We start from the raw sequence: 114,527 nt of genomic DNA, 5'->3' as shown, positions 1-114,527 counted from the left end.
GATGGGCCGCACCTACGCAGGAGTCCCGATGAGTACAACAGATCCCTCGCAGTCAATCCTGAGGCGCAAGCCGATTGACGACATCGAAGTAGAGAACAAGCACAGCGGGCTATTCAGGTCCCTCGGACTTTGGCAGCTGACGGCCATCGGCGTCGGCGGCATCATCGGCGTCGGCATCTTTTCCCTTGCCGGCCTTGTGGCGCACGGAAGCGCCGACACTCCGGGCGTGGGGCCCGCGGTGCTCATTTCCTTCCTGGTCGCGGGACTGGCCTCGGCCGCGGCGGCGCTCTCCTACGCGGAGTTCGCCGGAATGATCCCGCGTGCCGGCTCGGCCTACACCTATGGCTACGTGGCCCTGGGTGAAATCATCGGCTGGTTCATCGGCTGGGACCTGCTGCTCGAATACATAGCCATTGTGGCCGTGGTGGCCATCGGCATCTCCGGCTACTTTGACGCCTTCCTGTCCGGCATCGGAATCCACATGCCGGCATGGATGACGTCCACGGCCGACGAAGGGAAGGGCGGCATCATCAACATCCCCGCCATCCTTGTCTGCCTGCTGGTTACCTGGATCCTCTCCCGCGGCACCAAGACTTTCGGCCGCTTTGAACTCGTGGCCGTAGCAATCAAGGTCCTGCTGATACTCTTCATCATTGGCCTCGGCGTTTTCTACATCAACACCGAGAACTTCAACCCGTTCATGCCCAGCGGCTTCGGTCCGGTCCTGGCCGGTGCGGCAACCGTGTTCTTCGCGGTCTTTGGATACGACGCCATGAGCACCGCGGCCGAGGAGGCCACTGACGGCAAGAAGCACATGCCGAAGGCGATCATCCTGTCCCTGGTCATCGCCATGCTCCTCTACGTTGCCGCGACCCTCGTGCTGACCGGCATGCAGAACTACCGCGACATCGATCCCGCGGCAGGTTTCGCCTCGGCGTTCACCGGCGTCGGCCTTCCTGTCATCGCCACGATCATCTCCGTCTTCGCGGTGCTGTCCATCCTCACCGTGATGCTCACATTCCTCCTCGGCGTCACCCGCGTGTGGTTCTCCATGAGCCGCGACGGCCTCCTCCCCGGCTGGTTCTCGAAGACCGACCGCCACGGCACCCCGCAGCGCGTGACCTGGATCGGCGGCATCGCGTCCGCGCTCCTGGCCGGCGTGTTCCCCATCAAGGCCGTCGCCGACCTCACCAACATCGGCATCCTTGCGGCGTTCGTGGTGGTGTGCGTTTCCGTGATCATCTTCCGCTACACGAAGCCGGATGCCCCGCGCACCTTCCGCCTGCCGCTGATGCCGGTGGTCCCCGCGTTCGGCGTTCTGGCGTCCGCCTTCCTGATGTTCCAGCTGCACTGGGAGACCTGGATGCGTTTCGGCATCTGGCTCCTGGTCGGCCTGGTGATCTACTTCGCCTACGGCAAGCGCCACTCGCTGATGAACCCGAACAGCCCGCGGCACGACGAAGCGGTGGAGATGCACACGCCGGTGTAGCCCCGTCGCCCCTTGCGCGCCATACCCTCGAACCCTCCCGCACCCCAGGCGCGGGAGGGTTCGTTCTTTGGCGGCGGGATGTGAGGGGGCGTCTAAAGTTCGACGGCGAAAGCTGAGGGAGCGTTTGAGGTTAGCGACGCTCCATCAGCTCCTGCAGGCTTTTCCCCGACGCTCCATCAGCTTCTGCAGGGAATTTCCAAACGCGTCCTCACGTCCTGCGGCGGGGGCGCCGGGGCCGCGATGCAGGGCTTACGAAGGGCTTCCAGAACGATCGGTATTTCTAATGTGTATTGCTAAGGAAAGGTCGCTTTATCTTAAGAGAAGTGAGGCTCATACTGATGGATAAGACGATCAAATCGCACTGAAAGAACGAGGAAAGCCATGACCAACACCGCAACGGATCACCGCGTGCAGGCAGGCAAGGGCGCCGCTGTTACCGGCACCGTCGCCACCCCCTCGGCAGGGTCTGACGTCGCTGAAGCGACCGCCCTGGCCAACGACGCAATCACCCTCGTCCGCCGCTGGCTGACCGAAGCCGCGAAGATGCCCGTGGATGCCTCCGCAGAGCAGCTCGCCGGCGTCCTCAAGGACCCGAACGGCCTGGACTTCACCGTGGGCTTCGTGGATGGCGTGGTCCGTCCCGAGGACCTGCACGTGGCCGCCCGCAACCTCGCCGCCCTCGCCCCGAAGGTCCCCGCCTTCCTGCCCTGGTACATGCGCAAGGCCGTCCAGGCCGGCGGTGTCATGGCACCGGTCCTGCCGCAGGTTGTCATCCCGGTGGCCCGCAAGGTCCTGCGCGAGATGGTGGGCCACCTCATCGTTGACGCCACCGACTCCAAGCTGGGCCCGGCCATCGCCAAGATCCGCAAGGACGGCATCAAGCTCAACGTCAACCTGCTCGGCGAGGCCGTCCTGGGCGAGCACGAGGCCTCCCGCCGGCTCGAAGGCACCCACGCGCTGCTGGCCCGGCCCGATGTGGACTACGTCTCCATCAAGGTGTCCTCCACGGTGGCCCCGCACTCCGCCTGGGCGTTCGACGAGGCCGTGGAGCACGTCGTCGAAAAGCTCACCCCGCTGTTCGCCCGTGCCGCCTCCTTCCCCACGCCCAAGTTCATCAACCTGGACATGGAGGAGTACAAGGACTTGGACATGACCATAGCGGTCTTCACCCGGATCCTGGACAAGCCCGAGTTCAAGAACCTGGAAGCCGGCATCGTGCTCCAGGCCTACCTGCCGGACGCTCTTGCCGCCATGATCCGGCTGCAGGAATGGGCTGCCGCCCGCCGCGCCGACGGAGGCGCCGCCATCAAGGTCCGAGTGGTCAAGGGCGCCAACCTGCCCATGGAGCAGGTGGAAGCCTCGCTGCACGACTGGCCGCTGGCCACCTGGGGCACCAAGCTCGACTCCGACATCAACTACAAGCGCGTCATCAACTGCGCGCTGCACCCGGACCGGATCGGCAACATCCGGATCGGCGTCGCCGGCCACAACCTGTTCGACATCGCCTTCGCCTGGCTGCTGGCCAAGAAGCGCGGCGTTGAGTCGGGTATCGAATTCGAGATGCTCCTGGGCATGGCGCAGGGCCAGGCTGAAGCCGTGAAGAAGGACGTCGGTTCCCTGCTGCTCTACACGCCCGTAGTACACCCGGCCGAATTCGACGTCGCCATCGCCTACCTGATCCGCCGCCTCGAAGAAGGCGCCAGCCAGGAAAACTTCATGTCCGCCGTCTTCGAGCTCAGCGAAAACGAAGGGCTCTTCGAGCGCGAAAAGCAGCGCTTCCTGTCCTCCCTGGAAGAGCTCGACGACGAGGTGCCGGCGCCCAACCGCCTGCAGAACCGCAGCCAGCCGGCAGAGCTAATGCCCCGCACCGGCTTCCAGAACACCCCGGACACGGATCCGTCCCTGCCGGCGAACCGAGACTGGGGCCGGGCGATCCTGGAGCGCGTTCCGGCGTCGACCCTGGGCAACGCCTCCGTTGAAGCCGCCACCATCACAGACGCTGACACCCTCAACACGGTGATTGAAACCGCCGTTGAAAAGAGCAAGGCCTGGGGTGCGCTGTCCGGTGCCGAACGCGCCGAAATCCTGCACCGCGCCGGCGACGTCCTCGAGGCCCGCCGCGCGGAGCTGCTCGAGGTCATGGCCAGCGAAACCGGCAAGACCATCGACCAGGGCGACCCCGAGGTAAGCGAGGCCGTTGACTTCGCCCACTACTACGCGGAATCCGCCCGGAAGCTCGACGACGTCGACGGCGCCACCTTCGTTCCGGCGAAGCTGACCGTCGTCACCCCGCCGTGGAACTTCCCGGTGGCCATCCCCGCCGGTTCCACGCTCGCGGCACTCGCCGCCGGCTCCGCCGTCGTGATCAAGCCCGCCAAACAGGCCTGCCGCAGCGGTGCCGTGATGATCGAAGCCCTGTGGGAGGCCGGCGTCCCGCGCGACGTGCTCACCATGGTGCAGCTGGGCGAACGCGAGCTCGGCCAGCAGCTCATCTCACACCCTGCCGTGGACCGCGTGATCCTCACCGGCGGCTACGAGACCGCTGAACTGTTCCGTTCCTTCCGCAAGGACCTGCCGCTCCTGGCAGAAACCAGCGGCAAGAACGCCATCATCGTCACCCCCAGCGCGGACCTGGACCTCGCCGCGAAGGACGTTGCCTACTCCGCCTTCGGCCACGCCGGCCAGAAGTGCTCCGCGGCCTCCCTGGTGATCCTGGTGGGCTCCGTGGCCACCTCGAAGCGGTTCCGCAACCAGCTGATCGACGCCGTGACCTCCCTGAAGGTGGGTTACCCGCAGGATCCCACCAGCCAGATGGGTCCGATCATTGAACCGGCCAAGGGCAAGCTGCTCAACGCGCTGACCACCCTCGGCGAGGGCGAGAACTGGGCCGTCGAGCCCCGCAAGCTCGATGACAGCGGACGGCTCTGGAGCCCGGGCGTGCGCTACGGCGTCAAGCGCGGATCCTACTTCCACCTCACCGAGTTCTTCGGTCCGGTCCTCGGCGTCATGACCGCGGACACCCTGGAAGAAGCCATCGCCATCCAGAACCAGATCGAGTACGGTCTCACCGCCGGCCTGCACTCCCTCAACACCGATGAACTCGGCGTATGGCTGGACACCATCCAGGCGGGCAACCTCTACATCAACCGCGGCATCACCGGTGCCATCGTGCAGCGCCAGCCGTTCGGCGGCTGGAAGAAGTCGGCGGTTGGCGCCGGCACCAAGGCAGGCGGCCCCAACTACCTCGCCGGCCTCGGTGACTGGACCAGCGCCGAAAGCACGCACGGCGCGGCGGCGGGCATTGCCAACCGCCGGGTGCAGCGGCTCGTGGATGCCGTGAAGGGCGAACTCAGCGCCGCCGACACTGAGGCGCTGGAACGGGCCCTCGGTTCCGACGCCCTCGCCTGGGCGGACGAATTCGGTACCGCCAAGGACGTCTCCAAGCTGAGCGCCGAGCGGAACATCTTCCGTTACCGTGCGCTGCCCGTCACCGTCCGGCTGTCCGACGGCGAACCCCTCCGGGCGCTCGTCCGCACAGTAGCCGCCGGCGTACTTGCCGGCGCGCCGCTCACCGTCTCCTCCGGCGTCGAACTTCCCGCCCAGCTGCGTGCGGTGCTCACCGGACTGGACATCCCCGTAACGGTGGAGGACGACGCCGCGTGGCTGGCATCCGCGGGCCGTCTCGCCGCGGCGGGCAAGCTGTCCGGCGGACGCATCCGCCTGATCGGCGGCTCGGCGTCCGATCTCGCCGAAGCCACCGGCGGCCGTCCGGACCTGGCGATCTACGCCCACGAGGTGACGGAGGCCGGCCGGATCGAGATGCTGCCGTTCCTGCACGAGCAGGCAGTCAGCATCACGGCGCACCGGTTCGGCACGCCCAACCACCTCTCCGATTCACTGATCTAGGACTACCGCATCCAGGACCACCGCACTGCCCTTCGCCGAACCATCCCGGCGAAGGGCAGGGCTAAGGCAAACAGAACGGGCGGGCACCCACCAGGTGCCCGCCCGTTCTATTTGCCTGTTGTTGCCCTAACCCAAATACCAGCCAGGTGGAGCCCATGATGCGGGAACGCTGTGTGCGGAAAAGTCCTCGCAGCGCGTGCACGTGTATGCGACTTCGCCCAGCTTCCGGACGGTGCCGTCCTGGCGGTGCTTGGCGGGCACGAAGGACTCAAGGTAGATGAACTCGTCAGTTCCGCACTTTTCGCAGTTCGGCTGGCCGACGTATTCGGCGTCTACGGTCATGGAGTGGCGGGTATAGCGGGGGTTTGCGGCTGTGGTCACGGCGTACCTATCCCGGACACGGCGGGCGTCCTTGCCAAGCCTGTCCGTTTTCGAAACCTGCATGTTGACAGCCGCTGCATGACCGCAACAGTCACAGCATAGGCCAGCTGCGAACCGTTATCAATCATTTTCCTGCGGAAGCACTGCCCCCGCCTGCCGCCGGACCGTGCCCAACGCCGCTGAAAACGCCGCGGTGACGCGGCGCAGCTTGCTAAACCGGCTTCTTGAGGGTCCTTCCCAAGATGGCCTGGGTCAGGGCGTCGATGACCTCGGCGTTCGCCAGCGGGTTCCTGATCAGTGTGAAGTCGACGTCCCCCACAGGGGGCAACTCGAAGCGGCGGGTGATGATTTTCAGGTCCTCCGGCACCAGCGAGGATGGCATCACGGCCACGCCGATTCCGGCGCGGACGGCTGCCAGCACGCCGCTGATCTGCTTGGTGGTGCACGTGATGCGCCACGTCCGGCCCACGGATTCGAGGGCGTCGATGGCAAGCTTGCGGCTCAGGCTGGGCGCCGGGTAGGCGATCAGCGGGACGGGATGGCCCGGCTCGAGAGCAGTCTGTTCGAGGCCCACCCAGGAAAAGGTGTCGTGCTGGACCACCGTGCCGTCCTTGGCGCCGGCAACCCACTTCACGAAGACGAGGTCCAGCTGGCCGGAATTCAGCCGCTTGTACAGCTGGTCGCTCTGGCCGACCGTGAGTTCGAGGTTGATCTGCGGGTAGATCTGGCGGAACTCGCGCAGGATGCGCGGCAGGCCGGTGATGGCGAGGTCGTCTGCGGTGCCGAAGCGCAGCCGCCCTCGCATGGCGGAGCCGGAAAAGTAGCGGGCGGCGGCATCGTGGGCGGCGAGGATGCTGCGGGCAAAGCCGGCCATGGCGTCGCCGTTGTCCGTGAGCCTGACGTCCCTCGTGTCCCGGCTGATCAGCGTCCGCTTCGCGGCAACCTCGAGTTTGCGGACGTGCTGGCTGACCGTCGGCTGGGCCAGTCCCAGCCGTTCCGCGGCCTTAGTGAAGCTCAGCGTTTCGGCAACGGCGAGGAAGGAGCGCAGCTGCGCCGGATCGAACATGCGTCCTCCTGTGCCGGGAATGTCATTACGATCAGCAATGATACTTATAGGAGCAATACCCTTCCACAATCAGAGCTGGCCGCCATAGCGTTGAGGGCATCCCCGTCGGCCCGCTCACCTGAGGAACCTCTGTGACACCCCCACCGCCGCCCCTGGCCTCCGTCACCCAGCCCGTCGCCGTCGTCAGTGAACGCCTTCCATGGCGGCACACCTTCATCTCACTCCGGGTTCCCAACTTCAGGCTCTTCGCCGCCGGGCACTTCATTGCCGTCATTGCCATCTGGATGCAGCGCATCGCCCAGGACTGGCTGGTGCTCCAGCTCTCGGGCTCGGTGACCGCCGTCGGCATCACGGTGGCGTTGCAGTTCCTGCCCTCGCTTCTGCTGGGGCCGTGGGGCGGAATGGTGGCCGACCGGTTCTCCAAGCGCAGGATCCTCATCCTGTGCCAGTCGGGCGCCGCTGTCCTGGCCGCCGCGCTCGCCGCCCTGGCACTCAGCGGACGGATCGAGGTGTGGCACGTCTACATCATCGCCCTGGTGCTCGGCCTGGTGACCGTGCTGGACCAGCCCGCGCGGCAGGTTTTCGTCCACGAGCTGGTGGGGCCCCGGTTCCTCCGCAACGCCATCAGCGTTAACTCGACGACGTTCCAGCTGGGCGGTCTGATCGGTCCGGCGATCGCCGGGGTGCTGCTGACTGCCGTCGGGGCCGGCTGGGCCTTTGCGGCCAACGCCGCTGCCTGCTGCTCCACGGTGGCCATGCTCCTGCTGCTGCGCCGCGACGAGCTGTTCGTCAGCCCGCCGGCGCCCAAGTCCAAGGGGATGCTGCGCGAGGGGCTGCGGTATGCCCTGAGCAAGCCCACCATCTACTGGCCGTGGCTCATGGTGGGCTTCGTCTCCGTGTTCGCCATGAGCCTGCCGGTGCTGCTCGCCGCCTTCGCGGACCGGGTGTACTTCATTGGCGCAGGCGGTTACGGCATGCTGAATGCCCTCGTGGCACTCGGGGCGCTGGCCGGGGCGGTCGCGTCCACCCGGCGCCGGCAGCTCCGGCTGCGTTCGGTGGTTCTGGCGGCCGGCATGTACGGGCTGATGCTGTGCCTATCCGCCGCCGTCCCCACCCTGCCACTCTTCGGCGCCGCGCTGGTGCTGTCCGGGTTCTGGTGCCTGATGTTCCTCACCGCGTCCAACCAGCTGGTGCAGACCAGCTCCAACATGGGCATCCGGGGCCGCGTGATGAGCCTGTACATCATGGTGCTCATCGGCGGCCAGGCCCTCGGCGGGCCCATGATCGGATTCATCGCCGAGCACCTGGATCCGCACGCGGGGCTTCTGGTGGCCGGAGGGGTGCCGGCGCTCGCGGCGGTGACTGTCGCCGTCGTCCTTGCCCGCAAAGGCGAGCTGACGCTCAAGGTGGACCTGCGGAACCGGCGGGGCCCGCTGCGGGTGGTGCGCCGGGCGGCGTGACGGCAACGGCGGGCTGGTGGAACCGGGCACCCTGAAGGGGCGGATTGGAGCGGCTGACGGGAATCGAACCCGCGTATCGAGCTTGGGAAGCTAGCGCTCTACCATTGAGCTACAGCCGCAGTCGCACCGGAAACTGCCCGGGGCAGAACCTAGCTTAGCGCAGTTGGGCGCCCGCGCCGGCCAACCGGAACCCAAGACCCTTGCGCGTCGGCCAACCGGCCCGGAAGGCCTCCCCGTAACTGTTCGGTAAAGGCCCGGGCGGTGCGCCGCCGTGGGGCGCGCAGATGGCTATTCTGAATCTCGTAAGCTGCGGTACCGGGGAAACGGGCTACGCAAGGCAGACCCGACGTCGGAAAAGGATCCCCATGGCAGGTGCAGAACACGAGGTCCTCGTTGCGCGCGACGCCATGACGGTTTATTCATTCCTCCTGGACGGCCGCAACCTCCCCAGCTGGCAGTCCGGCGTCCGGAGCGCAGGGCTCAGTTCGGGCAGTGCCGGGAGTGTGGGAGCCCGGTACCAGGTGACCATGGACGGACCCCGGGGACGCCCGGTGGCACGCGATTACGAGATCACCCATGCGCGGACCGGCGCCGAAATCCAGTTCCAGGTGGTGGCGGGCCCGTCGTTCCTGCGCGGGGGCTTCTACCTGAGCACCGAAGGCGCCGGAACCCGCGTGCGGTTCGCGCTGGAGGCACCCGCAAAGGGTTTCTGGAGCTTCGTCCGCCCGGCATACCGGGGCCGGCTCCGTGCGGCAGTTGGTCAGCTGGAGCGGCTGCCGGGTGTTATCGAAGAACGCACGATCGCGGACTGAGATTTCCGCTTTCGGCCGGAATGGTATTTTTGAGGGTGTGCTGATCTCTGACCGCGACATTCGTGCCGAAATTGATTCCGAACGGATCGTCCTCGACCCGTACGAGGCCGCGATGGTCCAGCCGTCCTCGGTGGATGTCCGGATTGACCGCTATTTCCGGCTGTTCGACAACCACAAGTACGCCCACATCGACCCCGCCGAAGAGCAGCCCGAGCTGACCCGGCTGGTGGAGGTGGAGGAGGGCGAACCGTTCATCCTGCACCCCGGTGAGTTCGTGCTCGGCTCCACCTACGAAACCGTCACGCTGCCGGACGACATCGCAGCGCGCCTCGAAGGAAAGTCCTCGCTCGGCCGCCTCGGCCTGCTGACGCACTCCACAGCCGGTTTCATCGACCCCGGCTTCTCCGGGCACGTCACGCTGGAACTGTCCAACATGGCCACGCTGCCCATCAAGCTGTGGCCGGGAATGAAGATCGGCCAGCTCTGCTTCTTCCGGCTGTCCTCCGCGGCGGAATACCCCTACGGATCGGGGGAGTACGGCAACCGGTACCAGGGCCAGCGCGGGCCCACCGCGAGCCGCAGCCACCTGAACTTCCACCGCACGGACATTTAGCGGCCGCGTTCTTGCGCTCAGGCCGGGACGGCCTGGGGCCGCGCCGGGCGGGAGAACTTCTTGACCAGCGGTTCGACGTAGCGGGCAGCGAGCGGGCCAAGGACCGCCATAAGCAGGACGTAGGCCGTGGCCAGCGCGGCGAGCTCGTCCGTAACCGCTCCTGACGTCACGGCGAGCCCGGCGATGACAATGGAGAATTCGCCGCGGGCTATCAGGGCCGCTCCTGCACGGAAGCGGCCCGGACGTGCGATGCCTGCCTGCTTGGCGGCCCAGACACCGGTGATGATCTTGGTGGCCGCCGTGAGGACCGCGAGGACAAGCGCCCACCCCAGCACCGGAGGGATGGAGGCGGGGTCCGTATTGAGCCCGAACGCCACGAAGAAGATAGCGGCAAAAAGGTCCCGCAGCGGCTCCAGTATTCGTGTTGCGCTGTGGGCCGTGGCGCCGGAAATCGCGATGCCGAGCATGAAGGCACCCACCGCGGCGGACACCTGCAGCGCGGCCGCCACACCCGATACCAGCAGGGCGGCCCCGAGCAGGTTCAGCAGGAAAACCTCGGAGTTCTCGCTGTGCACGGCTTTGGAAACGTGGTGCCCGTGCCGCAGGGCAACGAGCAGCACCACGGTGACGACTGCCAGCGAGACACCCACGGTCTGCAGGCCGCCCAGGAAGCTGACCCCGGCAAGCGTGGCGGTGAGGATGGGCAGGTAAACCGCCATGGCCAGGTCTTCGAAGACCAGGATGGAGAGGACCACCGGCGTCTCGCGGTTACCGATACGGCCAAGGTCCGTGATGACCTTGGCCGCTATGCCCGACGACGATATATACGTGACGCCGCCCATAACCATGGCGCCGACTACCCCCCACCCCAGAAGGGCAGCCAGGGCGGCGCCGGGAGCGAAATTCAGCACGAAGTCCAGGATGCCGGCCTTCCACGACCTGCGGAGGCCGGTCACGAGTTCCGTTGCCGTATATTCCAGTCCGAGCATAAGCAGGAGCAGGATGACGCCGATCTCACCGGAGAGGTGGGAAAACTCCTTCATGCCGCTCAGCTCCACCACGCCGCCCGCACCGAAGCACAGTCCGCCGACCAAATACAGCGGAATGGGGGACATTCCGATCCGCCCTGCCAGCCTCGCCAACAGGCCGAGGGAGAACACGACTGCCCCCAGTTCGATGAGCGACAGGGCCACGCGGTCCATGAGGGTCAGCCGTTGCGCAGGATATCGGCCGCCGTGTCCAGGCCTTCTTGCGTGCCGACGGCGACCAGCAGGTCACCGGGGTGAAGAACGACGTCGGGACCCGGCGACGGGACCACCTCGCCTTCACGCATGATCGCCACAATGGAAACGCCGCACCGGGTGCGGATGCGGGCTTTGCCCATGGGCTGGTTCTGGAACGGCGAGTCCGCGGCGATGGAGAACTGCCGCGTGGAGATGCCGGGAACCTCCCGGTGGGCCTCGGTCAGGGTCATGGCAATGTGCTGGCCTCCCAGCAGATTGCCCAGGCATGCCGCTTCCTCGCTGGTCAGCGGAATCGAGGCCTGGCAGGTGTCGGGGTCATCCCAGGTGGAGACGAACAGCTCGGTCTGGCCCTCGCGCAGCTCCACCACCCCGATCCGCCGGCCGGATGCAGTCATGAAGTCCTTGCGCCGGCCCAGGCCCGGGAGGTCTGTCTCTTCCATTTGCATACCATCAGCCTAGTCCGCGAACCTGCGATTTCGGTTGGAACTGTGCGCCCTGTGTGGGGCCGCAAGTGTCCGTTCGCACTGGTGCGGGACTTAGGCCTGCGGGACGACGGCGATCTCGGCTTCGCTGGGGGCCTTCACCGGCAGGAGGACCAGCAGGCCGGCGAGCAGCACCACCATGATGCCCAGGATGCCCCACCGCTGCGCTTCCCCCTCGGCCACCAGGGGAGTGGCAACGGTGATGCACAGGGTGAACAGGGCGGGGGCGAGGAAGCTGATGGCGCGGCCGGTGGTCGCGTACAGGCCGAACAGCTCACCGGATTCGCCCTGCGGCGCCAGCCGGGCCAGGTATGCGCGGGAGGAGGACTGGGCAGGGCCCACGAAGAGGCAGAGGAACAGGCCGAACACCCAGAACGTCGTGGCCCCGGACCATGCCATACCGAAGAACGTGTGGCTGTCATTGCCCAGCACCAGGATCACTGTTCCGGCCACCAGCAGGCCGGTGAGGGAACCGATGATCACGGCCTTGGGTCCCACCCTGTCATCCAGGAAGCCCCCGATGATCGCGCCGAGGGCCGCCACGACGTTCCCGAAGATGGCGAAGAAGATGACCTGCGGCAGGGCGAATCCGAAGGTGCCGGCGGCAATTATCCCGCCGAAGGTGAAGACCGCCGCCAGTCCGTCCCGGAAGATGGCGCTGGCCAGGAGGAAGAAGATGGTGTGCGGGCTGGTCCGGTAGATCGCCCTGATCCTGCGGGCCAGCAGCCCGTAGGATGCCAGGAAGCCGAGTCCGGCGGCCCGCTTTGGCTTGGGAAGCTCAGGAACGGCGAACATCACCGGCAGCGCGAAGATGAAGAACCACAGCGCGGAAAACACCGCCACCAGCCGGATGTTGAGGCTGTCCTGGGTTGAGGCGCCGAACCACTCGAAGCTCGGCTGCACGAAGAGCTGCAGCACAATGAGCAGGGCCACGATGCCGCCGAGGTAGCCCATGCCCCAGCCGAACCCGCTGATCTTGCCGATGTTCCGCGGTGTGGAGATCTGGGCCAGCATGGCGTTGTAGTTCACGCCGGCAAACTCAAAGAACACGTTGGCCAGCGCGATCAGGGACACCCCCAAAAGGAGGAACTCGGGCCGCGGAAACACGAAGAAGCACAGTGCCGTCAGGATCGCGACGGCGGCGGTGTTCACTCCCAGCCAGAGCTTGCGGCGGCCTCCGGTATCCGACCGCTGGCCCGTGACGGGCGCCAGCAGGGCGATGGCCACTCCCGCGATGGCCAGCGCGCCGCCGAGCACCGCCGAGGCCCGGTCCTCCCCGCCGAACGCCTGGGACGTCAGGTAGACGGTGAAGACGAACGTCGTCATGACCGCGTTGAACGCTGCGGAGCCCCAATCCCAGGCCGCCCAGGCCAGCACCCGCCCCTTGCTGGAGGACTGGGATCCTGCTTCGAGTTCCGACGGCGGCTGTGTCGCCTCGGGTGCGGCTGCGGAGTTCATAGGCCGATGCTATCCGCCCGTGGCGAACAGGGAGCGAAAACTTTCCCGCAGGCTGGCCAAAACTGCCCTGCGGACTGCCTGAGCGGGGAAACTGTCAGTGGCCCCTTGATAAACTGCATGGACCGAACCCAACGCATGACCGCCAGCTCCAACTTTTGATAACCGAATTCTGACTTTGCGGAGATACCAGTGATCACAGTCCTTGCCGTGCACTTCGCGGTTGCCGCTGTGGCGCCGTTCGTCTTCCGCAAATTCGGCCGGAATTCCTTCTACGCCCTGGCTGCCGTGCCGGCCGGATCATTCATCTGGCTCCTGTCCCAGCACGCCGCCGTCTACGGCACCGGAGCAGTCTCCGGAGGCCACGAAGCCGGGGCAACAGCCGAAACCGTCCCGTGGATTCCCAGCCTTGGCATCGAATTCGCCTTCCGCATGGACGCCCTGGCGTGGGTCATGTCCCTGCTGGTCCTCGGTGTGGGCGCCCTGGTGCTGGTCTACTGCGCACGCTACTTCAAGAACAAGGACAGCTACCTTGGCGGATTCGGCGCGCAGCTGCTGGCGTTCGCCGGGGCCATGTTCGGGCTGGTCACCGCAGATGACCTGCTCATGCTGTTCATCTTCTGGGAACTCACCACCGTCCTGTCCTATCTCCTGATCGGCTATGCGCGGACCAGACTGGCTGCCCGCCGCTCCGCGCTGCAGGCCCTCATGGTCACCACCGCCGGCGGCCTTGCCATGCTCGTCGGCCTGATCATGCTCGGGGCCAGCGCCGGCACCTACCGGATCTCCGCCATCCTCGAACAGGCACCGCAGTTGGTGTCCGGACCGGCCGCGGGAGCCTTGGGCGCCGCCGTCGTCCTGATCCTGGTCGGGGCGGTGACCAAATCCGCGCTGGTCCCCTTCCACTTCTGGCTTCCGGGCGCCATGGCCGCGCCAACGCCCGTGAGCGCCTACCTGCACGCGGCCGCGATGGTGAAGGCCGGCGTGTACGTCGTGGCACGCCTCGCGCCCGGCTTCACCGATACCCCCTACTGGCTGCCGATGGTCCTCGGGCTCGGCCTGGCCACCATGCTCGTGGGCGGCTACCGGGCACTGCGCCAGACGGACATCAAGCTCATCCTGGCCTACGGCACCGTGAGCCAGCTCGGCTTCATCACCATGGTGGTGGGGCTCGGAAAACCCGACGCCGCGCTCGCCGGCCTGGCCATGCTGCTCGCCCACGGGCTCTTCAAGGCCACGCTCTTCCTGGTGGTGGGCATCATCGACCACCAGTCCGGGACACGCGACATCCGCAAGCTCTCCGGCGTTTTCCGCTCCTCCCGGGCCCTCGGCGTGGTGGCCGGCATCGGCGCCGCCTCCATGGCCGGCATCCCGCTGCTGGGCGGCTTCGTGGCGAAGGAATCGGTCCTCGAAGCATTCGTGCACTTCGCCGGCGAGCCGGGATACGGCCCCTGGGGCACCGTGGTGCTTGCGGGCACGGTGGTGGGCTCCGTGCTGACCTTCGCCTACAGCGCCCGTTTCATGTGGGGCGCCTTCGCGGTGAAGCCCGGAGTGGAGCGCACGCCGTTCAAGGCCATCCGGCCCTCCTTCCTGGCGGCGCCGGCAACCCTGAGCGTCCTTACCATCGTGTACGGCCTGTGGCCGGTGCCCGTGGACGCCTGGATCCAGCCGTACGCGGCGCTGTTTGCTGGCGGAACGTCCGACGCCGGCAGCGCGGCAGGCGCCGCAGGGCACCTCGCACTGTGGCACGGGCTGACCCCTGCCCTCGGGCTGACGGCCGTCACCTTCGCCGTCGGCGCTGCAATGTTCTACGGACGCAACCTGGTGGACCGGATCCAGGGCGCCATTCCGGCGTGGATCGACGCCGACCGCGGCTATCAGCTGACCATCGGCGCCCTGGACGACGCCGCCGTCTGGATCACCGGACGCACGCAGCGGGGTTCGTTGTACTTCTACCTGGCCGTGATCCTCAGTGTCGCCTTCGCGCTGCCACTGTCCGCCCTGCTCGTTGCCAACAAGCCGCTCCCCGAAGGGCTGTATTTCGTGGACCCGAACTCGCCGCTGCAGCTGGTGGCGGGTGCGGGCATTGTGATCGGGGCGCTCGCCGCCGTCCGGGCCAACAAGCGGTTCCTCGCCGTGCTCATGGTGTCCGTCACCGGTTACGGCATCGCCCTGATGTTCGCGCTGCAGGGCGCCCCGGACCTTGCCCTGACGCAGATGCTCGTGGAGACCATCATCCTGGTGGCATTCGTGCTGGCCATGCGCAGCCTCCCCGCCGAGCTGCGGGACCGCACCCGTGGCAAATACCGCGTTGTCCGCGTCATCATCGGCCTGTCCTTCGGCGCCACCATGGTCTTCGCCGCCATCCATGCCATGGGCGCGCGCATCGCCACGCCCGTCTCCCTTGAATTCCCGAAGCTGGCCTATGAGGGCGGTGGCGGGCTCAACATCGTCAACGTCACCCTGGTGGACATCCGCGCCTGGGACACCTTCGGCGAGATCTCCGTGCTGGCGCTCGCCGCGACCGGCGTGGCAAGCCTCATCTTCGTCCGCGGCCGCCAGGACCGGCTGCGCACAGCATCCGCCGTGGCCGAGGGGACCGTGGGCCGCCGCCACGGCGTGGACAAATCCTCGCGGGACGGCGCCGCGCTGGCGCTGCGGCGCAAGTTCGCGGGGCCGACGGGGGACCCCTGGCTCGTGGCCGGGCGCACGCTGGCACCGGAGCGCCGCTCCATCATCTTCGAAGTGGTCACCCGGCTGGTTTTCCACTCGATGATCATCTTCTCGCTCTACCTGCTGCTGGCCGGCCACAACCTCCCCGGCGGCGGCTTCGCCGGCGGCCTCATGGCCGGGCTTGCCCTCACCCTGCGGTACCTGGCGGGCGGCCGGTTCGAACTGCACGAAGCCACCCCGATCAACGCCGGCACCCTGCTCGGTATCGGCCTGGCCACGGCCGCGCTGTCCGGGGCCGCCCCGGTTCTGCTGGGCGGACAGGTGTTCCAGAGCGCCATCATCGAGTTCTGGCTGCCGGTCTTCGGCGACATCAAGTTCGTCACCTCCACCATCTTCGACACCGGCGTCTACATCGTGGTGGTGGGCCTGGTCCTGGACGTGCTGCGCAGCCTCGGCGCTGAAATCGACGAGCACTTCGAAGAACGTCCCCTGCAGGCGGACGGACAGGCTGGCGGACAGACGGAAGGGCACGAGGGCGATGAGGCCAGCGAGCCGGTGCCGGCCGGCGCTCCGGCCAGATCAACCCAAGGCGGCGAAGCATGACCGTAAACCTGACCCTGCTCACGGTCATGGGCGCACTCTACGCCTGCGGCATCTACCTGATCCTGGAACGCAGCCTCACCCGGGTGCTGCTGGGGCTGATGCTGCTGGCCAACGCCACCAACCTGCTGATCCTCGCCACCGGCGGCTACGCCGGACTGGCACCGTTCTTCAGCAAGGACACTGACCCCGCCTCCTACAACGACCCCCTGCCGCAGGCACTGATCCTGACCTCCATCGTCATTTCCTTCGCAGTGACGGCCTTCATGCTCGGCATCATCTACAGGACCTGGGTACTTGCCCGCCAAGACGATATCCAGGACGACATCGAGGACCGCCGCGTGGCCGAAACCCCCAGCTTCGACGCGGAGGACGACGCCGTCATCCCGATGGAAACCTCCGAGTTTCCCCTGCCCATGCGCGGACCGGACACCTCCGCCGTGACGGAGCCCTCGGCTCAGCCGGGAGACACAGTGGAAACCGGCGGGCGGACCCTTTTGGCGGAACACGCGGCGCGGGAAGAGAAACCGGGATCGGGCAGCCTCGTCCCCGGCACGGACACGGCCCCAGGCACGGACACAACCACAAACACAGGCACAACGCCGAACACAGACACTGCCCCAAAAACAGACACCGGCACGGACGGAGGCGCGAAGTGAACCTCGCAAGCCTTGCCCCCCTCGCCGTCGTACTTCCCATTCTGGGCGCGGCGCTGACGTTCGTGCTGATCCGGCATTCCCGCGCGCAGCGCGCCGTGAGCATCGGCCTGCTTTCGCTGACCCTGCTGCTGGAGTGCCTGCTCCTGGCGTCCGTCTGGAACGGCGGCACGGCGGCAGTGAACATCGGCGGCTGGGTGCCGCCGTGGGGCATCGTCATGGTGGTGGACCAGTTCTCCTCGCTGATGCTCGTGGTGTCGTCGGCGGTGAGCCTCGCGGTGCTCGTGTACGCCACCGGGCAGGGCATGGCCGACGGCGACCAGGACGCCCCCGTGTCGATCTTCCACCCCACCTACCTGATCCTCGTGGCCGGGGTCTCCAACGCGTTCCTCTCCGGGGACCTGTTCAATCTGTATGTCGGGTTCGAGATCCTGCTGACGGCAAGCTATGTGCTGATGACCCTCGGCGGCACGGGACCGCGCATCCGGGCGGGCGTCACCTACGTGGTGGTCTCGGTGGTGTCCTCGGTGCTGTTCCTGATCGCCATCGCGATGGTCTACGGCGCCACGGGAACCGTCAACATGGCGGACCTGGCCATCAAGCTCGCGGAACTGGACCAGGGCACCAGGACGCTCCTGCACGTCATGCTGCTGGTGGCGTTCGGCATCAAGGCCGCTGTTTTCCCGCTCTCCTTCTGGCTTCCAGACTCGTACCCGACGGCGCCGGCCCCGGTCACGGCCGTGTTCGCCGGCCTGCTGACCAAGGTGGGCGTCTACGCTATGGTCCGCACCGAAACCCTGCTGTTCCCCGGTGACAGCCTCAACACGCCGCTGATGGTGGTGGCGCTGCTGACCATGGTGGTCGGCATCCTGGGTGCGCTCGCCCAAAGCGACATCAAGCGTCTGCTGTCCTTCACCCTGGTCAGCCATATCGGCTACATGGTGTTCGGCCTGGCGATGTCCTCCGTGGCAGGCCTGGCAGCCGCCGTGTTCTATGTGGCGCACCACATCACCATCCAGACCAGCCTCTTCCTGGTCACCGGCCTGATTGAGCGCCGCGGCGGCAGCTCCTCCGTGGACAGGCTCGCCGGGCTGGCCAAACTGTCGCCGCTGCTGGCGCTGCTGTTCTTCGTTCCCGGAATGAACCTGGCCGGCATCCCGCCGTTCTCCGGCTTCCTCGGCAAGCTCGGGCTGATGCAGGCCGGCGTCGCGCTGGGAACGCCGCTGGCCTATGCGCTGGTGATCGGGGGCGTGCTGACCAGCCTCCTCACGCTCCTGGCGGTCGCCCGCGTCTGGAACCGCGCCTTCTGGCGCAAGGCCGAAGACGCGGAGCACCCCGATCCCGTCCTCCTGGCTCCCCCCGTCCCCGAAGGGAGCACCACGCCGGTCCGGCTGCTGCCGCGGACCATGGTGGGCTCCACGCTGGGCCTGGTGGTGCTGGGCGTGGCGCTCACCGTCTTCGCCGGACCGCTCTTCCATGTGGCCGACCAGTCCGCTGCGGCCATGCTGGACAGATCCTCCTATATCCAGGCGGTGCTCGGGGACGGCGTTGCCGCTCCGGCGTTGGCGCTGAGCGGAGGCGAAAAGTGAGCCGGCAAAGAGTGTCCCTGCGGCAGGAACTGCCGCTGCTGGTCTGGCTGGTCATTGTCTGGGGAGCCCTCTGGCAGGACTTCAGCCCGGGCAACCTGCTTTTCGGCGCCCTGCTGGCAATCGCGGTAGCGCGCCTGTTCTACCTGCCGCCAGTGGAGCTGAGCGGACGCTTCAACGTGCTGCGGGCCGTTCCGTTTGCGGTGGTGTTCCTCGGCCGGGTCGTGGCCGCCAGCTGCCAGGTGTTCTACCTGGCGATGACCCAGGGGCCCAAGGTGACCAACGCCGTCGTCGCCGTTCCGTTGCGGAGCCATTCGGACCTGATGGTGACGGCGACCGGCCACGTGATCTCCCTGATCCCGGGGTCCCTGGTCGTAGAGGTGGACAGATCCACGTCCACGCTCTACATCCACGGACTGAATGTCCGCACCGGCGAGGACGTCCTCAAATTGCGCAAGGAAGTCCGGGACACCGAGGCGGGGCTCATCCGGATCATGGGAACCAAGGACGAGCTTGCCGCCCTCAACCAGGAGGCTGGCAACCAGGAGGCTGCCGCATGATGGAACTGGTCCTCACGGTCACGGCCGTGGCGCTCGCCCTCGCCGCCGCGGGAGCGATCATCCGCATCGCCCGCGGCCCCTCGCTGCTGGACCGGGTCCTTGCCGCGGACGTGCTGCTGGCCATCCTGGGCGCGGCGCTGTGCATCGACATGGCCGTGAACCGTCACCTGAACAACCTGATGCTGGTGGTTGGCATCTCCATTATCGGGTTCATCGGCTCGGTGACCGTGGCCCGCTTCGTGGCCGACAGGCGGGAGCAGCCCAATGAGTCCTGAACCCAATGCCGTGGATACCGTGATCGACGCTGTTTCAGCCGTGTTCATGGTGGTGGGAGCCCTGATGTCCCTCGCCGCCGCGATCGGCCTGCTGCGCTTTCCCGACCTCATGAGCCGCATGCACGCGGCCACCAAGCCGCAGGTGCTGGGGCTGTTCCTGCTGCTCGCCGCGGTGGGGCTGCAGCTGCGGACCTGGTGGGTGTGGCCGGTGCTGCTCGTGGCCTGGATCTTCCAGCTGCTCACGGTGCCCGTCTCGGCCCACATGGTTGGCCGTGCCGGCTACCGCACCAAGCACCTCCACAAGGAGCTGCTCAGCACCGACGAGCTGGAGGCCGTGGTGCTCAAGGCCGCCAAGGCGGCCCGGAAGTCGGACACGGACGACGGCGGCAGCCGCACCGATTAACCCTTAACACGCCGGGGCCCTGTCTGCTGTTGCAGGCAGGGCCCCGGTTGTGTGGTGCGGGTGGTTGGGTTAGCGGGTGGCGACTGTTCCGGTTGCGGTACCACCGCGGCTGGATTGGACCAGGACGCTGGTGATCTGGTGGTCCCTGAGCCCTGGCTTGGCCCGGTAGGACCAGTTGCCGAGGGTGTCGGCCTGGGCGGTGCCGATCTTGGTGCCTTGGTAGCCGGGTGTGTTGTCGTAGATGACCACGGTGGTGGCCGGGATCAGGACGGCGGTGTTGCCTGCCAGGGTTGAGGTGCCGGTGATCCGCAGTTCAGTGCCGAGGCGGTGGCGGGAGCCGGCGACCGTGACGGTGTCGGTCTGGACGGTGAGGTCCACGGTGGCAGGGGCGCTGCCGATGCCGTTGGCGTCCGTGACGATCAGCTGGAGCTTGATTGGGTCGTTGGCCGGGGCGGTCAGGGGTGCGGTGTCGGTGCTCTTGGCGTAGTAGGGGACGGTGATGGTGGGTTTGGCGGCGGTGTCGCTGGAGAAGGTGACGGTGGGTCCGCTGACCTGGGTCCATTTGTAGCTGGCGGCGCCGGTGGAGGTGCTGCCGTCGAGCTGGACGGTTCCGCCGCGGGTGACGGTGGTGGTTGCCGCGGTGGCCACGGCGGTGGTTTCCTGGGGTTCGCCGGGGGCGGGGCCGCTGCCGGTGTCGACGATGGGGCCGGGGTCCGGGGCGGGGTTGAGCGGGTCGAGTCCGGCCGGGGACGCTGCGCCGCCGGAGATTGTGACGGGCAGGGAGGCGGTGCCGCCTTCTGCTGTCTTGACCGTGACGGTGGCCGGGGGTGCCTGCACGGCGAAGGACTTTTCGGCTGCTGTGCCCTCGGTGGCGGGTGCTTCGAGGGTTCCGAGGCCGTTGACGGTCAGCGGGTAGCCGACGGTGGAGACCGCGCCGACGGTCAGGTTGGTTCCGTCGTAGAGGGCCTTGGTGATCATGACGCCGCTGGGCTTGGTGACGGTGATCTGGCTGCTGCTGGCGGGTTTGTCGCCGATGTTGGTGACTTTGACGGTGCTGGGCGCGGTTCCGGTGAACTGGATGCGGGCGTAGTAGCGGCCGGTGTCGGGGTCGCTGAGCATGGGGGTGGTGTCGAAAGTTCCGTCCTGGCCGTCGACCTGGAGCTGGGCGCCGTTGCCGCTGCTGGCAAACACGTCGATCATGGTCCCGTTCAGGACGGCGCTGTCGCCGTTGACGCCCTGGTTGGTGGAGATTTTGCCCATCAGGGAGAACTGGTCTGTTTCCAGGGCCAGGCCGCCGCCGGTGAGGGAGAACTTGTTGTAGTTGAAGGGGCTGCCGGTGACGGTGTGGTCCTGGGCGGGGTCGCCGAGGTAGCCGTCGGGTGCTGCGGGGGCGGTGGCCGGGTCCCATTTGAGGAACGGGCCGATGTTGCTTTTCAGGGCGGTGGTGAAGTTGCCGATGGCCGGGGAGATGTCTTCGACGAGTTTGCCGTCGCCGGCATCGTCGGTGTCGATGGTCATGGTGCCGTAGGGGTGCTGGAACGTCAGGGTGGTGTTCGCGGGTGCGCCCTTGACGACGACGCGCTGGCGGCCGAAGACGACCTGGTCGCCCTGGGTGACGGTGTTGGCGAACGCGGCTTCGAGGCCGAGGACCAGGACGGCGCGGCCGCCGCCGGGAAGGTCCAGTTCGGATCCGGCAAGCATGTAGAACGCCTCGTCGGGGAAGTTGTCCGGGAAGGAGATGGGGGCGGTTTCGTCCGGGATGTCCCCTGGCAGGAAGCCGCAGAGCGGGTTTTCCCCGTTGAGGCAGAGCTCGAGGCGGGTCTTGTTGCTGTCCTCGTACCAAGACGGGAAGCCGTATTCGGTGTTGACGGGTCCGACGGCGGTCAGCCCGCCGGAGTTTGTCTGGGTCACCTCGGTGGCGGCCAGTGAGGTGCCGGCACCCGTGGCTGCGAGCAGCAGGGCGGTCGCGGCCGCGATTCCGCGGCGCCGGGACGCGGGGCGCGGGGCCAGATGTCGCGGTGCCAGCCGCTGGGCCGACAGGAAATGCGGTGTGGATACCATTTTGTCTCCTCAGAAAGACGCTGATGGCATCCACTAAAAACAGCGGTGGTTGGAAAAACGTTCGGCTTCCAGCTTGGAAAAACCTTGAGAATCAAGACTTTCTCAAGCGGAGTGGGGGACCAGGTTGCCCTGCCTAAGGACTGCAGGACGGCCCGGGGCCCGGCCATGCCCCGGGAAGGGACTCCCGGCAACCCACCCGATGTTGGGGGGGCCGGGCACCGAACCGGGGCCGGCGGCCCTGTGCAGTCCTGCCGGCGCGGCGGCCTAGACGATGTCCTGGCTCTTGGCGAAGCGGGTGATGGCCCGCTGCGTGCCGCGGTTGGCCAGGACCTGGATCACGGCGCTCACGGACGCGGAGACGAGGGCGAACGTCAGGGCAGTGCGCAGCGTGGTGGGGACGTCATCCTTGTCGCCCTTGGGGGGCTTCTTTCCCGTGACCTTTTCCCAGATGGTATCGACGGCCTTGGTGCCGGCGAAGCCCGCCAGCAGGCTGATGCCGGTGCCAAGCAGTTTGATGAAGAAACTCATTCCGGAACTCCTCGCGAGATGAACACTGGTCTTTCCCTAGCCTATCGGCATGAAGCGTCAGCCCAGCCGCATGGAACGGTGGATTTCCCGCAGCGCCTCCACCACGAGGCGGTGATCGGCCACCTGCGGCAGGCCGGACACCGTGACCACGGCCACCGCACCCACATCCCGCACATAGACGGGAAAGGCTCCGCCGTGGGCGGCGTAGGTGGACTGGTCGAACCAGGCGTTGTCCTCGATCCGTCCGCCGCCGGCCCTGCCCCGCAGGCCCACCAGCAGCGACGGCTCCTCGTAGCGCAGGGCAGTCCGCTGCTTGGCCCGCACCCAGCCCTCGTTGTCCGGGGTGGCACCCTCGAGCGCCACATGGAAGAGGACCTGTTCGCCCTTGGTGATGTCGATGGCGATGGGCAGGTTCTCTTCCTTGCCGCGCTCCACCAGTTCCAGGCCGAGCGCCAGGGCATCGTCCTTGGTGAACCGGGGAAACTGCAGTTCGGCGATCTCACCCTCGATCTGGCCGATCATGGCTGCCAGGGATTCCGCCGGCTGTTCCTCGGCGGAGTCGGGGTCAAAGGCGGGCAGGGCAGCGGCGCCGGAGTCCTGTTGCGTCATGGCCCCAATGTACTCCGCGGGGCCGTCCCGGCGGCGCAGGGAACCTCCCGGATTGTGACGGCGGCCCCGGGATTCCGGGGACGCCGGGGTGTAAACTGAACCAGCCCACAAGGGCAGATTTATCACGACAGGGGAGCGCCGACGTCGGGATGCAAAGGCAGCAGCCAGCGCAACCGCGGATGGGCGCTGAGAGTGCGGACCGCCGCAGACCCTCGAACCTGATCCGGCTAGTACCGGCGCAAGGGAGTCGAGTTCTCAGAGTGCCCGGCAGCAGATGGCCCAGCCACCGGCAGCCGGGGTAACGCTTTCCCCTCCTGTTCCTCAGGAGGACCATCATGACAACTGCAGCAATCAAGAAGACCGGCTACAACTGGCGCGTGGCCGACATCGTGGTGGCGGCGCTCATCGCCGTCGCCGGAGGCGTGATCTTCTGGGCCTGGTCCCAGGGCGCCAACGTCATCTCCACTCCCGTGAACGCCGTCTACCCGCCCCTGACCGGCCTGTACGCCGGCGGCTGGATGATCCCGGCGGTCCTGGGCATGCTCATCATCCGCAAGCCCGGCGCGGCCCTGTTCTGCGAAACGGTGGCGGCCACCGGCGAACTCCTGATGGGCTCGCAGTACGGCACCACGGTGCTGATCTCCGGCCTCCTGCAGGGCCTGGGCGCGGAACTCGTGTTCGCCGCCTTCCGGTACAAGAAGTTCAACCTCCCTGTTGCGCTCCTCGCCGGAGCCGGCGCCGGGCTGTTCTGCGGCCTCAACGACTCGTTCGCGCCGTGGGGCTGGAACATCGCGTACGCCGCAGGTGACAAGTTCGCGTACATCGTGTTCTGCGCCATCTCCGGCGCGGTCATCGCAGGCGCCCTGTCCTGGATCGCCACCCGCGGCCTGGCCAAGACCGGCGTGCTGAGCTCCTTCGCTTCCCGCAAGGCAGCCACGGAGCCCGTCTTCAACTGATGCCCGCTTCCCACGACGGCGGCGTCCGCCCCGCCGCGGTACATGCCCGCGGCTGGGGCTGGCGCCACGCCGGCCGCACCAAACCCGCCGTCCAGGCGCTCGACCTGGACATCCGCCCCGGTGAGCGTGTCCTGCTGCTTGGCCCTTCCGGGGCCGGCAAGTCCACGCTGCTCCATGCCCTTGCCGGTGTGCTGGGGGACAGTGACGCGGACGGCTCTTCCGACGGCGCCGACGGCGCGGCGGACCAGGACGACGCCGACGAGAGCGGCGAGCTGCTCATCGACGGCGCGCCCCCGCGCGCGCAGCGCGGCCGGGCCGGACTCATGCAGCAGGACCCGGAAACCCAGGTGGTGCTCTCCCGGCTCGGCGACGACGTCGCCTTCGGCGCCGAAAACCTCTCGGTGCCCCGCGATGAAATCTGGCGCCGGGTGCATGAGGCGCTGGACGACGTCGGACTGTCCCACCTGCCGCTGAACCACCCGACGTCGGCCCTGTCCGGCGGGCAGAAGCAGCGACTGGCGCTCGCCGGCATCCTGGCCATGCGCCCGGGACTGATCCTGCTGGACGAACCGACCGCGAACCTCGACCCGGCGGGCGTCCTGGAGGTCCGGGACGCGGTGGGCCGCTGCCTCGACAAGACCGGCGCCACCCTGGTGGTGGTGGAGCACCGGGTCGCCGCGTGGAAAGACCTGGTGGACCGGATCGTGGTCCTGCAGCCGGGCTCCGCCGCGAACGGTGCAGTGCTGATCGACGGGACTCCGGACGAGGTCCTCGAACAGGCGCGGGGGATGCTCACCGCTGCCGGCGTCTGGGTCCCGGGCTACGTTCCGGAAACCCGGCGCCGCTTGGCCAGGATTGTCCCGCCGTCCTCCGCTGGGAACATTCCCGGCATTGACGGCGGCCAGATTAACGCCGGTCAGCTGCTGCTGGCCGCGGAAAAGCTCGCGGTGTCCAGGGAACGGCCCCGCCGCCGTGGCTTCCGTTCCCTGCCGCCGGTGCCGGTCCTGCAGGACGTCACGGCACAGGTCCGGGCCGGCGAGGCGCTGACCGTGACGGGCCCCAATGGCGCCGGCAAATCCACCTTCGCACTGACCCTGGCCGGGCTATTGCCGCCGGTGGACGGAATGGTTTCCGCTACGGTTGAGCTGAGCGGCGGCGCCGGCATTGACCCCTACAAATGGAAGGCCAACCAGCTGATCTCCCGGATCGGCACGGTGTTCCAGGAACCCGAGCACCAGTTCGTCACCGGCCGCGTCCTGGACGAGCTGCAGTTCGGGCCGCGCCATCTGGGCCACGGGGAAGAGCGCGTCGACGAGCTGCTGGAACGTCTGCGCCTCACCCATCTGGTGGACGCCAACCCGTACACCCTGTCCGGCGGGGAAAAGCGGCGGCTGTCCGTGGCCACCGTCCTGGCGGCGCATCCGCAGGTGCTGGTCCTGGACGAGCCCACCTTCGGCCAGGATGCCAACACCTGGGCGGAGCTCGCCTCGTTCCTGTCCGAACTCCTCGACGCCGGCACGGCCGTGGTGTCCGTGACCCACGACGAGGAGTTCACCCATGTCCTCGGCGGCACTGAGCTGCGGCTGGGCTCCGGCGACCGGCCCGAGCCGGGACCCGCGGGGTCCAGCCCGGCGAGATCGGAACAGGCGGCGACATGAGGGAAGTACTGACACTCGCCGGAAACCAGGCCGTGCTGACGCGCGCCAATCCGCTGGCCAAATTCGCTGCGGTCTTCCTCATCACCCTGGCGCTGGCGCTTTCCATTGACTGGATGTCCGCCTCGGTGGCCCTCGTGTGCGAACTGCTGGTGTTTCCTCTGGCCGGCCTGACATTTTCACTGCTGTGGCAGCGCGGCTGGCCGTTGATCCTTGCGGCCGCAGTGGGCGGCTGGAGCACCTCCATCCTGGCGCCGGACAGCGGAAGGATACTGCTCGACGTCGGCCTTTGGTCCATGAGCGAAGGTTCCCTGCAGCTGGGGCTGGGTTTCCTGCTGCGGGGCCTGGCCATCGCCCTGCCCGCGGTGCTGCTCATGAGCTGCACGGATCCCACCGACCTGGCGGACGCCCTGGCGCAGAAGGCGCGGCTGCCGCACCGCTTTGTGCTGGGGACGCTGGCAGCCATGCGGCTGGTCGGGCTGATGGCCGAGGAATGGCAGACGATCGGCATGGCCCGGCGTGCCCGCGGCGTCGGGTCCCGCGGCAATCCCTGGCAGCGGATGCGGGCCACCCTGGGGCAGAGCTTCGGCCTCCTGGTCCAGGCCATCCGCCGCGCCACCCGCCTTGCCGTCACCATGGAGGCCCGCGGCTTCGGCGGTGCCAGCCGGACCTGGGCGCGGGTGTCCACCTACAGCGTGCTGGACGTCTGGGTGGTGCTGGGCGGAGTCCTCATCGCCGGCGGCGCCGTGGCGGCCGCTCTGTGGGCCGGAACGTGGCACATGGTCTGGCTGGAGGGTTCCTAACCCGCATGGTTCCTAGGGCGCAGGCCGCGCCATGCGGAGCTCCGGCAGCCCTTCCCAATCCTCGATGGTGTCCCTGGCGCCGGTGAAGGCGAAGCCGTTGCGCTGGTAGAAGGCCTGGGCACGCGGGTTGTCCTCGGCGACCCACAGTGCCGCAGCTTCGTGCCCAATCGTGGCATCAAGCAGTGCCTGGCCCAGCCCCCTGCCCTGGTGGGAGGCGAGGAGATAGATGCCCCAGAGCTCGGTTTGCTCCCGCACACCGTCCTCGGGCGGAAGCGAGCCGGCAAACCCCACCAGCCTCCCGCCGTCGACCGCCACAAAGTGCCGGGCCGCATGCGGGCCGGCCAGGAGGTGGCGCCACATGGCCAGCCGCCCTTCAACTCCCTGGCCCGCCATAAAGCCGGGTGACAGCAGGTGTGCGTAGGTCTCGCGCCATTCCAGGTGCAGCCGGGCCAGCGCCTCGGCGTCTTCCGCCGCGGCCGGGCGGATGCTGCAGGCCGCGTCCATGGTGCCTGACGTTCTCAGATGCACGAGTGGTCGTAGTCGAAGCTGCCGGCCACGAACTGGATGAGGACCACCTGGCCGCCGGCGATAAGGGGCGCCGCGGAACACATGTCCCTGGCGTGGGCAGCGGAGCGGGCACCGGCAAGCCAGCTGGGCAGCGAGTAGAGGCTGCTGGCCGTTCCCACCTCACCGACAATCTGTGCCCACTGCCGGGCCGCGGAGTAGATGCCGACTCTGGCGCCGATGCTGTGGAAGAAATCAGTCATGCCCTCGAGATCCGCCCGGTTGGCATTCCTGTCGCCTGACCAGGTGTTGCCCGTCTCCACGTCCAGCCACCAGAGGTAGGTCTCAGGGTCGTCGACGGTGCGGAGGTAGGCGTCGTCGAAGGCTTTCGCATACCCGTACATGTAGGCGCACGCCGCGTCCTCCTTCCCCTCGCACGTGCCGTAGGGGTTGGCAACGACCTTGCCGCCATACTCGTTGTTCGTCGGCCACCAGGAGCCCCGCAGCCCGGGATTGGCGGTGTTCACGTAGAGCGCCACACGTGGCTGGCCGGTCCCGCCCTCCGCATCCTCTGCCCAATCAAGCTGCTCGTGGAGGCAGGGATTCGTGGTGTTGGCAAGACCATTGTTGACTCCGACAATCGCGAACGCAGGGTCATCCGGCAGGGCGCCGTTGCACTGCGGCCAGGAAACATCATTGCCCAGTTCGGTATCGTCACTACCTGGCGGGGCTTCGTGAGCTGGCTGCGCGGTGTTGTTTGGCTGGGCCGTGTTGCCGGGCTGCGCAGTGTTGCCTGGCTGCGCGGTGGACGCCTTAGGAGACGCCTGAGTGACCGCGGACTCGGGTGCCGGGAACGTGCCGTCGTCGAGCCGTGGTCCCGGGATAAAGCCCACAGCTGCCGCGACCACGAAGGACACCAGTGCGGAAGCGCGGCGCCCGGCGGGGTGCTTCCTCCGCAAAATGCGGGAGCTGAAAATGGACACGGCGGCCTCCGTTCCCTCATGGCCGCAACACGTACCGTTAGCTTGCTCCGGGAAGTATGCCAGGGTCAAGGCGCGGGCGGCACTTGACGAAGTTGCGGAGGCCTTCACGGATCCTGTCACGAGGTTTTGGCGCGTTATGGAATGTTTATGCATGTAACGGGTAAATCAAGGCCCGACAGAACCCCCGGGGAGGGCAAAAGGCGACGAAATAACTCACATCTGATATATTTTTCCCATGACTCAACAGACCGCTGAACATGTCGGCATTCTGCTCCGCGACGCCCGCAGCCAGAAGGGGTGGACCCAGGGCCAGCTGGCCGCGGAACTCGGCACCAGCCAGAGTGCCGTCGCGCGCATGGAACAGGGAAAGCAAAACCTGAGCCTGAAAATGATCCAGCGACTCGAGGCGATCTTTGGCCGCAGCATCGTCCAGCTCGGCAAGACACAGATGACCCACCTCCGCGTGGAGGGCGGCCGGACGCTCTCCGGCTCCGTGGACGTTAACACCAGCAAGAACGCCGGTGTTGCACTGCTCTGCGCCAGTCTGATTAACCGCGGCACCACCACGCTGCGCCGGCTGGCCCGCATCGAGGAAGTGAACCGCATCGTCGAGGTGCTGAGCAGCATCGGCGTCGAATGCACGTGGCTTAACGACAACGACCTCCGCCTCCGCCGGCCCGCAGACCTGGATTTGGAATCCATGGACGTCGAGGCGGCACGCCGTACCCGCAGCGTCATCATGCTGCTGGGCCCGCTGCTGGATGAGACCGACGAATACCGGCTGCCCTACGCCGGCGGCTGCGATCTGGGCATCCGCACCGTGGAGCCGCACATGCAGGCCCTGCGGCAGTTCGGCTTGTCCGTGGAGGCCAGCTCAGGCTTCTACAGCGTGCAGGCGCCCCCGACCGATGAACTTGACCGGTCCTTTGTGCTGACCGAGCGTGGCGACACCGTGACCGAGAACGCCATCATGGCCGCCGCCCACCGCTGCGGCACCACCGTCATCCGCAACGCCAGCCCCAACTACATGGTCCAGGACCTGTGCTTCTACCTGCAGCGCCTGGGCGTGGAGATCGACGGCGTCGGGACCACCACGCTGAAGATCACCGGCAAACCGGCCATCGACGTCGACATCGAATACTTCCCCTCGGAAGACCCCATCGAGGCGATGAGCCTGATCACCGCCGGCGTCGTCACCAACTCCGAGGTGACCATCCGCCGCGTGCCCATCGAATTCATGGAGATCGAGCTGGCCACGCTGGAACAGATGGGCCAGCGGCTGGAGGTCTCCGGGGAGTACATGGCCCGCAACGGCCGAACCCGGCTCGTTGACGTGACCACCAAGCCCTCCGAGCTGCGCGCACCGGAGGACAAGATCCACCCGATGCCGTTCCCGGGCCTGAACATCGACAACCTGCCGTTCTTCGCGGTGATCGCCGGAAACGCCGAAGGCCAGACCATGATCCACGACTGGGTCTACGAGAACCGCGCGATCTACCTGACCGAGCTGAACAAGCTGGGGGCCCGCGTGCAGCTGCTGGACCCGCACCGGATCTACGTCAACGGCCCCACGCGCTGGCGCGCCGCAGAGGTGGGCTGCCCGCCCGCGCTGCGTCCGGCCGCCTGCCTGCTGCTGGCCATGCTTGCGGCCCGCGGCGTCTCCGAGCTGCGCAATATCTACGTCATCGAGCGCGGCTACGAGGACCTTGCAGAGCGCCTCAACACCATCGGCGCCAAGATCGAGTACTTCCAGGACTGACGCTCCTCCCGGCGCGAACGTACACTTGTGGCCCTTGGGAAGCGTTTTCCAAGGGCCACAAGTGTACGTTCGCGCTTCGTCATGTCCGGGACGTTTCGGCTGGTCTGGCGCACAATGTAGGCATGCGGACTTTTGGCGTGGAGGAAGAGCTCCTGATCGTTGATCCGGACAGCGGGGAACCGCTGGCGCTCGCCGATGCCCTGCTGGCGGGCCGCAAACTCGCCGCCGACGAGGCCCCTGGGCGGCCCCTGCTGCTGAAGAAAAAGGCCGGCACCAAGTTCGACGACGACGAAATGGGCTTGAGTGCCGAACTCAAGCTTGAGCAGATCGAGACACAGACCCGCCCGTGCCTGGACCACGCCGAACTGCTGCGCCAGATCCGTGCCGGTCGCTCCCTGGCGGATGAGGCGGCGCAGGCCCACGGCGCCAGGATCGCCGCCCTGGCCACCTCGCCGCTGGCACTGTCCAGCCACACCACACCGGACCCGCGCTACGCCAGAATGCTGGAGCGGTTCGGACTGACCGCGCAGGAGCAGCTCACCTGCGGCTTCCACGTCCACACATACATCGAGTCACCGGACGAAGGCGTTGCAGTGCTGGACAGGATCCGGGACAAGCTGGCCGTCCTGATCGCGCTCAGCGCAAACTCACCGTTCTGGAACGGTGTTGCCACCGGATTCGAAAGCTACCGGACGCAGGCCTGGAACCGCTGGCCGTCGTCGGGCCCGTCTGCCATCTTCGGCAACGTGTCCACATACCGCCGGGTGGTGTCCCGCCTGCTGGAGACTGGCGTGGTGCTCGACGAGGGCATGATCTATTTTGACGCCCGCCTCTCCCGGAACCACCCCACCGTGGAGGTCCGGGTGGCGGACGTCTGCCTCCGCGCCGAGGATGCCGCGCTGATCGCCGTCCTGGTCCGCGCGCTCGTGGAATCTGCGTGCCGGGAATGGCGGGAGGGCGTGGAGCCCGCGCCCGTACCCACGGTGCTGCTGCGGATGGCCGCGTGGCAGGCAAGCAACTTCGGACTGCGCGGTGACCTGCTTGACTTCGGCAGCTTCCGGCCGGCGCCGGCCGCGGACGTGGTGCGCTCGCTGGTCGATTACCTGGAGCCGGTGCTGGCCGAGACCGGTGAGCTGGACCTGGTCCGGCAGGGCGTCGCAGAGATCTTCGCGCGCGGCACCGGCGCTGCGGAGCAGCGCAGCACACGCCAAGTGGTTCTGGACAAAGCAGACCCCGACGACGGCGGGCTGGGTGCCGTCGTCGCGCACGCCGTGCGGGCGACGCTGAAGGGAACCGTAGGGTACGTGGATCCCGACGACGAGGACATTCCGGAACTGCTGCGCGTCCGCCAGCTCTGATCCCACCCGCCCTCCAACCACCAAGCACAGAGCGCGAACGTACACTTGCGGCCCCTGTACGCGCGTTTTTTGGGGCCACAACTGTACGTTCGCGCTGGTGGAACGGGCATGTTTCCGATGGTCATTTTCCGGTAAACCACCTGAAATGTCCGCTGGTTAGTGTGGTGGCATCACAGGAGTCGCACGGGGGAAGGACCGGGACCATGCGCGTAGGAATCATCAGGGAGTTGACCACCAGCGACCGCCGGGTGCTCAACTCGCACGGGAAGCTGCTCCGCGAGACCTTCGGCTTCGACGTGACCACGCGGTGTATCCCGGACCAGCCCTCCGGAGTCCATGACCCCGACTCGTTGCAGCGTGCGGTGCCCAAAGTGGTGGAGCTCGCGCTGGAGATGGCCTCGGACGTAGACGCGCTGGTCATCAGCTGCGCCGCCGATCCCGGCCTGCCGGAGGTGCGGGCGCTGCTGAACATCCCCGTGATCGGTGCGGGCTCGGCGGCTGCTGCAGCGGCCCTTGCCTTCGGCGGCCGGGTGGGCGTGCTCGGCCTTAAGCACTCGGTGCCCGGGCCCATTTCCGATGCCCTGGGTGACCGCATGCTCTTGATCGACGGCGCCGAGAGCGTGGAGACGCCCGACGGTTTCCTGCTGCCGACCGGCATCTTCGACGCGCTCGCGGCCGCCCACATGCTCGTGGACGCCGGAGCCGACGTCATTCTGGAGGCCAGCACCGGGCTGACGAGCATCGGCATGGCGGACGTCCTGCGGCGCAGGCTGGGGATTCCCGTCATCGATCCCGTCACGGCTGCCGGCTCCATGCTCATCTCCGCGGTGGCTTTCCGCGAACTGCAGTCCGTCTGAAACCGGGCCGCCGGAGTCAGGAGCTCCCTGGAACGGCCGGCCGCGGGAACCTGCTTCGGAGAGTGCCCCAGCCGCGCCGGCTTACCATGCCCACGGCGCGGGTGCACAGCGCCCAGTAGGCCACCCCGGCCACGAGCGATGCGGCCACGGCAAGCGCCGGGCTGGTGCCGGCCAGGAGCGGGTACACCAGCCAGTGCACGAGGTACGCATAGAGGGAAGCGCTGGCCAGGAGCACCGTCAGGCGCTGCAGCCCCCTGGGAACGGGGATGGCGGGCAGCCACGTGAGCAGCAGGAGGCCGGCAGCGAGGGTCAGCTCCCGATTCGTGTCCCCGAAGAAGCAGCCGGGAACCGTGAGGACCGCAAGGAGCGACACCACGCAGCGCTGAAGCGCGGTCCGGGACCGGGCGACGGCCCAGCCAAGAACGAAAAGCCACAGTGTGGGTGACGGGTGGGGAATGCCGGGATCAACGATGTCGTAGCGGGAGAGCAGGGCCAGGCCGGTGAGGGCAAGCGGAAAGAGCAGCGGGAACCGCCGCTCCGCCCGGTCCACCCAGGGAATGGCCAACAGGGCCGCCATACCCAGCAGGATGTAGACCAGCACCTCGATGAACCAGAAGTGCCACTGCGTGGTCACCTCTTCGGGACCGACAACGGAGTTCAGCAGCAGGATATTGGCCAGGGTGTACTTGTCGGTCAGCAGGTACGCCACGCCGATGAACGCAATGCTGGGCAGCGCCACCCGTGCCAGGCTGCTGAGCTGGCGCCTGAGCCGCGGGAGCCGTTCCCCGCCAAGCTGGAACCGGGCGAAGTTGTACCCGGCCACGGCCATGAGCACGTGCGCCATCCCCGGCCAGGTCAGCAGCCCGACGTGGGTGCTGACGATGAGCACAATCGCCACGGCCCGGAGCACGATGCTGGTCTCAAGCGGGGCAAAGAACCGCCGCATCCTGCCGGCGGCTTTCCGGCCCTGTTGCTGTTCCAGGTCCCGGACCGGCGTCACGTGCCAGTCGGAGGGGAGGCGGCCCAGCAACTGTTCCAGCCTGACGGAGGTGGCCACGTAGGACAGCGAGTCACCGCCGAGCGAGACGAACGTGTCGCCGTCGGCGATGTCCTCACACTCCAGGGTTTCCCGGAAGATCCGCCGCACGTCGTCGACCGCGGGGGAGCCGCCGTTATCCCGGCCGTCCGGCGCTGCTTTCGCCGATGCTGCTTTCGCCGATGCTGCTTTGGACGGCGTTGCTTTGGGCACTGCCCGGGTTGAGAGGGCAAGAACCGCCGGATAGTCCACCTTCCCGGTGGCCAGGCGGGGGAGATGTTCGACGGCGTGCAGCTCCAGTGCCGCACGGGGCAGCCCGATGCCCTGGGCGAGGACCTTGGCCAGCAGTTGCGTGTCGTGGCTGCCCTCGACCGCCACGACGAGCCCCTGGTCGGTGCCCGCACTGGCCGCCGCAACGCCGAGGTCGGCCAGGATGCGCTCCACCTGGCCCAGGTCCACGCGGAGCCCGACGATTTTGACGAACCGGCTGCGCCGCCCCACCACTTCATAGACGCCTGCCGGATGCAGCCTGGCCAGGTCGCCGGTGCGGAGTTCGTGGACCGTGCGTCCGGCGCCCAGATCCTCCGGGGTTTCCGCGTAGCCGAGCATCACGTTGGGCCCGGTGTAGACGAGTTCGCCGTGCTCCAGGCCGGAGACCGGCTCGATCCGGAATGCGCCGCCCGGCACCGGGACGCCGATGGCGCCGGGGTGCTCGGCAGCCAGCCCGGGAGGAAGATAGGCCATCCGGGCCGTGGCCTCGGTCTGGCCGTACATCACGAACAGTTCCCAGCCCTTCCGGCGGCCGAGTTCGGCATAGCTCCGTACGCGGTCCGGGGCGAGCCGGCCTCCGGCCTGCGTGACATACCGCAGTGAGGGCAGGTCCATTCCGTCAAAGCCCACACGTTCCAGCAGTTCAAAGGTGTAGGGCACGGCTGCGAACGCCGTGGCCTCGCGGGCACGGAAAAGCTCCCAGAAGCAGGGGTCAACAACGGAAAGGTCGGTGAGCACCAGGCCCGCGCCCCGCAGCAGGTGGCTGTTGATCACAGACAGGCCGTAGCAGTAGGACATCGGCAGGGTGGTTGCCGCGCGGTCTGCCGGGCCGATGTTCAGGTACTCGGCAATCGACTCCGCGTTGGCCTGCAGATTGTTGGCGGACAGCCGCACCAGCTTGGGCGAGCCGGTGGACCCGGAAGTGCTGAGCAGAAGCGCCAGGTCCGGATGGAGCTCGTGCCTGCTGCCGGCCCGGCGCTCCTCGAACAGGATCTCTCCGTTGGCGGATCGCAGCACGACGTCGGGGTCGTACGCGGCCACCAGGGATTCCAGTGCCGCCGGCTTGTCCTCCGGAAGCAGGATCAGCGGGTGGCCGGCAACCAGGGCGGCGAGGTAGGCCACCAGGGAGTCGACGTCGTTCGCGGCAGCCAGTGCCACCAGGCGGCGCTGGCTGCCCAGGCGGAGGGCGAGGGCATCAACCCTGTCGGCCAGTCCCCGGTAGGTGAGGGTGAAATTGTCTGAAAGAACTGCGGGCCTGTCCCCGTGGCCTGCGAGATCGGCGGCGAAGGGCACCCGCGCGAAATCAAGCTGCGTGGTCACCGGAAGAGGATAGTAGTTAAGGCTTACCTAAGTAAAACCATTCCCTGGCCTGTTACGGCATGCCATACTCGCTCCGTGAGCGAGTCTTACGAGTTCAGAGCCCCTTTATGGTTGTATCCGGGCGAATCCGCCTGGCATTTCATTACGTTGCCCGTGGATATTGCGGACGAAATCCGTGAGGAGTCCGCGGGGTTCCGCAGGGGGTTCGGCTCGGTGAAGGTGGCGGCAGACATTGCGGGCCACCAGTGGCAGACCTCGATCTTTCCGGACACCGGCAGCGGTTCGTACCTGCTGCCGGTCAAGCGGGCTGTGCGGGCTGCTGCCCGCATCGCCGCGGGCGACGACGTCGATGTCCGGCTGGTCGTCATCACCACCTGAGCCGCGGCCGCCAGGAACAGTCCCGCCAGGAACAGGCCCCCAAGAGCAGGTCCCCAGAGCAGTCGGCTAGGCGGCGCCGGTCCAGCGGGCCGGGGCTGCGGGGGCTGACGGCCTCCAGTGCGCCGCGCTGCTGGTGCCCGAGGCCTCGGCCGGGGTGCGCTTCTTGCCGAATCCCTGCCGGCCGTGGCCGGAGCGGGCTGGAAGAGTCTGGGCCGAGAGAGTCTGGGCCGGCACCGGCGCGGGAACTGCCGCGGAGGCTTCCTGAACCTTCGGTGCTGCCGGCGAGAGGTCCGTGACGAGCCCCGTCCCGGCGCATTCGCGGACGTCGGCAATGCCCGCGGCAGCCGCGCGCTTGTCCTCGAAAGGTGCGGAGACGGCCAGCACGGTTCCATTGGGAGCCATCAGCCGGAACCGGTACTGGGAGTCGGCGTCAACAAAAACTTCAAATACTCCGGCCATGATGTTCCTTCCGGTCAGGGAGGCTGCGCGCAGCGTCTTCGCGGCCACGGCCCCGAACGCATCGCTGCGTCTGTCCTTGGATGGGCTGAACCGACAGGGGTTTGATCGGCTCATCGGTGTTATTAGAGTCTGCCCAGTGCATATGGACCCTACAAGACCGTCCATGTAAACCCTGGGTAAACCCTGCTGGTCCACCCACTAAACCGCCCCCGGGCTCCGTTCTCAAGGACGCCCGAAACGAAGGGACGTGCAGCGCAGCGCGCGTTCACAGCCCGCCATTGGAAGTAACGTCAGATCTGTTTGAGCGCCTGCTCCAGGTCCGCGATGAGGTCGTCCGCGTCCTCCAGTCCGACGGACAGCCGCACCACGCCATCGCTGAGCCCGATCGCGGCGCGTCCTTCCGGCCCCATGGCCCGGTGCGTCGTGGTGGCGGGATGGGTGATGAGGGACTTGGCGTCGCCCAGGTTGTTGGAGATGTCGATGATCTTCAGGCCGTCCAGCAGCGCAAAGGCGGCTTCCTTGCCCGACTGGCCGGCCGTCGTCGCAAGTTCCAGCGTGAGGACGGTGCCGCCGGCCTTCATCTGCCTGGCCGCCAGGTCGTACTGCGGGTGCGACTTGAGCAGCGGGTACTTGACCCAGTTCACGGCAGGCTGGGTTTCCAGCCATTCGGCGAGGCGCAGCGCGGTGGCGGAGGAGTGGTTCACGCGCAGGGACATGGTTTCCAGGCCCTTGGTGAGGACCCAGGCGTTGAATGCGGAGAGCGCCGGGCCCGTGTGGCGCATGAGCTGCTTGACCGGGCCGTCGATGAATTCCCTGGTGCCCAGGATCGCTCCGCCCATCACGCGGCCCTGGCCGTCGATGTGCTTGGTGCCGGAGTAGACGATCACGTCCGCGCCGAGGTCTCCGCAGCGCTGCAGCAGCGGGGTGGCGAAGACGTTGTCCGCCACCACCTTGGCGCCGGCGGCGTGGGCGAGTTCGCTCACCGCCGCGATGTCCACGATTTCCTGCATCGGGTTGGACGGGGATTCGAAGAAGACGGCCGTGGTGGGCACCGAGAGGGCTTCGCGCCACTGCTCGAGGTCCGGGCCGTCCACGAACACCGTCTCCACGCCCCAGCGCGGCAGGATTTCGTTGAGGATCACGAAGCAGGAACCGAACAGCGAGCGGGCTGCGACCACGCGGTCCCCGGCGCCCAGCAGGGCACCCAGCGCGGTGAAAACGGCGGACATGCCGGACGCCGTCGCAAAGCACGCCTCAGTGCCTTCGAGGAGGCGGAGCCGCTCCTGGAAGGTGGCCACCGACGGGTTGCCGTAGCGCGAGTAGACAAAGCGCTCGTCTTCGCCGGTGAAGGCGCGCTCGGCGGCGGCGGCGGACTCGTAGACGAATCCGGAGTTCAGGAAGACAGGCTCGGTGGTCTCCTGGAAATTGGTGCGGTCAAGCCCGCCGCGGACGGCCTGGGTATCGGGGCTCCAGCCGGCGGCGTCGTGGTTAAAGGTCAATTTAGTTCTTTCCCAGGTTCGTCGGCAGGCCGCGGTTCTTCCAGCCGTTCACGGTGCGCTCACCGTAACGGTCGGGCTCGCCCTCGAAGCCTTCGAGGACGTTGTAGGCAGTAAAACCGGCCTGCGTTGCGGCGGTGGCGGCAGCGATGGAGCGCTGGCCGGAGCGGCACAGGAAGAGCAGCTCCACCCGGGTGTCCTCGGGGGCCTGCTGCTTCAGCTGCTCGACGAAGTCGGGGTTGGGAATGCCGCCGGGAAAGGTCCACTGGATGAAGAGGGGATCATTTTCCGTGGCGTTGGTGTCGGGAATGCCGATGTGCGCCCATTCGCCCTCGGTGCGCACATCCACCAGGATGGCGCCCTCCTCAAGCTTGGCCCACGCGTCCTGCGGAGTGATGTCTCCGGCGTAGCTCATGCGTGGCCCTCGTAAACTTCCGCGCTCAGGTCCTCGTCGGAGTCCAGCTGGTCCACGGCGGTGGCGACGGCGGCGTCTGCGGTGGCGATCGCTGCCGGCAGGATGAGGGCCTGGGCCACGATGACGGTGGTGCCGTTGAAGGTGGCGGCAGGGCTGCCGTGCAGCACGTATCCCTCGGCCAGGGCTGCCGAGATGCGCTCACAGAACGCCCGGTCGTCCGGCCCCGTGATGAGGCGGTAGGACAGTTTTTCCTCAGGTTTATCCTGCTGGGACGGCAGCGTTGCAACGGCGGGGGCGTCTGACACGACGGATCTCCTTTTCTCACGCTTGCAGCTCGAAGTGGTCGATATGCCGAGTATTCACCTGAGGCACCCCGCCGTGGAAGGAGGGTTGCCGACCGGCCAGTCAGGGCTTAATGCCGGTACTCATTACTCCCGAAAAAAGTAACACTGACGACGGCGGCGCGCACCGCCGCCGTCGTCATCTTCCGTAACGGACCCCGCGACTTTCCCTGATCCATGGGACTGCCCGGGTTGCTCGCGTTGCCGTTACAAAGCCCGCGGCCGGGAGGATAATGACGGGAGATGAACCGCCGTAACGCCGGATGAAACCAGGCCGCAGTGAATGATTCGACCGCGAATACAGTGACTCCCATGCTGCACTTTGGATGGTTTGTGGGCCATGGCTTCGGGGTCCAGGGCTGGGGGACACCCGGCTACGGTATCGGCTACGACTGGAAGAAACCGGCCCCCTACCAGCACGCGGTCCGCGAGTTTGAGCGGGCCGGGCTGGACCTGTTCATCATTGAGGACTCGCTGACCGTCCCCGACACCTACGGCGGCAGCGCGGAGGTCTCACTGGCGCAGGCGTCCTTTGCGCCCAAACACGATCCGCTGGCGCTGGTGCCGTACCTGCTGTCCGCCACGGAACACCTGGGCATCGTGCCCACCATCAGCGCGTCCTTCTATCCGCCCTTCACCGCGGCCCGGCTGCTGGCCACGCTGCAGCACTTCTCCAACGGCCAGCTTGGCTGGAACGTGGTGACCTCCGGCAGCGACCTTGCCGCGCAGAACTACGGACTGGACCAGCAGATCGAGCACGACCTCCGCTACGAGAAGGCCGAGGAGTTCGTGGACGTCGTCCGCAAGCTCTGGCGCAGCTGGGAACCGGACGCCATCGTGGAGGACGCCCGGGCGGGCATCTTCGCGGACCACACCAAAGTCCGGCCCATCCACCACGACGGGGAGTTCTTCAAAGTCCGGGGACCGCTGAACACCGCGCCGCTGCCGGAGGAGCCGGTGCTGGTGCAGGCCGGGGCCTCCCCGCGGGGCAAGGCCTTCGCCGGTGCGAACGCGGACGTTGCGATCGCCCTGGCCCGCGGCGCGGACGGCATGAAGGCCTACCGGGACTCCATCCGAGCCGAGGCCGCCGCAGCCGGCCGGAACCCCGACGACGTCAAGGTGCTGTTCGTCCTGAAACCCACCGTGACCGGATCCCGGGCTGAAGCGGAGGAACTGCGTGCCGCGCGCCGGGAGCTCACGCAGCGGGACATCGACAGCCAGCTCAACTCCATCTCCTACCTCTCCGTCATCGACTTCAAGCAGTTCGACCTCGACGCACCCCTCCCGGAACTGAGCACCAACAGCAACCAGGGAACGCTGGAGCACTTCTCCAAGGCGGCACCGCCGGGTTCCACGCTGCGGCAGATCCTGCAGGCCCGCAGCGGCGGTGCAGGCGACAGCATCATCGGAACGGCCGATGAGATCGCCGACTACCTCGAGGAAACCGGCACCGCAGTGGGCGGCGACGGGTTCCTCTTCTCCGGCTTCGTGGACCCGGCCACCATCCACGGAGTGCTGGACAGGCTGGCGCCCGTGCTGCGCCGGCGGGGACTGCTGCGGACGAGCTACGGCGACGGCGGCTTGCGCCGGAACCTGCTGGACTTTTAGCGCCATGGCAATGGCCGGGGAAAGCAACGGACTGGCGCCGGGCATCAGCCGCGGCACGTTCCTGATCGGGACGGCCCGCATCCGGGCCGGCGACCTGGCCGCCGCAGCGGCCGATCCGAGCGTGGAGGTGGTCCTCAGCGCCGAAGCCCTGGAGCTCGTGGGGCTGTCCCGTGAGGTGGTGCAGGCGGCCATCGATTCCGGCCACCGGGTCTACGGCCTCAACACCCTGCTCGGCTCCGGCCGGGACACGGCCGTGGAGCAGGACTCCATCCTCGACTACCAGCTCCAGGTGATCCGCTACCACCACAGCGGCGTGGGCGGACTGCTGGCCCGTGATGAGGTCCGCGCCCTCATCTTGGCCAGGCTCATCGGATTCACCCGGGGAGGCTCGGGCGTGCGCCCGGAAACCGCCCGTTTCTACGCCGAATTGCTGAACAGGGGTGTGGTGCCGGCGGTTCCGCGCGACGGGTCCGTCGGCTCATCGGACCTCACGCAGCTCGCGGCGGTTGCCGCCGTCGCCATCGGGGAAGGACAGGCACTGGGTCCCGACGGCGGCCTGCTCGACGGCGGGCAGGCACTCGCCGCCGCCGGGCTGGAACCGCTGGTCCTGGCGCCGGGGGAGGCCCTGGCGCTGGTCAGCGCCAACTCCTATTCCATCGGTGCGGGCGCGCTGGAGCTGCGCCGCATCCGCTGGCTCGCCGATCTGGCGGACACTGCGCTGGCGCTGTCGCTGGAGGCCACTGCAAGGTACGACGGCGGCGGGAACCTCAGTCCCTTCTCGCCGGCTGTGCAGTCGGCCAAGGCCGTGGACGGCCAGCGCGTCTCGGCGGCCAACGTCCGCCGCCTGGTGCGCGGCGGCTGGCTGGACGACCCGCGGCGGCAGGTGTCCGTCCAGGACGCCCTGTCCTTCCGCGCCGCGCCGCAGACGCACGGCGCGTTCCGTGCCCAGGTGGCCGCCCTGGCCGAGGCGCTCGAGGTGGAACTCAACGGCCGGGGCGACAACCCGCTGGCGGACGTGCCCTCGGGCCGGATGGTGTCCGGTGGCAACTTCCAGCCGATGCAGCTGGCCCTGGCGTTCGAGGCGCTGCGGCTGGGGCTGGCACACGTCGGAATCAGCAGCGAGCGGCGCATCGCCAAGCTCTATCCGCCGCAGCGACTGATCCGGCAGCTCAACCTCGAGGCGGCCCGGGCAGGCACGCCGCTCGCGTCCGAAGACCTGCCGGGACTGCTCTGGTACTCGGCCGCAGGCCTGCTGGCCGAGCTGAAGTTCCTGGCGGCGCCCGCAACACTGGGAGCCCCCACCCTGTCCGCCGATGTGGAGGACCACTCCACGCTGGCTCCGCTTGCCCTCCAGCAGCTGGAGCGCTCAGTCGAGGCCGCGGCCAAGCTCCTCACCATCGAGGCCCTGACCGCTTCCTATCTGCTGGCTGAGGCGCAGGACACGGACCTGCGCGAGGCCGTAACCCGGCAGCTGGGCTCAGGAACCGGCGCCGTGGTGCGGCGGCTGTCGGAGCTGCTCGCCGGGCAGTTGCCGGCGGCGGTGCTGGTGGAGGCTGCAAGGAAGGAGTTGGGGGATTTGCTGGCAGGACTGTTCGAATTGCAGACGCCGTCCCCGGACACCGACGGTGACCGGGGGCCGGATGACGGCGGTCCAAACTATGCGCGAGGAGAATCATGACCACCGTGACGGGGAGCGGCCGCCAGCCGAGGCATGTGGGCCCTATAGTGGATCCGGCCGGGGACGCCGACGCAGTGCTGGCCCGGGTGGGGAACACTCCGCTGGTCCCGCTGGACGTGCTGAGCCGTGGCCTGGGAAGCACAGTTTTCGTGAAGCTCGAATCGGAAAATCCCGGCGGGTCCATCAAGGACCGGACCGCGCTGAGCATGGTCCGGGCTGCCGAGCGCAGCGGCGACCTGCAGCCCGGCGGGACCATCGTCGAAAGCACCTCAGGGAACACCGGAATCGGGCTCGCGCTGATCGGTGCACTGACCGGCCATCCCGTGGTGGTGGTCACCGGAGATTCCATTTCGTCGGAGAAGCTTGAGGCCCTCAACCGGTACGGCGCGCGGGTGGTGTTCACGGACTGGAGCGCGCCGTCGAATTCGCCGGAGAATGCGCGGGCGGTCGCGGCCCGGATCACGGCCGAGATTCCCGGCGCATGGCGTCCGCTGCAGTTCGACAACCCGGCCAACCCACGCGCGCACTACGAGGGAACGGCCCCGGAAATCTGGGAGCAGACGGCCGGCCGGGTGACGCACTTCGTCGCGGGCGTGGGAACCGGCGGCACCATCACCGGAAACGGGCGGTACCTCAAGGAGAAATCAGGCGGTCACGTGGAGGTGATCGGTGCCGACCCCTACGGCTCGGTCTACAGCGGCGGGCATCCGGGCCAGATCCTCGTGGACGGCGTCGGCAACTCCTGGCCCAAGCCTGAATGGCCGAAGGTGTTTGACCTCGGCCTGCTGGACAGGTTCCTGCGGATTCCGAACGACGAGGTGTACACCACGCTGCACCGGCTGCTCAACGACGAAGGCCTGTCCCTCGGGCCGTCGTCGGGCCTGACCGTGGCGGCGGCGCTCCGGGTGGCCAGGGCGGCGCCGCACGGGTCAGTGGTTGTGGCGATCGCCCCGGACACGGGCAGCAACTACCAGAGCAAGGCGTTCAACCCGGTGTGGCTGGCGGACAACCACATCCGCCTGGCCACGGACCTCGCCGAAGACTAGCCCAGTAGTTAGGACTAGCCCAGGAGCGATATCGGGCCCGTGGCAGGCGTTTCGCTCTCGGAACGGATCCAGGCATTCCAGTCCAGCGGGTGGACTGAGGGCCGGCCCAGCAGGTACCCCTGCGCCGCCACCACGCCAAGGCCGGTCACGGCGTCGAGTTCTTCCTGCGTCTCCACGCCCTGGGCGCCAAGGGCGGCGTCGATGTAGTGCGCCAGTTCGTTCATGGCTGCAGCCCTCAAGCGCTGACCCTGTGAGCTCTCAATGCCCGCAATGAAGCTCCGGTCCAGCTTGATGATGTCCGGGTGAAGCTCCAGGACCTGGTCCATGGACGTGAAGCCAACCCCGGCCCCGTTGACGGCGATCCGCAGTCCGCGCTGTCGCAGGGGAGCGAGGGCGGCAGTCAGCGCCCCGTACTGGTCGAAGGGGATCGGCCCGTTCAGGTCGATGACGATCCGGTCCATGGCCAGCTGGGAATGGTCCAGCAGTCCGGGGATCCTCGGGTCCGCGCACGTTGCCGGGGTCAGGTTCAGGGCGATGAACATGTGCTCCGGCACGGCCTGCGCCGCAGTGAGGGCGCGGTGCAGTGCCGCGAGCTCAAGGTCGGTGCCCAGCCCCACGGATTCTGCCTCACTGAACCAGTGGTCAGCGCTGGCACCGTCGTCGCTGACGAAGCGGGTGAGGGCCTCGACGCCGATCACGTGGCCCTCCGGAAGCCGGCGGATCGGCTGGAAGGCGGTCATCAGCATCTTGTCGGCAAGGATGGCTTCAATCCGGTTCCTGCTGCGCCGGGTGAAGGGCACCGGCTCAGGCACCGCCACGGCCTGGGGCCGTGCCATCTCCGGGATGGCGCCGTTGTCTGCGTTGGCCAACTCCGTGGTGGCGGTGAGGTGCTCGAGCAGCACATGTTCCGGGTTGTCCGGGTGGGCTTCGAACAGGGCGCGCAGCTGCTGGCGGGTCCACTCACTCGCCGGGTCCGATTCGGCAAGCAGTTCGGTGATAATCTGGCGGGCTTGCCAGCGCACAGTGAGTTCCCCAGTGTCCCCCGGCAACGCTGCCTGGGCCCCCCAACCCGTGGGTAGTGAGGTTGTCAATGCGGGAAGGGCGTTCTCGTCCCAAGACATCGGCTATTCCTTTATACGTACTGGTTCCGGCTGAGCCCGGAACCCGGCAAAGCGCCATCACCGCTGCGGGTGCGGGCAGTTGGCCGTGGAAGAAGACTACAACGCAGCTGACCTGCTTGTCCCCCATTTTTTCGAACCGTGCCAATTCGTTACTGCCGGCTGCCCGGGCCGGGCCGGCGACCCCTGAACCGGCAACTCCTCCGGACCTAGTCGATGCCGGCGAACAACTCGTTCAGCTCGGCGGTCAGCTGCTTGCGGAGCGCCGGCGTGCCGATCTCGCGGCCGTCAATATGGTTGACGGGAGCCAGGAGCCGGATGCTGGAAATCAGCCAGACGGCGTCGGCGTCCACCAGGTCCTGGGGCTTCAGGGGGCCGTACCCCAGCTCCCAGCCGGCGGCCTTGGCCGCGGCGAACAGGGCGCCCTGCGAGGTTCCGGGGAGAATGCCGCTGTCCAGCTGCGGGGTGACGAGGCGCTTAACTGTTGTTCCGGCGTCGTTCTTCTCAACGTTCGCCAGCAGCACGGTGGATGTGGGGCCCTCCAGCACGCGGCCGTCGGAGGACGTGAAGATGACGTCGTCCGCCCCCTGCTTGTGGGCGTGGCGCAGCGCGGCCATGTTCACGGCGTAGGACAGGGTCTTGGCGCCGAGCAGCAGCCACGGGGCACGCTCGGCAGCATCGCTGTCATAGCCGCGGTCAAGGAGGATGACGTCGATGCCGGTTTCGCGCTGCCGCCGGCCAGCGGCTGCCACGGGGGACACCTGCACCCAGCATGTGGGGGCGGCGGCGCCCTCCACGCCGCGGGTGACGATGAGTTTGACCACTGCCTCGTCCAGCTCCGGGGACGGGGCCGGGTTGTCGGAACGGAACGCCCTGACGCCCGTCTCCACCGCGCGGCGCCAGTGGTCCTGCCCCGGGATCTCAAGATCCAGTGCCTCCGCCGAGCGGGCCAGCCGGTCCAGGTGGGCCTGGATCTTCCGGGTGTGGCCGGCGACGGCGAGCATGGACTCGAACACCCCGTCACCGCGGGTGGCGCCCAGGTCCGTGGCCATCAGCTGCGGCTTTTCGGGATCGGCAAGCCGGCCGTACTCATAGTCCGGATCCAGGAACACCAGCACTGTGTGAGAGGTACGAGAGGTCATGCCTCAAGCTTAGTGCGGCCGGTGCCCGATAGGCTGGCCTCACCGCTCCATACGGAATGGCTGCGAGAGTAAGACATTACGGGGGTTTCAACTGTGTTGTGGCCATTTCCGCTGGCGGAAACACTGCCGGCGTGGCTGATCCTGCTGCTCAGCGGCGTGGATCTGGTCATCAGGGTCCTGGCCGTGGGCATCATCCCGGGCAACCGGCGGCCCACCACCGCCATGGCCTGGCTGCTGGGCATCTTCTTTGTGCCGGCCCTGGGCCTCATCCTGTTCCTCCTCTTCGGCAACTTCAGGCTGTCCCGCCGCCGCACGGAACAGCAGCAGCTGGTCAACGAGCGGGTCCGCGGCAGCGTGGAGCTTTCCCACGTCGCTAGCGCCTATTCCGGCCCCGAGTGGGTGCAGTCCGCGGCCGAACTCAACCGCCGCCTGGGCTCAATCCCCATGGTGGACGGCAACCAGGTGGAGCTCATTCCCGGCTACCCGGACTCCATCCAGGCCATGGCCGCGGCCGTGCGGAAGGCCAAACGCTTCGTCAACGCCGAGTTCTACATCATGAGCACGGACCACGTCACGGACGACCTGCTCACGGCACTTGAGGAGGCGGCGGACCGCGGCGTCGAGGTGCGCGTGCTGTTTGACCACATCGGGACCCTGCGCGTGAAGGGCTACAACAAACTGCTGAAGCGGCTCAAGGCGAGCCGCATCCAGTGGCGGCGGATGCTGCCGCTGCTGCCCATCCATGGCCAGTGGCGGCGGCCGGACCTGCGCAACCACCGCAAGATCATGGTGATCGACGGCGAAGTCGCCTTCACGGGGTCGCAGAACCTGATCGAGCCCTCCTACAACAATCCCAAACACCGCAAGGCCGGCCGGGAGTGGATCGAGCTGATGGCGTGCCTGCGCGGCCCGATCGTCCCTACTCTGAACGTCGTCTTTGCCACCGACTGGCTCAGCGAGACGGACGAGTCCCTCGAGGACCAGCTGCAGCTGGCGGCGCCGCCCGCCGGCCGGGTCACGGCGCAGGTGGTGCCCAGCGGCCCCGGCTTCACCACGGAGAACAACCTCCGGCTCTTCAACACGCTGATCTATTCCGCGCAGCACCGGATTTCCGTGTGCAGCCCCTACTTCGTGCCGGACGACTCCCTGTTGTACGCCATCACCACTGCGGCGCAGCGGGGAGTGGACGTGGAACTGTTCGTCTCCGAGAAGGGCGACCAGTTCCTGGTCCACCACGCCCAGCAGTCCTACTATGAGGCCCTGCTGCGGGCCGGAGTCCGGATCTACCTCTACAAGGCGCCGTTCGTGCTCCACGCCAAGCACTTCACCATCGACGACGAAGTGGCGGTCCTGGGCTCCAGCAACATGGACATGCGCTCCTTCTCCCTGAACCTCGAGGTTTCGGTGATGCTGCTCGGCGAGGACATCGTCAACAGCATGCGCGCCGTGGAGGACACCTACCGCGACATCTCCCATGAGCTCCTGCTCGAGGACTGGATGCGCCGGCCCCTGGCGGCACGGTACGTGGACAACGTCGCGCGCCTCACGGCCACGGTCCAGTAGAAACGGCCGAATGGAGCCTGGAGTTTTTGTCCACTTGTCACGACCTGGAGGCCCCTGAACCCGCGATAGGTGTACGAAAACTCAGTCCGGGAAGGCGGACCCGAGGGTGGACAGCACGCCGTAGGCCTTGGTGCGGATCTCCTCGTACTCGTCCTCCGGCACGGAATCGGCCGTGATGGCGCCGCCGACGCCGAGACTGAGCCGCACCTGTTCACCTGCTCCGTCCTCCTTCAGCACGCCGTCGTCCTTCAGCACGCCGCTGTCCTGCACCACCAGGGTGCGGATGGCCACCGCCAGGTCCGTGGCCCCGTTGAGCGAGAAGTAGCCGATCGCGCCGGAATACACGCCGCGCGGGCCTTCCTCCAGCCGGTCCAGGATGGCCATGGTGCTGATCTTCGGCGCCCCGGTCATGGAGCCGGCAGGGAAACAGGCGGCCACGGCCTCGGCCCGCGGCGAGCCCGGCAGGAGGACAGCATCGATGGTGCTCACCATCTGGTGCACCGTGGCATAGCTTTCGATCTCGCAGAGCCGGCTGACGGTCACCGACCCGGGCTCGGCGAAGTGGCTGAGGTCGTTCCGGAGCAGGTCCACGATCATGATGTTTTCCGCGCGGTCCTTGAGGGACGTAGCCAGGTCCTCGCGGAGGGCGGCGTCGGTTTCCGGGTCAGCAGCCCGGCGGCGGGTTCCCTTGATCGGCTCGGCGCGCATGCCGCCGTCGGACGCTATCCGTAAAAAGCGCTCCGGGGACGTGCTGGCCACGGTGAGTCCGCCGAACCGCAGGTAACTCGCAAACGGTGCCGGATTCCGGCGGCGCAGGGCAAGGTACGCGGCCCACGCGTCCAGCGCCGGCACCTTCGCTTCGAGGGTGGTGGTGAGGCAGACCTCGTAGGAGTTCCCTTCCGCGATCTGGTGCTGGGCTTCGGCGATCTTGCGCTTGTAGCTCGCCTCGCTGTCCCATCCGGCGAAGGCCGGGGCAGGGGCCAGTGCCGCGGCGTCTTTCTCCGGCAGGGCGTCTTCCTCCGGAAGTACGACGGCGTTGCTGCCGCCGGCTTCCGCTGCGCCAGCCGCGGCACCAGCCACAGCAGCAGTCACCGCGTCGCGGGCGCGGGTGAGCCAGTCTGCGGCGTCGGGGGCGTCGAGGGCAAGCAGCCAGACGGTGTTGTCGGTGTGGTCCAGGACCACGGCCCGGCCGGCAAAGATCAGTCCCGCATCCGGTGTGTCCGAGGCGATGTCATGCCCGCCGGTTTCCCGCTTGAGCTCATAACCGAGGAAGCCGAGCCAGCCCAGCGTGAAATCGCACGGGTAGTCCTCGTGCCCGCGGACCGCCTTCCGCCCCCACACCGTTTCCAGCCAGCGGAAGAACGGGCCGGACACGGTGGCCGTGGCGCAGCCTGCGGTGATCCACGTGACGCCGGAACTGTGCAGGACAGACTGGCCGAAGGTGCCGCCGTCGTCCGCCAATATGCTGAAGCGGCTGCGTTCCGCAGCGGGGGTTTCCCTGCCGGGAGCGGCCGGGCCGGCGAACCGCAGAGACGAGTCCAGCCAGACCGCATTGCCGGAAGCGCCGTACAGGGCATGGAAAACTGTGGCCGGGTCGGGGCACGCTTCAAGGCGCTCGGACAGCAGGCGCAGGCCGCGCCTCGAGGACAGCTCAGGAACCAGCGCGGTGCTGAGCGCCGGAAGGTAGGTGAGCGCCTGCAGGGTGTCCGCCGGGGCGGTGCCGTCCGCGCGGTTGAGCACCCGGACGTGGGCCTGCTGCGGGATGTCGTCCACAGCCAGGAGTTCAGCCTCCTGGCTGGCCCACTGGTCCCAGAAGGGCTCGTACGTGTCGCCGTCGCGTTCGAGCGCGCGCAGGCGGCGCTCGCCGTCCGGCGAGTCTGCCCAGATGACGGCATCCAGAAGGGGCCTGGCCGCGGAGGCTGCCGAGCCCACGCCCTCCACGATCACGATCTCGGCGGGCAGCGTGACCCGAGGGCCGCCGTCGCAGTGGTTTACCCAGTCCCAGCTTATCCAGGTGGCCGCTTCGGCGCGGCTCAAGGGTTCCAGCACGGTGCTCACATAGCGTTCGATGCCGGCAGTCAGACCGTCCCAGCCGGGATAGATGTCCTCCAGATGGAACAGCGAGACCTTGCGGTGATTCCGCAGCCTGGCCGCGAGCTCAATCGCCAACGTTGTTTTACCTGCGCCGGACCGCCCGTCAATGGCGATGATCACAGGTGCGGGGGTCATGAAATAGAGCGTACCTGCTGGCTGTCCTCAAGATGGACGATGTGAAGCTCGCTGCCCGCTGCCGGGCGGCCGTGACGCTTGCCTTTATGGGCCCTGCGGTCATCGACGTCCAGCAGGCCATCCAGCTGGAACGCGGCCGGCGCCGTGGCGGCCCCGTGTTCGCCGGCAGCGACGGCGTCCTGTACGTAACGGACAATGCCGGGCACCGCCGCCTGGACTTGGTCCCACACCGCTTCGAAGTCTGCGTGGCCGCCGTACCATGGGTCCTCAATGCCCTGTTCGAGCGGGTCGCAGCCCTCCAGCGCGGGGTCGAAACTGCGGAGCATGCGGACCCTGGCCCGCGCCTCGTCGTCCGGGGCGGAGGCGCGAAGCCATCCGTAGTGGTCCACGTCCAGGGCAAGGATGAGGTGCCGCTCGGCGAACCATTCGGAGCGCCATTCCCTCGCAATGTGCCGGTCGGAGACAAGGTTGTGGGTGGTCAGCTTGCGGGCGGCCCGCGGGTCGATGGGGCGGCCTGCCTCGTAGGCGGTGGTACCCGCGGAGTCAACGACCACCACGTCCTCGAGCCCGGCTTCCATGAAGGCAGCCTCGAGCATCAGCTCGGCCATGGGCGAGCGGCAGATGTTGCCGGTGCAGACGGCGATGACGCGGTATGGGCTCGTCGTTGAGTTCATGGGGATAGCATGCTGGATCAACCGCCCACTTGGCTAGTAAGTGAGCTTATTATCAGCAAGCTTTGTAAAGTTGGCTGGTTTTGCTGTCACAAAATTGCCAAAGCGACGTCCCGGGCTTTAATGCATGACGGCAAGTGCGACGCCCAAGGCGACGAAGAGGACGCCGAAGATCCTGTTGAGGACCGTTTGGCCGTGGGCGTCGTGGGTGAAGCGCTGGAAGGACTTTGCTGCGGCCGCGAAGAAGAACCACATGACCAGGATGTCGATGAGCACCACCGTTGCCGCAAGGACGGCGTACTGGGGCAGCAGGGGGTTGGCGGGCCGGATGAACTGCGGCATGAAGGCCAGGAAGAACACAATGGCCTTGGGGTTCAGCAGATTGACCCACAGTCCCCGGCGGAACATGGACCAGGCCGGCTCGTTCCGGAGCGCGGCCACCTTCTCCTGGTCCAGGTCCGGTTTGCGCAGGAACTGCCTGATGCCCAGGTAAACGAGGTAGGCGGCACCGGCGTAGCGGATGGCGTTGAAGGCGACGGGGGAGCCGGCAACCAGGACGCCGACGCCCAGGGCCACGACGATGACGTGCAGAACCAGGGCAGCCTGCTGCCCGAGGATGCCCCAGATGGAGCGCCTGAACCCCACGGTCAGCGAGTTGCTCATGGTGTTGATGGCGCCTGCGCCCGGAGTGAAGCTGATGAGGACGCCGGCGCCCGCGAGGGCCAGCCACAGGGAGAGTTGCACCCATCAAGTTTAGTGCGGGTGCAGGGCGCGCGCTTTGGGCACTTGCACGACGCCGGGCACCGGGTCTGTGTGCCGGCGCCGGCCCTATGCCCGGGCGATGACCTCTCCGTTGGGAATGAGGAACCAGCCGTCGTCGGTGGAACCCCAGCGGTGCCAGCCGGCGGAAATGCGCGTGAGGTCCGCCTCCTGCGCGAAGCCGTACTCGAGGGCCTGTTCCGCGAAGGCCGAGTGGAGCACGCGTTCGCCCCACACCCTGGCCTGCCAGCGGCGCTGCTGCCCGGTGGCGTAGAGCCAGTTGCTGCTGCTTGGCGCCACGTCGGTGAAGCCGGCGGCCTGGGCCCACGAAACGAGCCGGCGGCCGGCGTCGGGCTCGGCGCCGTTCCGGCGGGCGATCCGCTGGTACAGCTCCATCCACTCGTCGAGCTCCGGGATGGCCGGGTACCAGCTCATGCCGTGGAAATCCGCGTCGCGGACCGCAACGATGCCGCCGGGCCTTGCCACCCGCCGCATCTCCCGCAGCGCCTCCACCGGGTCGGTGAGGTGCTGCAGGACCTGGTGGGCGTGGACCACATCGAAGGTGTCGTCCTCGAATTCAAGGTCGTAGATGTTGCCCGCCACGAATTCGACGTTCCCGACGCCCCGGTCGGCTGCCAGCTCGCGGGCATGGGCAATCACGTCGGGGGAGCGGTCTAGCCCGGTCACATGCCCGGGGGCGACCAGCAGCGCGAAGTCGCACGTGATGCTGCCGGGGCCGCAGCCGACGTCAAGCACCGATACGCCGGGGGTGAGGTGCGGGATGACGAACGCCGCCGAATTCTCCGCTGTCCGCGCTGCATGGGCCCGGACCACGGACTCGTGGTGGCCGTGGGTGTAGACGTCTTCCGGCTGCTGCGTGCTCATAGGGAAACGCTACTCCTTCTCCGTCTTTCGGGCAGGCAGCGTCCCGGGATGTTATGGCGCGCCGGAAGCTTCCTTGCCGGCCTCGACTGTGGCCGTGATCATCGCATCCATGAAGCGGGCGGCTGTCTCGAGTTCCTGCGCCGTGAATGCGGCCATGGCGCTGTCCATGTGGCGGGCCAGGGGCAGGAACATGGCGGAGCCGTCGCGGTATGCCTTGTCCGTCATCCGGAGCTGCACCTGCCGCCGGTCCTGGCCTTCCCGCACCCGGACCAGGTGTCCGGAACCGCACAGCCGGTCGATGAGCGCCGTGGTGGCCGGGGAGCTGAGGTTCAGTTCCTTCCGCAGGGTCCCGGGAGTCACGACCTCGCCGCTGGCCGCGTGCCTCATGACGGCGGCCAGCGCGTTGAGGTCCGTCCGGTGCATGTCGTTCCGGCTGCCTGCAGAGTCAACGTAGCGGTTGGCCTCCAAGGTGAACTCCTGAAGCAGCCGGATCAGGGGGTGCTGGGTTCGGGGGCCTGAGGTGCCGGATCCATTCGGCTGCGGCGGGGCCGCAGGCTTCTCCGCCATGACTGCCTCCTCTCCTCGCTGTTGCCTTCCGGAGTTTACCGCCCGGCCGCCGGAGGCGACCGCGCAAGCTATATATCTCTATGATCGAGATAGTTTATGCTGGAACCATTATCGACGACGGCGGAACGGCCGCCACGCCCAGGAGGTCACCGGATGAAGCAGGCAGCCCGCGCTCCACGAGTCCCGTTCTGGCTCCGCTGGCTCATTCCGGTGGTCCTTGTCGTCGGCTGGGTTGCCATAGCCGGCGTCGGCGGTCCCACGTTCGGCAGACTGGACGAAGTCTCGTCCAACGACCAGGCGACCTTCCTTCCGGCCGGGGCGGAGGCCACCGAGGCCCGCGAGTGGCAGCAAAAGTTCCAGAACTCCGGCGAGGTGCCGGCCGTCGTCGTTATTGAAAGCTCCAGTACCCTCACCGCTTCCCAGCTGGGTGCAGCCGCCGACCTGAAGGCCAGCATTGAAGACCTTCGGGTGGGCAGTACGGTGGTGGGGCCGGTCCCTTCCCAGGACGGGAAGGCCGTGCAGTTCATCGTCTCCGTTGCCGCAGCGGAGCCCGCGGACGCCGTCGAGGAGTTGCGGCGGGAGGTGAGCGCCGGCGCTCCGGACGGCACGCAGACATTCGTCACCGGTCCCGCCGGGCTGGCGGCCGACCTCACCGGGGCTTTCGCCGGCATCGACGGCATCCTGCTGCTGGTGGCGCTGGCGGCGGTGTTTATCATCCTGCTGGTTGTTTACCGGTCCCTGCTGCTGCCCTTCATTGTGCTGCTGACCTCGGTGTTTGCCCTGTGTGCCGCCATCCTGCTGGTGTTCGGCATGGCGAAGGCTGGCTGGATCCAGCTGAACGGACAGAGCCAGGGCATCCTCTCGATCCTGGTGATTGGCGCCGCCACCGACTACGCGCTGCTCTACGTGGCCCGGTTCCGTGAGGCACTTGAGCACACGGCCAACCGCACCGCCGCCGCAATCACTGCCTGGCGGGCATCCTTCGAGCCGATCCTGGCGTCCGGTGCCACCGTGGCCATCGCGCTGCTGTGCCTGCTGTTTTCCGACCTCAACTCCAACAAGGCGCTGGGACCCGTGGCGGCCGCCGGCATCGTCTGCTCGCTTTTCGCGGCGCTGACCCTGCTCCCGGCCTTCGCCGCTCTTCTCGGACGCGCCGCCTTCTGGCCGTTCCGGCCGAAACTGCAGCCGGAAGATGCGCGCGAGCCGGAACTCGTTACCGGGCTGGAGGGCCAGAGGGGGCTCTGGCGGGCAGCCGGAACACTGGTGTCACGGCGTCCCCGTTCAGTGTGGGTGGCATCCGTGCTCCTGCTCGTCGTTGCATCGGCAGGGGTCATGCAGCTGAAGGCCAACGGCGTGCCGCAGACTGCCGTCATCCTCAGTGCCTCCAATGCTGTCGACGGGCAGGATGCCCTGGCGCGCCATTTCGACGCCGGCAGCGGCAGTCCGGTGGTGATCGTTTCCAGCCAGGCGACAGCCGGGGAAGTCCTCGAGGCAGTCAAGGCCGTCGACGGCGTGGGGGCCGCCTACCTTTTGGCGGAGGGCAGCGTGCCCATTACCGGAGCCCCGGGTTCCCCTGCCAGCCCGGCCGTGCGGGACGGGAGGGTGTTGATTAATGCCACCCTCGATTTCGCAGCCGATTCGGACGCCGCGGAGCAGGCCGTGTCAGCCATGCGGAACAGCGTCACCCAGGCGGATCCTGGGGCCCTCGTCGGCGGCGTGACCGCCATCGCGCTGGACACCAACACCACGGCGCAGCGGGATCTTGCCACCATCATCCCGGTGGTTCTCGCCGTCATCCTGGTCATCCTCATGCTGCTGCTGCGGTCCGTCCTGGCGCCCGTCCTGCTGGTGGCGTCCGTGGTTCTTTCCTATGCGGCCGCGATGGGCGTTTCCGCCCTCGTGTTCAACCATGTTTTCGGCTTCCCCGGAGCCGACGCCACGGTGCCCCTGTTCGGCTTCGTGTTCCTGGTGGCCCTGGGCGTGGACTACAACATCTTCCTGATGAGCCGGGTCCGCGAGGAGTCGCTGAAGCACGGGACGAGGCCGGGGATCCTGCGCGGCCTGGGGGTGACGGGTGGCGTGATCACCTCGGCCGGCGTGGTCCTGGCCGCCACGTTTGCTGCCCTGGGCGTCATCCCCATCATGTTCCTGGTGCAGCTGGCTTTCATCGTGGCCTTCGGCGTGCTGCTGGACACCGTTCTGGTGCGCTCGCTCCTGGTGCCGGCCCTGGCCTACGACCTCGGCCCGCGCATCTGGTGGCCGGGCAAACTGGCCCGGCGCGAACCGCAGGAAACAACAAAGGCGGCCGAAGTGGCGGAGGCGGGCGTCCGCTAGGGCTTGCGGGAAGTCCCGGTGGCAGTCCCCGCGGGAGCCTCCGCGGGAGCGCCTGCGGGGGTTCCCGCCGGGGCCCGCCCTGTGCCCCGAGCCGCGGCGAGTTCCGAGCGCCACCATTCCACGGTTTCCCTGGCGGCAGCGTGCAGGGGCGTCGGGTGGAGGCCCAGAAGTTCCTCGCTGGCCCGCGAATCCATCACGAACGGCCGCTGGAACTGGTAGAGCATTTCGCCAAGTTCCCTCATGTCTGGCGAGAAGAGCCCCAGGGTGCGTACCGCCCACCCGGGCACCGCCCGCACCTTCGGTGCCGGCACGCCCGCGGCCCCGGCGAAAGTTTGGGCGATCTCCCGCTGGGTGAGAGGTGGATTGGTGGGCGCGTGCAGCACCCGGTTCCAGACCTCGGGTTTCCCCGCGGCCCGGATCATCGCCGCAGCCAGATCGGGCACGTAGGTAAAGGAATGCGGCTGGTCAGCGCTGCCCACAACCTGCAGCGGACGCCGGGCAAGGATGGCCGGCACCATGCGCTCGCCGGCGTGGGCCATCCGGACGCGGGGACCGAAGAAATCGCCGGCTACCACGGAGACGGTGTCCGTAGGGCTTGCCGCCCTCGCCCGCAGCAGCGCCGTGCGGATGCCGCGCTTGCCGCCCGCTGCGTCCCGAGGACTGGCTTCCGTCATCACCTCCCGCGGGTTGCTGTAGGAGTAAAGGCTTTCGGGAAAGACGACGACGGCGCCCGCCTCGCCTGCCGCCGCCAGGACCGCCTGTTCGGCGGCCGGCAGCTCCCGTTGCCACGCCGCGGCGCTGTAGGAAGAGCCATGGATGCAATGGAAGACCGCAGCCGCGCCTTCGAAGGCGTTCCCCAGCATGCCGGGGCTGGAGACGTCCGCCTTCAGCTTCTCGATCTGCGGGTGGTCGGGGCCACTGCCCGAACGGGTGAGGACCCGGACCCGCCAGCCCTGCTCTGCCAGTTGCTCCGCCACCGTCCAGCCGACGGGGCCGGCACCGGTGACCACATAAAGACCGGACATTTGAAAGTTCTCCTTTTTTTGCGGACGGCGCCCTTGGGGTTGTCCCGACGGGCCGGACCTGGGACCGAGAGCGCTGCTCTCGCAATAAGGATGCTGCCGCCGGGAAGCAAAGTCAAGAGCACTGCTCTCAATTGTTGACACTGCTCTGATCCGTGCCATGCTGGGCTCATGCCATCCACTCCGCAGGCTCCCGCTGGGAAGCAGCAGCGCACCCCCCGTGAACGGGCGCGGGCGCAAACCATCGCCGACATCGTGGAGCTGGGCCGGAAGCACCTGGCCGAACACGGGGCCGCAGCACTCTCGCTCCGCGCCGTCGCCCGTGACCTGGGAGTGGTGTCCTCGGCGGTTTACCGGTATGTCGGGAGCCGGGACGAACTGCTGACCCTCCTGCTCGTGGATGCCTACAACGACCTTGGGGACGCAGTGGACGCAGCCGTCGAATCCGTCCCTGCGGACGATTTCAAAGAACGCTTCGCCGAGCTGGCCCGCGCCGTCCGCGCCTGGGCCCTCCGGGAACCGGCGCGCTACGGCCTCCTTTTCGGCAGTCCGGTGCCGGGTTACCGTGCCCCCGCGGAACGGACCACCGCACCCGGAACGAGGGTGGTCACCAGCTTGGTGCAGATCCTGGACGGCGCACATCGGGCCGGCACGCACCGGGCCGGCGCCAGTGCCGCTGAACCTGCCGCCACGTCCATGCTGCCCGCGCTGGCCGCGGACCTCGGGGCGATCCGGCGTGAGCTGAATGTGGGAGTACCGGACGTTCTGCTGGCCCGCGGCACGCTCGTGTGGACGTCGCTTTTCGGGGCCGTCAGCTTTGAAGTGTTCGGGCAGTATGGCGCCGGAACCTTTTCCGCGCCGGATGAACTGTTCGAGCACCACATTGCCGTGCTGGCTGATCTGGCCGGGCTGTAGGCTGCGTTCGCCCAGGCAGGATGAGGCCGGCCCTGCCCTGTTGCTCCCCGTCCACGCTGGATAGACTGCGACTGCGCCCGGACCAGGCGCGCCAGTCCTTTCGAAGGAGTGATCAAGCGATGACCGAAAGCAGTGAGTCCGGCACCCAGGGTAAGGCCCACACCGGCTCCAGGAATCCGGCCCTCGAGGGGGACAGCGGCCAGTACGTCGAGGGGGACTACGGCGACACCGGCGTGGCCGGTGGCGAGTCCGCCGCCGAGCCGGAGGGTGAGTACGCGGCCGGAGACTACGGTGAGGCGGGGGCGGTCAGGCCTAACACCGAGGTGGAGGAAGGCGAGTATCCAGAGGGCGACTACGGCCGGGCCGGAACCGTCGGCCAGGAGCTGCCCGGAGATGAGGAGGGCGAATACCCTGAGGGTGACTACGGCGCCGCCGGCACAGCCCCGGAAGGTGGCGTCGCCGAAGACCTGAAGGATGAGCTGATCGACGGCCAAACCAATGCGCCCCGGAATGATGACGGGGGCCGGTCCTCCGGAGGCTAGAAGCTGACGGTTCACGCTCGGCGAAATCCAGCTGCCGCCGTCGAAAAACCCCCGGTTTCATGCGGATTATCCGCGCGGGACCGGGGGTTTTCCGCTGCTGCGGGAGCACTTTGAGGCAAAGTTGAGCGTACTGCACTCAACTTCGGATTGACTTTAACTCCGGGCTGAGTAAAGTTGAGTGCAGATCGCTCAAGGAGTGGGCGAACCCCAAGTTTCCAAGGAAAGAAGGAAGCAACACATGTCACGTGCAGTAGGTATCGACCTCGGAACCACCAACTCCGTTGTCTCCGTTCTTGAAGGTGGCGAGCCCACCGTTATTGCCAACGCCGAGGGTGGCCGCACCACGCCGTCGGTCGTTGCGTTCTCCAAGTCCGGCGAGGTCCTGGTGGGCGAAATCGCCAAGCGCCAGGCAGTCAACAACATCGAGCGCACCATCGCCTCCGTCAAGCGCCACATGGGCACGGACTGGAAGGTCGACATCGATGGCAAGAAGTACACGGCCCAGGAAATCTCCGCCCGTGTCCTGATGAAGCTGAAGAACGACGCCGAGTCCTACCTCGGTGAAAAGGTCACCGACGCCGTGATCACCGTTCCCGCCTACTTCAACGACGCCGAGCGCCAGGCCACCAAGGAAGCCGGCGAAATCGCCGGCCTGAACGTCCTGCGCATCGTCAACGAGCCCACCGCGGCCGCCCTGGCCTACGGCCTGGACAAGGGCAAGGAAGACGAACTCATCCTGGTCTTCGACCTCGGCGGCGGCACGTTCGACGTCTCCCTGCTGGAAGTCGGCAAGGACGAGGACGACTTCTCCACCATCCAGGTCCGCGCCACCGCCGGTGACAACCGCCTCGGCGGTGACGACTGGGACAACCGCGTCGTCGAGTACCTGCTGAACCAGCTCAAGGTCAAGGGCATCGACCTGTCCAAGGACAAGATCGCCCTGCAGCGTCTCCGCGAAGCTGCCGAGCAGGCCAAGAAGGAACTCTCCTCCTCCACCAGCACCAACGTCTCGCTCCAGTACCTCTCCGTCACCCCGGACGGCCCGGTCCACCTGGACGAGCAGCTGACCCGCGCCAAGTTCCAGGACCTGACCAAGGACCTGCTCGAGCGCACCAAGAAGCCGTTCCACGACGTCATCAAGGAAGCCGGCATCAAGCTTTCCGACATCGACCACATCGTGCTCGTCGGTGGCTCCACCCGCATGCCCGCCGTCTCCGAGCTCGTGAAGGAACTGGCCGGCGGCAAGGAGCCCAACAAGGGCGTCAACCCGGATGAGGTTGTGGCCGTTGGTGCAGCCCTGCAGGCCGGTGTCCTGAAGGGTGAGCGCAAGGACGTCCTCCTGATCGACGTCACCCCGCTGTCGCTGGGCATCGAAACCAAGGGCGGCGTCATGACGCACCTGATCGAGCGCAACACGGCCATCCCCACCAAGCGGTCCGAGACCTTCACCACCGCTGACGACAACCAGCCGTCCGTGGCCATCCAGGTCTTCCAGGGCGAGCGTGAGTTCACCCGCGACAACAAGCCGCTGGGCACGTTCGAACTGACCGGCATCGCTCCGGCTCCGCGCGGCGTCCCGCAGGTCGAGGTCACCTTCGACATCGACGCCAACGGCATTGTGCACGTCTCCGCGAAGGACAAGGGCACCGGCAAGGAGCAGTCCATGACCATCACCGGCGGCACGGCGCTCTCCAAGGAAGACATCGACCGCATGGTCAAGGACGCCGAGGAGCACGCAGCAGAGGACAAGGCACGCCGCGAGGCCACCGACACCCGGAACACCGCCGAGCAGCTCGCCTACTCCGTGGACAAGCTGATCGCCGACAACAGCGACAAGCTGCCGGAAGAGGTCAAGACCGAGGTCCAAGCCGACGTCGACGCCCTCAAGAAGGCCCTCGAAGGCACCGACGACGCCGCAGTGAAGTCCGCGTTTGAGAAGCTGCAGGCTTCCCAGACCAAGCTCGGCGAGGCCATCTACGCGCAGGCCGGTTCCCCGGACGGCGCCACCGGCGCTGCAGGTGCTGAAGGTGCCCCTGCCGGCGGCAAGGCGGGCTCTTCTTCAGATGAAGACATCGTCGACGCCGAGATCGTCGACGAAGAAGAGAAGAAGTAACCATGCCGCATCACGGTAACGAAGAAGAGCACAACTCTTCCCGAGACCAGGGCAGCAACCGCGACGAACCGGTCATCCGGGACCACCGCAAGGTGGACCCGGTGACCGGGGAGGCCCGCCACCCGCAGGGTGAGCAGGCAGCCTCCGCCGCATCGGCGGATTCCGACGGCGACGCCCTCGCCCAGGCTGAGGAAATCCTCAATCAGGTCGAGGTGCCCGCCGAGGAATCCGTGGCGCAGGGGACCGAAGCCGCCGCGGCGGCGGAGCTGAAGAACGACCTCCTTCGCCTGCAGGCCGAGTACGTCAACTACCGCAAGCGCGTTGAACGCGACCGCGCCGTGGCAGGGGAGATGGCCGTCATCGGCGTCCTGAACTCCCTGCTCCCGGTGCTGGACGACGTCGACGCCGCCCGCCAGCACGGTGACCTCGCGGACGGCCCGTTTGCCGCGATCGCCACCAAGCTGGAGAACGCGCTGAAGACGTACGGCCTGAGCCGCATCGATGAGACCGGCGTGGAGTTCGATCCGACCATCCACGAGGCCCTCATCCAGCAGCCCGGCGAGGACATCGAGGTTGATACCGTCAGCCAGGTGCTCCGCTCCGGCTACAAGTCAGGTGAGCGGGTCCTCCGCGCGGCACAGGTAATCGTCGCGGTGCCGGCCTAGCATTACCCCATCGAGATGGCAGTTCGCGGCAGTGATTCGAAGGAACATTGCCGTGAACTGCCATCTCGGCTCAGATTTTTGAAAGGAAACGCCATTGGCTAGCCAGGACTGGGTGGACAAGGACTTCTATAAGATCCTTGGTGTTGCCAAGGACGCTTCCGACGCTGACATTAAGAAGGCTTACCGGAAGCTCGCCCGGCAGTACCACCCTGATACGAACTCCGGGGACACTGCTGCGGAGAAGAAGTTCAAGGACATTTCCGAGGCTTACTCTGTGCTGTCCGATCCGGACGAGCGGCAGCAGTACGACGCCATCCGGGCAATGGGCGGCGGCGCGCGGTTTGCCCCGCACGGTGCGGGAAGCACGGCGAACGGCGGCTTCGAAGACCTCTTCGGCGGCCTCTTCACCGGTGGCGGCGGCCGCCACTCCGGCGGGTTCAGCACCGCCGGCGGAGTTCCGCCCGAATTCGCAGACCTGTTCGGCGGCGGCTTCGGCGGTGGCCCGGCCGGTTACCAGCGCGCACCGCAGAAGGGCGCCGACCGGACGGCCAGTACCAGCATCTCCTTTGCCGGATCCATCCGCGGCACCACCATCGGGCTGCGCGAACCTGACGGCGAGGTCATCGACGTCCGGGTGCCGGCGGGCATCAAGGACGGCCAGAAGGTGCGCGTCCGCGGCAAGGGCCAATACGGCCCGGCGGGCAACGGCGATCTCCTGGTCACCGTCAACGTCAAGCCCCATGACTTTTACACGCGCGACGGCGACAACCTCCGGATCCATGTGCCCGTCAGCTTCCCCGAAGCTGCTTTGGGCGCCGACATCGAGGTTCCGACGATCGACGGCGAGCACGTCCGCATGCGCGTTCCCGCCGGCACCCCATCGGGGCGCACACTCCGGGTGAAGGGCCGCGGCGTCAAGACGTCGAAGGCCACCGGCGACCTGCTGGTGACGATCGACGTCGCAGTTCCGCAGAACCTGAGCAAGGAAGCTGAGGAGGCCGTGAAAGCATTCGCCGCCGCAACCAACGGCGCGGACGTCCGGCAGGGCCTGGCAGCCAAGGCCCGGCTTTAGCGACAGGTGCCGGCCGTGGACATCAATTTCGATCAGCCGATCTTCGTCATCTCGGTGGCCGCCGAGCTCGCCGACATGCACCCGCAAACCCTCCGCCAGTACGACCGGCTGGGCATCGTCTCGCCCAGCCGGGCACCGGGCAAATCCCGCAGGTACTCCCAGCGGGACGTGAACCGGCTCCGCGAGGTGCAAAGGCTGTCCCATGAGGGCGTTTCGCTCGAGGGGATCAAGCGCATCCTTGAACTGGAAAACCAGGTGGCTGCACTGCAGCACCGGGTGACCGAACTCAGCGAGGAACTGGCCCGCCGTCGTGAGCCGCTGGAATCCCGCATCTTCGCCGCCGGCACCGCCGGTGATGTGGTGAGCCTGGCACGGGGCCAGCGCCCCCGGCCGCGTTCGCAGGCAGTTGTGGTGTGGCGGCCCCGGGGCGACGCCTAATAATTCCTGGCTGAGCCGCTGCCCATTGCCAGAACTGGGTGCTGTGCCAAAAATAGGGTGCAGCACCGGAACGGGCCCAGCAACCGCAATGTCGCGGTCCCGGCTCCCCGGCAGAAGGGACGCAGGGTCATGACCTATATCAAGGACTTTGACCAGCTGGGACGGGGCGATCTGGACGAGGCGGGCGGCAAGGGAGCCAACCTCGGCGAGCTGGCCCGGGCCGGCTTTCCGGTGCCGGCGGGCTTCGTGCTCACCACCGCGGCCTACCAGGACTTCGTCAACGCCAACGGCATCGCCGGCCGCATCCTCGAACTCGCGGCCCTTCCCGCCGGTGCTTCAAACGACGACTACGAGACCGCCGCACGGCAGATCCGGACGCTTTTCGCCGAGGGCACGTTGCCCGGGGAGATCAGCGGTGAACTTCGGGCAGCCTACCTGCGGTTGGGTCAGCATATGGCCGCAACAGGAGAAGATGCGGGCACACAGTCCAGCGACGAGACACGGGTGGCAGTGCGCTCCTCGGCCACTGCAGAGGACCTCGCCTCCGCCAGCTTCGCCGGGCAGCAGGACACTTACCTGAACGTCGCCGGGCCAGAGGCAGTCGCCGCTGCCGTCATCGACTGCTGGGTCTCCCTGTGGAACGCCCGCGCCATGGCCTACCGCTCACGGAACGGCATCGATCCATCCACCGTGCGCCTCGCCGTCGTGATCCAGGAGATGGTCGACGCCGATGCCGCCGGTGTCCTGTTCACCGCCAATCCCGCCACCGGCCGCCGTGACCAGGCGGTGATCAGCGCCGCCTGGGGGCTGGGTGAATCCGTGGTCAGCGGGGCCGTCACCACCGACGACGTCGTGGTGGATTCAGCCACGGGCAAGGTGGTCCGGCGCCGGACGGCGGACAAGGACGTGATGACGGTCTACAGCGGGACCGGCACCACTGAGCAGCCCGTGCCCGAAGAGAAGCGCCGTGCGCCAGTGCTCGACGACGGTGCGGCTGCCGCGCTGGCCCGCCAGGGAACGGCCATAGCTCAGCATTTCGGGGTGCCCCAGGACATCGAGTGGGCGCAGGCGGCAGGCGAATTCTTTATCCTGCAGGCCCGTCCGATCACCGCACTCCCCGAGCCCTCGGACGAGGCCCCGACGGAATGGCCGCTGCCTTATCCGAACGGGATGTACTTCCGCGCCAGCATCGTGGAGCAGTTGCCGGATCCGTTGTCGCCCCTGTTTGCCGACCTGATTGACGGCGCCGTGGTGAGGTCCCTAAACGCGCTGCTGGGCGAGGCGTTCGGCAAGAACGTGGTGCGGCCCGGCGACGTCTCGCTGCCCACCGTCAACGGCTACGCCTACTACTACTACAGCAACTCAGGAATGCGGCGGGTCATGGGCCAGTCGCTGACGGCCATGCGGGCACTCGCCCAGGGCAAAGCCAATATGGGAATCAAAGGCTGGCGGGAGCACTCGCACCCCAAGTACCGCGGGACCGTGAAATTCTGGGCGGCCAAACCGCCGTCGGACCGTCCGGCCCCCGAGCTGCTGGAGGGCATTTCCGCGCTGCTGGACGCCGGCGCCGCCTACTACACGGCGGTGCAGTCCATCATCCCCATCGCCGCTACCAGCGAGATCATGTTCCGCAGCTACTACGACAAGCTCGTCCGGCGGCCCGGTGACCCGTCCGCGGAGGTATTCCTCCTCGGCTACGACAGCGAGCCGATCCGGGCGGAGAAATCCCTGTACGACCTGGCGGTCTGGACCCGCGAGCGGCCACAGCTTGCAGCCGCCGTCACGGAAGGACCAGCGGCCGGCATCGCCGAGGCTCTCCGACGCGGCAGACCTCCCGCGGGCGCGGACGGCGTCCCCAACGTGGATCCGGGACAGTGGGAGGAGTGGCGTTCCCGTCTCCAGCGGCACCTGGACCGTTACGGGCATGCCGTCTACAACCTTGACTTCGTCAACCCTGTGCCGGCCGATGATCCCTCTGCGCTGCTGGAGACCCTGCGGTACTTCGTGCGGGGACAGGGCAAGGACCCGCACCAGCGCCAGCAGTCCTCAGCCGACCGGCGGGAGGAGCAGGCCCGGCTGATCAGCACCCGGCTGGGTCCCCGCCGTCGGGCCGTTTTCCGCCGGCTGCTGCGGTGGGCGCAGACAGCGGCACCGGTCCGGGAAGACGCACTGGCCGACGTCGGACTGGCCTGGCCGCTGATGAGACGGATGCTGCTGGAGCTGGGGGAGCGGCTCACCGCCTCGGGCGTCATCGCCGCGCCGGCTGACATCTTCTGGCTCCGCCTCGAGGAACTCCGCAATGCCATCGACTTTGGCCTGGCCGCGCCCGGCGCAGCGATCACAGGCACGGACAGGCCGGCGCGGGCCGAGGCCGTTGAGCAGCGCAAGATGCTATGGCGGGGGCAGCGGAAGGCCGCCGCCCCGCAGCTCCTGCCCGAGAGCCGATGGATGGAGCGGGCATTCGGCAGCATGATGCCGGCGCGTACGGTGCAGCGGGCCGGGGACGTCATTACCGGCGTCGGCGCGAGCTCGGGGCAGGTGAGCGCACCGGCGCGGCTGCTGCACGGTCCTGACGACTTCGCCACCATGCGGCCGGGCGAGGTGCTGGTGGCGCGCATGACCACGCCCGCGTGGACGCCGCTGTTTGCCATGGCGTCAGGGGTGGTCACGGACGTTGGCGGCCCGCTGAGCCACAGCTCAATCGTCGCCCGCGAGTACGGCATTCCCGCCGTTCTGGGAACGGGCGTGGCCACCCAGCGAGTGTCCAGCGGACAGCAGGTTAAGGTCGACGGCGACGCCGGCACGGTTACGCTCGACGGTTCCGGTGCCCCGTAGGGCATCCGAAGTGGGTTTTCCACATAGACCTTATGCAGCGTCGTTTTTCCCCCAGGCCAGTGGCAAGCTCTTCGTATGGAGAACGGCACGGCTGCTGCGGAGGCGTTGGAGGCTATTGGTGCCTCGGCGTTGGCGATGGCTGCCGAGCTGCGCAGGGCCGCTCACCCGGGTGCGGCTGGCGCTGGTTTCGAGCCGGATCCCGTTGACCCTCTTGGGGAGCAGGCGACTGCATTCCTGGACGGTTTGAGCGGGGTGGCCGGGATGGAGGCCCGGCTTGCGGCTGTGAAGGTGGAGCTTGCTGCCGGGTACGTCACGGCGGACGCGGCGATGGCAGTCCCGGTTGGCAGCCCGCAGGACGCGGCCGTTCGGCAGATGGCCGTGAGGGCGGAGGTGGCCGGCGCGCTGACCATTAGCGAAGGCGCTGCCGAACGGCTGCTGGTTGAATCGGACATGCTGACCAGGGAACGGCCGATGACACTTGCCGCGCTGCAGCTGGGCCGCATTTCGTGGCAGCACGCCCGGATCATGTGGGATGAGACCGAAGGGCTGTCACCTGAAGCGGCCGCAGCGTTCGAGGCCCACTTCCTGGATCCTGATGCTCCCAACGCGGCGAGGGGCTGCTTTGCCGGGGAGCTGGCACCGGCGAGATTCCGGGCCAAGGCCCGGTCTTGGCGGGAACGGCATCATCAGGACAGCATCGAAAAACGGCACTTCAAGAGCCTGAAGGACCGGCGGCTGGAATTCCGGCCGGACCGGGACGGCATGGCCTGGTTCTCGGCGTACCTGCCCGCGGACCAGGCCACCGGGATCTGGAACCGGACCACTGCCGGGGCGCGTGCGCTTCAAAGGCCTAACGAAACCCGAACCCTCAGCCAGCTCCGGGCCGATCTCTTTTCCACCTGGCTGCTCAAACCAAGCCACGGGGCCGGCGCAATAGACGGAATAGATGGTTCGCCGGCAGGCTCCGGACACGCAGCAGGACCCCCGTCCCCAGGCAGTGTCCCGGACGGTGAGGTGATAACTGGCTCCATCCTCGCTGGAGATCCTCTGGCTGGCGATATGCAGCCTGGTGATGTGCTGGCTGGCGACGTGCCGTCCCCGCAGGCCCAGGTGCTGGTCACAGTTCCGGTGTTCTCGCTGCTCGGCCACACCGACGAGCCCGCCACACTCGACGGGTACGGGCCGATCCCCGCGTCCATGGCCCGCCGGCTCGTCGCCGACGGCGCAACGTCGTTCTTCCGGGTCCTGGTCGACTCGCGGGACGGGGCGCCACTGGAGATCGGCCGCACCAGCTACCGGCTCACCAAACCCATGCGCCAATGGATACGCCTGAGGGACTCCAAATGCACCTTCCCCAACTGCAACAACCATTCCCTGGACAACGACGCCGACCACGTCCTCTCCTGGGCCGACGGCGGCGGCACCGGCGTGACCAATCTCGGCCAGCCGTGCCCGAAACACCACAGACTGAAACACGCCACGGCATGGCGACCGGTCGACGCCACCCGCGACAACCCGCCCGGCTGGATCTCACCCGCCGGGCGGTCCTACCGAGCCGAGTATCAGGACTGGGAATCACCCACCTGGCCGGAGAGCTTTGACCCGGGCAACTTCGGGCCGGGCAACTCTGACCCGGACAACCCTGACCCGGGCAACTTTTGGCCGGGCAACTCCGCGCCCGATAGCTTCCAGCCGGACATGGCCGAGGACCTTGGCCCGCCCCTGCCTCTCGATCCCGTCCGTGAACGGCCCAGCTGGCCTCCACCCGCCGCAGCCTAGGCAAGTGCCGCGGATTCCGCTGGCTACTTACCAGCGGCGTTCAGCAAGCCCTGCCTGGCCAGCAGCTGCCCGGGCGCCAGCCTTCTACTGAGGGCAGCCTTCTTCTTCGCCAGCCTTCGATTGTGCCAGCTTTCTACGGTGTCGGTGTCGGTGTCGGTGTCGGCGTCAGCGTCCGGATCGGGGAGCCGTCCAGCCATGCCGCCACGTCCTCGAGCGCGCCGCCGAAGAACGCGCGGTAGCTGGCGTCGGTCACATATCCCAGATGCGGGGCCAGCAGGGTCCGGGGCGCACTCAGCAGGGGATGGCCAGACGGCAGGGGCTCCTGGTCGAAGACGTCGAGCGCCGCACCGCGGATCCATCCCTCATGGAGCGCAGTCACCAGCGCCCGCTGGTCCACCAGGGGACCGCGGGCGGTATTCACCAGCACGCCGTCGGGACCAAGCAGCCGCAGTTCGCGTTCCCCGACTGTCCCCTCAGTACGCGGCGACAGCCGCAAATGGAGGGACACGACGTCGGACTCCCGGAACAGCTCATCCTTGCCCACTTTCCGGGCACCTGCCGCCGCAGCCGCTTCCTCGGTGAGGTTCTGGCTCCAGGCCAGCACCTCCATCCCGAAGGCGCGGCCGTAACCGGCCATGCGGGTCCCAATCTTTCCCAGCCCCACAATTCCAAGCGTCTTGCCGGACAGCTCGAAGCCGACGCCGGTCTGCCACCGCCCGTCGCGCAGTGCGGCCTCCTCCTGCGTCAGATTCCGGGCAAACGCCAGCAGTAGCGCCCACGTCAGTTCAGGCGCAGCTGTGGGGGAGCCTCCCGTTCCGCAAACCGTGATCCCCAGCCGTGATGCTGCCTCCACGTCGATCGAGGCATTGGCGGCGCCGGTGGTGACCAGCAGTTTCAGCTGCGGCAGCTTCTCGAGGATCCGGCCGGGAAACGGTGTCCGCTCCCGCATGGCAATGATGATGTCGGTGTCCCGCAGCGCATCCACAACCTCCGCCTCTGTGGCCAGGTGCTGGTCGAACACCGTGACGGCGACGCCGCGGTGTTCGAGGGAACTCCAGTCGGCGAAGTTGTGGGCCACGTGCTGGTAATCGTCAAGAATCGCGAGCTTGTGCATGCTGTCCTTCTGCCGTGAAATGAGACCTGCGCTTAAGCCAAGGAGGTAGGAACCCGCTGGTGCGGGCCCCTACCTCCTGAGGCTAGTCGAGTAGTAACTGGTAAGGGTCCCGGGTCGGCGTGAGTCGGCCGGGGAGCCTGGCTGGCCGGGGAGCCTGGCCAGCCGGGAAAACTAGCCGGGTGAGCTCAGCCGGCCTTGACGGCCAGCACCGGGCAGGATGCCTCCAGCAAAATCTGCTGGGCCGTGCTGCCCATGATCAGCTTTCCAACCGGAGTCCGCTTCCGGAGGCCGATCACGATGAGATCGGCCCGGTACTTCTCCGCGGCATCCAGCACCTCGTTGGCCGCATCATTGCCGCGCACCGGCTGCAGCACCAGGTGCTCAATGCCTTCCTTTTCCAGCCGTGCCGTCACCTCGTTGATGTCCGCGGCCTGGGCGTACCGCTTGTCCACGATGGCGTCGCCCCGCGAGGAGTTGATGACGACCAGGCGGCTTTGGCTCTTCTGCGCCTCGGTGATGGCCCGGTCCAGGGCTGCGGTGCCCTCGGCCGTGGGAACGTAGCCGACAATGATGCTCACGATTTCTCCTGTCCGTGGTTGGCATGCGTGCTGTCCGAGCGGTCTTTGGCCTCGGCAGGGCCCTCGACACCTGGTGCGGCAGCCGGTCCGGCAGCAGGCCCGGCAACAGCGGGTCCGCCGGCAGCCGCAAATCCCGCAGGCTGCGGCCGCAGGCGACGCCACATCTTGAACAGGAACGGCCAGAGGAGCACGAGCGCCACGATGATGTAGACCACGACGGCGATCGGCTCGCTCCACAGCCCGGAGACGTCGCCGGCGCTCAGCTGGAGCGTCTGACGCAGCTGCTTCTCCAGGCGGGGTCCGAGGATCACGCCGAGGATCAGCGGCAGGACCGGCAGGCCGTAACGGCGCATCAGGAAACCCAGTGCGCCGAGCACCAGCAGGATCGCCAGGTCGAACGCCTGCAGGTTCACCGAGTAGGCGCCCAGCGTGGCGAAGAAGAGGATGCCTGCGTAGAGGTAGGGACGGGGCAGCCGGAGCAGCTTCGCCCAGACGGGGGCCAGGGGAAGGTTGACCAGCAGCAGCAGGAAGTTGCCGATGAACAGGCTGGCAATCAGTGCCCAGACCAGCGGGCCTTCGTTTTCAAACAGGAGCGGTCCGGGCTGGATGCCGAACTGTACGAACGCCGCAAGCATGACGGCGGCGGTGGCGTTGGTCGGCAGGCCAAGGGCCAGCATCGGGGTCAGGGTGCCCGCCGCGGCGGCGTTGTTGGCGGCCTCAGGACCGGCGACACCTTCAATGGCGCCCTTGCCGAACTCCTCGGGGTGCTTGGAGAGCCGCTTCTCGGTGACGTAGGAGAGGAAGGTTGGGATCTCGGCCCCGCCGGCGGGCAGTGCGCCGAACGGGAATCCGAAAGCTGTGCCGCGCAGCCACGGCTTCCAGGACCGCTTCCAGTCCTTCTTGCCCATCCACGGTGTGCCGACAGGGATGATCTGCAGCGGCGTGCGGCGCAGGTGCGCCGCCACCCACAGGGCTTCACCCACGGCGAAGATCGCCACGGCGACGACGACGACGTCGAGGCCGTCGGAAAGCAGCGGCAGGCCGAAGGTGAGGCGGGCCTGCCCGGAGACGATGTCGAGGCCGACGAGGCCGATCGCCAGGCCCAGCCCGAGGGACGCGAAGCCGCGCAGCCGGGAGGAGCCCAGGACCGCGGTGACGGCCAGCAGGGCCAGGACCATGATGGCGAAGTAGCTCGGCGAGCCGAGGCTCACGGCGAACTGGACCACAATCGGCGCGAAGACCACAAGAAGCGTGGTGCCGATGGCGCCCGCGACGAACGAACCGATGGCCGCCGTCGCCAGTGCCTGTGCGGCCCGGCCGGCCTTGGCCATGAGGTTGCCCTCGATGGCAGTGATCACCGAGGACGATTCGCCGGGGGTGTTGAGCAGGATGGAGGTGGTGGAGCCGCCGAACATGCCGCCGTAGTAGATGCCGGCAAACATGATGAACGCGCTGGTCGGTTCGAGGACGGTGGCCACCGGAAGCAGCAGCGCCACCGTCATGGCCGGGCCGATACCGGGCAGAACGCCGACGGCGGTGCCCAGGATGACGCCGATCAGGGCGTACAGGAGGTTCATGGGGGTCAGCGCCGTCGCGAACCCGTCCATGAGTGAGGACAGGATGTCCATCTAGAGAATCCCTTCAAGGAGACCGGCTGGAAGGGCGATGCCCAGGCCGAGGTAGAAGCCGTAGAAGGTCAGGAGCGCCAGGGCCACGGAGATCAGTCCGTCGCGGATGTAGTGGCGGCTTCCCAGCGCCCAGACGCTGCCCCAGAAGAGCACCGTTCCGGAGATGACCCAGCCGGCCCAGTCGATCAGCAGGATGTTGGCGATGAAGGCGCCGGCCAGGGGGAGGACGGTCTTCCAGTCGCTCGGGTGGGTCAGGTCAACGTCCTCGCCGCCCTCGGCCTCGCCGCTTCCGCCCCGGAGAACGTTCAGTGCCAGCAACACGGCGCAGACGAGCAGGAGTGCTCCCACGATGATGGGCAGGGCCTTCGGGCCTACCGGATCCGACTGGGAGTACGGCACAACCAGGCGCGCTGCGTCAATGAGAACCAGGGCGCCGACCGCCCCGAGCAGGGCTGCGATGCCCAGCTCGGAGCGGCCTTTGAGGCGGGAGGCCAAGGTGGTCACGCCAATCCGAGCTTCGTCAGCACGTCGGCGACCCGCTTGTCCTGCTCGGTGAGGAAGGTCTTGAATTCGTCACCGGTGACAAAGGCGTCAGTCCAGCCGCGGGTCTTCAGGGTTTCCTTCCAGGAAGCCGACTCGTGCATCTTCTCCAGCGTGGCGATCAATGCGTCGCGGTCGGCGTCGCTGATGCCCGGAGGTGCCACGATACCGCGCCAGTTGGTGAAGACGAGGTCGATGTTGGACTCCTTCAGGGTGGGGGCGTCCACGCCTTCCAGCCGGTTTTCACCGCTCGTTGCCAGGACGCGGATGGACCCGGACTTGATCTGCTGCATGTATTCGCCCGCACCGGAGGCCGCGAAGCCAAGCTTGTTGCCGATAATGGCCGGGAGCAGGTCCCCGCCGCCGTCGTAGGAGACGAAGTTGACCTTGGTCGCGTCGATGCCCACGGCACCGGCCAGCTGCATCGGCAGCAGGTGGTCGGGGCCGCCCGCCGAGGAGCCGCCGCCGACGCTGACCTTGGACGGGTCCTTCTTCCAGGCAGCCACCAGGTCATCGATGGTCTTGTACGGGGAGTCCTTGGAAACCATGATGGCGCCGGGCTCTTCGATGAGCTTCGCGAGCGGGGTGGTATCCGTCAGCTTCGACTCGGACTTGTTGGTGTAGCTGGCGCCGACTACGCCGAGGCCCATGAGCATGGCCAGGTCGCCGTTGCCCTTTTCGTTGACCACACGCGCCAGGCCCACGGTGCCGCCGGCGCCGGCGAGGTTGAAGACCTCGGGGTTGGTGGCCAGCTTCTCGTCTTCGAGAACCTTTGCCGCGGCGCGTGCCGTGGTGTCGTAGCCGCCGCCGGGAGTGTTCGGCACCATGATGCGCAGCCCGGTGAGGGGTGCGGTGCTTGCCCCGGTGGTGGCGGTGCCGGCGTCGTTCTTGCCTGTCGCTCCACAGCCGGAAGCCATCAGGGCGATGCCTGCAGCGACGGCCGCGACGCGCAATGCGCTGAATCCGCGCATGTTGTTCCTCTTCTCGTTGGTCCGTTTGATCGGTGTGCTCCGATGCTAGGACCGAACGTGATGCGGCTCACGCTTGTGTAACCAGAGAAAGTTAAGTTCATTGCGTTCACGTTTCCGCCCTCCCACAAGGGGGCAAACGGCGTTGCAGGCCCGGTACCGTTAGGTATAGCCCCACCCGCGCACCCACAGGAAGAACAGCAGCACATGACTCGACGGCGAGGAATGTCCCTTGCGGGGCAGTATCTTCGGCTGCAGCTCCTGATCGTGCTGGCGGTTCTCGTGGGCGTTGTTGCCATCTCGCTGGCCCAGTCGGCCGCGGCGTTTGAACGGGTTGAGGGCCGCCAGGCCCTTTCGGCCGCCGAAACGCTGGCAGCCAACCCCGCCGTCCGGAGGCTCCTGCCGGACGCTCAGCCCCAGAGCGGATCCGTGCTTCCCTCCGTGGCAGAGGCGGTGCGGACCATCTCGGGGTCCTCCCTGGTCGCGCTGGCCCGCACCGACAGGACGGTGGTGACGTCGTCGGACCCGTCGCAGGAGGACCGGCCGCTGGAGCTTGGCGAGAGCGCGGTGATGACCGGGCGGGCGTGGACCGGGGTGGTCCGGACCGGGGCCGGGGAAGTGGTGGCCGCGCACGTGCCGGTGCTGAACGACGCCGGCAAGATGGTGGGGATCGCCGTCGTCGGCAGGAACTACCCGTCAGTGCTGGAACGGCTGGGCGACGCAGTCCCGAACCTGCTGACGTATCTGGGCGTGGCGAGTGTCCTGGGCGTGGCGGGTTCGCTGCTGCTGGCCCGCCGCGTCAAGCGCCAGACGCTCGGCATGGAGCCGGACGAGATCACCGGCCTCGTGGAGAACCGCGAGGCGATGCTGCACGGGCTCAAGGAGGGTGTGGTGGCGCTGGACCCGCAGCAGCGCATCACCGTGGTCAACGACAGTGCCCGCAGCCTGCTGGGCCTGCCGCACGACTGCGTTGGCAAGGATCTGGGGAGCCTTGCGGTGCCGCCGGCGCTTCGCGAGGTACTCACCGAGGACCAGCCCGGCCCCGACCGCCTGGTCCTGGTGGGCGAGCGGCTGGTGGTGCTGAACCGGATGCCGATGCGCTCGCACGGGCGGGTGATCGGTTCCGTCACCACTCTGCGCGACCGGACTGAACTGGCCTCCCTGGAGCGCGAGCTGGGCACCACGCGCACCGCGACGGACACCCTCCGCGCGCAGGCGCACGAGTTCGCCAACCAGCTGCACACGATCTCCGGCCTGATCCAGATCGGCGAGTATGACGCCGTCGTGCAGTTCGTCAACGGCACGACGTCGAACCGGACCCGCCTGAACGACGACGTGACCAGCAGGATCGGGGACCCGGCTCTGGCGGCGCTGCTCATTGCCAAGGCGAGCCTGGCCGCGGAGCGCGGAGTGTCCCTGCAGCTGGCGGAGGAATCCCGGCTGGGCAGGGTGGATGAGGAGCTGTCCCGCGATCTCACCACGGTGGTGGGCAACCTCGTGGACAACGCACTCGATGCCGTCACCAGCGCCGCTGAGGCCAGGGTCGAGGTGCTGATCGGGGAGGACGACGGCGGTGTGCGGGTTGACGTGAGGGATTCGGGACCGGGGGTCCCGGCGGAGGTCATGGACGACATTTTCCGGCAGGGGTTTAGTACCAAGAATTCGCCCGACGGCGGCCGCGGCTATGGCCTGGCGCTCGCCAGGGTGGTCTGCCAGCGCCGGGGCGGGCGGCTCACCGTGCGGAATGACCACGGTGCGGTGTTTACGGCCCTGCTGATGCGCAAGGGCACTGCTGATGCTTAGCACTACTGATGCTTAACGAGGAGCTGACTTGATCAACGTACTCATCGTCGACGACGACTTCATGGTGGCCAAGGTCCACGCCGGCTTTATCCAGCGGACGCCGGGGTTCGCCGTGGTGGGGGTGGCCCACACCGGTGCGCAGGCTGTGCTTGAGACCAAACGGCTGCAGCCTGACCTGGTGCTGCTGGACATCCACCTGCCCGACATCAACGGCCTGGACCTGATGCACCAGCTGCGTGAGGTGGCGCCCGAACTGGACGTGCTGGTGATCAGTGCCGCGCGCGAGGTGGAGACGGTGCGGAAGGCGCTGCGCGGCGGGATCGTGCACTACCTCATCAAGCCGTTTTCGCAGACCGACCTGCAGGAGCGCCTGGAGCACTACCGGAATACCTACCGGAGCCTGGCCTCGTCCAAGGACGTGGCGGAGCAGTCGGACGTCAACCGCGTTTTCGGGCTGGAGCGCGCGGACCGTCCGCTGCCGAAGGGGTGCAGCGCCGAGACACTCCAGGTGGTGGAGAAGGCGCTGCGCGGCGCCGGCGGTGACGTGTCCGCCGCCGAGCTGGCCGTGCAGGTGGGGACGTCGCGCGTCAGTGCCCGGCGCTATCTGGAGTACCTCAACGATGAGGGGCTGGTGGACGTGACACTCAAGTACGGCGTCGGACGCCCCGAGCGAAGGTATGTGTGGAAGGCGGGGTGAACGACCCGCTCTTTAGCGACCCGCTCTTTAGCTGCACGGTTTTTAGCTGCACCCGTCAGGGCCGCGCCCTGAGTTCTTCAATCCCCTGCAGCGCACTGACGGTGACCGCATCGATGTCGGCAGTGCCGTCAATGCGCACCAGCAGGGCGCGCCTGCCGTAGCGTTCGATGACGGGCTCGGTCTCCTGCCGGTACAGCTCCAGCCGGTGCCGGATGACGTTCTCGGTGTCATCGCTGCGCCCCTCGGCCTCGGAGCGGAGCAGCAGCCGGCGGACGATCTCGTCGTCGCCGGCGGCGATTTCGACCACCGCATCGAGCCTGTTCCCGGCGGCGTCCAGGATTCCGTCAAGGTCATCCATCTGGCTCACAGTGCGCGGGTAGCCGTCCAGGAGGAAGCCGTTCCTTGCGTCCCGTTCCTGCAGCCGCTCACGCAGCATGGCGGTGGTGAGATTGTCCGGGACGAGGTTGCCGGCGTCGAGGAATCGCTTGATTTCCCGGCCCAGGGGCGAGCCGTTGGCCAGGTGGCTGCGGAACATGTCCCCGGTGGAGATCTCGGGGATGTGAAGCTGTCCGCTGAGCCGGCGAGCCTGGGTGCCCTTGCCGGATCCGGGCGGGCCGATGAGCAGGATGCGGGTCATGCCGATGTTCCGATCTGCCGGGAGAGCACGCTTGTGCCCATTCTTCCGTCCGTCCCTGCCCCCTGCAATGGGTGCGTGCTGGCCGCGGTCCCGGCTGTCCGGTTCAAATGCCGGCGGCGCGTTCCTCCAGCAGCTCCCGGGTGCGCCGGTTCCGGGCCAGCCCGGCCGCCGCAGCGAATTCGGAACGTGCCTCCTCGGTCCGGCCGAGCCGGACCAGCAGTTCGCCGCGGACACTGGGCAGCAGGTGCGTTCCGCGCAGCGCCCCTCCGGAGGCGAGTCCGTCAACGATCACCAGCGCAGCCGCCGGTCCGGTGGCCATGGATACGGCCACGGCCCTGTTCAGTTCCACCACGGGGCTGGGCGCGATCCTGCCCAGTGCTTCATAGAGCAGGACGATGCGCTGCCAGTCGGTGTCGTCGACGCTGGGTGCCGTCGAGTGGCATTCGGCGATCGCGGCCTGCAGCGCGTAGTTTCCACGGCCCCGCCCCAGCGCGTCGCAGCGTCGCAGGGCGGCACGGCCGCGGCCGATCTGCGCCCGGTCCCACCGCGTCCGGTCCTGGTCCGCCAGCAGGACCGGAGACCCGTCGGGGGTGGTGCGGGCGGGGAAGCGGGAGGCCTGGAACTCCATCAGGGCCACCAGGCCGTGGGCCTCGGGCTCGCGGGGGACCAGGCCCGCCAGGATGCGGCCGATCCGCAAGGCCTCCTGCGCGAGGTCCGGCCGGATCCACGCGTCTCCCGCGGTTGCGGCATATCCTTCCGTGAACATCAGATAGACGACGCCGAGGACCGCTCCCAGCCGCGCACCCCACTCGTTGGGCTCGGGAACCTCAAAGGGCACCCGGGCCGCGGCGAGCGTTTTCTTGGCCCGCACAATCCGCTGCTGCACCGTGGCGACAGGCACCAGGAACAGCCGTGCGATCTCCTCCGTGGTGAGGCCGCCCACCACCCGCAGTGTCAGGGCCATCTGCGCCTCCCGGGAGAGGACCGGGTGGCAAGCGGTGAACACGAGCCGGAGAACGTCGTCCTCCAGCGGAACCCAGGTCACGCCGTCGTCGTCTTCCAGGTCCCGGGCCGTGGCCCGGTAGCGTTCCTCAAGCCGTTCGGAACGCCGCCATGCATCGATGGCTTTGCGTTTGGCGACGGCGGTGAGCCAGGCGGCAGGGTTGTCAGGTGTCCCGGATGCCGGCCACTGGACCAGGGCCTCAGCCAGGGCTTCCTGCGCCAGGTCCTCGGCGAAACCAACATCCCGGGTGGCACGGGCGAGGGCACCGACGATGTGTGCACCCTCGATCCGCCAGAGGGCATCGAGCCGGCGCCGGACCCCGGCGCCGGCATCAGGGTTCCCCACAGCTTCGCTCACCGCCTGCCCGCTCACTCCCTGCCCGTTCACTTAGCCGGCCAGCGGCTCAGGGCTGGTTCAGCTCCTGGCGCCACACGGCTTCCTTCTTGATGTACTCGTTGTCCGCGAAGTCGGCAAAGTCGTCGGCCTCAGCGATCCGGCGGACCTCAAGCTTCGATCCGGGACCCAGCGGGCAGCGGCTGGCCCATTCCTTCGCCTCCTCCTTGGAAGCCACCTGGACAATCCAGAAGCCGTTGAACAGCTCATGCGTTTCCCCGTAGGGGCCGTCCGTCACCACGGGCGGTTCCTCGGAGAAGTCGACCACGAAGGCCGAGCCCTCGGACAGGTCGGTCAGGCCCTCGCCGGCGAGCATGACGCCGGCCTTGATGAGCTGTTCGTTGTAGGCGCCCATCTGGTTGAGGATCTCCTCGAACGGAACCTGCTTCGACGCCTCGATGGCCTCGTCCGTGGCGCGCATGATGAACATGTACTTCATGGTTCTCTCCTTGCCTTGACGTGGACGCCGTGTGCGTCCGTCTACTATCCCGTCGAACGGGGCCTGCGGAAATCGACAGGTGGTCAGGAATTTTTTCAGGGCCGGAATTTTTCAGGCAGTGCCGAAGGGGTTGTCGATGGCGAACTTCCATCCTTCGCGTCCTTTGCGGAGGACGTCGGCCGTCCTGCCGTGGAGGTCCACGTTGCTGCCGTCGGCTGCGGTGCCCTTGATGGCCCATTCGGCGATGGCGAGGGCGATGTCGCCCATGACGTAGACATGGCGGGTGGTCATCCTGATGGGCAACCCGGCCTGCAGGAATCCCATCATGGCGTTGACGCTGTCTTCGCCGGTGGTAGGCATGCCCGGCTGGGGAACAAACACGGCATCCGGCTCGAAGAACTCCAGCATTCCGTCAACGTCCCTGGCGTTGAAACGCGCTGCCCACGCCATGTGTAAAGCATGCGGATCCGTTATTCCCACGGGGCCCTCCCCACGACTCCATCGTCTGAGGTGGGCAATCTATCAGCAGCGGGGTACGGACGCCAGAGGGCAACAGCCAGCCCGCGGGCCGACGCCTGGCTACCCGCGCCGGCGGACCTCAATCTGGCCCTCGTTCACCCTGGCCTCGTAGCTGGGCTGCGGCGTGGTTGCCGGCCCGCGGACTATGTGGCCGTCGTCGAGCCGGAACGTGCTGCCGTGCCAGGGGCAGGTGACACAGCCATCGGCGATCGTGCCCTCATCGAGCGGGCCGCCCATGTGGCTGCACACGCTGTCCAGGGCCTGGACCCCGGCCCCGGAGCGGTACAGCAGGACCGACACCTTGCCGGCATCGACCTTTCGGTGGGCGCCGTCGGCGAGCTCGGATTCTGCAAGGACCGGAGTCCACTGCCTGGGCCCCGTCCTGCCTGCCGTCTTGTTGACGTTAACCGTGTTGGCGAAAACCAGGTGGCCGCCGAGGAATCCGCCGAACATCAGGACTCCGAAGCCGGCCAGTCCAAGAGCCCTGCCGGCGGGCCGGTTGCCGGAGGCCCGAGCCACGGCCGAGGAGGAGAACAGGCAGAGCGCTGTTCCGTTGGCGGCCGCATGGACGAGTCCCACCCGCCGCGATTTGCCCTGCGTGTCGGACCAGTCGTTGAGGCCGGCTGCAGCTGTTGGGACGGCCGTTGCTATTCCTGCGGCCACCAGGATGTCGGCGGCCGGCTCGGAGGCGGGGCCTCCCACGGCATCGAGGAGCGTGGCCATGGACCACGCCCCGATCGGGAAGTCGGTCAGAACCGGATGCAGCGGGTGGCCCAGCAGGGTGCCGCTGAGGGTGTTGCGGACGGGCCGCGGCTGGACGGCTTTTCCCACGGCCTTGGAGACGGCGGCGGCCACCCCGTCCAGCCGGTCAAAGTGTTCAATGGCATCAACTAACGCATGCAGCGGGTTCATGGCGGACTCCTTGGGCCTGGCGGTCAGGACACGTAGTGCACCAAAGTCTGCATCGCCGTGAACGCGATGACAAGGTGCCGGCAGGGCAGTCTCCGGTAACGTAATTGCACATGCCGCTGCCACCGTCCCGAATTTCCCGCGACCCCGCCGCCCCCGTTGCCTCCGTTGCCGAGGGGCTGGTGAAGCCGGTCATGGCGGGCATCGTGACGGCGCTTGTCGGCTTCACTTCGACCTTCGCAGTGGTTCTCTCCGGCCTCCGTGCCGTGGGGGCCGACCCCCGGCAGGCGTCGAGCGGCCTCCTCGCCCTGTGTCTGGTGGTCGGCGCCGGAGTGGTGCTCCTCGCCTGGCGGAGCCGGCTGCCGGTGACCCTCGCCTGGTCAACCCCGGGGGCCGCCCTGCTGGCCGTTGCGGGAGTTCCCGACGGCGGGTGGCCGGCCGCCGTCGGCGCCTTTCTGGTGACCGGGGTCCTGATCGCCGTGACCGGGCTTGTCCGCCCCCTGGGCAGACTCATCAGCAGTATCCCGGCACCCCTGGCACAAGCCATGCTGGCGGGGGTGCTGCTGCCGTTGTGCCTTGCCCCGGTGGAGGCGCTGCAGACCGCTCCGCTGCTGGTGGTTCCGGTCCTGCTGTGCTGGCTGCTGCTTTCACGGTTCGCGCCCCGCTGGGCGGTTCCCGGCGCACTGGCCGTGGCGCTCGCCGGCATCGTGGTGCAGCTGGCTGTTGACGGCCGGGCCGTGCCGGCCGGCGGTCTGCTGCCGGACCTGGCATGGACTGCGCCGTCCTGGTCGGTGGGCGCGGTGGCAGGCATCGCGCTGCCGCTGTACATCGTGACCATGGCGTCCCAGAACGTGCCCGGCGTGGCGGTGCTCGGGTCCTTCGGGTATCAGGCGCCGTGGCGGGCATCCATGCTGGTCACGGGCACAGGAACGCTGCTTGCCGCGCCGTTCGGCGGCCACGCCATCAACCTTGCCGCGCTCAGCGCCGCGCTGGCAGCCGGGGAGGAGGCCGGCGCGGACCGGGGCCGGCGCTGGGTGGCGGGCTTCGTCTCAGGACTGGCGTACCTGCTCCTGGGCGCCTTCTCCGCCGGACTCGCCGCCCTGGTGGCTGCGGCTCCTGCCGGGGTGCTGGAAGCGGTCGCCGGGCTCGCCCTGCTGGGCACGCTCGCAGGGTCTGCGGCCTCGGCTCTCGCAGAGCCGGGGGAGCGGACGAGCGCCGTGGTGGCCTTCCTCGTGGCCGCGTCCGGGCTGACCTTCCTCGGGATCGGGGCGGCGTTCTGGGCATTGCTGGCGGGCCTCCTGGTCCGGGAGGTGCTCAGGGACCGGAGCAATCCGCAAGGCAAAACTGCGGGTTAGTTGCCGGCTGCCCGCCGGGTTCTGTGCTCGGCGGCCGGGTAGACGCCAAGGATCCACACCTCGGTGGTGAAGAAGTCCAGTTCCTCGAGGGCACGGCTGAGCGCCGGATCCTCGGGGTGCCCTTCGACGTCGACCATGAACATCGTCGCCGCGAACTCGTTCCCCACCATGTAGCTTTCAAGCCGGGTCATGTTCACGCCGTTCGTGGCGAAGCCGCCCAGCGCCTTGTAGAGGGCGGAGGGAACGTTCCGCACCCGGAAAACGAAGCTGGTGACCGCCGGGCCGGGCAGTGCTTCCCGGGCGGGGAGTTCCGTTTCCCGGGCCAGGACCACAAAGCGGGTGGTGTTGGAGGGGTCGTCCTCGACTGCAGAGGCCAGGACTTCCAGGCCGTAGAGCTCGGCGGCCAGCGGCGGTGCGAGGGACAGCTTGGTGGGATCGTTCCACTCCCGCACCTCGCGGGCCGATCCGGCGGTGTCGCCGGCGATCACGGGTTTCAGCCCGGCCTCGCGGATCAGTTTCCGGCACTGGCCCAGGGCGTGAATGTGGCTGTGGACCTCGGTGGCGCCCTCGATGGTGCTGCCCGGGATGCCCAGCAGGTCGAAGTGGATGGGCAGGAAGAACTCTCCCACGATCTGCAGGCCGGAGTGCGGCAGCAGCAGGTGGATGTCGGCCACCCGGCCGGCGATGGAGTTCTCGATCGGGATCATGGCCAGATCCGTCGCGCCGCTGGACACCAGCTCGAAGGCGTCCTCGAAGCTGGCGCAGGGAACGCTCTCCAAGGCGGGGAACATCTGCTTGCAGGCTATGTCTGAGTTGGCGCCGGGCTCACCCTGGAACGCAATTTTCTGGGCCACGTTCCGTATGATGTCACGCCCGGCGCCGGCTAATCCAAACGGTGCTGCTTCACCTAAACTGCGCCGCCGCGCCCAAACAGCGCCTCGTCACGCAAACGGCGCCTCCCTACGCGAACAGCTGCTACCTCTTCGCGTAGTCGCTGAACCCCTGCCAGTCGATCACCACGCAGGCTTCATCGCCTACGGTCCAGGCATCATGTCCGGGCGGAATGATGGCGAAGTCACCGGGCCCGTACTCCATCTCCTCGCCGTCATCCATGACCACCTTCATCCGGCCGGAGACGAAGTAACCCTGATGGGCAGCCTGGCAGCTGTCCGTCTTGGCGATGGGTTTCACGTGCTGTGACCAGCGCCAGCCTGCCTCGAACGTGGCACGGCCCACGCCGCCGCCTTCCATGTGCACCAGCTGGAGCTGGCCTTTGCCGTCCTCAAACGGCCGGGTCTCCTCGGGCGAGTCGAAACTCTTGCGGATTAGACCTGGCATCTTAACCTCCTGTAGTGGATTTCCTGTTCCTGGGATGAAGGCTTGGAACGCAGATGCCGCTGTCTGCTACGCCACTTTGTAGGCCCGCCGGAGTGTCATGTCAAGGTCCGAAAACACCGCTCTGGATGCGGGCGATTTAAGTGCGGGCGAGCCGCTCGATGTCCTCACGGAATTCACTGACCATGGATGCGGTAACCGTTGCCTTTGTCTGGCTGACAGCCTCGAGGTAGCTGTCCGTCGTCAGCGTACCCTTCGCTGGTTGCCCGGCCCCGTCCTTTGGCTCCCGCACGGCGCACTCCAATGCGCGCTGCGACGCCTTCCGTGCAGCGCATCAGGCTGGCGTTCCGGCCCTCCGGGATTGCTGACGGCGGGTACCCCAGACAGGGCCGCCCGCCAGCGTGTGCCCGTTGCCAGTGGCCCCTTACTGGGCGGCGTCGAACCCGGCAAGCAGGCGGCGCGATGCAGTCTGCATGTGCGAGCGCATGGTCGCGGTGACTGCGGCGGGGTCGTGGGCTTCCAGCGCCGTGAAAATTTCGCGGTGTTCCTTCAGTGCGGCGGCGGCGTGGCCTTCGTCGGTCAGGGCCCGGTCAACCCAGATGCGAAGCAGCGAGCGGATGCTTTGCAGCAGCTCCCGGAGCACGTCGTTGCCGGAGCCTACGGCGATCTCGCGGTGGAACGCGGCGTCGGCCTCCACAAAGGCGGCCAGGTCGTCGAGGTTGTCCTCCATGGTCTGAAGGTTGGCGCGCATGCGGTCCAGTGCCGCGTCGTCGATGCGTTCAGCGGCCAGCTGCGCGGCCTGCACCTCGAGCCCGCTCCGGAGCTCCACCAGTTCGCGGGTGCGCGGTGCGCCCAGCATCAGGCCCCAGCTCAGGGTGCGGGGCAGCAGTTCCGAAACGCCGTCCCGCAGATACGTTCCTGATCCCGGCCGCACAATGACGATGCCCAAAATCTCCAAGGCCGCCAATGCTTCGCGCACTGCCGACCGGCCCACGCCGAGGGAGGCGGCAAGCGTCCGCTCGGCGGGAAGTCTGGTGCCGGCTGCGATATCGCCGCTGGTGAAGTAGGCCAGCAGGCGCTCGGCGACCTCGGACACCACCGATCCCTGTTCCATGGGGCCAAGGGCGGCGCTGATCTTGGCCGTAGCGGCTGTGGTGTTTTCGGACATCTTCAAAGCGTAGCAACCGGCTGACCAATTCTCGGGGGAAAAGCGGTAAGAGCAGATAAATCCGTCAACCGGTTGACCAATTTGCCGTTGGAGTCGTATGGTTGATCTCACACGCTTAGCCAATGCCGGTCTCCTTCCGGCGGAGGGCATTGAGACAACCCCCACGCCTCCAGAGCAGGGTGCGGCCGGGGATACCAATATCTAGGAGTCAATGTGGACACCACACAATCGGTGGTCGAACGATCTGCAATCAGGAAAGTGGCGATCCGGCTCGTTCCGTTCGTCGCCTTGATGTTCTTCATCAACTACCTTGACCGCACGGCCATCTCCTTTGCCGGCCCCAACGGCATGAACACGGACCTCGCCCTCTCCGCGGCGCAGTTCGGCTTCGCTTCCGGCGTTTTCTTCATCGGTTACATCCTGCTCGAGGTCCCCAGCAACCTGGCCCTGCACAAGTTCGGCGCCCGGCGCTGGCTGGCCCGCATCATGGTCAGCTGGGGCATCGTCTCGCTCCTGTTCACCTGGGTCGGCAACGTTGAGCAGCTCTACATCCTGCGCTTCATCCTCGGTGTCGCCGAGGCCGGCTTCTTCCCCGGCGCCATCCTCTTCCTGAGCCTTTGGGTTCCGGCCCGGCACCGCAGCAAGATCCTTGCCCTCTTCTACCTGGCACAGCCGCTGACCACCGTCATCGGTGCTCCGCTGGCCGGCCTCCTCATCCAGCAGCACGGCCTCTTCGGCCTCGCCGGCTGGCGGGTCATGTTCTTCGGCGTCGCGCTCCCCGCGATCATCGTCGGCATTATCGCCTGGTTCTACCTGGCTGATTCCCCGGCCAAGGCCAAGTGGCTCACGGCTGAAGAAAAGACGTGGCTGACCGGCGCCCTGGAGAAGGAAAAGAAGGAAACCGTCGCCAGCAACAAGCATGTCAGCGTCCGCACCGTCTTCGGCAACGGTCGCGTCTGGGTCCTGTCCGCCATCTACTTCGGCTTCATCTACGGCCTGTACGCCCTCGGCTTCTTCCTGCCCACCATCATCGCCGGCTTCGAGACCATCTACGGCGCCAAGTTCGATGTCCTGCAGAAGGGCCTCATCACGGCGATCCCTTACCTGCCGGCAGCCGCTGCCCTGTACTTCTGGTCCAAGGACGCCACGAAGCGGGGTGTGAAGACCTGGCACATCGCTGTTCCCGCCCTGGTCGGCGGCCTCAGCATCCCGCTGGCGCTGTTCGCCGGCTCCCCGGCGGCCACCATCGCCGTCATCACCATTACGGCCATGTCCATCTTCGCGGCACTGCCCAACTTCTGGACCGTGCCCACCCAGTTCCTAACAGGGGCTGCCGCTGCTGCAGGCATCGCCCTGATCAACACCGTGGGCAACCTGGCAGGCTTCAGCGCCGGCTACATCACGGGCTGGCTCAAGGACTGGACCGGCAGCTACACGGTTCCGATGTTTGTCGTCGGCGGTTTCATGCTCCTCTCCTGCATCCTCATGGTGGCCCTGAGCCGCTCCGGCAAGGTCAGCCAGGGAGTTGCGGCAGAGGCGCTGGATCCAGCGGGCGCCGGACACCACTCCGAGCCGTAACCAGCACAGCGCCGTAAGCAAAAAAACCAGCGGCACCCCAAGCCGGTTGCGCCCTCCGCCACGGAGGGCGCAACCACACCAACAGCGCCAAACAGATTTCCCACGCCCAACCACCAGCCAAGAGCCACCTCAGGAGAAACCGCATGACCCGCCTGTTCAATGAACCTGCAGCGTTTGCTGATGAGATGATCGAGGGCTTTGTTGCCTCGCATGGCCGGTGGGTGCGGCGTGTTTCCGGCGGCGTGGCCCGCAGCACGAGGAGCACCCGGGACACGGTGGCCTTGGTGATCGGCGGCGGTTCCGGCCATTACCCGGCGTTCGCGGGTCTGGTGGGCCAGGGGCTGGCGCACGGCGCGGCGATGGGCAATCTCTTCGCGTCCCCGTCGGCGCAGCAGGTTTACAACGTGGCCAAGGCCGCGAACAACGGTGCCGGGGTGCTGCTGGGTTACGGCAATTACGCCGGTGACGTGCTGCACTTCACGCAGGCCCAGGACAAGCTCCGCGCCGAGGGGATTGACTGCCGCAGCATCGCCGTGACCGACGATGTTTCCTCCGCCCCGCTGGCCGAGCGGCACAAGCGCCGGGGTATCGCCGGCGACCTGACGGTCTTCAAGGTCGCTGCGGCCGCCGCGGAGGCAGGGCATTCGCTGGACGCCGTCGTGGAGATTGCCGGACGTGCCAATGACCGAACCCGGTCCTTCGGCGTCGCGTTCTCCGGCTGCACCCTCCCGGGCGCGGAGAACCCGCTGTTCACCGTCCCGGAGGGACGGATGGCCGTGGGCATGGGCATTCACGGCGAACCGGGCATCGATGAAACAGGCATTCCGACGGCGGATGAGCTCGCCGAACTGCTTGTGGGCAAGCTCCTCACCGAGGTCCCCGATGGCCTTGCGTCGCCTGGCGACACCAACAAACGTGCGCGGGTGGTGCCGATCCTGAACGGCCTGGGCTCGGTGAAGTACGAGGAACTGTTCGTGGTGTACCGCCGCGTCGCCCAGCTCCTGGCCGAGGCCGGCGTGGAAGCGGTGGACCCGCAGGTCGGCGAGCTGGTGACCAGCTTCGACATGGCCGGCACCTCGCTGACCCTGTTCTGGCTCGACGCCGAACTCGAAGAACTCTGGAACGCCCCGTGCGACGCGCCGGCCTTCCGCCGCGGCGCTGTCACCGCACAGGCTCTGAGCGCCGAGGAACTCGCCGCCACGGACACCGAGACCACGGTGATCCCGGACGCCACCGAAGAGTCCCGCGCCGCTGCCGTGCGGGTCCTGGCCGCCCTCGGCGCCGCGAAGGACGTCATCGGCGCGAACGTCGAGGAACTGGGCCGGATCGATGCGATCGCCGGCGACGGCGACCACGGCATCGGCATGGAGCGCGGTGTCCGCGCAGCCGTCGAAGCCGCAACGGACGCCGTCGAACGCGGTGCCGGCGCCGCCACCACCCTGCACCTGGCCGCCGACGCCTGGGCCGACCGGGCCGGCGGCACCTCCGGTGCCCTGTGGGGCATGGCCCTGCGCGCGGTCGGGGACGCGATCGGCAACAGCACCACGCCCGACGCCGGCGCTGTCGCCGCCGGGGTGGCGGAGGCCGCCGCCTCGATCATGGGCTTTGGCAAGGCCAAGGTGGGCGACAAGACCCTCGTGGACGTGCTGGTTCCGTTCCGCGACGCCCTGTCCGCCGCCGTCGCCACCGGGCATTCGCTCACCGACGCCTGGGGGACGGCAGCCTCCGCCGCCCAGCAGGCCGCGGAGGAAACCGCGAACCTGCTGCCCCTGATGGGCCGGGCACGCCCGCACGCCGAGAAGAGCCTGGGCACCCCGGACGCCGGCGCCGTTTCCATGGCACTGATCGTCCGCGCCATCCACAACACCCTCGCCGAGGCGAAAGCCGCAGCAACCACCACGAAGGAGAACGCATGAGCGCCAAACTGCGCCTGGTCGTCGGTTCCGACGACGCCGGATTCGAGTACAAGGAAGCCCTGAAGGCGGACCTGGAGGCGTCCGAACTGGTCGAGTCCGTGCAGGACGTCGGGGTGGACGCCACCAGCCACACCCCCTACCCGTCCGTGGCCATCGCCGCCGCCGAACTCATCGCCGCCGGCAAGGCAGACCGTGCCCTGCTGGTCTGCGGCACCGGCCTCGGTGTGGCGATCGCGGCGAACAAGGTCCCCGGCGTCCGCGCTGTCACCGCCCACGACTCCTTCTCCGTTGAGCGTTCCGTCCTGTCCAACAACGCCCAGGTCCTCACCTTCGGCCAGCGCGTGGTGGGCCTGGAACTCGCCCGGCGCCTCGCCAAGGAATGGCTCACCTACACCTTCGACGAAACCTCCGCCTCGGCCGGGAAGGTCACCCTGATTAAGGACTACGAAGGTGTCACTTCCTGCTAACCCCGTCACCGGTTCACCCCGGCCGCACGCCAATGGGCCCAGTGCCATCATCGGCGTGAGCCTGAAGATGTACTTCGGGTACGAACGCACCCTGGACTGGTGCCGGGACGTGGCCCGGATAGCCTCGGCCCACCCGGCCGTGCGCAGCGGCGACATTGAACTGTTCGCCCTGCCGGCCCACCCGGTCCTGCCCGAGTGCGCGCGGATCCTCTCCGCCGACGGGGCAGCCGCGGGCGCCCAGGACATCTTCTGGGAGGACGAGGGCGCCTTCACCGGCGAGGTCAGCGGCAAGATGGTCGCCGAAACCGGCGGCCGGTACGCCGAGGTGGGCCACGCCGAACGGCGCCGGATCTTCGGCGAGGACGACGACGTGATCGGGCTCAAGACCGCTGCGGCCTACCGCAACGGCCTCACCCCGGTGCTGTGCGTGGGCGAACCCGGCCGCGGGACCGCGGCAGACGCCATCAAGCACTGCATCCGCGAAATCGACGGAGTCCTGAACCGGGCTGAAAGCCTCGCCCGCGCCGGCCGGACCATCGTGGCCTACGAACCGCAGTGGGCCATCGGCGCCCCCGAGCCCGCCTCCCCGGAGTACATCAGCGAAGTCATCACCGGACTCGACGCGCACCTGCGCAGCCGCGAAGGCCAGGCGGACAGCCGGGTCATCTACGGCGGCAGCGCCGGTCCCGGCCTGATCAGCCAGCTCGGCCCCGCCGTCACCGGACTGTTCCTGGGCCGCTTCGCCCACAACCCGGCAGCCGTGAAGGACATCCTGGACGAAACCGCGGCACGCCTCGGGCTCCTGGAACCTGCAGGGGGCCGGGCATGAACGCCACAACCGGGCAGGGCTCAAAAATCGGGCTCAGCAGCTACGCGTTCTTCTGGCAGCTCTCGGACCGGGTCTCCCGTCCACTGAGCATCCACGAGGCGCTGGAGCGGACCGCGGAACTGGGTGTGGACCTGTTCCAGATCTGCGACTATGCGCCGCTGGAAACCATGACCGACGAGGAACTGCAGGCCGTAAAGGCCACCGCCGACTCGCTCGGAATCAGCCTGGAGGTGGGCACCAAGGGCATCCGGCCCGAGCACCTGCGGAAGTTCCTGCACATCGCCAGGATCCTGGGCGCACCCCTGCTGCGGACCATGTTCAACACCCCCGGGCACACCCCGACTGCGGACGAGGCGGTGGAGATCTTCACCCAGGTCCTGCCCGGGTTCAAGGCGGCCGGGGTGAGGATCGCCATCGAAACGTACGAGCAGGTCCCAACCTCCCGCATCCTGGAGGTCGTGGACCGCGTCGGAAGCCTGTATCTGGGAATCTGCAGCGACCCGGCCAACACCGTGGCCGCCCTGGAGATGCCGCGTGAGGTGATCGACGCCGTCGCACCCCACGTGCTGAACATGCACATCAAAGACTTTGCGTTCAGCCGCAAAGAGGGGTGGGTCGGGTTCACGTACTCCGGCGCGCCGCTCGGGGAAGGACTCCTGGATTACGACTACATGGTCCGGAAGCTTCAGCCCAAAGAAAGAAACATCAACCAGATCGTCGAACACTGGCTGCCATGGCAGGACTCCGAGGACGAAACCATCCGCCTCGAAAACCAGTGGACCCAGCAAAGCCTCGATTTCCTAAGGAGCAAATGAAATGTCTGCAGAACAGTTGACCGTCGCCGTTATCGGAGCCGGAGGCAAGATGGGGATGCGCGTTTCCCGCAACCTCCAGAAGTCCAGCCACGCCGTGTTCTACTCCGAGAACTCACCCGCCGGCCAGGAGCGCGTCCGCGCCGAAGGCCGTGAAATCACCGCCACCGACGACGCTGTCAAGGGCGCCGACGTCGTGATCCTCGCCGTTCCGGACACCGTCCTGGGCGTCGTGTCCGAGGGCGTCGTCCCGCAGATGAAGTCCGGCGCCATCCTGCTCACCCTGGACCCGGCCGCCGCCTACGCCGGCCTGCTCGCCCAGCGCGAGGACGTCGTCCAGGCCGTGGCCCACCCCTGCCACCCGTCCGTGTTCCTGGAGCGCACCACCAAGGAAGAATGGGCCGACACCTTCGGCGGCGCCGGCGCCCCGCAGAACGTCGTCGCCGCGATCGACGAGGACGCCGCGGAGGCCACGAAGGCTGCCGCCGAGGCCACCATCCGCGTCATCTACGCCCCTGTGATCGACGTCCACTGGGTCACCGTGAAGCAGCTGGCCATCCTCGAGCCCACCCTTGTGGAGACCGTGGCCTGCATGATCGGCACCCTGCTCAACGAAGCACTGCACGAGACCGTCCACACCGCCGGCGTGCCCGAGGAAGCTGCCAAGGCCATGCTGTTCGGCCACGTGCAGATCGCCCTCACCAACGCGCTGCGCGGCTCCAACCCGTTCTCCGAGGCCTGCGAAATCGCCATCCAGTACGGCAAGGACACCATCATCAAGGACGACTGGAAGAAGATCTTCGACGACTCCGAACTCGACAGCGTCATCGCTAAGATGCTCAAGCTCGACGCCGTCAAGCGCTAAACACCGCCTGCCGGTACCGGCCGAACAGCAGTGGATCCATCCCCCGGGGATGGGTCCACTGCTGCGTTAACCAAAAGTTTTCCTGGGCACTCCGTGCCGGTTGGTGCCGGAGGACCCGTGTGACTTGAATGGCAGTCCATTTTCCTCCCTATGCAGAAAGCCCTAGCGCCACGGCAAACCCTCCCTGTCGGGGCACTGCGGCATTTATGCAAACGAATGGATTAGTCGCCTACTTTTCGCTTTATGTCCCGCCTGACCTCGTGTTTCTTCTCACGGGCGGTACCCTTGCGGCCCGCACTCCGCCGTTAATAGCGTGGATCAGGACCCTTCGAACGAGCTAAGGACTGATATGCCCTCGCGAGCCGCCACGGATCCAGATTCCATCCACCCCGGCAGGAGCCGGATACCGGTCCTGGGCCGCCTGACAGCGGGCCTTCGCTGGGATTTGCCGGCCTCCCTCGTGGTGTTCCTCGTGGCCGTTCCGCTGTCGCTCGGCATCGCGGCTGCGTCGGGCGCGCCGGTCATGGCCGGGCTGATCGCGGCCGCGGTCGGCGGCATCGTGGCAGGCAGCCTGGGTGGCGCCCCGCTGCAGGTCAGCGGGCCGGCCGCCGGACTGACGGTCATCGTCGCCGGCCTCATTGAGCAGTTCGGCTGGCCCGTCACCTGCGCCATCACCGTGGCTGCCGGTGTCCTCCAGGTACTGCTTGGAATGGCCAAGGTGGGGCGGGTTGCCCTCGCCATCGCGCCAGTGGTGGTGCATGCGATGCTTGCCGGGATCGGCATCATCATCGTCCTGCAGCAGCTGCACGTCATGCTCGGCGCCGAAGCAGGCGAGGCCGCACTGCACAACATCCTGGCGCTGCCGGACACGCTCGCCGTCCTGGATCCGCAGGCCGCGTTCCTCGGGGCGGTGGTGATCGCCCTGCTCGTCGGGTGGAAGTACATGCCCGCCGCCGTCCGCCGGGTTCCCGGGCCGCTGGTCGCCGTCGTTGCCGCGACACTGCTGTCGCTGCCGTTCAATTCCGACGTCGACCGGATCACCTTTGATGGTTCGCTGCTGGACGCACTCTCCCTTCCGCACCTGCCGCAGGGGGAGTGGACCGCCATCGCGGTGGGCGTGGTCACCATCGCCCTGGTGGCGAGCGTGGAATCGCTGCTGTCCGCGGTCGCCGTGGACAAGATGCACCACGGCGAGCGGACAGATTTCAACCGCGAGCTTTTCGGCCAGGGTGCCGCCAACGTGACCTCAGGCATGCTGGGCGGCCTTCCCGTCACCGGCGTGATCGTGCGCAGCGCCACCAACGTGGAAGCAGGGGCCCGGACCCGCAAGTCCGCCATCCTCCACGGCATCTGGGTCCTCGTCTTTTCGCTGCTGCTGGCGGGAGTCATCCAGCTGGTGCCCAACGCCGTGCTTGCCGGGCTGCTCATCATGATCGGCATCCGGCTCGTAAAGGTTGCCGACTTCCAGACGGCACGGGTCACGGGTGACCTGGCCGTCTACGCCGCCACGCTGCTCACGGTGGTGTTCGTGAACCTTCTGGCCGGTGTGCTGATCGGGCTGGCGTTGGCCGTGCTGCTGGTCCTGTGGCGCGTGGTCCGCGCCAGCATCCACGCGGAGCCCCTCGGCGGAGCAGCCGAAGGCCGCTGGCGGGTGGTCATCGACGGTTCCTGCACGTTCCTTTCGCTTCCGCGCCTGAGCAGGGTGCTGGCTGCGGTGCCGCCGGCCGCCCATGTCACGGTGGAGCTCGACGTCGACTACCTCGACCACCCCGTCCACGACACCCTGGAGGCGTGGCGCGTGCGGCACGTGAACAACGGAGGCAGCGTCGACATCGAGGAAACCGGCACTGCCACGCTCCACGCGGCCTTGGCGGGAACTCCTGCGCGTGGCTCGTCGCGGTCGGCGCTGCGAGGCGGGTTCGCGCCGTGGCGGAGCTGGCAGCGGGATGGCTTGCCGCTCGGTACAGAGGCAGCCGGGGCGGACGTAGCGGAGGGCGTCCCGGCGCCCGTGCGGTCGGTGCTCAGCGGCGTGGACAGCTACCACCGCCGGCATGCCCACCTGCTCCGCCCGCACGTCCAGGAGCTGTCCACGTTCCAGGACCCGGACACCCTTTTCCTCACTTGCGCAGACTCCCGTCTGGTGCCCAACCTGATCACCAGCAGCGGCCCCGGGGATCTCTTCACGGTCCGGAACGTGGGCAACGTGGTGGGAAGTGACCGGCTTGAACCGTCGGTGGAAGCATCCCTGAAATTCGCCGTCAATGAGCTCTCGGTCAAAAACGTGGTTATCTGCGGCCATTCCGGCTGCGGCGCCATGACGGCCCTGCTCGCCGGACCCGCCCCAGACCAGAAACCGGGGGACCGCAGCCCGGAAGGGCAGGAGGAACGTTGCCCCGTGGAGTCCTGGCTGGACCACGGCATGCCAAGCCTGCAGTCGTTCCTCACAGGACACCCCGTCCAGGTGGCAGCGGAGCAGGCCGGATTCGGCGCGGTGGACCAGCTGGCCATGGTCAACGTGGCTGTGCAGCTGGAACGGCTGCAGCAGCACGGCACTCTGCAGGACGCCGTCCGGAGAGGTGATCTCCACGTGACGGGCCTGTTTTATGACATCGCCACGGCAAGGGTCCTGCAGGTCACGCCCACCGGCATCAGCCACCTTGATCCTTTGCCGCACGCCGGGGAGCTGGCGCCCGCCTGACCGCTGATTCCCGCCTGGAGAAACAACCGGCGGCATTGGCAGTGCACACACTGCCAATGCCGCCGTTTTTTCAACTTGTGGGTGCCGGAATCCTCTAGCGGACACCGGCCTTGTCAGCTGCGTCCTTGGAGGCAGCGGAATCCATCCGCTCCGCCGCTTCGAGGCGGCCCCGTACCCGCTTCACGGTTTCCGGTGCCAGGATGGCCGAGACAACGGTGATCACGCCGATGACGCTGAAGTACAGGATTACCCAGCCGGGTTCGCCGTTGCCTGCGTTGAGCAGGGCCACGGCCACCAGCGGGGCGATGCCGCCAGCCAGGACCGAGCCGAACTGGTAGCCCATGGAAGCGCCGCTGTAGCGCAGCTTGGTGGAGAAGAGCTCAGCGAAGAAGGCAGCCTGCGGGCCGTACATCGAGTTGTGGAAGACCGCGAGGCCGATGATGATGGCCAGGGTTGCCAGCAGGGCGCTTCCGGTGTCCGTCATGACGAAGTACAGCGGGAAGAACAGCAGCCCACCGATCGAGCCGAACAGGTACAGCGGCTTCCGGCCGATCCGGTCGGACAGGGCGGCCCAGAGCGGCACGGCGATCACGCCGATGGCGGAAGCGATCAGAACCGACATGGAGCCCTGGTTGGCACGTTCCGGGCCGAAGGTCCGCATGATGTAGACGACGGAGAAGGTGGTGTACAGGTAGAAGGCGGAGTTTTCGGCCAGGCGCATGCCGACCACCAGCCAAACGCCCTTGGTCTCCTTCTTCAGCGCCTCGCCCAGCGGGTTGTGGGCGGTCTGCTTCTTCGCAATCAGGTCCTTGAAATCCTCGGAGTCCTCGAGCTTCGCCCGGACCACCAGGCCCACAACGATCAGAAGCACGCTCAGCAGGAACGGAATACGCCAGGCCCAGGCGTCGAAGACGTCAGCCGGAACGCTGCCCTTGACGGCGAGGACTGAAGCGTTGGCGAGCAGCATGCCCGCCGGGACGCCCATCTGGGTGAAGCTGCCGAAGAATCCGCGGCGGCCTTCCGGAGCGTGTTCAGTGGAGATGATTGCTGCGCCTGCCCATTCGGCACCGGCGCCGAAGCCCTGCATCAGACGCAGGACGGTCAGCAGGATGGGGGCCCAGACACCGATCTGTGCGTAGGCGGGGAGCAGGCCCATGGCCAGGGTCGCGAAGCCCATCAGCAGCAGCGAGAGCACCAGCATCGGCTTGCGGCCGATCTTATCCCCGTAATGTCCCGCGAACATGCCGCCGAAAGGCCGTGCCACGAACCCGACCGCGTAGGTGAGGAACGCGAGCAGAAGCCCGGTGGCGGGGTCCTGTTCGGGGAAGTAAAGCCGGCTGAAGACGCCGGTGGCTGCCAGGAGGCCGAAGATGTAGTAGTCGTACCACTCGATGGTGGTGCCGGCGAAGCTGGCAATTGACACGCGCCAAGGCACACGGTTTGCGGTGCCTGTCTTGGATGCAGAGAGCGTCATGGATCTATCTTTCGAAGGTAAAGGGGAATGGAGGGGCCGCGGGTGACCGGGTCACCAGTCGACGGCGATGTACTTGGTTTCGGTGAAGTCCAGCAGGCCCTGGTGGGCTCCTTCGCGTCCCAGGCCGCTTTGCTTGACTCCGCCGAAGGGCGCAGCCGGGTCCGAAACGAGTCCCCGGTTCAGGGCCACCATGCCGCTTTCGATGCGCTCGGACACCCGCAGCCCCCGGCGCAGGTCTTCGGTGAACACGTAGGCAGCCAGGCCGTATTCGGAGTCATTGGCGGCCGCGATGACTTCGTCTTCGGTATCAAAGCCGATGACCGACGCCACAGGTCCGAAAATTTCCTCGCTCACCATGCGTGCATGCAGCGGCACATTCGTCACCACAGTGGGCGGGTAGTAGTAGCCGTTCCCTTCGGGCAACTGCCCGCCGGTGAGGAGGCGCGCACCCTGGTCGAGAGCATCGCGCACCAGGGCGTCAACCTTCAGGACACTGGCCTCGTCCACCAGGGGCCCCACCTCGGTGGAGGGGTCTGTGCCCGGTCCGACTGCCAGGGCTGCCATGCGGCTCGCGAGGCGGCTCGCGAACTCCGCCTGGATTCCGCGCTGGACGTAGATCCTGTTGGCTGCCGTGCAGGCCTGGCCGCCGTTGCGCATCTTGGCGATCATGACGCCGTCGATCGCCTTGTCCAGGTCAGCGTCCTCGAACACCAGGAAAGGTGCGTTGCCGCCCAGTTCCATGGAGCATTTGAGCACGTTGTCGGCCGCCTGGCGCAGCAGGTGCCGTCCGACGCCGGTGGAACCGGTGAACGAGAGCTTTCGGACGCGGGGGTCTGCCAGGATCGGTGTCATGACGTCGCCCGTCCTGGCGGTGGTGATCACGTTGACGACGCCGGCCGGGACCCCGGCGTCGACCATCAGTTGGGCGATGGCCAGCGAGGTCAGGGGCGTCAGGGTGGCCGGCTTGAGCACGGCAGTGCAGCCGGCGGCAAGCGCCGGTGCCAGCTTGCGGGTAGCCATGGCGGCGGGGAAGTTCCACGGAGTGATCAGCACGCACACGCCGATCGGCTGGTGCTGCACCAGGATGCGGTTCGCCCCGGACGGCGAGATGGAAACATCTCCGATGATCCGGACTGCCTCCTCGGCGTACCAGCGGAAGAACTCGGCGGCGTATGCCACCTCCCCGCGGGCGTCAGGCAGCGCCTTGCCGTTTTCCAGGGAGATGAGGTGCGCCAGCTGCTCGCTGCGCTCGGTCATCAGCTCGAAGCAGCGGCTGAGGATTTCGGCGCGGCGCCGGGGCGGTGTGGCAGCCCAATCCGGGAAGGCGGCTGCGGCAGCATCGACGGCGGCCAGGCCGTCCTCGACGTCGGCATCCGCGATGGCGGTGATGACGGTCCCGTCGGAAGGATTGGCGACGTCGACGGTGCGGCTGCCGGCGGCGTTACGCCAGCTGCCGTCGATGAGCAGCTGGCGGGGGACCGCCAGCTCGTCGATGTCGAGGGGTTCGTGGGCGGAGAGAAGTGTCATGGGGATCCTCAGGTATTGATCAGGCAGTGGCAGTGTTTCTGCGAAGAGTTTCAGGCGATGGTGCGGTCGCCGGCGTACGCGGCCTGCACGATGGCGGTAACGGACTCGAGGTCGAGCGGCACCGGGTTGTTGTCAATGAGCCGCTTGGAGTTCAGCGACAGCCTGGCAATCTGGCCAAGGTCGCCCTCCTGTACCCCGAGGTCCTGAAGCGTGGCAGGCAGTTCGATGGTGGCGATGATTTCGTCGATGGCCTCAACGCCGGCGATGGCCGCGCTTCGGGTGTCCATGCCCTTGATGTCGCGTCCAAGCGCATCGGCAACCTGTGCCAGCTGCGGTTCGATCGCGCGGAAGTTGTGGCGCACGACATAAGGGAGCAGCAGGCCGACGCCCACGCCGTGCGGCGTGTGGGTCAGCGCCCCGACGGGGTACTGGATCGCGTGTGCCGCTGCCGTTCCGGCGTTGCTGAGCACTATGCCGCCGTAGAGTGCGGCCAGCATCATGTCTGCACGGGCATCGGTGTTGTCCGGGTCCTTGTACGCGGTGGCCAGGCTCCGGCCCAGGAGCCGGATCCCGTCCAGCGCGAGGGAGTCTGTCAGGACATTCTTGCCTACGAACACGCGCTCGTTCGCGAGCGTGCGGGTTGGTTCCCGGGTTACCGCGGTAAACGACTCGACCAGGTGGACGAAGGTGTCGGCGCCGGTGGCCGCGGTCAGTGACGGCGGGCAGGTGTAGGTCAGTTCAGGGTCGCAGACCGCGGCGAAGGGGATGATGTGGGGGCTGGAGATGCCCATCTTCATGCCGAGGGCGGGGTCGGAAACCACGGCGATCGCCGTCGCTTCCGAGCCGGTGCCGGCCGTGGTGGGCAGGGCGATGACGGGCTTGACGGGGCCGGGAACGGCGAACTCGCCGTAGTAGTCGCTGGGCTGGCCGCCATGGGTCAGCAGCACCGAGACCACTTTGGCCATGTCCATGCAGCTGCCGCCGCCGAAGCCGATGACGACGTCGACCTTGTGTCCCTTGAGCTCGTCGACGCAGGCCATGATGCCGGGCGTGGGCAGTTCGGCCTCGGTTTCTCCATAGACGCGGACGGACAGCCGCCGGCTTTCAAGACTTGTGACCAGGGCCCGCAGTTCGTCGGAGGCGGCCAGGCGGGGGTCAGTGCAGATGAGGACGGTGTCGCCGAGATCGGCTGCGATATCGGCGATAGCAAATCGCTGCTGGGCACCGACGACGATGTTCCGCGGCAAGCGCAGGACGCCGAAGGTTGCGGGACGGATGCCCGCTGCATGCGCACACGACATTGTGAATGACTCCTAGGAAATGGGGATCTTGGCTACCGGAAAGGTGCCGCAGATCTCATGGTTCCAGAGCCGTGTGGTGTTCCCTATGGAAGTTCCTGCCATATTTGGGGGCTGAACATGTGGGAACACACCACACCCCTGCGGGCGGTGGAGGTCAGGACCCGTTGCTGTTGAGGCCGGCGGATTTCAGCCGCCACAGCCGGAGGGCCACGTGCACGTCCAGCGATCGTCCGCCCCGGCGCCAGCCAGTGCCAAGGACGGTGTCGATGCGCTCCAGCCGCTGACGGAGCGTGTTGGGATGGATGTGGAGTGCCTCGGCCGCAGCCGTAGCGGACGCGTCGTTCTCCAGAAACGTCCATGCCGTCAGGACCAGCTGGGTTCCGCGGCGGCTGTCGTAGTCCAGCAGGGGTCCGAGCTGGGCAGTCAGCAGTTGGGTAGCAAAGGGGCTGTCCATGGCGCCCAGCAGCATCCCGGCGGTGCCGAGGGCAGCCCGGTCGGCGGCCTCGCCGTCGCGGGACAGTGCCCGCAGCGCGCGCAGCACGGCGTCGGCTTCGGCATGCGCGCCCGGCAGCCGGGAGAACCCGGCCACCGCCTCTGATGACCCAACGCTTGCCTCGATGCGATGCTGCCTCAGGGTATCGACGAGCGATTGCCCGTTGTCCTCGCCACGGTCCCGACGGTGACTACCGCCACGGCGCACAGGCGGTTCAATGACGCACAGATGCGATTCGTGGAGGGCAGTGATACCAGGCCTGTCCTGGGCTTGCTGCTTCAACACGGCGAGTGCCCTTTGTCGCTGGTCCTCCCGGACATCCACCACACGGACCACGAGCGGGATGTTGTCCGCCAGGCCGAATCTTCCGGCCCGCCGCTTCAATGCTTCCGTGTCCCCGGAGCGCGGATTAAGGAGTTCATCGATGAGCTCCAGCTGCAGCCGGTACTGCGCGTCCTGAAAGGTTCGTTCAAAGAGCAGCGCCGCGCTGAGGACCAGGGCGCTTCGCTCCAGCACGGCAAGCCGGTCCTGACTGAGATGCCCGGCTACGACCAATGACGCAAGGTGCTGGTCGCCTGCAACCGCGGACATCACTGTGTACTGGCGGCCTTTGACTGTGAAAGGCACGGGCAGTGACCGCTTGGCAGAGAGCTCCGCCGCACTCAGCGCAGCTGGGTTTCCAAAATCCGGGTTTGTGCCCAGCCCTGCCACGGTTTCGCCCATGGGCGAAACCACGGACACTTCGCTCTCCATCGACTCGGCCAAAAGCAGCATGAGGTTGGGCAGGCTGTTGGCGGACGCCAGGGTTTCCATCAGCCTCTGGTCGAGGGAGGAAAGCTCTTCCAGCGCCTTCACATGGGCAAGGTTCTGCTGCTGCGCCTGGTCCAGCCGCGCCAGGGCGTTGGCCATTTCGGTGAAGTGACGCGCGTTCTCCAGCGCCACCGCGGCGTGGGTGCCAATGGATTCCATCAGGGTGATGTCGTCGCTGCTGAAGCTGTGCGCATACCGGTCCGCGACGAGCAGCGCGCCGATGACTTTGCCCTCGGCCCGCAAGGGGACGCCCATGATGGCCTTGACGCCCTCTGCCGCCACCGCCGCGTCACTCGACTCGAGGTGGGATTTGGTCTGGTCGCTCAGGTAGTCCGCGGATTGTGAGGGGGCTTCACCGGTGGCCACGGCACCGAGGACTCCTTCGCCCAGGGGCATCCGGATGTTCCGGAAGAGGGCCGTGGCAGCCCCGTCCGTCACCCGAATGTACGACTCGCCGGAGTCGTAGTCGTTGAGGCTCAGATAGGCAATGTCGCTGCCGATGAGCGAGCGTGTTCTGCGGACGATGGCCTTCAGTACCGCCTCAACGTCCCGGATGCCGGTGAGGTCGGTGGCGGTGTCGTAGAGGACGCGGAGCAGGCCCTCCCGCCGGCTGGCCTCGCGGAGCCGGGCATTGAGGCTGCGGGCAGCTGCTGCCATCCCCTGATCGATGGCGTTCTCCGCCTGCATCGCTGCCAGCTGTGTTTCCAAGGCTTCGGCAGAGATGCCATCCCCGAGAAGGGCGAGAAGCCGCCCCAGGGCCTTCCCATCCGGGGAAGGAACGGCGCCGGCGCGGACGGGCTGACGGTCTTGGGCACCCATAGGGCCAATGCTAATGTCTGCCGCCGGCCAACATGTCGTGGCGTCCGGCCTGCGTACCGCAGCCCGGAGACGGGTAGCCGCTGCGGCAAAGACGGGTAGCCGACCCCCGTGACTTGGTTGCAGGGGCGCGCGTTGAATGGTCTGACACCCGCCGGGGTACAGACAGGGTAGCGGGGAACAGCGCAACGACGGAGGAAACGAACATGGAACGGTGCAGGCCATGAATTCCGGGCTGGCGGCGGCAGCGGGCTTCGCGGGAACCCTGCCGGGATCCATCCTGCTCACGCTGGGGCAGGCCGTGGTGGTGGTGTGCGCCTGTTCGGACATGGTGCGCCTGCTGTACGTGCAACGCTCGCGCAGAAGATACCTGGCCAACACCGTCTTCCGCACACTGGCACCGCTGGCGATTCTGGCCACCGCCGTCAGGGCGCTGCTCGACGCTGCCTCCGGCGTCTGGCCGAACGTCACGGCCGGCATGTTTGTGCTGGTGGTCCTGATCTACCGGTGGCGGACCGACACCGACGAGGACAGTTGGTGGAAGGGCAAGGGCAAGGCGCTGGGGCGCTGGTTCAGCAAACGGATGGCCTTTGGGCTGCGGCCTGCCACGGCCACCGCGATGCAGGCCGCCGCAATGCGGGAGGGCCTGCCAGTCCGGTAATGGGCTCAGCCGCAGCCGCCTCCCGGGCTACTCAGTCGTTGAAGAGCCCTGCCAGGTCCTCGGCCGTGAGTGTGCCGCTGGAGAGGGCATCGCCCTCCATCACATCGGCGAACAGCTGTGACTTCTTGGCCTTCAGGGCCATGACCTTTTCCTCGATGGTGTCCTTGGCCACCAGCCGGTACACCATGACGTTCCTGGCCTGGCCGATGCGGTGCGTGCGGTCCACGGCCTGGGCCTCCGACGCCGGGTTCCACCAGGGGTCGAGCAGGAACACGTAGTCCGCCTCGGTCAGGTTGAGGCCGAAGCCGCCGGCCTTGAGGCTGATCAGGAACACCGGGGCCGTGCCGTTCTTGAACTCATTGACGACGTCGGAACGGTTCCGGGTGCCGCCGTCGAGATAGCAGAACTCGATGTTCTCCTCGGTGAGGCGCTCGCGGACCTTGCCCAGGAAGCCGGTGAACTGGCTGAAAATGAGCGCACGGTGGCCCTCCGCCACGAGGTCCTCCAGCTGCTCGAACAGCACGTCCAGCTTGCTGGACCGCACGCCGGACAGCGACTCGTCCACGAGCGAGGCGTCCAGGCTGAGCTGGCGCAGCAGCGTGAGCGACTGGAAGATGGTGAACCGGTTCTTGTTCACGTCCTCGATCAGGCCCAGGATCTTCTGCCGCTCGCGCTGCAGGTGTGTCTGGTAGACCTTCTGGTGCCGCGGGTTGAGCACCACCTCCAGCACCTGCTCCTGCTTGGGCGGCAGGTCCTTGATGACCTGTTCCTTGGTGCGGCGCATCATGAGCGGACGGACCCGACGGCGGAGCTTGTCCAGTTGCGCCTTGTCGCCGTTTTTCTCCACCGGCCTCTGGTAGTACTCGGCGAACCGCGAAGGACTCGCGAACAGCCCCGGCGCGACGATGGAGGTCAGCGCCCAGAACTCCATGAGGTTGTTCTCCAGCGGCGTGCCGGTGATGGCCAGCTTGAATGCCGCCGGAAGCTTCCGGGCGCACTGGTAGGCCTTGGACTGGTGGTTCTTCACGAACTGGGCCTCGTCCAGCACCAGCCCGGCCCACTGGCGCCCCGCGTAGGACTCGTAGTCGATCCGGAACAGCGCGTAGGACGTGATGACGACGTCGGCCCCGGCCAGGGCTTCGGCGGGGTCCGCGCCGCTCTTGGCAAACGTCTCGCCGACGGCGCGGACAGTCAGGCCGGGCGCGAAGCGGGCGGCCTCGGCCTCCCAGTTGCCCACGACGCTGGTGGGGGCCACCACCAAAAAGGGCGTGCCGCCGTCGTCCTGTTTGGGATTCAGTGTTGTGGCGTCCGCCGTTTTCGCGTCCGCCGTCTTGGCTTCAGTGGAGGACGCGGCGTGCTCCTTGGCCGCGCACATCAGGGCCAGCGCCTGGACCGTCTTTCCCAGGCCCATGTCGTCAGCGAGCACGCCGCCGAGGCGGTGGCGGTACAGGAAGCTCAGCCAGTTGTAGCCCTCCAGCTGGTACGGGCGGAGCTCGGCGTTGAGCGTCGCCGGCAGCGGCAGGCCCTGGACGCCGTCCTCCAGCAGTCCGCCCACCGCCGCGCGCCAGGCAGCCGCCTGCTCGTCCACGATCCCCAGCTGGGCAAGCTCGTCCCACAGGCCGGCCTGGAAGCGGCTGATCTGCAGCGGCGCGTCCTTGTTGTCCTGCAGACTACGCGCCTCATCGATCAGGGCCCGCAGCTGGTGCAGCTCCGGAAGGTCGAGTGAGAAGTACGCGCCGCTGGGCAGCAGCATCCGCGTCTGGCCGGCGGCGAGGGCGGAGAAGAGGGCCGCGAAGGAGACCGGCTGGCCCTCGAGGGTGATCACGATGCCAAGGTCGAACCAGTCGCGCTGGTCGGTGGCCTTCGTGGAGATCGCCACCACCGGCGCCTCCCCGGCCTCCCGGTAGTCCGCAATGTCGCCGGAGGTATCGACGTCAACGCCGGGCGTGGCCTTCAGCTTGGGGAGGACCTCCTCCGTGAAGGCCAGCGTGTCCAGCCCGCTCAGCTCCGCCGTGGCCGCGAGGCGCGGCGTGCCCCAGCCGCCCGTGGCGGACTCGGCCAGCTTGGGCACCACGTCCCAGGGCTGGCCCACCGCCTCCAGGATGCGGGCCTCGGCCGGATCGTCCCGGTAGCCGTGGTCGCCGGGGTGGCGCCAGAGTGGCTGGGCAGTGACGATGTTGCCCGACTTGTAGTGCCACTCCCAGTGCAGGCGCACCCGGTGGTCGGTGCCGTAGTTGGCCAGCAGCGACAGCGTCGGGATGGCGAGTTCGGGCAGCTCGACGGATTCGTCCGCCGCCGTCACGCGCGCGGTCTGCTTGAGCTTGGGGTAGAAGCCGGTGAGGAAGCGCCCCTCGTCCCGTGCCGGGATGTGCAGCGTGCTGCCCGCGGTGACGAAGGCCAGCAGCTCCTCGCTCAACCCGCTTTCCAGCGGGGCAAGCGTGATCACCTCGTCCGCGGCGACCCCCGGCAGCGAGTCCCCGCCTGAGGTGAGGAAGATGCCGTGCGCCGGGCGCCCGATGGTTCCCACCGACGCCGGATCAACCTCGGCGCCGTCGACGGTAATCGTAGAAGCGAGCTCCAGGCCCCCTTCCTGGGCATCACTGCCGTAGCGGCCCAGGTTCAGGCCCACCGCCGCCAGCTCCGCCGCCACCTTGACCGGCTCCTGGCCGCGGCTGTGCACCAGCGCGACGCCGATCTGCCGGGCTTCCTCCAGCAGGCTCCACAGATTCTTTCCCGCGAAGGTGTTCAGCCCCAGCCAAGGGGCGGACGACGACGAATACGTCCGGTTTGCGCCGGAGGTGTGCGCGGCGAGGAAGGTTTGCATCCACTCCACGTGCGCCTGGTTGCACTCGCGCTTGAAGCCCAGGTAGCTCAGGGTGTTCCACGAGACATCGCCACGGATCCACTTTCCCTTGGCGCCCATGATCACCGGGCGGGCCTTGAGCTGGCGGACGCTGCGGAGCGGGTCCCGGCGGCCTGTGTAGGAGAAGTGCGGGGCGGGTTCCTCCACCTCGAACTGCAGGGCAAGCGGGGTGCCGCCGCTTGGCTGGGCAGGGCCCGCCTGCGAGATCAGGGGGCTGAGCGCCTGCTCCCAGTCCGAGAGTGCCGGGACCGACTGTTCTCGCGACACCCTTGACACGTCGGCGGGGGACAGCAGCTGCACCCTGACAGCCGGGTTGTCCTCGGCGGCGAACAGCAGCGCGGCCACGTGTTTGCAGTCCTTGCGGACAGGGCAGCTGCAGACGCCCACCGTGCAGCTCCAGCCGCCCCCCTTCCGGACGAGTTTGGCGGTGGTGGAATACGGCACCTCGGCACCGCCCCGGACCTTGCCCAGCATCAGGCCGGTGCCGGCGTCGAACGAGATTCCCGAAACGCGGCCGCCCATGGCATAGGCGAGCCCGGCCGCGAGGGAGCGGTCGTTGATCGCGGGGGTTTGGATTGCCAGTGCCGCACTGTCGTCCGGTTGGGAAGGCATGGGGTGCGCGCTACTTTCGGCAGGTCGAGAATCTGCAGGTTATCTGATCCATCTTAGTCCGGCGGAGGGGGCTCTCAAATTTGCCGCCGCCCGCCGTCGGGCTCTCTTGTGGCGGTCCTGCCGGAGTCCTGATGGTGCCCCTAACAATGAGGCGCAAACTTCGCCTGACGTTCACTTCGCCCTAAACCTCCGGGCTGCCGGCGGCACATACGTTGAAGGGGTCCCGAGCACCACCGGCTTCTGCAGTAAGGATTTCCCATGACTTCCAACGAATACCCCGTTGTCCTGACCGTCGAAGGCGCCGCAGGCGGCCACAGCGGCAGCGATGCAGAGACAGTTGATTCGAATGTTGCCGTGGTGAACACCATGTACCAGGAGCTGCTAGGTGCGGGTGAGATCGCCCCCAACGCCCTGCGCAGCTATTTTGTGGACTTTTACCTGACCCAGTCACTCGGTGGCGGCTTTGCACAGTATGTCTTCACCGCTCCGGACCGTGAGGAGTTGGACGCGTACATCCGTGAGGGCCTGGAAAGCATGGGTGCCGCCGGACACGTTGACCTCTTCGACCGCACCGTGGACGCCTTCGACTCCCTGTCGGAGGAGGAGACGGACATCTACCTGGACGGCGTGCCTGACGGCGGTGAATCTGATGAGGATGGCGTGCTGCCGGAACGCGTGCAGGCCATGGAGGACCTCGACGCCGAATTCGAATCGCTCCTTGAAACGGAGGACATTGTGGCGCTCAATGCGGCGTGGCTGCGCGGGCAGGAAGGCCTGCTGGTCCTGAACGACGACGAGCTCACCGCCCACATCGCCAAGCGCGTGGCGGCGCTGCCGGATCTCGAAGAGCGGCGCGCCGAGGCCGAAGAGGAGGCTCTGGAGAACGCCCCGGAATTCGAGGTCATCATCCGCGAGCTGTGCGACATCGCCGGGTATGAGCTGCAAAAAATCACCATGGGCGACCCGAATTACGACCACAACGGCGAGACGGTGCTCGCCTGGCGCTTCAGCACCGACCACGGCGACTTCCTGATGATCGAGGACGACGACGAGGCTTTCATGCTGAACCCGGACACCAAGGAAATAGTGGCCGCCGTCGAGTTCGAAGAGCTGGACGGGGACCTCGTGGAGGCATAGCGGAGGGCGGCGCAGCCGGTATTTCCCGGTGCCGGCTCGACCGGCGGCGTCAGCTGTTTTGCCCGAGCGCCGTCTCGAGGAAGTCCAGCATTTCCTGGTCCACCTGGTCCTCCGAGGTGAGCCGGACCTTCCGGTCGAAGACGTCGCCCTCGCGGACTCTGACCGCCTTGAGGCGCTCCCCCACGGGCGCCTCAAGGCGGAGGGTCACATCCACTGCCGTATTGTTCGCGCGGGTCACCTGCGCGAACTTCCGGCGGCTGCTGTGCAACGACACGTAGCCTTTGCGCATCTGGATGTCCACGCCCGGATGGGCTGCGGCCCATGCCAGGAGGGTGTTGGCGATGGGCCGCAGGTTCGGGTGGTCCCTGTACTGGCCATCAAGGAGTTCGTCGGCGTCCCGCAGCATGAAATCGGGGTAGCCGAACATCTCCCAGGACACGGCGTACTGGGCGTAGCCTGTGATCCCGTGCTCGCCGCGCATCCAGTCGCGCAGCTCGGCGTCGTTCTTCACCCCGGCGGAGCGTCCCTGCTCCGCCCACCAATGGACGTCATGTCCTGACTTCCGCAGCAGCAGTGCCTGGTTGCTGTCCACCATGGACTTCCAGGTTCCGGCCGTTGCTGTCAGATCGTATGGATTCGCCATGCTCCGATGGTAGTGCCGGCGCCCCGTGGAGAGGCGCCGGGCCCGTACCTGGAGGTTTACTTGATCATCTCCCCGTCAGGTGCCACGAGGTACCAGACGTTGCCCACGCCCTGGCCTGTCACGTCACCGGGAGCCTTGTCCTTCTCCCACAGGTAGACGGGCATGCCGTTGACCGTCACCTGCTTCTTCCCGTCAGGCGTATCAATGGTGCCCACCGTTCCCGTCACGCCCTCAACCTTGGGGGTGTCAGTTGCGGAAATCACCGGAGGCCACGCCACGAGGCAGTCGCCCGTGCAGTTGCTCTTGCCTGAATCCTTCACGTCCTTGGTGAAGTAGTAGACGCTCATGCCCTTGCCGTCCACCACGATGTCCCCCTTGCTGGAGGATGCAACCTTCAGGTCCACCATGGCCGTTTCACTGGCGGTTGCCGTCGTGGTTTCAGTGGTCGTTGCCGTTGGTGATTCAGTGGCCGGCGGTGCTGCGGCAGTTGTGGTGGTGGTTGTGCCGGTTCCGCCGCCGCAGGCTGTGAGTGAGGCGGCAAGGGCCAAAACTGCGAGGCCAACGCTCAGTTGCTTGTTCATGTGCTGCTCCTTGGCTCGGGCCGGCAGACTGGGAGACCGGCGCTATTTGGAATGACGCACAAAGGTGAAGAATGGTTCAAAAGATCCGACGCCGGCCGGAAGTGAACCTATCGCCAGCCTCCGACGTCGTATTTGCCAGGAAAGCCGGCCCGCCCGGAACGGCTTCATCAGGTCACTGCAGGGAGGCCTCAGGTGCCGCTGGATGAGGATTTTGTCACGGCGATCTACCGTGAGCATGGAACGGCGCTCCGCCGGTTTGTGCTCAGCGCCTCCAGGGACCCGCACTTGGCCGACGACATCGTCCAGGAAACAGTTCTTCGGGTCTGGCAGCACGCGCCCAAAGTTACGGGCAGCATGCGCAGCTACCTGTTCCGGACGGCCCGGAACATCATGATCGATAACTACCGGAAGGCCCAGCGCCGGCCGCTGGAAGCGGAGGACCGCGACCTCGCCGACGCGGAGGAAGCCGCCGGGCGGGTGGACGATCTCCTGAACAAGGTGTTGATGGAGGAGGCGCTGCTGCGGCTGAGTTCGGAGCACCGCGACGTGCTGGTGGCACTGCACTACCGGCGGTTCACGGTGGGCGAGGCGGCGGTCCAGTTGAACATTCCGAGCGGAACGGTGAAATCCAGGGCCTTCTACGCGGTGAAGGCCCTGCGGACAATACTCGATGAAATGGGTGTGGAACGGTGAACGGCAAGGAAGTCCATGAGCTGCTGGGGGCATACCTGCTGGGCGGGCTTGACGACGCCGACCGGCTGCGCTTCGAGGAGCACCTCAAGCAGTGCGGCACGTGCCGCAGCGAACTGTCCGACCTGGAATCCCTGCCGGCCCTGCTGGATGCCCTGCCAGTCCCGGATGCCGTGGCGCTCGCCGTTCCGGCGCCGCGCCGTCCCGGCACAGATCCCGCGTCACACGACCTGGCCCCCGTCCCCCAGCCGGTCCTCGACGAACTGGCGGGCCGCCGTCGTAATTCCCGACGGCGGCTGACGGCACTTGTGGGGGTGGTGGCAGCGGCCTGCCTGGCCTTGGGATTTGCGGCGGCGCCGCTCTTTGATCCCGCAGACAAACCCGATGCGAGCTACTCGGTCAAGGCCGACACCGGCCTGCAGGTCACAGTGGGAATGGTCAAGAAAACCTGGGGCACCGAACTGGCCGTCGACGGTCGGAGCCTGCCCCAGAACGGACGGCTGTCACTGTGGGTGAAGGACCGTGCCGGGGGCGAGGACCGGGCGTGTGCCTGGATGGCGACGCCGAGCGGCAGGGTCCGGGTGACCAGCGCCACGCCGCTGCAGTACACGAGCATCGCCAGCGTCGAGGTGCGGAACGACCGGCAGCAGACGATTGCCGTCATCCCGGTCCCGGGCAGCTGACCCGGGCTGGCTCTCACATTTTGGCGAGCCGCGCCCGCACCACCGTGAAGACCCCGTAGCAGATGAGGCCCGCGCCCACCGCGGCCAGCACGTAGACCCCGTAGGGCTGTTCGCGCAGGGCATGAAGGCCGCCGTCGAGGCCTGTCGACTGCTCGGGACGGGCGGTGACCGTCGCGATAACCACCAGCAGGCCCGTCACGAACAGCGCAACACCCTTGGCCACGTATCCCGCCACGCCCAGGGCGGTGATGGCTTTGCGCCCGTTCGGGGAAGGCGGCAGATTGATGTGCTTTTCGAAGGACTTCCTGAACCCGCGGACCACATAGACGATCCCGACGATGGCCACGGCCGCCCCGATCAGCACCAGAAGCAGGACGCCGCCGGGCGCCTTCATGAGGTTGACCGTCATGTCGCTGGCCGACTCGCGGTTGTCCTTGCCGGCACCCCGCGCGAAGGCGGCCAGCGTGACGGCCAGGCCGGCATAAACCACCGCCTGCGCGGCGGCCTTCAGTTTCTTGCCGGCCTTGTGCTTGGCCGGCAGGTGTTCGAAGTCGAAAATTGCGTCGCCGGTCTGCCACAGGGCCAGAGCCACACAGCCGGCGAAGCTGCACCACAGGAGCAAAGGGCCGGCGGGCTGGGTGGCAAGTTCGGCGACAGCGCCGCTGACATCGGCCTGGCCGCCCGCGCCCCTGGCGAGCCCGAAGGCGATGAGGCCGACCAGCACGTGCAGTACACCGCTCGCGGCATAGCCGCCCCGCGCCAGCATTTCGAGCGGCCTGGAGTTCGTGACGTCCTCGGCTTTGCCGGCTGCGCTTCTCAGTTCCCGTTTGATGATCATTCCTTTGGGCCGGCACACCGTACAGTTGCTCTGCATCCGTGCAACTGCTGTGGCACTCCGCCACACGCTTATCGTGCCACGGTGTGGCACCGGGGAACAGAGCCCTGGACAGGACACTCCAGCCGGTGCTGCCACGCCGGATCCTGGTGTACGCCGGGGGCCACAACTGTACGTTCGCGCTGCAGGAACGTGCTGCAGGAACGCGCCGCAGGTTCGGCTAGATCCGGCGGTAGCAGAGGTCGAAAATCATCCGGCCGGCTTCGTGCGCCTTGTTTTCAAAGCTGGTCCGGATCCGGCCCTCGAAGCGCGGAGCCCAGCCGCCCTGTTCGTCGACGCCTTCGTTGGGTCCCGTGTGTTCGGTGCTCACAGGCGCCCGGCCCTCCTTGACCGGGGCGCCCCCCACGAGCGTTTCGACGCCGGTCTGCCACACCCGCGTGAGGGGACTCTCGGCACCGCTGCGCTCGCCGCCGTGCAGGTTTTCGAACGCATCTGACCCGGCAAGGACATCGCGGACGTGCACGGCGTAATTGGACCAGTCCGTGGCGATGCGCCAGAGGCCGCCCGGCTTCAGCGCCTTCGCCGCGAGCTCTGCGAACTCGGGCTGGATCAGGCGGCGCTTGTGATGCCTGGACTTGTGCCAGGGGTCCGGGAAAAACACCCAAAGTTCGCTGACGGAGCCGGGCGGCAGCATGGTGGCCAGGACCTCCGGGGCGTTGGCCTCCACCACACGCACGTTCGTCAGGCCACGGCTGTTGATCTTGATCATGGTGTTGGCCAGGCCCGGCGTGTAGACCTCGACGGCGAGGAAGTTCTTGTCCGGGTTCTCTTCCGCGGCATGGCAGACGGCTTCACCCAGGCCCGACCCGATCTCGACGATCAGCGGTGCCTGGCGCCCGAATTCGGCTTCGGCATCGAACGAGTAGTCGGGGTGGACCGACGTGTTGGCCACGTGGCGGGGCACGTCGATGGCCCAGCGCCCGGAGTGCTCCTCCCACGCGGCCTGGCGGCGCCCCTGCAGCCGGGTTCCGCGGCGGACGAAGCTGACCGGCCGCCCGCCGTAGGTTCCGTAGGACGCCTGGCTTCCGGGCGTGACGGGCCGTGGCTGGTTTGGATTTGCCGGCGGCTGCGGGGTTTCGGGAGTTTCGCTCATCCCTTCCAGAATACCGGCGGTCCGCAGGGCCGGTTTCCGGTTTCCGCCCGCTGCTGGCGGGCGTACAGTGATGCTATTCCACCGGATGCCGAGCGAAGACGCCTTTGAGTTTCCCTTTTCCTTCGGGACATTTTTCCGCCGCGGCGGCGGATGAACGCATGACTACACAGCTCAGGAAACGCTATGGAACCATCTGCATTCCTCCCCGAACCCGTGAATTCCCCCGGAACCATAGCCATCCTCGGGGCGGGACCGGCGGGGCTGGTACTCGCCATTGCCCTTGCCCGCCGCGGGCTGTCCGCCACGATCATCGAACGCGACCTCCCTCCGGACATTGCACCGCGCTTCAATCCGGACCGTTCCTACACCATCGACATCTCGGGGCACGGGCTCAAGGCACTCCGCCATATCGATGCCGTGACCGAATTCGACCGCCGGATGTTCCGGTTTAGGGGGCTCAAGATCCCCGGACGCGGAACGGAGGAGTGGACCTTGCCGGGGTGGACCGGATCGCGGGGCGACATTCTCAGGGCCCTCATGGCGGTGCTGTCCAGGTACCGGGACAGGGCGGCAATGGAGTTCGAAACCAACGTGGAAAGCGTCGATCCGGTTACGGGGTCGGTGAGATCCCTGCAGCGGTCCGGGGAATCGAAAACCCGGAGTTTCGACCTGCTTGTCGGTGCGGACGGTGCCGGGTCCACTGTTCGCGCGGCCCTGCAGTCGGCGATACCGGGGTTCACGGTCACCTCCAAGTCCTTTCCCAACTACTGCACGATGATTGAGCTCGACAATGTCGGTGAACGGCTGGACCGGAATTATCTTCACGGACTGTCGACCCGGCCGTTCTGTGTGGCCGGTGCGATCAGGGGAGAGGACGGGCAGGACTCGGCCAAATGGTTCTGCGCCATCGGCACCAAGGAGCGGATCGGCTTTTCCGGCGCGGAGGAAGCCCGGAAGTTCCTGCAGGACCGGTGCCCGCGGGTTCTCGAGTTCACCGGTGAGGAGCAGGTAGCGGCTTTTGCGGACAGGACGTGCTACCACATCGGCCGCAGCCTGAGCTGTTCCCAACTTCACGGCGGGAAAGCGGTCCTGATCGGGGACGCAGCCGCGCCGTATCCTCCGATCGGACAGGGCGTGAACGGGGCCATGGAGTCAGCCATGGTTCTCGACGAGTGCATCCGGGATGCAGGCAGTTCACCTGGCTCCTTGCCGGGGGCGGCGGCAGAATACACGGCAAGGTGGAAGCCGGAAGCTGATGCTGTGTCCTGGATCAGCGAACGAAGCCTGTTCGAAAATCGGTTCCACACGGTCCGCGCGCTCGCCACGTCCGTGCTGGGACTGAGCATCTTCGAGCAGGCCAAAAGCGCGGATGTGCCGTACTCCCAGGTGCGGCGCCGGGCCGAGAAGCTGTGGCCGCTCTGGGCTCGCTAACGCCGGTGCAGGCGGTCCCGAAGAACACCGGCCGCCTCAACAATGGAGTTAGCGAGACAGTGGAGTTAGCGAGTCAGCTGGCTCCAGGGCGGGCGAAACAGGACGGTGCGGGCATCGACATGCAGTCGTGTCCATTGGCTAGTAGCCACGCTGGAGCGACGGCACAAGCACGAAGACGGCCATCACGGCCGTCACTGTCAGTCCGATAGTGCCGGTCCTGTACCCCGTGGAACCTCGACGTGTCCCCATCAGAGCGAGGAGACCGAAAAGCAGGGAGAACAGAGTGAACGACACCGGCGGGCCGAAGAGGACGGTGCTTGCGACCCATTCCCTGCCGCTTCTTCCACGGTCCGGGCGCGTGAACAAGGAGACGAACGCCGCCGGGAACACCATCATCATCATGCTGGGCAGAATCAGTGCGCCACACGACAGGCTGGCCACTCCCATCCCGGAATCGCCAAGGCGCCGGTGACCAGGACCATGTCCAGGTGAGGGCCCGCCGGGCTCCTGTGCCTGTGGAATGCTCATGGTTCCCCTCCTGGATCGGGCCGGGCTGGCCCCGGCACGGCTGTCGCCCGGATTGGCTGCGGTCCGACCAGACTATTGGCCTGCCGGCAGACGGGATACCGCGCTAAGCCCGTATGTGGATAACTTCAGCAGTTGGAAGTGCCGCCGGGGTCGGGGCCGGGCCTCAGGCTGCGCGACTGCAAGAATGGGCGGGTGACCGACACCCGGAATCCACGCAAGAGAAATACCCCGCCGCAACACTCTGCAGCCAGTGCAGGCGCCGTTGCGGACACGCTCGTTGATGCAGAGGCGGACGAGGTTCCCGCGGCTGAACCCACCCGCGTGGGCAGCCGCCGGACCCTGGCCTACCTGGGCCTGTGCCTCGTGCTGATCGGGCTGAACCTCAGAACTGTATTCTCCAGCTTTTCGGCCGTCCTTCCCGAGGTGACGTCCGACGCCGGCCTGCCGGGCTGGGCGGTGGTGGTGCTGACCACGGTGCCGGTCACCCTGCTCGGCGTGTTTGCGCCGCTGGCGCCGGTTTTGGCCCGCCGGTTCGGCGCGGAACGGGTGCTGCTGGGCGCCATGGCGGTCCTGACGGCCGGCCTGCTCCTACGGCCCGCCGAGATCCCGGGCGCCGGGCACCTGCCGGCGCTGTTCGCCGGGACGGCCGCGTGCGGGGCCGCGATCGCGCTGTGCAACGTCCTGCTGCCCGGGCTGGTGAAGCGCGACTTTCCGCACCGGCTCGGCCTGATGGGCGGCCTGTACACCACGGCCATCTGCGCCTCGGCCGCCCTGGGCGCCGGCTTCACCTACCCCGTTTTCACCGCCGCCGGACACTGGACAGCCGCGCTGTGGTTCTGGGCTGTACCGGCCGCCGTCGTGCTCTTGCTTTTCCTGCCGGTTGCCGCACGGCAGCGGCACGGCCAGCACACAGCCGTGCGGGAGGGCGTTAACGTGTGGCGTTCGGCGGTGGCCTGGCAGGTCACGATCTTCATGGTGCTGCAGGCCATGATGTCGTTCAGCGTCTTTGCCTGGCTGGCGCCGATCCTGCGCGAGCGCGGGGTGGACGGCGGGACAGCAGGGCTGATGGTGTCGGTGTCCATCGTGCTGCAGATGCTGGGCTCGCTGTTCGCGCCGGCCCTCGCGGCCCGGTTCCGCGACCAGCGGGCGATCAACACGGTGGTGGCGCTCATGACCGGCGGCGGCTTTGCCCTGAGCATCTTCGGCCCGCTCGAGCTCGTTTGGATATGGACCGGCCTGCTCGGGCTGGGCCAGGGAAGCCTCACCGCCGTCGCCCTGACGATGATCATGCTCCGCACCCGCGACGGGCACACCGCAGCCCACCTCTCCGGCATGATGCAGGGGGTGGGCTACGGGCTCGGCTCCACGGGAACGCTGCTGGTGGGCCAGCTGCACCAGGTAACGGGATCCTTTGCGGCGGCGGGGCTCCTGTTCCTCGTTGTGGGCCTCCTGGCTGCGGTGTTCGGCTACCGGGCGGGGCGGAACAGGTTCATCGGCGGCTGACCCAAGTAGCTCGCAGTTGTTGTCGTTATGAGCCTCGAAAACGACAACAACTGCGAGTCAGTTGGGTGGTCAGTGCGCCAGGTCCTTGCCCTTGGTCTCGGGGATGGTGAAGATGAAGGCCACACTGACGGCCAGCAGCACCACCGCGTAGACGTTGAACAGCTGGGGCATCTGGAGGGTGGTGCCCAGCCACTGCTGCAGGTACGGGGCGGTGCCGCCGAACACTGCCACGCAGATCGAATAGGGCACGCCCACGCCGACGGTGCGGATGCTGGTGGGGAACAGTTCGGCGTAGACGGCAGGAACGATGGCGGCGCTCGCGGCGATGAAGATGAGCATCACGGACATGGTCACGGCCAGCTGCCACGCAGAATCCTTCAGCAGCCAGGTCATCGGGAAATGCATCACGGCGGAACCGATCGCGCCGGCCCACAGCACCTTCTTGCGGCCGATCCGGTCGGACAGCTTGCCCCAGACCGGAAGCGCGGCGATGAACACGATGTTCCCGATGACGCCGGCCCAGAGTGCCTCGCCGCGGTCGATCTTCAGGGCGGTCGTCGCGTAGCTCGGCGCCACCACGCCCCAGATGTAGTAGATCACCGTCAGGCCCACGGTCAGGCCGATCACCTGGCCGGCCTGCTTGCGGTGCCGGACAATCTGCGGCCAGATCGGTGCCCGCTTCTCCCCGGCGGTCTCGCCCTCGAAGGCGTCCGTCTCGTGCAGCCGGGAGCGCATGATGAGGGCGTACAGCCCCATTGCGGCTCCCAGCAGGAACGGGATGCGCCAGCCCCAGGCGTTCATGACCTCGGTGGTCAGGGCCATGTTCAGCACCGCCCCCAGCAGCGTGCCGAAGAGGATGCCGACAGTGCCGGACGTGTAGATCAGGGTGGCCCAGAAGCCGCGGTGCTCCCGGGGCGCCATCTCCGAAAGATACGTTTGCGACGACGGCAGCTCGCCGCCGTGCGCCAGGCCCTGGACCAGCCGGGCCACCAGCAGCATGAGCGAGGCCCATGCCCCGACGCTGGCGAACGTGGGGGCGATGCCGATCATGAGGCTGCCCAGGGACGCCAGTCCGACGGCGAGCGTCATGGACGCCTTGCGTCCCACCCGGTCGCCGATCCAGCCGAACAGGAAGCCGCCGAAGGGGCGGGCAACGAAGCCGACGGCGAAGATCGCCAGCGTGGACAGCACGGCTGAGGCGGGGTCGGACTTGCTGAACAGCTGGCTGGCGATGAACGGCGTGAAAGTCGCGTAGATGGCCCAGTCGTACCATTCGACGGCGTTTCCGATGCCGGTACCGACGATGGTCCTGCGGGTCGAGACCTTGCCCTCGTGCCGGGCGTTGATGGTGGCGGTCATGGTTGTGTCTCCCTGGATTGGGCGGGTTAAAGAGCCGGGACGGAAGCGGGGGCGGCGGCCAGTGCTTCCAGGCGGGTAATGGCGAGTTCCGCGTAGAGCGCGGCACCGTCCGCCAGCACGCCGTCGTCGAACGTGGCGTACGGCGAGTGGTTGAACGGAGAGGTGGCGTGGTCCGCGCCCTGGGGGACGGCGCTCAGCCCGATGAACGTGCCGGGCACTTCGGCCAGGACCCGGGAGAAGTCCTCGGAGCCGCTGAGCGGCGTGGCCCAGCGCGAGAGCCTGGAATCGCCGAACATCTCGCCGATGACCTTTTCCGCGGTATGGGTTTCGTCCTGGTCGGTGACGGTGAGGGGGTACTCCTGCTGGTAGTCCACGTCCACCTCGAGGCCGTGTGCTGCCGCGATGCCCTTGAGCAGCCGCGGAACGGCGTCCATCATGCGCTGCCGGTTCTCCTCGGAGAACGTCCGGATGGTGGCCTCGATGCGTGCCGTCTCCGGGATGACATTGCGTTTGGTTCCCGCCTGAAGCACGCCGACGGAGAGGACCACGGGATCGAACATGTTGAACTGGCGCGTGACCATCACCTGCAGGGCGGTGACCATCTCCGCTGCGGCCGTCACAGGATCCTTGGCTGAATGCGGGGCGGAGCCGTGGCCGCCGGCGCCGAGGACCGTGACCACCAGGCCGTCCGAGGCGCTGAGCATCACGCCGGGCTTGGTGCAGAACGTTCCGTGCGGTTCGAGGGAGGAGAACACGTGCATTCCGTAGGCCGCGTCCACCCGCCGGCCGGGGGCATCGAGGACGCCTTCGCGGATCATGTAGCTGGCGCCGTCGCAGCCTTCCTCGCCGGGCTGGAACATCAGGACGACGTCGCCGGGCAGCCGGTGCCGCCGCTCGGCAAGGAGGGTGGCAGCGCCGGCGAGCATGGCGGTGTGCAGGTCGTGGCCGCAGGCGTGCATGGCGCCGTCGATGGTGGAGGTGTAGCCGACGCCCGTCTTCTCCTGGACGGGCAGCGCGTCCATGTCCGCCCTCAGCAGGACGGCAGGCGGTAGCACGGCGGGTGCCGCGCCGGCAGTCCCGCCGGGAGTTCCGCCGTCGTACGCCCCGCCGCGCAGAACGGCGGTGACCGACGTCGTTTCCTTGCCCAGGGTGATTTCGTACGGCAGGCCCTCCAGGGCCTTCAGCACTTTTTCCTGGGTCCGCGGCAGCTGCAGCCCGATCTCGGGTTCCCGGTGCAAGTCGTGGCGGAACCGGGCAAGGTCTTCCTGCATCTGGCGGGCGTCTTCGGCGATCGGCACGTGCTCTCCTCGTTGGTGGTCAGGTTGTGGGTCTATTCTGGAGTGGCCTGGTTCACATCCGGCTGAAGAGCTGGAAAAATGCAAAAGCCCGGCCTTGTATGCAGGATTCGTGCACGATCGTCATAGGGGGTAGGAGCGCTGGACGTCACGGAGGAGGACCTCGCGCTGGTCAACGCGCTGCAGATCGCACCGCGGCTGAGCTGGGCGGACGCCGCGGAGGTGCTAGGCGTGCACGCCACCACGCTCGCGGCACGGTGGGAAAGGCTGACGGCAGCCGGCGCGGCCTGGGTCACGGCCCACCCGATGGGGGATCCGCAGAAGATGTGCCTCGCCTTCGTTGACGTCGAGTGCGAGCTGCACCGCCGGGCTGAGGTCACCCAGGCGCTGGCTGCAGTGCCGGAGATCGTCACCGTGGAGGAGGCCGCGAGCAACCGGGACCTGATGCTGACAGTCATCACCGGCTCCCTGCAGCACTTCACCGCCGTGGCGTCGAAGCTGCACGCCATCGAAGGGCTGGTGAAATACCAGACCTCGCTGGCCACGCGGCTGCACACCGGCGCCTACGCCTGGCGCATCAATGTGCTCAACCGCAGCCAGCTCCAGGCGCTCCGGGCGCTCGCCGGTCCCGAGGCAGCGGCGTCGGCACCCTCGGCGGCGGTGCGGGAGCCGTTGCCCGCCAGCCATCTGGCGATCCTGCCCTTCCTGTCGAAGGACGGCCGGGCGACGGCCGCCGACATTGCAAGGGCACTGGACCGCCACCCGGCCACCGTGCAGCGCCAGCTGAACAGGGTGCTCGCCAGCGGCATGCTCTCTTTCCGCTGCGAGATTGCGCAAAGGTACTCGGGCTTCCCGGTGACCTGCCACTGGTTCGCCAATGTCCCGCCGGGCCAGCACGAGGCCGCGGCCGAGGAGCTCCGCAGCTTCCGGAATGTGCGGCTGAGCGCCTCCACCACGGGGCGCACCAACTTCGTCATCATCATGTGGCTGCAGTCCCTCGCCGACGTCATGACCGCGGAGCTGGCCCTCCAGCAGCGCATCCCGGGCATCGAACTGGCGGAGAGCGTGGTCATGCTGAGGACCGTCAAACGGGTGGGCTGGATGCTGAACCCCGATTCGACGGCGAGCGGTGACGTCGTGGCTGTACCCGCCGCTGCGCCGGAGCTGGTGGGCTGACATGCATGAATCCGCCCCGCCCCGGCCCGCCCCGTCCGGCACGGGGATCCTGCAGCGGCCCTACCTGCTGGTGACGGTGGGCGCCTGCGCCCTGGTGTTTCTGGCCGCGTTCGAGTCCCTCGCCGTCACCACCGTCATGCCCGTCGTGAGCCGGGAGCTCGGCGGGGCCGGCCTCTACGCGCTCGCCTTCGCGGGTCCGCTGGCCACCGGCGTGATCGGCATGGTGGGCGCGGGGAACTGGTCCGACCGGCGCGGACCCGTCGGCCCGCTGTTCGCTTCCGTGGCGGTCTTCGCGCTGGGCCTGCTGGTGGCGGGCACTGCAGGAACCATGTGGGCGGTGGTGGCCGGCCGGCTGGTGCAGGGGCTGGGCGGCGGCGCCATGACGGTGGCCCTGTACGTGGTGGTGGCCCGGGTTTATCCGGCCGTCCTGCACCCGAAGATCTTCGCGGCCTTCTCCGCCGCGTGGGTGATCCCGTCGCTCGTGGGGCCGTTCGCCGCCGGGCTCGTGGCCCAGCTGGCGAGCTGGCACTGGGTGTTCCTCGGCGTCGTCGTGCTGGTGCTGCCCGCTCTGGCCATGCTGTTTCCTGCGCTGCGGGGCGTGCGGTCCGGCAACGCGAACGGGAACGGTTCGGCGGACGGGAACGGTTCGGCGGACGGTACCGCGGAAGGGAACGACGGCGGTCCGGATCCGGCAGGTGCCCCGGCGCCCTGGGCACCTGCCCGGCTGCCCTGGGCACCTGCCCGGCTGGCCTGGGCGGCACTGGCCGCGCTGGCGGTCCTGGGCCTGAACCTGTCCTCCGGACTTCCGGTGGCCGGACCGCTTTTGGCGGGCGCCGCCGTCGTGATTGCATTGCTGGCCGTCCGGCCGCTGGTGCCCCGCGGAACCCTCACCGCCCGGCGGGGGCTGCCGAGCGTGATCCTGATCCGGGGACTGGTTGCGGCCGGTTTCTTCGGCGCCGAGGTCTACCTGCCGTACCTGCTCGTGGAGCGCTACGCCTTCTCGCCCACCTTCGCCGGCCTCACCCTGACCGGCGGAGCCCTCGCCTGGGCCGCTGCGTCGGCCGTGCAGAGCCGGCTGGGCGGGAGGCTTGGCAGCCCGGTCGCCGTGCGGATCGGTTCGGTGATGGTGCTGCTGGCGATCGGCCTGGCGCTGGTGACCACCGCGCTTGGCTGGCCGGCCGCCGTCGTGATTGCCGGCTGGGTCCTCGCCGGCGGTGGGATGGGGCTTGCCTATCCGCGGCTGAGCGTGATGACCCTTGCCCTTTCCACGCCGGACACCGAGGGCTTCAACAGTTCCGCGATGTCGATTTCCGATTCGCTCGGGGGCGCCCTCGCGCTTGCCGCAACAGGGATCGTGTTCACGGCATTTACGACGACGGCGGCCTCCTTCACCGGCGTCTTCGTGCTGACCGCGGTGATCGCCGCCGCCGGGGTCGCCATAGCGCCGCGCGTCGCCCACTAACACTCCAGGCTAAGCAGGTCAGATGCGGGGGAGGACCTTGTAGTACAGGTGGGTCACGGCGTCGCCCTGGATCACCGCGGTCTGCTCGAGCTTCACCGGGGCCGCCGCGAGGTTGTCGAAAAACCGGATGCCCTGGCCAAGGATCCACGGCGCCAGGTTCACCCGGATCTCCTCCACGAGACCGGCGTCGATCGCCTGCCGGATGATGTCCGGCCCTGCCAGGGCCACGTCCTTGTCCCCGGCCAGTGCGGTCGCGGCCCGCACCGCATCCGCGAATCCGGTGGTGACGAACGTGTAGGGGATGCCGTCGCGCGGCCAGCCGTCCGGGACGGAATGGCTGAGCACCACGATGGGGCAGTCGATGGGGTGCCGGCCGTCCCAGCCGTGCGTCAGGTCGAAGATCCGGCGGCCCACCAGCATGGCGCCGGCCGTGGTCATGGTGCGCCGGAGGTGCAAGGCGCTGGTTTCAGTCACGTGCCAGGTCATGTCCGGCCTGGCAGTGGGGACCTCCACCGGGCCGCTGCTGTACCAGTCGAAGAGGCCGTTGACGGAGTCGTCCGGGAGGGCGATGAAGCAGTCCAGGGACATCGTCATCTCAGCAACCAGCCTGGCCATCCTGCGCTCCTCTCGACGGGTGTCCGTGCTGGAGTTTTTGTACAGATATCGCGGGTTGGACGCCCCCGAAGCCGCGACAGCTGTACAAAAACTCCAATCTAGGTGTATTGACCTGAGAGGTTGGTGACGCGGCTGACCGGTGTCTGACCTTTGAGGGCGGTGTGGGCTCGGTGGTGATTGTAGGCATGGAGCCAGTCG

General features: G+C 67.5%; 98 protein-coding genes, 1 tRNA gene, 1 pseudogene and 2 riboswitches. Of the genes and pseudogenes, 49 read left to right on the top strand and 51 right to left on the bottom strand.

Going from position 1 to position 114,527, the window contains the following annotated elements; genetic code table 11:
* Positions 1-28 precede the first annotated feature (28 nt).
* Entirely contained in the window at positions 29-1,489 is a 1,461-nt protein-coding gene (locus ACFTR6_RS15370; protein WP_087873850.1) for an amino acid permease, read from the top strand.
* A 381-nt stretch (positions 1,490-1,870) separates the two neighbouring features.
* Positions 1,871-5,395, top strand: a complete 3,525-nt coding sequence (locus ACFTR6_RS15365) for a bifunctional proline dehydrogenase/L-glutamate gamma-semialdehyde dehydrogenase (RefSeq protein ID WP_377958520.1) — start codon at positions 1,871-1,873, stop codon at positions 5,393-5,395.
* A gap of 126 nt (positions 5,396-5,521) precedes the next feature.
* On the opposite strand, the gene ACFTR6_RS15360 is transcribed toward ACFTR6_RS15365, so the two are convergent.
* Both ACFTR6_RS15360 and ACFTR6_RS15355 read right to left on the bottom strand, forming a co-directional pair.
* Complete coding sequence (locus ACFTR6_RS15360; protein WP_253250508.1) at positions 5,522-5,839, bottom strand: hypothetical protein; 318 nt, start codon at positions 5,837-5,839, stop codon at positions 5,522-5,524.
* A gap of 148 nt (positions 5,840-5,987) precedes the next feature.
* A complete protein-coding gene (locus ACFTR6_RS15355) occupies positions 5,988-6,842 on the bottom strand; it encodes a LysR family transcriptional regulator (protein WP_377958519.1) in 855 nt (284 codons plus the stop codon).
* A gap of 131 nt (positions 6,843-6,973) precedes the next feature.
* On the opposite strand from ACFTR6_RS15355, the gene ACFTR6_RS15350 reads away from it, so the two are divergent.
* On the top strand, positions 6,974-8,302 hold the full coding sequence (locus ACFTR6_RS15350; RefSeq protein WP_377958518.1) for an MFS transporter: 1,329 nt from the start codon (positions 6,974-6,976) through the stop codon (positions 8,300-8,302).
* Between the two features lie 45 nt (positions 8,303-8,347).
* On the opposite strand, the gene ACFTR6_RS15345 is transcribed toward ACFTR6_RS15350, so the two are convergent.
* Positions 8,348-8,421, bottom strand: a tRNA-Gly gene (locus tag ACFTR6_RS15345).
* 246 nt (positions 8,422-8,667) lie between these two features.
* Here ACFTR6_RS15345 and ACFTR6_RS15340 point away from each other — a divergent pair.
* Together ACFTR6_RS15340 and dcd are read left to right on the top strand one after the other, a co-directional pair.
* A complete protein-coding gene (locus ACFTR6_RS15340; RefSeq protein ID WP_377958517.1) occupies positions 8,668-9,114 on the top strand; it encodes an SRPBCC family protein in 447 nt (148 codons plus the stop codon).
* A gap of 37 nt (positions 9,115-9,151) precedes the next feature.
* The gene (gene dcd / locus ACFTR6_RS15335) at positions 9,152-9,727 is read left to right on the top strand and encodes a dCTP deaminase (RefSeq protein WP_076799682.1); all 576 of its coding nucleotides are present in this window, start codon (positions 9,152-9,154) and stop codon (positions 9,725-9,727) included.
* A gap of 17 nt (positions 9,728-9,744) precedes the next feature.
* Here dcd and ACFTR6_RS15330 read toward each other — a convergent pair whose 3' ends face one another.
* From ACFTR6_RS15330 to ACFTR6_RS15320, 3 genes are all read right to left on the bottom strand, one after another.
* On the bottom strand, positions 9,745-10,929 hold the full coding sequence (locus tag ACFTR6_RS15330; RefSeq protein WP_076799684.1) for a cation:proton antiporter: 1,185 nt from the start codon (positions 10,927-10,929) through the stop codon (positions 9,745-9,747).
* Between the two features lie 5 nt (positions 10,930-10,934).
* Positions 10,935-11,417, bottom strand: a complete 483-nt coding sequence (locus ACFTR6_RS15325; RefSeq protein ID WP_076799685.1) for a cation:proton antiporter regulatory subunit — start codon at positions 11,415-11,417, stop codon at positions 10,935-10,937.
* Positions 11,418-11,507: 90 nt separating this feature from the next.
* Entirely contained in the window at positions 11,508-12,911 is a 1,404-nt protein-coding gene (locus ACFTR6_RS15320; RefSeq protein WP_377958516.1) for an MFS transporter, read from the bottom strand.
* A gap of 189 nt (positions 12,912-13,100) precedes the next feature.
* Between ACFTR6_RS15320 and ACFTR6_RS15315 the strand changes: the two genes are divergently transcribed.
* Genes ACFTR6_RS15315 through mnhG form a run of 6 tightly spaced genes read left to right on the top strand, consistent with a single transcriptional unit; the run spans position 13,101 to position 19,661 of the window.
* The gene (locus tag ACFTR6_RS15315) at positions 13,101-16,184 is read left to right on the top strand and encodes a Na+/H+ antiporter subunit A (protein ID WP_377958515.1); all 3,084 of its coding nucleotides are present in this window, start codon (positions 13,101-13,103) and stop codon (positions 16,182-16,184) included.
* A complete protein-coding gene (locus ACFTR6_RS15310) occupies positions 16,181-16,840 on the top strand; it encodes a Na(+)/H(+) antiporter subunit C (protein WP_377958514.1) in 660 nt (219 codons plus the stop codon). The genes ACFTR6_RS15315 and ACFTR6_RS15310 overlap by 4 nt, the downstream gene beginning before the upstream one ends.
* On the top strand, positions 16,837-18,426 hold the full coding sequence (locus tag ACFTR6_RS15305) for a Na+/H+ antiporter subunit D (RefSeq protein WP_377958513.1): 1,590 nt from the start codon (positions 16,837-16,839) through the stop codon (positions 18,424-18,426). Before ACFTR6_RS15310 ends, ACFTR6_RS15305 begins: the two co-directional genes overlap by 4 nt.
* Positions 18,423-18,983, top strand: coding sequence for a Na+/H+ antiporter subunit E (locus tag ACFTR6_RS15300; RefSeq protein WP_377958512.1), 561 nt, complete (start codon positions 18,423-18,425; stop codon positions 18,981-18,983). Before ACFTR6_RS15305 ends, ACFTR6_RS15300 begins: the two co-directional genes overlap by 4 nt.
* On the top strand, positions 18,980-19,258 hold the full coding sequence (locus tag ACFTR6_RS15295) for a monovalent cation/H+ antiporter complex subunit F (RefSeq protein WP_076799694.1): 279 nt from the start codon (positions 18,980-18,982) through the stop codon (positions 19,256-19,258). The genes ACFTR6_RS15300 and ACFTR6_RS15295 overlap by 4 nt, the downstream gene beginning before the upstream one ends.
* On the top strand, positions 19,248-19,661 hold the full coding sequence (gene mnhG, locus ACFTR6_RS15290; protein WP_377958511.1) for a monovalent cation/H(+) antiporter subunit G: 414 nt from the start codon (positions 19,248-19,250) through the stop codon (positions 19,659-19,661). Before ACFTR6_RS15295 ends, mnhG begins: the two co-directional genes overlap by 11 nt.
* Before the next feature lie 69 nt (positions 19,662-19,730).
* Here mnhG and ACFTR6_RS15285 read toward each other — a convergent pair whose 3' ends face one another.
* From ACFTR6_RS15285 to ACFTR6_RS15275, 3 genes are all read right to left on the bottom strand, one after another.
* The gene (locus ACFTR6_RS15285) at positions 19,731-21,722 is read right to left on the bottom strand and encodes a hypothetical protein (RefSeq protein ID WP_377958510.1); all 1,992 of its coding nucleotides are present in this window, start codon (positions 21,720-21,722) and stop codon (positions 19,731-19,733) included.
* Between the two features lie 264 nt (positions 21,723-21,986).
* The gene (locus tag ACFTR6_RS15280) at positions 21,987-22,250 is read right to left on the bottom strand and encodes a DUF4235 domain-containing protein (protein ID WP_076799699.1); all 264 of its coding nucleotides are present in this window, start codon (positions 22,248-22,250) and stop codon (positions 21,987-21,989) included.
* Positions 22,251-22,307: 57 nt separating this feature from the next.
* Positions 22,308-22,859 carry a heme-degrading domain-containing protein gene (locus ACFTR6_RS15275; protein ID WP_377958509.1) on the bottom strand — a complete coding sequence of 184 codons (552 nt, stop codon included), beginning with the start codon at positions 22,857-22,859 and terminating at the stop codon, positions 22,308-22,310.
* Positions 22,860-22,978: 119 nt separating this feature from the next.
* Positions 22,979-23,122, top strand: a riboswitch (TPP riboswitch).
* A 72-nt stretch (positions 23,123-23,194) separates the two neighbouring features.
* Between ACFTR6_RS15275 and ACFTR6_RS15270 the strand changes: the two genes are divergently transcribed.
* The 3 genes from ACFTR6_RS15270 to ACFTR6_RS15260 are packed head-to-tail and all read left to right on the top strand — an operon-like array spanning position 23,195 to position 26,273.
* Positions 23,195-23,815, top strand: coding sequence for an ECF transporter S component (locus ACFTR6_RS15270; protein WP_076799702.1), 621 nt, complete (start codon positions 23,195-23,197; stop codon positions 23,813-23,815).
* Positions 23,815-25,473: an ABC transporter ATP-binding protein gene (locus ACFTR6_RS15265; RefSeq protein WP_377958508.1), complete on the top strand. Its 1,659-nt coding sequence runs from the start codon at positions 23,815-23,817 to the stop codon at positions 25,471-25,473. Before ACFTR6_RS15270 ends, ACFTR6_RS15265 begins: the two co-directional genes overlap by 1 nt.
* The gene (locus ACFTR6_RS15260) at positions 25,470-26,273 is read left to right on the top strand and encodes an energy-coupling factor transporter transmembrane protein EcfT (RefSeq protein ID WP_076799706.1); all 804 of its coding nucleotides are present in this window, start codon (positions 25,470-25,472) and stop codon (positions 26,271-26,273) included. The genes ACFTR6_RS15265 and ACFTR6_RS15260 overlap by 4 nt, the downstream gene beginning before the upstream one ends.
* A 12-nt stretch (positions 26,274-26,285) precedes the next feature.
* Here the strand turns inward: ACFTR6_RS15260 and ACFTR6_RS15255 are convergent, their stop codons facing one another.
* Positions 26,286-26,777, bottom strand: a complete 492-nt coding sequence (locus ACFTR6_RS15255) for a GNAT family N-acetyltransferase (protein ID WP_377958507.1) — start codon at positions 26,775-26,777, stop codon at positions 26,286-26,288.
* A gap of 14 nt (positions 26,778-26,791) precedes the next feature.
* A complete protein-coding gene (locus ACFTR6_RS15250) occupies positions 26,792-27,760 on the bottom strand; it encodes a hypothetical protein (protein WP_377958506.1) in 969 nt (322 codons plus the stop codon).
* A 235-nt stretch (positions 27,761-27,995) separates the two neighbouring features.
* On the opposite strand from ACFTR6_RS15250, the gene ACFTR6_RS15245 reads away from it, so the two are divergent.
* The 3 genes from ACFTR6_RS15245 (at position 27,996) to ACFTR6_RS15235 (ending at position 31,734) form a co-directional block, all read left to right on the top strand.
* Positions 27,996-29,519: a UDP-N-acetylglucosamine 1-carboxyvinyltransferase gene (locus ACFTR6_RS15245; protein WP_076799711.1), complete on the top strand. Its 1,524-nt coding sequence runs from the start codon at positions 27,996-27,998 to the stop codon at positions 29,517-29,519.
* A gap of 122 nt (positions 29,520-29,641) precedes the next feature.
* On the top strand, positions 29,642-30,877 hold the full coding sequence (locus ACFTR6_RS15240) for a glutamate--cysteine ligase (RefSeq protein WP_076799712.1): 1,236 nt from the start codon (positions 29,642-29,644) through the stop codon (positions 30,875-30,877).
* Positions 30,878-31,080: 203 nt separating this feature from the next.
* On the top strand, positions 31,081-31,734 hold the full coding sequence (locus ACFTR6_RS15235) for an aspartate/glutamate racemase family protein (protein ID WP_377958505.1): 654 nt from the start codon (positions 31,081-31,083) through the stop codon (positions 31,732-31,734).
* 16 nt (positions 31,735-31,750) lie between these two features.
* Here the strand turns inward: ACFTR6_RS15235 and ACFTR6_RS15230 are convergent, their stop codons facing one another.
* Positions 31,751-34,360, bottom strand: coding sequence for an AMP-binding protein (locus tag ACFTR6_RS15230; protein ID WP_377958504.1), 2,610 nt, complete (start codon positions 34,358-34,360; stop codon positions 31,751-31,753).
* Here ACFTR6_RS15230 and ACFTR6_RS15225 point away from each other — a divergent pair.
* Positions 34,304-34,738, top strand: coding sequence for a DUF1905 domain-containing protein (locus ACFTR6_RS15225; protein ID WP_377958503.1), 435 nt, complete (start codon positions 34,304-34,306; stop codon positions 34,736-34,738). The genes ACFTR6_RS15230 and ACFTR6_RS15225 overlap by 57 nt on opposite strands.
* A 66-nt stretch (positions 34,739-34,804) precedes the next feature.
* Here ACFTR6_RS15225 and ACFTR6_RS15220 read toward each other — a convergent pair whose 3' ends face one another.
* The 4 genes from ACFTR6_RS15220 to ACFTR6_RS15205 all read right to left on the bottom strand — a co-directional run bounded on the left by ACFTR6_RS15220 (position 34,805) and on the right by ACFTR6_RS15205 (position 37,413).
* On the bottom strand, positions 34,805-35,197 hold the full coding sequence (locus ACFTR6_RS15220) for a YegP family protein (protein WP_377958502.1): 393 nt from the start codon (positions 35,195-35,197) through the stop codon (positions 34,805-34,807).
* Positions 35,198-35,487: 290 nt separating this feature from the next.
* A complete protein-coding gene (locus tag ACFTR6_RS15215; protein ID WP_377958501.1) occupies positions 35,488-36,696 on the bottom strand; it encodes an O-succinylhomoserine sulfhydrylase in 1,209 nt (402 codons plus the stop codon).
* A gap of 1 nt (position 36,697) precedes the next feature.
* Positions 36,698-37,108: a rhodanese-like domain-containing protein gene (locus ACFTR6_RS15210; RefSeq protein ID WP_076799723.1), complete on the bottom strand. Its 411-nt coding sequence runs from the start codon at positions 37,106-37,108 to the stop codon at positions 36,698-36,700.
* Positions 37,105-37,413 carry a DUF1737 domain-containing protein gene (locus ACFTR6_RS15205; protein WP_377958500.1) on the bottom strand — a complete coding sequence of 103 codons (309 nt, stop codon included), beginning with the start codon at positions 37,411-37,413 and terminating at the stop codon, positions 37,105-37,107. The genes ACFTR6_RS15210 and ACFTR6_RS15205 overlap by 4 nt, the downstream gene beginning before the upstream one ends.
* A 13-nt stretch (positions 37,414-37,426) precedes the next feature.
* A riboswitch (SAM riboswitch) is annotated at positions 37,427-37,541 on the bottom strand.
* Positions 37,542-37,761: 220 nt separating this feature from the next.
* On the opposite strand from ACFTR6_RS15205, the gene ACFTR6_RS15200 reads away from it, so the two are divergent.
* The 3 genes from ACFTR6_RS15200 to ACFTR6_RS15190 are packed head-to-tail and all read left to right on the top strand — an operon-like array spanning position 37,762 to position 41,781.
* Entirely contained in the window at positions 37,762-39,057 is a 1,296-nt protein-coding gene (locus tag ACFTR6_RS15200; RefSeq protein WP_377958499.1) for an NtaA/DmoA family FMN-dependent monooxygenase, read from the top strand.
* Between the two features lie 4 nt (positions 39,058-39,061).
* Positions 39,062-40,735, top strand: coding sequence for an aromatic amino acid ammonia-lyase (locus ACFTR6_RS15195; protein ID WP_377958498.1), 1,674 nt, complete (start codon positions 39,062-39,064; stop codon positions 40,733-40,735).
* Complete coding sequence (locus tag ACFTR6_RS15190; RefSeq protein ID WP_076799726.1) at positions 40,732-41,781, top strand: PLP-dependent cysteine synthase family protein; 1,050 nt, start codon at positions 40,732-40,734, stop codon at positions 41,779-41,781. The genes ACFTR6_RS15195 and ACFTR6_RS15190 overlap by 4 nt, the downstream gene beginning before the upstream one ends.
* 14 nt (positions 41,782-41,795) lie before the next feature.
* On the opposite strand, the gene ACFTR6_RS15185 is transcribed toward ACFTR6_RS15190, so the two are convergent.
* Positions 41,796-42,803, bottom strand: coding sequence for an EAL domain-containing protein (locus ACFTR6_RS15185; protein ID WP_377958497.1), 1,008 nt, complete (start codon positions 42,801-42,803; stop codon positions 41,796-41,798).
* A gap of 305 nt (positions 42,804-43,108) precedes the next feature.
* Positions 43,109-44,041: an aminodeoxychorismate lyase gene (locus tag ACFTR6_RS15180; protein ID WP_087872739.1), complete on the bottom strand. Its 933-nt coding sequence runs from the start codon at positions 44,039-44,041 to the stop codon at positions 43,109-43,111.
* Between the two features lie 96 nt (positions 44,042-44,137).
* Here ACFTR6_RS15180 and cls point away from each other — a divergent pair, with 96 nt between their 5' ends.
* Positions 44,138-45,604 carry a cardiolipin synthase gene (cls, locus tag ACFTR6_RS15175; RefSeq protein ID WP_087872740.1) on the top strand — a complete coding sequence of 489 codons (1,467 nt, stop codon included), beginning with the start codon at positions 44,138-44,140 and terminating at the stop codon, positions 45,602-45,604.
* Positions 45,605-45,685: 81 nt separating this feature from the next.
* Here cls and ACFTR6_RS15170 read toward each other — a convergent pair whose 3' ends face one another.
* From ACFTR6_RS15170 to ACFTR6_RS15150, 5 genes and pseudogenes are all read right to left on the bottom strand, one after another.
* Positions 45,686-47,833 carry a chorismate-binding protein gene (locus ACFTR6_RS15170; RefSeq protein WP_377958496.1) on the bottom strand — a complete coding sequence of 716 codons (2,148 nt, stop codon included), beginning with the start codon at positions 47,831-47,833 and terminating at the stop codon, positions 45,686-45,688.
* Positions 47,834-47,991: 158 nt separating this feature from the next.
* Positions 47,992-48,507: pseudogene (locus ACFTR6_RS15165) on the bottom strand (low molecular weight protein-tyrosine-phosphatase); the annotation flags it as partial.
* A gap of 117 nt (positions 48,508-48,624) precedes the next feature.
* A complete protein-coding gene (locus ACFTR6_RS15160; RefSeq protein ID WP_076799735.1) occupies positions 48,625-49,248 on the bottom strand; it encodes a LysE family transporter in 624 nt (207 codons plus the stop codon).
* An 84-nt stretch (positions 49,249-49,332) separates the two neighbouring features.
* Positions 49,333-50,148, bottom strand: coding sequence for a methyltransferase domain-containing protein (locus tag ACFTR6_RS15155; RefSeq protein ID WP_076799737.1), 816 nt, complete (start codon positions 50,146-50,148; stop codon positions 49,333-49,335).
* A 51-nt stretch (positions 50,149-50,199) separates the two neighbouring features.
* On the bottom strand, positions 50,200-50,715 hold the full coding sequence (locus ACFTR6_RS15150; protein WP_377958495.1) for a MarR family winged helix-turn-helix transcriptional regulator: 516 nt from the start codon (positions 50,713-50,715) through the stop codon (positions 50,200-50,202).
* A gap of 153 nt (positions 50,716-50,868) precedes the next feature.
* Between ACFTR6_RS15150 and ACFTR6_RS15145 the strand changes: the two genes are divergently transcribed.
* Entirely contained in the window at positions 50,869-53,049 is a 2,181-nt protein-coding gene (locus ACFTR6_RS15145) for an MMPL family transporter (protein WP_377958494.1), read from the top strand.
* On the opposite strand, the gene ACFTR6_RS15140 is transcribed toward ACFTR6_RS15145, so the two are convergent.
* A complete protein-coding gene (locus tag ACFTR6_RS15140; RefSeq protein WP_377958493.1) occupies positions 53,046-54,074 on the bottom strand; it encodes an NAD-dependent epimerase/dehydratase family protein in 1,029 nt (342 codons plus the stop codon). The two genes, ACFTR6_RS15145 and ACFTR6_RS15140, sit on opposite strands and share 4 nt — an antisense overlap.
* A 168-nt stretch (positions 54,075-54,242) precedes the next feature.
* On the opposite strand from ACFTR6_RS15140, the gene ACFTR6_RS15135 reads away from it, so the two are divergent.
* The 8 genes from ACFTR6_RS15135 (at position 54,243) to ACFTR6_RS15100 (ending at position 64,430) form a co-directional block, all read left to right on the top strand.
* Complete coding sequence (locus tag ACFTR6_RS15135) at positions 54,243-54,986, top strand: TetR/AcrR family transcriptional regulator (protein ID WP_377958492.1); 744 nt, start codon at positions 54,243-54,245, stop codon at positions 54,984-54,986.
* 119 nt (positions 54,987-55,105) lie between these two features.
* The gene (locus tag ACFTR6_RS15130; RefSeq protein WP_377958491.1) at positions 55,106-55,528 is read left to right on the top strand and encodes a hypothetical protein; all 423 of its coding nucleotides are present in this window, start codon (positions 55,106-55,108) and stop codon (positions 55,526-55,528) included.
* 238 nt (positions 55,529-55,766) lie between these two features.
* Positions 55,767-57,641: a molecular chaperone DnaK gene (gene dnaK, locus ACFTR6_RS15125; RefSeq protein ID WP_087872748.1), complete on the top strand. Its 1,875-nt coding sequence runs from the start codon at positions 55,767-55,769 to the stop codon at positions 57,639-57,641.
* Between the two features lie 2 nt (positions 57,642-57,643).
* Entirely contained in the window at positions 57,644-58,306 is a 663-nt protein-coding gene (locus ACFTR6_RS15120; protein ID WP_076799747.1) for a nucleotide exchange factor GrpE, read from the top strand.
* 94 nt (positions 58,307-58,400) lie between these two features.
* Positions 58,401-59,378, top strand: coding sequence for a DnaJ C-terminal domain-containing protein (locus tag ACFTR6_RS15115; RefSeq protein WP_172804281.1), 978 nt, complete (start codon positions 58,401-58,403; stop codon positions 59,376-59,378).
* 15 nt (positions 59,379-59,393) lie between these two features.
* Positions 59,394-59,816 (top strand): heat shock protein transcriptional repressor HspR, encoded by a 423-nt coding sequence (locus tag ACFTR6_RS15110; protein ID WP_377958489.1) that lies wholly within the window; start codon positions 59,394-59,396, stop codon positions 59,814-59,816.
* 129 nt (positions 59,817-59,945) lie between these two features.
* The gene (locus ACFTR6_RS15105; protein ID WP_377958488.1) at positions 59,946-62,651 is read left to right on the top strand and encodes a PEP/pyruvate-binding domain-containing protein; all 2,706 of its coding nucleotides are present in this window, start codon (positions 59,946-59,948) and stop codon (positions 62,649-62,651) included.
* Positions 62,652-62,726: 75 nt separating this feature from the next.
* Positions 62,727-64,430: a DUF222 domain-containing protein gene (locus ACFTR6_RS15100; protein WP_377958487.1), complete on the top strand. Its 1,704-nt coding sequence runs from the start codon at positions 62,727-62,729 to the stop codon at positions 64,428-64,430.
* Between the two features lie 133 nt (positions 64,431-64,563).
* On the opposite strand, the gene ACFTR6_RS15095 is transcribed toward ACFTR6_RS15100, so the two are convergent.
* The 5 genes from ACFTR6_RS15095 to ACFTR6_RS15075 form a co-directional block, all read right to left on the bottom strand.
* Positions 64,564-65,544 carry a D-2-hydroxyacid dehydrogenase family protein gene (locus ACFTR6_RS15095; RefSeq protein ID WP_377958486.1) on the bottom strand — a complete coding sequence of 327 codons (981 nt, stop codon included), beginning with the start codon at positions 65,542-65,544 and terminating at the stop codon, positions 64,564-64,566.
* A gap of 185 nt (positions 65,545-65,729) precedes the next feature.
* On the bottom strand, positions 65,730-66,122 hold the full coding sequence (locus tag ACFTR6_RS15090; protein WP_377958485.1) for a universal stress protein: 393 nt from the start codon (positions 66,120-66,122) through the stop codon (positions 65,730-65,732).
* A complete protein-coding gene (locus ACFTR6_RS15085; protein WP_377958484.1) occupies positions 66,119-67,750 on the bottom strand; it encodes a tripartite tricarboxylate transporter permease in 1,632 nt (543 codons plus the stop codon). The genes ACFTR6_RS15090 and ACFTR6_RS15085 overlap by 4 nt, the downstream gene beginning before the upstream one ends.
* Positions 67,751-68,254 (bottom strand): tripartite tricarboxylate transporter TctB family protein, encoded by a 504-nt coding sequence (locus ACFTR6_RS15080; RefSeq protein WP_076799756.1) that lies wholly within the window; start codon positions 68,252-68,254, stop codon positions 67,751-67,753.
* Entirely contained in the window at positions 68,251-69,261 is a 1,011-nt protein-coding gene (locus ACFTR6_RS15075; protein ID WP_377958483.1) for a Bug family tripartite tricarboxylate transporter substrate binding protein, read from the bottom strand. The genes ACFTR6_RS15080 and ACFTR6_RS15075 overlap by 4 nt, the downstream gene beginning before the upstream one ends.
* A gap of 222 nt (positions 69,262-69,483) precedes the next feature.
* On the opposite strand from ACFTR6_RS15075, the gene ACFTR6_RS15070 reads away from it, so the two are divergent.
* Entirely contained in the window at positions 69,484-71,061 is a 1,578-nt protein-coding gene (locus ACFTR6_RS15070) for an ATP-binding protein (protein WP_377958529.1), read from the top strand.
* Positions 71,062-71,089: 28 nt separating this feature from the next.
* Positions 71,090-71,758, top strand: coding sequence for a response regulator (locus ACFTR6_RS15065; protein ID WP_076799761.1), 669 nt, complete (start codon positions 71,090-71,092; stop codon positions 71,756-71,758).
* A gap of 55 nt (positions 71,759-71,813) precedes the next feature.
* Here the strand turns inward: ACFTR6_RS15065 and ACFTR6_RS15060 are convergent, their stop codons facing one another.
* The 5 genes from ACFTR6_RS15060 to ACFTR6_RS15040 form a co-directional block, all read right to left on the bottom strand.
* Positions 71,814-72,395 (bottom strand): adenylate kinase, encoded by a 582-nt coding sequence (locus ACFTR6_RS15060; protein ID WP_377958482.1) that lies wholly within the window; start codon positions 72,393-72,395, stop codon positions 71,814-71,816.
* A gap of 103 nt (positions 72,396-72,498) precedes the next feature.
* Positions 72,499-73,755, bottom strand: coding sequence for an RNA polymerase sigma factor (locus ACFTR6_RS15055; protein ID WP_377958481.1), 1,257 nt, complete (start codon positions 73,753-73,755; stop codon positions 72,499-72,501).
* Positions 73,756-73,801: 46 nt separating this feature from the next.
* A complete protein-coding gene (locus ACFTR6_RS15050) occupies positions 73,802-74,230 on the bottom strand; it encodes a YciI family protein (protein ID WP_076799765.1) in 429 nt (142 codons plus the stop codon).
* A gap of 111 nt (positions 74,231-74,341) precedes the next feature.
* A complete protein-coding gene (locus ACFTR6_RS15045) occupies positions 74,342-74,680 on the bottom strand; it encodes an SgcJ/EcaC family oxidoreductase (protein WP_087871954.1) in 339 nt (112 codons plus the stop codon).
* Between the two features lie 129 nt (positions 74,681-74,809).
* Positions 74,810-75,661, bottom strand: a complete 852-nt coding sequence (locus tag ACFTR6_RS15040) for a Rieske 2Fe-2S domain-containing protein (protein WP_377958480.1) — start codon at positions 75,659-75,661, stop codon at positions 74,810-74,812.
* A gap of 191 nt (positions 75,662-75,852) precedes the next feature.
* Here ACFTR6_RS15040 and ACFTR6_RS15035 point away from each other — a divergent pair, with 191 nt between their 5' ends.
* Positions 75,853-77,013 carry a benzoate/H(+) symporter BenE family transporter gene (locus tag ACFTR6_RS15035; protein ID WP_377958528.1) on the top strand — a complete coding sequence of 387 codons (1,161 nt, stop codon included), beginning with the start codon at positions 75,853-75,855 and terminating at the stop codon, positions 77,011-77,013.
* Here ACFTR6_RS15035 and ACFTR6_RS15030 read toward each other — a convergent pair.
* The 4 genes from ACFTR6_RS15030 to ACFTR6_RS15015 form a co-directional block, all read right to left on the bottom strand.
* A complete protein-coding gene (locus ACFTR6_RS15030; RefSeq protein ID WP_076799772.1) occupies positions 77,010-77,867 on the bottom strand; it encodes a prephenate dehydratase in 858 nt (285 codons plus the stop codon). The genes ACFTR6_RS15035 and ACFTR6_RS15030 overlap by 4 nt on opposite strands.
* A 121-nt stretch (positions 77,868-77,988) precedes the next feature.
* Positions 77,989-78,351 carry a cupin domain-containing protein gene (locus ACFTR6_RS15025; protein ID WP_076799774.1) on the bottom strand — a complete coding sequence of 121 codons (363 nt, stop codon included), beginning with the start codon at positions 78,349-78,351 and terminating at the stop codon, positions 77,989-77,991.
* A gap of 136 nt (positions 78,352-78,487) precedes the next feature.
* Entirely contained in the window at positions 78,488-78,640 is a 153-nt protein-coding gene (locus ACFTR6_RS15020) for a hypothetical protein (protein ID WP_377958478.1), read from the bottom strand.
* 132 nt (positions 78,641-78,772) lie between these two features.
* Positions 78,773-79,516: a FadR/GntR family transcriptional regulator gene (locus tag ACFTR6_RS15015; protein WP_087871950.1), complete on the bottom strand. Its 744-nt coding sequence runs from the start codon at positions 79,514-79,516 to the stop codon at positions 78,773-78,775.
* Positions 79,517-79,729: 213 nt separating this feature from the next.
* Here ACFTR6_RS15015 and ACFTR6_RS15010 point away from each other — a divergent pair, with 213 nt between their 5' ends.
* From ACFTR6_RS15010 to ACFTR6_RS14980, 7 genes are all read left to right on the top strand, one after another.
* Complete coding sequence (locus ACFTR6_RS15010; protein ID WP_076799777.1) at positions 79,730-81,094, top strand: MFS transporter; 1,365 nt, start codon at positions 79,730-79,732, stop codon at positions 81,092-81,094.
* Between the two features lie 143 nt (positions 81,095-81,237).
* The gene (locus tag ACFTR6_RS15005) at positions 81,238-83,010 is read left to right on the top strand and encodes a dihydroxyacetone kinase family protein (RefSeq protein ID WP_377958477.1); all 1,773 of its coding nucleotides are present in this window, start codon (positions 81,238-81,240) and stop codon (positions 83,008-83,010) included.
* Entirely contained in the window at positions 83,007-83,477 is a 471-nt protein-coding gene (locus ACFTR6_RS15000; protein WP_377958476.1) for a ribose-5-phosphate isomerase, read from the top strand. Before ACFTR6_RS15005 ends, ACFTR6_RS15000 begins: the two co-directional genes overlap by 4 nt.
* Positions 83,461-84,306, top strand: a complete 846-nt coding sequence (locus ACFTR6_RS14995) for a triose-phosphate isomerase family protein (RefSeq protein ID WP_377958475.1) — start codon at positions 83,461-83,463, stop codon at positions 84,304-84,306. The genes ACFTR6_RS15000 and ACFTR6_RS14995 overlap by 17 nt, the downstream gene beginning before the upstream one ends.
* Entirely contained in the window at positions 84,303-85,121 is an 819-nt protein-coding gene (locus ACFTR6_RS14990; RefSeq protein WP_377958474.1) for a sugar phosphate isomerase/epimerase family protein, read from the top strand. The genes ACFTR6_RS14995 and ACFTR6_RS14990 overlap by 4 nt, the downstream gene beginning before the upstream one ends.
* Position 85,122: 1 nt before the next feature.
* Positions 85,123-85,983 carry a phosphogluconate dehydrogenase C-terminal domain-containing protein gene (locus ACFTR6_RS14985; protein ID WP_377958473.1) on the top strand — a complete coding sequence of 287 codons (861 nt, stop codon included), beginning with the start codon at positions 85,123-85,125 and terminating at the stop codon, positions 85,981-85,983.
* Positions 85,984-86,332: 349 nt separating this feature from the next.
* Positions 86,333-88,681, top strand: coding sequence for a SulP family inorganic anion transporter (locus ACFTR6_RS14980; RefSeq protein WP_377958472.1), 2,349 nt, complete (start codon positions 86,333-86,335; stop codon positions 88,679-88,681).
* Between the two features lie 94 nt (positions 88,682-88,775).
* Here ACFTR6_RS14980 and ACFTR6_RS14975 read toward each other — a convergent pair whose 3' ends face one another.
* The 4 genes from ACFTR6_RS14975 to ACFTR6_RS14960 all read right to left on the bottom strand — a co-directional run bounded on the left by ACFTR6_RS14975 (position 88,776) and on the right by ACFTR6_RS14960 (position 95,105).
* Entirely contained in the window at positions 88,776-90,155 is a 1,380-nt protein-coding gene (locus ACFTR6_RS14975) for an MFS transporter (RefSeq protein ID WP_377958471.1), read from the bottom strand.
* A gap of 51 nt (positions 90,156-90,206) precedes the next feature.
* Entirely contained in the window at positions 90,207-91,682 is a 1,476-nt protein-coding gene (locus ACFTR6_RS14970) for an NAD-dependent succinate-semialdehyde dehydrogenase (protein WP_076799791.1), read from the bottom strand.
* A 50-nt stretch (positions 91,683-91,732) separates the two neighbouring features.
* On the bottom strand, positions 91,733-92,983 hold the full coding sequence (locus tag ACFTR6_RS14965; protein WP_076799792.1) for an iron-containing alcohol dehydrogenase: 1,251 nt from the start codon (positions 92,981-92,983) through the stop codon (positions 91,733-91,735).
* A gap of 154 nt (positions 92,984-93,137) precedes the next feature.
* Positions 93,138-95,105: a helix-turn-helix domain-containing protein gene (locus tag ACFTR6_RS14960; RefSeq protein WP_377958470.1), complete on the bottom strand. Its 1,968-nt coding sequence runs from the start codon at positions 95,103-95,105 to the stop codon at positions 93,138-93,140.
* A gap of 220 nt (positions 95,106-95,325) precedes the next feature.
* Here ACFTR6_RS14960 and ACFTR6_RS14955 point away from each other — a divergent pair, with 220 nt between their 5' ends.
* Complete coding sequence (locus ACFTR6_RS14955; RefSeq protein WP_087871940.1) at positions 95,326-95,763, top strand: hypothetical protein; 438 nt, start codon at positions 95,326-95,328, stop codon at positions 95,761-95,763.
* Between the two features lie 31 nt (positions 95,764-95,794).
* Here the strand turns inward: ACFTR6_RS14955 and ACFTR6_RS14950 are convergent, their stop codons facing one another.
* A complete protein-coding gene (locus ACFTR6_RS14950; RefSeq protein ID WP_377958469.1) occupies positions 95,795-99,238 on the bottom strand; it encodes an SNF2-related protein in 3,444 nt (1,147 codons plus the stop codon).
* Between the two features lie 258 nt (positions 99,239-99,496).
* On the opposite strand from ACFTR6_RS14950, the gene ACFTR6_RS14945 reads away from it, so the two are divergent.
* A complete protein-coding gene (locus tag ACFTR6_RS14945) occupies positions 99,497-100,375 on the top strand; it encodes a hypothetical protein (RefSeq protein ID WP_076799801.1) in 879 nt (292 codons plus the stop codon).
* Positions 100,376-100,424: 49 nt separating this feature from the next.
* On the opposite strand, the gene ACFTR6_RS14940 is transcribed toward ACFTR6_RS14945, so the two are convergent.
* Both ACFTR6_RS14940 and ACFTR6_RS14935 read right to left on the bottom strand, forming a co-directional pair.
* Positions 100,425-101,018, bottom strand: coding sequence for a DUF5655 domain-containing protein (locus tag ACFTR6_RS14940; RefSeq protein ID WP_377958468.1), 594 nt, complete (start codon positions 101,016-101,018; stop codon positions 100,425-100,427).
* Between the two features lie 56 nt (positions 101,019-101,074).
* On the bottom strand, positions 101,075-101,599 hold the full coding sequence (locus ACFTR6_RS14935; RefSeq protein ID WP_377958467.1) for a hypothetical protein: 525 nt from the start codon (positions 101,597-101,599) through the stop codon (positions 101,075-101,077).
* Between the two features lie 192 nt (positions 101,600-101,791).
* On the opposite strand from ACFTR6_RS14935, the gene ACFTR6_RS14930 reads away from it, so the two are divergent.
* Both ACFTR6_RS14930 and ACFTR6_RS14925 read left to right on the top strand, forming a co-directional pair.
* A complete protein-coding gene (locus ACFTR6_RS14930) occupies positions 101,792-102,292 on the top strand; it encodes a sigma-70 family RNA polymerase sigma factor (RefSeq protein WP_377958466.1) in 501 nt (166 codons plus the stop codon).
* Positions 102,289-102,972, top strand: coding sequence for an anti-sigma factor family protein (locus ACFTR6_RS14925; protein ID WP_377958465.1), 684 nt, complete (start codon positions 102,289-102,291; stop codon positions 102,970-102,972). Before ACFTR6_RS14930 ends, ACFTR6_RS14925 begins: the two co-directional genes overlap by 4 nt.
* Before the next feature lie 13 nt (positions 102,973-102,985).
* Here ACFTR6_RS14925 and ACFTR6_RS14920 read toward each other — a convergent pair whose 3' ends face one another.
* Positions 102,986-103,810, bottom strand: coding sequence for a DUF1206 domain-containing protein (locus tag ACFTR6_RS14920; RefSeq protein WP_253250249.1), 825 nt, complete (start codon positions 103,808-103,810; stop codon positions 102,986-102,988).
* A gap of 217 nt (positions 103,811-104,027) precedes the next feature.
* Positions 104,028-104,960 carry a tRNA (guanosine(46)-N7)-methyltransferase TrmB gene (gene trmB / locus ACFTR6_RS14915; RefSeq protein WP_377958464.1) on the bottom strand — a complete coding sequence of 311 codons (933 nt, stop codon included), beginning with the start codon at positions 104,958-104,960 and terminating at the stop codon, positions 104,028-104,030.
* A gap of 183 nt (positions 104,961-105,143) precedes the next feature.
* Between trmB and ACFTR6_RS14910 the strand changes: the two genes are divergently transcribed.
* The gene (locus ACFTR6_RS14910) at positions 105,144-106,391 is read left to right on the top strand and encodes an FAD-dependent oxidoreductase (RefSeq protein ID WP_377958463.1); all 1,248 of its coding nucleotides are present in this window, start codon (positions 105,144-105,146) and stop codon (positions 106,389-106,391) included.
* Between the two features lie 138 nt (positions 106,392-106,529).
* On the opposite strand, the gene ACFTR6_RS14905 is transcribed toward ACFTR6_RS14910, so the two are convergent.
* Positions 106,530-106,793, bottom strand: coding sequence for a hypothetical protein (locus ACFTR6_RS14905; RefSeq protein ID WP_377958462.1), 264 nt, complete (start codon positions 106,791-106,793; stop codon positions 106,530-106,532).
* A gap of 318 nt (positions 106,794-107,111) precedes the next feature.
* Here ACFTR6_RS14905 and ACFTR6_RS14900 point away from each other — a divergent pair, with 318 nt between their 5' ends.
* On the top strand, positions 107,112-108,422 hold the full coding sequence (locus ACFTR6_RS14900) for an MFS transporter (RefSeq protein ID WP_377958461.1): 1,311 nt from the start codon (positions 107,112-107,114) through the stop codon (positions 108,420-108,422).
* 69 nt (positions 108,423-108,491) lie between these two features.
* Here ACFTR6_RS14900 and ACFTR6_RS14895 read toward each other — a convergent pair whose 3' ends face one another.
* A complete protein-coding gene (locus tag ACFTR6_RS14895; RefSeq protein ID WP_076799817.1) occupies positions 108,492-109,781 on the bottom strand; it encodes an MFS transporter in 1,290 nt (429 codons plus the stop codon).
* 26 nt (positions 109,782-109,807) lie between these two features.
* Entirely contained in the window at positions 109,808-111,079 is a 1,272-nt protein-coding gene (locus ACFTR6_RS14890) for a M20 family metallopeptidase (RefSeq protein WP_087871701.1), read from the bottom strand.
* Between the two features lie 138 nt (positions 111,080-111,217).
* Between ACFTR6_RS14890 and ACFTR6_RS14885 the strand changes: the two genes are divergently transcribed.
* Together ACFTR6_RS14885 and ACFTR6_RS14880 are read left to right on the top strand one after the other, a co-directional pair.
* Positions 111,218-112,252: an Lrp/AsnC family transcriptional regulator gene (locus ACFTR6_RS14885; RefSeq protein ID WP_076799821.1), complete on the top strand. Its 1,035-nt coding sequence runs from the start codon at positions 111,218-111,220 to the stop codon at positions 112,250-112,252.
* 1 nt (position 112,253) lies between these two features.
* Positions 112,254-113,714 (top strand): MFS transporter, encoded by a 1,461-nt coding sequence (locus tag ACFTR6_RS14880; protein ID WP_377958460.1) that lies wholly within the window; start codon positions 112,254-112,256, stop codon positions 113,712-113,714.
* Positions 113,715-113,732: 18 nt separating this feature from the next.
* Here ACFTR6_RS14880 and ACFTR6_RS14875 read toward each other — a convergent pair whose 3' ends face one another.
* Positions 113,733-114,329 (bottom strand): dihydrofolate reductase family protein, encoded by a 597-nt coding sequence (locus ACFTR6_RS14875; RefSeq protein ID WP_377958459.1) that lies wholly within the window; start codon positions 114,327-114,329, stop codon positions 113,733-113,735.
* Positions 114,330-114,527: the final 198 nt, after the last annotated feature.

The sequence above is a fragment of the Arthrobacter sp. NPDC057009 genome (assembly GCF_042673905.1).
Lineage (GTDB): Bacteria > Actinomycetota > Actinomycetes > Actinomycetales > Micrococcaceae > Arthrobacter.
The sequence above is the reverse complement of the archived record's forward strand: the minus strand, read 5'-3'. Positions and strand labels throughout refer to the sequence as shown.

Bases quoted from the DNA above. Each gene is read 5' to 3' on its own strand.
- ACFTR6_RS14975 (WP_377958471.1), bottom strand. From the start codon at position 90,155: ATGACGCTCTCTGCATCCAAGACAGGCACCGCAAACCGTGTGCCTTGG.
- ACFTR6_RS15100 (WP_377958487.1), top strand. From the start codon at position 62,727: ATGGAGAACGGCACGGCTGCTGCGGAGGCGTTGGAGGCTATTGGTGCC.
- ACFTR6_RS15325 (WP_076799685.1), bottom strand. From the start codon at position 11,417: ATGCAAATGGAAGAGACAGACCTCCCGGGCCTGGGCCGGCGCAAGGAC.
- ACFTR6_RS15245 (WP_076799711.1), top strand. From the start codon at position 27,996: ATGACTCAACAGACCGCTGAACATGTCGGCATTCTGCTCCGCGACGCC.
- ACFTR6_RS15085 (WP_377958484.1), bottom strand. From the start codon at position 67,750: ATGGACATCCTGTCCTCACTCATGGACGGGTTCGCGACGGCGCTGACC.
- ACFTR6_RS14970 (WP_076799791.1), bottom strand. From the start codon at position 91,682: ATGACACTTCTCTCCGCCCACGAACCCCTCGACATCGACGAGCTGGCG.
- ACFTR6_RS15330 (WP_076799684.1), bottom strand. From the start codon at position 10,929: ATGGACCGCGTGGCCCTGTCGCTCATCGAACTGGGGGCAGTCGTGTTC.
- ACFTR6_RS15280 (WP_076799699.1), bottom strand. From the start codon at position 22,250: ATGAGTTTCTTCATCAAACTGCTTGGCACCGGCATCAGCCTGCTGGCG.
- ACFTR6_RS14910 (WP_377958463.1), top strand. From the start codon at position 105,144: ATGGAACCATCTGCATTCCTCCCCGAACCCGTGAATTCCCCCGGAACC.
- ACFTR6_RS14990 (WP_377958474.1), top strand. From the start codon at position 84,303: ATGAACGCCACAACCGGGCAGGGCTCAAAAATCGGGCTCAGCAGCTAC.
- ACFTR6_RS14945 (WP_076799801.1), top strand. From the start codon at position 99,497: ATGACTTCCAACGAATACCCCGTTGTCCTGACCGTCGAAGGCGCCGCA.
- ACFTR6_RS15105 (WP_377958488.1), top strand. From the start codon at position 59,946: ATGACCTATATCAAGGACTTTGACCAGCTGGGACGGGGCGATCTGGAC.
- ACFTR6_RS15040 (WP_377958480.1), bottom strand. From the start codon at position 75,661: ATGAACCCGCTGCATGCGTTAGTTGATGCCATTGAACACTTTGACCGG.
- ACFTR6_RS14960 (WP_377958470.1), bottom strand. From the start codon at position 95,105: ATGGGTGCCCAAGACCGTCAGCCCGTCCGCGCCGGCGCCGTTCCTTCC.
- ACFTR6_RS15190 (WP_076799726.1), top strand. From the start codon at position 40,732: ATGACCACCGTGACGGGGAGCGGCCGCCAGCCGAGGCATGTGGGCCCT.
- ACFTR6_RS15045 (WP_087871954.1), bottom strand. From the start codon at position 74,680: ATGGCGTGGGCAGCGCGTTTCAACGCCAGGGACGTTGACGGAATGCTG.
- ACFTR6_RS15025 (WP_076799774.1), bottom strand. From the start codon at position 78,351: ATGCCAGGTCTAATCCGCAAGAGTTTCGACTCGCCCGAGGAGACCCGG.
- ACFTR6_RS14950 (WP_377958469.1), bottom strand. From the start codon at position 99,238: ATGCCTTCCCAACCGGACGACAGTGCGGCACTGGCAATCCAAACCCCC.
- ACFTR6_RS14965 (WP_076799792.1), bottom strand. From the start codon at position 92,983: ATGTCGTGTGCGCATGCAGCGGGCATCCGTCCCGCAACCTTCGGCGTC.
- ACFTR6_RS14935 (WP_377958467.1), bottom strand. From the start codon at position 101,599: ATGAACAAGCAACTGAGCGTTGGCCTCGCAGTTTTGGCCCTTGCCGCC.
- ACFTR6_RS15370 (WP_087873850.1), top strand. From the start codon at position 29: ATGAGTACAACAGATCCCTCGCAGTCAATCCTGAGGCGCAAGCCGATT.
- ACFTR6_RS14880 (WP_377958460.1), top strand. From the start codon at position 112,254: ATGCATGAATCCGCCCCGCCCCGGCCCGCCCCGTCCGGCACGGGGATC.
- ACFTR6_RS15355 (WP_377958519.1), bottom strand. From the start codon at position 6,842: ATGTTCGATCCGGCGCAGCTGCGCTCCTTCCTCGCCGTTGCCGAAACG.
- ACFTR6_RS15210 (WP_076799723.1), bottom strand. From the start codon at position 37,108: ATGAGCTACGCCGGAGACATCACTCCGCAGGACGCGTGGGCCAAGCTT.
- ACFTR6_RS15220 (WP_377958502.1), bottom strand. From the start codon at position 35,197: ATGGCCGGAGTATTTGAAGTTTTTGTTGACGCCGACTCCCAGTACCGG.
- ACFTR6_RS14920 (WP_253250249.1), bottom strand. From the start codon at position 103,810: ATGATCATCAAACGGGAACTGAGAAGCGCAGCCGGCAAAGCCGAGGAC.
- mnhG (WP_377958511.1), top strand. From the start codon at position 19,248: ATGAGTCCTGAACCCAATGCCGTGGATACCGTGATCGACGCTGTTTCA.
- ACFTR6_RS15320 (WP_377958516.1), bottom strand. From the start codon at position 12,911: ATGAACTCCGCAGCCGCACCCGAGGCGACACAGCCGCCGTCGGAACTC.
- ACFTR6_RS15060 (WP_377958482.1), bottom strand. From the start codon at position 72,395: ATGACCCGCATCCTGCTCATCGGCCCGCCCGGATCCGGCAAGGGCACC.
- dnaK (WP_087872748.1), top strand. From the start codon at position 55,767: ATGTCACGTGCAGTAGGTATCGACCTCGGAACCACCAACTCCGTTGTC.
- ACFTR6_RS15310 (WP_377958514.1), top strand. From the start codon at position 16,181: ATGACCGTAAACCTGACCCTGCTCACGGTCATGGGCGCACTCTACGCC.
- ACFTR6_RS15150 (WP_377958495.1), bottom strand. From the start codon at position 50,715: ATGGCGGAGAAGCCTGCGGCCCCGCCGCAGCCGAATGGATCCGGCACC.
- ACFTR6_RS15170 (WP_377958496.1), bottom strand. From the start codon at position 47,833: ATGACCCCCGCACCTGTGATCATCGCCATTGACGGGCGGTCCGGCGCA.
- ACFTR6_RS15255 (WP_377958507.1), bottom strand. From the start codon at position 26,777: ATGGACGCGGCCTGCAGCATCCGCCCGGCCGCGGCGGAAGACGCCGAG.
- ACFTR6_RS15235 (WP_377958505.1), top strand. From the start codon at position 31,081: ATGCGCGTAGGAATCATCAGGGAGTTGACCACCAGCGACCGCCGGGTG.
- ACFTR6_RS14980 (WP_377958472.1), top strand. From the start codon at position 86,333: ATGCCCTCGCGAGCCGCCACGGATCCAGATTCCATCCACCCCGGCAGG.
- ACFTR6_RS15340 (WP_377958517.1), top strand. From the start codon at position 8,668: ATGGCAGGTGCAGAACACGAGGTCCTCGTTGCGCGCGACGCCATGACG.
- ACFTR6_RS15145 (WP_377958494.1), top strand. From the start codon at position 50,869: ATGAAGCAGGCAGCCCGCGCTCCACGAGTCCCGTTCTGGCTCCGCTGG.
- ACFTR6_RS15360 (WP_253250508.1), bottom strand. From the start codon at position 5,839: ATGCAGGTTTCGAAAACGGACAGGCTTGGCAAGGACGCCCGCCGTGTC.
- ACFTR6_RS14875 (WP_377958459.1), bottom strand. From the start codon at position 114,329: ATGGCCAGGCTGGTTGCTGAGATGACGATGTCCCTGGACTGCTTCATC.
- ACFTR6_RS15015 (WP_087871950.1), bottom strand. From the start codon at position 79,516: ATGTCCGAAAACACCACAGCCGCTACGGCCAAGATCAGCGCCGCCCTT.
- ACFTR6_RS15365 (WP_377958520.1), top strand. From the start codon at position 1,871: ATGACCAACACCGCAACGGATCACCGCGTGCAGGCAGGCAAGGGCGCC.
- ACFTR6_RS15275 (WP_377958509.1), bottom strand. From the start codon at position 22,859: ATGACGCAACAGGACTCCGGCGCCGCTGCCCTGCCCGCCTTTGACCCC.
- ACFTR6_RS15270 (WP_076799702.1), top strand. From the start codon at position 23,195: ATGACAACTGCAGCAATCAAGAAGACCGGCTACAACTGGCGCGTGGCC.
- ACFTR6_RS14905 (WP_377958462.1), bottom strand. From the start codon at position 106,793: ATGATGATGATGGTGTTCCCGGCGGCGTTCGTCTCCTTGTTCACGCGC.
- ACFTR6_RS15005 (WP_377958477.1), top strand. From the start codon at position 81,238: ATGACCCGCCTGTTCAATGAACCTGCAGCGTTTGCTGATGAGATGATC.
- ACFTR6_RS15050 (WP_076799765.1), bottom strand. From the start codon at position 74,230: ATGAAGTACATGTTCATCATGCGCGCCACGGACGAGGCCATCGAGGCG.
- ACFTR6_RS15120 (WP_076799747.1), top strand. From the start codon at position 57,644: ATGCCGCATCACGGTAACGAAGAAGAGCACAACTCTTCCCGAGACCAG.
- ACFTR6_RS15000 (WP_377958476.1), top strand. From the start codon at position 83,007: ATGAGCGCCAAACTGCGCCTGGTCGTCGGTTCCGACGACGCCGGATTC.
- ACFTR6_RS15130 (WP_377958491.1), top strand. From the start codon at position 55,106: ATGACCGAAAGCAGTGAGTCCGGCACCCAGGGTAAGGCCCACACCGGC.
- ACFTR6_RS15095 (WP_377958486.1), bottom strand. From the start codon at position 65,544: ATGCACAAGCTCGCGATTCTTGACGATTACCAGCACGTGGCCCACAAC.
- ACFTR6_RS15195 (WP_377958498.1), top strand. From the start codon at position 39,062: ATGGCAATGGCCGGGGAAAGCAACGGACTGGCGCCGGGCATCAGCCGC.
- ACFTR6_RS15140 (WP_377958493.1), bottom strand. From the start codon at position 54,074: ATGTCCGGTCTTTATGTGGTCACCGGTGCCGGCCCCGTCGGCTGGACG.
- ACFTR6_RS15035 (WP_377958528.1), top strand. From the start codon at position 75,853: ATGGCGGGCATCGTGACGGCGCTTGTCGGCTTCACTTCGACCTTCGCA.
- ACFTR6_RS15260 (WP_076799706.1), top strand. From the start codon at position 25,470: ATGAGGGAAGTACTGACACTCGCCGGAAACCAGGCCGTGCTGACGCGC.
- ACFTR6_RS15180 (WP_087872739.1), bottom strand. From the start codon at position 44,041: ATGACCTCTCGTACCTCTCACACAGTGCTGGTGTTCCTGGATCCGGAC.
- ACFTR6_RS14985 (WP_377958473.1), top strand. From the start codon at position 85,123: ATGTCTGCAGAACAGTTGACCGTCGCCGTTATCGGAGCCGGAGGCAAG.
- ACFTR6_RS15240 (WP_076799712.1), top strand. From the start codon at position 29,642: ATGCGGACTTTTGGCGTGGAGGAAGAGCTCCTGATCGTTGATCCGGAC.
- trmB (WP_377958464.1), bottom strand. From the start codon at position 104,960: ATGAGCGAAACTCCCGAAACCCCGCAGCCGCCGGCAAATCCAAACCAG.
- ACFTR6_RS14955 (WP_087871940.1), top strand. From the start codon at position 95,326: ATGAATTCCGGGCTGGCGGCGGCAGCGGGCTTCGCGGGAACCCTGCCG.
- ACFTR6_RS15070 (WP_377958529.1), top strand. From the start codon at position 69,484: ATGTCCCTTGCGGGGCAGTATCTTCGGCTGCAGCTCCTGATCGTGCTG.
- ACFTR6_RS15200 (WP_377958499.1), top strand. From the start codon at position 37,762: ATGCTGCACTTTGGATGGTTTGTGGGCCATGGCTTCGGGGTCCAGGGC.
- ACFTR6_RS15155 (WP_076799737.1), bottom strand. From the start codon at position 50,148: ATGAGCACGCAGCAGCCGGAAGACGTCTACACCCACGGCCACCACGAG.
- ACFTR6_RS14895 (WP_076799817.1), bottom strand. From the start codon at position 109,781: ATGACCGCCACCATCAACGCCCGGCACGAGGGCAAGGTCTCGACCCGC.
- ACFTR6_RS15135 (WP_377958492.1), top strand. From the start codon at position 54,243: ATGCCATCCACTCCGCAGGCTCCCGCTGGGAAGCAGCAGCGCACCCCC.
- ACFTR6_RS15075 (WP_377958483.1), bottom strand. From the start codon at position 69,261: ATGCGCGGATTCAGCGCATTGCGCGTCGCGGCCGTCGCTGCAGGCATC.
- ACFTR6_RS14940 (WP_377958468.1), bottom strand. From the start codon at position 101,018: ATGGCGAATCCATACGATCTGACAGCAACGGCCGGAACCTGGAAGTCC.
- ACFTR6_RS15295 (WP_076799694.1), top strand. From the start codon at position 18,980: ATGATGGAACTGGTCCTCACGGTCACGGCCGTGGCGCTCGCCCTCGCC.
- ACFTR6_RS15265 (WP_377958508.1), top strand. From the start codon at position 23,815: ATGCCCGCTTCCCACGACGGCGGCGTCCGCCCCGCCGCGGTACATGCC.
- ACFTR6_RS15285 (WP_377958510.1), bottom strand. From the start codon at position 21,722: ATGGTATCCACACCGCATTTCCTGTCGGCCCAGCGGCTGGCACCGCGA.